The organism is Streptomyces sp. NPDC088261 (genome assembly GCF_044740805.1).
Taxonomy (GTDB): domain Bacteria; phylum Actinomycetota; class Actinomycetes; order Streptomycetales; family Streptomycetaceae; genus Streptomyces.
Genome location: NZ_JBIURL010000014.1, coordinates 1 through 113,770 on the forward strand (window position 1 = coordinate 1; position 113,770 = coordinate 113,770).

Genomic DNA, 113,770 nt, shown 5'->3' on the forward strand with positions numbered 1-113,770 from the left:
TCGTGTCCTGCACTGCATGTTTTACGTCGCGTGCGCGCCCTTGTTTTGTTTGACGGTAGCCATGCGACACAAAACACGCTTTACGTTCCGGACACAACCCCTGCCCGTCCCCCTTCCAGGCCCGCGTCACTACCCGGCCCGCTCCGGGGCGGGGCGGGAGGCAGTTGGAGCCCGCACCGGGGCATTTCAAGCCGGTCCGGCGATTGAGGACATCGGTAACCCGCACCCGGCACCAACGCGGAGGCCACAGTCCAACCCGCCCCGACGCACCTCCAGCCCGCCCGGACGCCCCCTCAAGCCCGTCCGGCGATTGAGGACATCATTGACCCGCACCCATCACCGGCACGGAGACCAGCCCGTCCCGACGCACCCCCGGCCCGCCAGGACGCCCCTCTCCAACCCGTCCGGACGCACCCCTAGCCCCGTCCGGCGCTTGAGGACATCCGTAACCCGCACCGGCGCATCGCGCAGGGGCACCATCCAGCCCGTCCGGCGTTTGAGGACATAAGTGAGCCGCGCTCGCGCGGCGGGCCGCGGGGACTCCGGGGCGGGCGGGGTCGTTCAGTTCACCCTCGGCGTGAGGGGGGTGGGGTCGGAGGAGGTGCGTGTGGCCGGACGTAAAGCGTGTTTTGTGGCGCATGGCTACCGTTAAGAAAGCGAGTTCGTGCACGCGCCGTAAAACATGCAGTCCGGACATACGTACCTCCGGAGGCCCCGCCCCCCGTCACCACGACAAACCCAGCCCGTCCGGCGATTGAGGACATCAGTAAGCCGCGCCCACCGCCGACAGGCAGACGCCCGTCCGGCGCTTGAGGACAAAGAAGGAAGCCGCGCCCACCACCAGGGCGCAGACGTCCCTCCGGTCAGGCGTCAGCCCTTGCTTACCGCTGACAGGATCTCCGGCAGGCGCCGGGACGTCTGGGGGGCCGCCACCCGCAGGCCCGCCTCCGCCACGAGGCACCCGTACGCCACGCCCAGGGGCAGCAGGAGCCACGCCGAGGCAGACGCGTTCAGCCAGAGCGTCACCGCCACCACCGGCGCGCACACCGCCCCCGCCACCACCACGACCCCCAGCATCGACAGCCACGCCAACCCCGCCTGGCCAGGCGCCACGTTCTTGTAGCCGCTGTCCTGCGGAATGGAGTACGCCAGCCGCGCAGACGTCACCGCCCCCGTCGCCAGCAACGCCCCCAACGCCGCGAAGGCGAGGCCGAGCGCCTCGGGCAGCGCCCCCCAGTCGCCCAGGACCGCCGCCGTCAGCACGACGACCAGGACCGAGTACGGCACCGAGACCAGGAGCAACGCCACCGCCCGCGCCCGCAGTTCGAGATACGCGTCGCGCGGCGACGAAATCGTCAGGGCCACCATCCAGAACGCGGAGGTGTCCTGCCCGAACTGGTTGCTCATCTGCACCCCGATCATCCCCACCGCGAACAGCGACAGATAGATCGACCCGCTCCCCTGCACCGCGTTGAGGATCGGCACGATCAGCCCCACCGCCAGCGACGTCACCCAGCCCGCCTTCGTCTTCGGGTCGCGCCACGCGTACCGCAGGCTGCGTACGATCACCGCCCCGGTGCGCCCCTCCAGCAGCCGGAGCGAGGACAGCCGGGACCGCGAACCCTTCCGCGCCGGCTCCGCCGCCGACAGCGTGGAGCCGTCCGGCGCCGTCATCAGCTTCACCAGCGACCGCTGCCAGGCGTAGAGGAGGGCGCCCAACGCGGCCAAGGACAGGAGCAGTTGGAGCGCCGCGCTCCCGTACGCGCCGTCACTCGCCGAGTCCACCGCCCCCAGCGCCGACGCCGGCGGCAGCCACCGTACGACGTCCGCCGCCGGCGTCAGCTCCGCGAGGCCGCCCGCGTCGCCGAGCCGCTGCGCGCCGAAGCTGACGAACTGCGCGCCCACCGCGATCACCAGCCCGCTCAGGACCGCGAGGTCGCGGCCCTTGCGCGAGGTCAGCAGCCGGATGTTCGCCGTCGCGACCGCCCGCGCCAGCGCCACGTACACGAGCAGCGTCAGGGGTACGGCGACCACCGCCGCGACCACCCCCGCCGCGCCCCGCGCCGACGCCACCACCGAGCCGACCAGCAGGCACAGCGCGAACAGCGGCCCGATGCCGACCAGCGACGCCACGAGCAGCGCGCCGATCAGCGGGCGCGGGCGCAGCGGCAGCATCACCAGCTTGGTCGGGTCGAGGGTCTCGTCGCCGCCGGGGAAGAACAGCGGCATCACCGCCCAGCCCACCGCCAGCACGGCGGCCAACAGCACGGTCACGGTGGCCGCGTGGGCGTTCCCGCGCAGCAGGACGAGGCCGAGGAGCTGGAGCGCCGCGAAGAGCAGGGTGATGACGAGCGAGGTGATGTACACGGCCTTGCGGCCGGACGACTGGCGCAGCCCGTTGCGCAGGAGGGAGAGCTTCAGCCGTACGAAGAGCGGGGTCAGCGCGGCCGTGTTCACCGGGCCCCGCCCAGCCAGTCCAGGGTCTCCCCGGTCCCGCGCCCGTGCGCGCCGACCAGTTCGAGGAAGGCGCTCTGGAGGGACGGCGCGTCGCCCCGTACCTCCGCGAGCGTCCCCTGGGCCCGGATGCGGCCGCCCGCCATCACGGCGACCCAGTCGCACAGCGACTCCACGAGCTCCATCACGTGGCTGGAGAAGACGACGGTCGCGCCCGACTCGGTGTAGCGCTCCAGCACGGTCCGTACCGTCTGCGCGGAGACGGGGTCGACGCCCTCGAACGGCTCGTCCAGGAACAGGACTTCGGGGTTGTGGAGGAGCGCGGCGGCGAGCCCGATCTTCTTCCGCATGCCCGTCGAGTAGTCCACGACGAGCTTGTGCTGCGCGCCGGCCAGGTCCAGTACGTCGAGGAGCTGGGTGGCCCGCTGGTCGACCTCGGCGCCGGGCAGCCCCCGCAGCCGCCCGGTGTAGCCGAGGAGTTCACGCCCGGAGAGCCGTTCGAAGAGCCGCAGGCCCTCGGGCAGTACGCCGATGCGGGCCTTGACCGCCACCGGGTCGCCCCACACGTCGTGCCCGGCGACCCGGACCCGTCCCTGGTCGGGCCGGAGCAGGCCGGTGACCATGGAGAGGGTGGTGGTCTTGCCGGCGCCGTTCGGCCCGACCAGTCCGATGAACCTGCCCGCGGGCAGGGAGAGATCGATGCCCGCGACGGCGATCTGCTCGCCGAAGCGCTTCCACAGGCCCTCGACCTGGACGGCGGGCGGTGCCGTCTCCGCGGCGGGCGGTGCCGCCCCCGCGACGGGCGGGGCTGTTCCTATGTCCGCCGGGGGGCCCGCTGTCGCGGACGTCCTGCCCGGTCCGTGCTGTTCTTCCGGCATGGAGCACTACCTCTCGGTCTCCCCGTGCCGGTTCCCGTACCGACCGGGACGACCACCCTACGTACGCCCGTCGGTTGTGTCTGCCCGGACGTGATCAGCGCTTGCGCGCCCGTTCCGCCGCCGCGTCCCGTCCGCACGCGTACGCCAGCGGGCTGATCAGCTCGTCGGCGTCCGGCAGCCAGCGGTTGGCCGGGGTGGGGCGGCGGGCCCACTGCACCGCGCCGCGGCCGCCGAGGCGGGTCGGCGGCGCCGCCACGTACCCGCCCTCGCCGTGCGTGACCAGGTCGATCGCGGCGGGCACCCAACCCAGCCCCGTCACGAGGCCGTCCACCTTGAGGGCCGCGCCCGGCAGGACGAAGAACAGCAGCCGCCGGTCCGGGGTCCAGGTCACGGGACCGAGCGTCAGGCGCATCCGCTCCATCCTGGCGAGCGCCAGGAATCCCGCCGACTCCGGTACGTCCAGGGCGTCGAAGGTACGTCCCGTCGGCAGCAGGACGGCGGCCCGGGGCCGCTCCGACCACAGCCTGCGCGCCGCCGGCGCACTGCCCGTGACCTTCTGCGCCCAGTCGGGTCCCGTCGCGTGCGCCCCCGGCGAGGCACAGGCCGGGTCGCCGCACGAGCAACGCTCCGTGCCCGCCTCCGGCTCCAGCCAGGTGCCGGGGAACACGTCCCAGTGCCGTTCTTCCGTGTACCGCACCGCGCAGTCCAGCGGCGGTTCGCCACGCTGAGGGGGGATCTGGGCCGCGCCCGTGACGCCGAGGGTGTCTTCCACGCAGAGCACAACTCCCGCCGTCACCTCCGGTTACGGGCGTACCGCGCGCCGACCCGCATGTGGGGCGCATGGATGCATGGACGGGGGCGCGCGGGCCCGCGGAGGCCGGTTGGCGGGTACGCACCGTCCGTGGTCGGGCACGATGGGACAGGTGCGGCCCACATCGGAGCAAGTACACCCGCATGGCCAAAACACGCCATGTTTCGCGTGGTTCCTCGAAATATCGCCGATTCAGCCCAAGCCACGCATTCTCTGCATTTCTGCCGGGCAGTGATCAGTGAGCTGATCACTGCGGCCACAGGGGGTATCCATTGGCAGCCAGGCCTCTCGTCGCGCGCCAGCCGAACGAACGGCTCCAAGCACTCATCCAGGAAGCCGGGTGCTCCAACGCCGGGCTCGCCCGGCGGGTCAACATGGTCGGGGCCGAGCGCGGCCTCGACCTGCGCTACGACAAGACATCGGTGGCGCGGTGGCTGCGCGGGCAGCAGCCGCGCGGCCGGGCGCCCGGCGTCATCGCCGAGGCGCTGGGCCGGAAGCTGAACCGCACGGTCACCATCGACGAGACGGGGATGGCCAACGGCAAGAACCTCGCGTCGGGCGTCGGCCTCCAGTTCGCCCCGACCGTCGTCGGCGCGGTCGAGCAGGTCTGCGAGTTGTGGCGCAGCGACGTCGGGCGCCGCGACTTCCTGTCCGGGTCGGCGGTCGCGTCGTCCGCACTGGTCGAGCCGAGCAGGGACTGGCTGATCACGGGCGCGGACCCGGCGGTCGCGCGGAACACCGGCGCGCGGGTGGGGGATTCGGACGTCGAGGCGGTCCGGGCCATGACCGTGGCCCTGATCGACCTGGACCACCGCTTCGGCAGCGGCCACGTCCGCCCGGTCCTGGTCCACTACCTGAACAGCGTGGTGTCGGGCCTGCTGTCGGGCTCGTACCGCGAATCGGTCGGCCGCCGGCTCTTCGCCGCCGTCTCCCGGCTGACGGAGCTGGCCGGGTACATGGCGGTCGACACGGGCCAGCCCGGCCTCGCCCAGCGCTACTACATCCAGGCGCTGCGGCTCGCGCAGGCGTCGGGGGACCGGGGGTACGGAGGGTACGTACTGGCCGCGTCCATGAGTCATCTGGCCGCGCAGCTCGGGAATCCGCGGGAGATCGCCCAGTTGGCGCGAGCCGCGCAGGAAGGGGCGCGCGGACAGGTCCCGCCGCGCGCGCAGGCCATGTTCTACGCGGCGGAGGCGCGGGGGCACGCGCTCATGGGCGACCTGCGCCAGTGCCAGGAGGTCGCGGGCCGGGCGCTCGCGGCGCTGGAGCAGGCGGAGGACGGTTCGGGTGACGACCCCGAGTGGATCGCGCACTTCGACCACGCCTATCTCGCCGACGAGTTGGCGCACTGCTACCGCGACCTGGGCCGGCCCGACGCCGCGGCCCGGCACGCCGGGGACTCGATCGACGGGCATCCCGAGTCCCGGGCGCGCCGGCGGGCGATCGGCATGGTCCTGCTCGCCACGGCGCAGGTCCAGCAGCGGGAGGTCGAGGAGGCGTGCCGGACGGGCACCCGCGCGATCGAGCTGATGGGGACGCTGCGTTCCAGCCGGGGCGCGGAGTATCTGGACGATCTCCAGCAGCGGCTGGAGCCGTACGGGAGCGAGCCGTCCGTCCGGGAGTTCACGGCCCGGCTGGAGATCCAGGCGGCGTGAGCGCGGGCGGGGGCACGGGGGAGTGGGGGAGCAGGGTGGGGGTAGAAGGGGGCGAAGGTCCGTTGGTGTGAGGGTGTGGTGCATATCAAGTCACCGGCAGAACGGGTGAATTCGGTCGCTACAGCCGTGTCCTGGCGGGCCGGAACGGGAGCGGATCCACGTGCGTGGCAGAGCCCGTGATTCACCCGGTAGCGTGAACCGACGATTTCCGTAGGTCCACACGTTCCACGACGTAGGAGTCCCGGTGACGCACAGCGGACAAGGGGACGAGCGGGAGTACCCGGCCGCTCGCCCCGCGCACGAAGGCGTCGTGCTGCCCGGCGACGGCAGCGAGCCCTGGATCCCGCCCAGCGTCGCGGGGGAGCAGGTCGCCCCGGCGGGCGGCCAGCCGTGGGGGCAGCCCTGGGGGCCGCAGGACGGCGGCGGACGGCCCGGGACGGAGCCGGGGTACGGCGAGGGCGGCTACGGCGCCCAGCAGCCGCCGGAGGCCCCGCAGCAGGCCGCCCAGCAGCCGTACCAGCAGTACGGACAGGACCAGGGGCAGCCGCAGGGGTACGGGCAGGGCCAGGGATACGGACCGCAGGACCCGGGAGCGGGTCCGGGGCAGGGATACGGCCGGCCGGGCCAGCCGTACGGGCAGGATCAGCAGCAGCCGTACGGCCAGGGCCAGGGCCACGGCCACCAGAGCCCGCAGGGCCACCAGCCCCCGCAGGACCAGCAGTACGGCCAGAGTTACGGGCAGGGCCAGTCCTACGACCACGCCCAGCAGTACGGACAGCCGCTCCCCGCCGAGGCGTCCGCCGCCGGAAACGCCGACGCCACCCAGTTCATCCCGCCCGTGCCCACCGCGGGCAGCGCGGACGCCACCCAGTTCATCGCACCGGTCCCGCAGGGCCCCGGCCCGCTGCCCCCGGATCGTTCGTCGGACGCGACGCAGTTCATCGCGCCCGTCCCGTCACACGGCTCGGATGCGGACGCCACGCAGTTCATCGCCCCCGTGCCCGCGCAGGACCCGTCGTACGCGGTCCGCCCCGGCGAGCCCGGCGACCGTCCGCCGCCCGCCGAGTTCGACAACCTCTTCCGTACGGACGACGGCTCGGGCGCCAACTCCACCCAGCAGATGCCCGCGGTCGACATGAGCCAGGGCCGTCCCCCGCAGGGCCAGGGCCGCCCGCCGCAGGGGCGCGCGCCCCAGCCGTACGGTCAGCAGCCCCCCTCGCCCCCCTACGAGCCCCCGCCGGGGCGCGACACGGGCGGCCGCAAGTCGCGCGTCCCGCTGATCGCCGCGGTGGTCGTCGGCTGCGCGGTGCTCGGGCTGGGCGCGGGCGCGCTGATGAGCGGCGGGGACGACAGCCCGCGGGACACCGGGAAGAACGTGGCGTCGGAGAGCACCGCCGCCTCCCAGCCCGCCACGCAGGACGCGGCCGACCCGGTGAAGGCGCAGGCCGAGGGGCTCGACAAGCTGCTGGGCGACAGCAACAACAGCCGCGAGACGGTGATCCGCGCGGTCAACGACATCAAGACGTGCAGCAACCTGGACCAGGCGGCGAGCGACCTGCACGACGCGGCCGAGCAGCGCAGGGACCTGGTGACCCGCCTCAAGTCCCTCCCGATCGACAAGCTGCCGGACCACCAGGAGCTGGCGTCCTCGCTGACCACCGCCTGGCAGGCGTCGGCCTCGGCGGACGACCACTACGCGCAGTGGGCCCGCGAGGCCGGGACGGGCAAGGGCTGCAAGCAGGGGAGGGCCCGCACCACCCGGGAAGCGGCCAAGGGCAACCGGGCGAGCGGCGAGGCCACGGCGGCCAAGAACAAGGCCTCGGGCCTGTGGAACGGCATCGCGAGCAAGTACGACCTCTCGCAGCGGGACTCGACCCAGCTGTAGCGAAGGGGCCCCGGGGGCCGCGGCCCCCGGGGCCCCTCGTCGGCCGCAGCCCCCCCCGGGCCTCGTCGCCCAACCCGGCCGGGGCCCCTTCTCTCCCGCGCGCTACGGCTACGACCCGAGCGTCTTGCCCACGTCCACGAAGCCCTTGCGCTCCGCGATCAGCCGGCCGTCCCGTACCACCTGGAACGTGACGTCCCGGTTCACGATCCGCGGGAAGCCCGGCGCGCCCAGCATGTCCTCGTACCGCCACCGCAGCGGCGGGGTGAGGCCGCCGGTGTCCACCTTGACGCCCCGGTCCAGCGCGTTCGTGATCTTTCCGGGGGTGATCACGTCCTCGTGGATGGACTCGACGACCGTCTTGAGCGCCGTGTACGCGATCCACGTGGTCTGCACCCCGGGGTCCGCCGGGTCTATCGCGTCGTCCTGGAAGGCGTGCTTCTCGATCACGTCCCGCATCGGCTTCCACGCCGGGTCCGTCGCCACCGGGTACCAGCCGGTGAGGAGCGCCCCCTCGAAGGGGCCGTTCTTGCCGCCCGTACTGTCGATGAGGGGCTGCCCGACGCTGCCGAGCACCGAGGAGACCCGGACGTTCCTGCCGTCGTCGGGCACCCGGCGGTACGAGTCGAAGAACGTCTCCGTCTTCTCGCCCAGCACCGCCGTCACGCACCCGCCGTCCCCCGCGCGCTCGCGCGCCTGCTCGGCCGGCTTCGTGTAGTCCGTCGCGTCCTCGGCCGCGCGTATGTCCGCCGCCGAGGACCTGCGCCCGTGCGCCAGACCGGAGTCGAGGAGGTCGGGCAGGTCGTCGCCGGTGATCGTGTCGGGCCGTACGAGCGCGGTGTGGTCGCAGTCGGGGGCGAGTTGCTGCCCGTTGCCCGCGAGGAGGGTCGCCTGGCCGCCGTTCACCGGGTACGAGAGGAAGCTGGTGAACTCCTCCTCGGACATGCCGTACCCGCCGATGAACGGGATCGACGCGGCCTCCAGCGGCGCCATGATCTCCTTGCCGAACTGGCTGTACGAGCCGACCACCGCGACCGCGTCCTCCTTCACCGCCCGGCGCGCGCAGTCGGCGGCGGCCGACGAGTCGTTGCGCTCGTTGCAGGTGAGGACGCGCAGCTCGTGCCCGTCGAGACCGCCCGAGGCGTTGACCCAGCGGGCGTACGCCTTCGCCATGGCCGGCATCCCCGGCATGTTGGTGGCGTTCGTGCCGACGGGGGCGAAGGTCATGACGGTGATGGGGGCGGGCGAACCGCCCGACGTGCCGGGGATCACACCGCAGCCGGTGATCAGCGAGGCTCCCGCCACCGCCGTACACAGCGCGCGGATCCTCGCGCTCCAGTTGTTCGCTCGCGTACGGACAGAGATGGGGCGTCGCCGACCTGTCATAGGTAGAGACCCTTCCGCCTCCTGGGTAACGACGGAGTGAGGGTGCCGCAACATCCGGTGGCGACGAGGTGAATTGCGGGGGTCGGGCTCTCCGTCTCCGGACGGAACGTACGATCAACGACCGTGCAGCAAGGTTCCGAGAACTCTTCCCGTCCTGCCCGTCGCTCCCCCACCATGGGCGGCATGCCGCTCAATGACATGCCGTGGTGGCGCTGGCGCACCAATGTGCGCTCGGCGCTGCACATGCTTTCCGATCCCGTCTTCCACCAGGAGTACTGGCTGCCGGGCCGGGAGGGTTTCGGTGACGTCACCGACGCCGTCTACCGGCTGGTCGAGGACACCTGGCTGGACAACTGGTCCGCCGAGAAATACGTCGGCACCATATTCCGCGACTCCGGAGAGGCCGCGCTGGTCGATCTCGCCGTGCTGCGGGTGCTGCGCATCATGCACCAGGTGGGGGCGGACGCGCCCGTGTCGGCCTATCTGGAGCACCACGGGTGGCCGGAGGCGGTACGGGCGGCCCGCGAGGCGCACGTACGGCTGGCGGCCGCGGACGGGGACGACCCGGACGTGCTGCCGCGCTCGCTGGACGTGCTGCGGATCATGACGCGCAGCGCGTAGGGCCGTCCGGTCGGCCCGGGGTCTTCCGCGTTCTGGTCCGCGTTCCGGTCCACGTTCTGGCGGGTACCGGCCCGTGTGCGGAGGATGTGGGATCCTCTGACGTCATGACCACCCCCTCGCGAACGCAGCAGTACGTCCTCACGCTGTCCTGCCCGGACAAGCAGGGGATCGTGCACGCCGTGTCGAGCTACCTGTTCATCACCGGCTGCAACATCGAGGACAGCCAGCAGTTCGGGGACCACGACACGGGTCTCTTCTTCATGCGGGTGCACTTCTCGGCGGAGACGCCGGTGACCACCCTGGAGAAGCTGCGGGCGAGCTTCGCGGCGGTGGGCGACGCGTTCCGGATGGACTGGGAGATCCACAACGCCGACCAGCGGATGCGGATCGTGCTGCTCGTCAGCAAGTTCGGGCACTGCCTGAACGACCTGCTCTTCCGGTCCAGGACCGGGGCGCTTCCCGTGGACATCGCCGCCGTGGTCTCCAACCACACCGACTTCGCCGAACTGGTCGCCTCGTACGACATCCCCTTCCACCACATCCCGGTGACCGCGGACACCAAGGCGCGGGCGGAGGCGGAGCTGCTGGAGCTGGTGCGTGCGGAGGAGGTGGAGCTGGTGGTGCTGGCGCGCTACATGCAGGTCATCTCGGACGACCTCTGCAAGCAGCTGAACGGCCGGATCATCAACATCCACCACTCCTTCCTGCCGAGCTTCAAGGGCGCGAAGCCGTACCACCAGGCGCACGCGCGCGGCGTGAAACTGATCGGCGCGACCGCGCACTACGTGACGGCGGAGCTGGACGAGGGGCCGATCATCGAGCAGGAGGTCGAGCGGGTGGGGCACGGGGTGACGCCGGAGCAGCTCGTGGCGATCGGCCGCGATGTGGAGTGTCAGGCGTTGGCGCGGGCGGTGAAGTGGCATGCGGAGCACCGAATCCTGCTGAACGGTCACCGAACGGTGGTCTTCGCCTGAGCGGCCGCCTGGTGGTGGGCGCGGCTTCCTTCTTTGTCCTCAAGCGCCGGACGGGCTCTGTTTGTGGCGTCTGCCCGGTGCGGGGGCGCGGCTTACTGATGTCCTCAATCGCCGGACGGGCTTGATTTTGCCCGCTGCGGGCCGGTGCCCCGGGTGCGGCTTGTCGCCGGGGGCCGGTCAGGGGTCGTGTCCTGCACTGCATGTTTTACGTCGCGTGCGCGCCCTTGTTTTGTTTGACGGTAGCCATGCGACACAAAACACGCTTTACGTTCCGGACACGACCCCTGCCCGTCCCCCTTCCAGGCCCGCGCCAAAACAACCCCGGCCCACCCCGGCTTTTAAGCCCGTCCGGCGATTGAGGACATCGGTAACCCGCACCCGTCAACGGGCACCAAGACCCAGCCCGCCCGGACGCACCCCAGCCCGTCCGGCGTTTGAGGACATCAGTGAGCCGCGCCCGCGCGGCGGGCCGCGGGGACTCCGGGGCGGGCGGGGTCGTTCAGTTCACCCTCGGCGTGAGGGGGGTGGGGTCGGAGGAGGTGCGTGTGGCCGGACGTAAAGCGTGTTTTGTGGCGCATGGCTACCGTTACGCAAGACAAGGGCTCGCACGCGCCGTAAAACATGCAGTCCGGACATACGTGCCTCCGGAGGCCCCGCCCCCCGTCACCACGACAAACCCAAGCCCGTCCGGCGATTGAGGACATCAGTAGGGCGCGCCCACCACCGGGCCGCAGAAGCCCGTCCGGCGATTGAGGACAAAGGGCGCCGACGCTACAGGCGACTCATCGCGGCCGCCGCAAGCAGCACGTCCCTGATCGCCTCGCGATCACCGTCCTGCCCCGCCGCCGCGTCCTCCGGCGAAACGTGCCCCGCCACGACCTGGCAGAACTCCACGCCGTCCAGCGCGATCTGCGCCACCGCCAACTCGGGCGAGCCGACCGCCGCCGGGGAGTCGAGCGGGATGTACCAGTCGCCCCCGCCCGGCCCCTCCACCTCCAGGTGCAGCGAACGGCCCGGAGCGCCCGGCATCACCAACCCCCGCGCGGGAGACGCGAGACCGCCCCGCCGGCGGGCGGCGAGGGCGGCGGGCAGCAGCCGGGCCGCCAGGTCGACCATCCGGTGCAGATGGGGGCCGGAGGGCGGGTCGTACGGATAGTGCACGGCCTCCGCGATGTCCCCGCCGTGCACCCAGCACTCGAAGGCGCGGTCGAGCAGCGCGTCCCGCAGCGGCAGCGCGAAGTCCCCGTAGGACACGGACAGTTCGGCGGCCCCGCGGCCGGCGAAGGACACCGTGCGGATCAGGGTGTGGCTCTGCTCGCGCCAGGGCCCGCGGACGGTACGCGCGGCCGGGAACGCGGAGTCCCGCCAGAAGCGCGCCGTCCGGTCCGCCGGCGCCACGGGCACGGGCGCGCCGAGCGATTCGCCGAGCGGCGCCGCGAGCGGGTCGTCCAGGCCGAGGGCGGCGGACACCAGGCCGTCCACGGCCATCAGATGGCCGATGACCCCGGCGACGGTCGTCTTCCGCGACGCGGCCCGCTCGTCCTGGAACCACTTGAGCGTCACCGGCGCACGCCACTCGTCGTCGCCGAAGTCCCGCAGCAGCGCGTCGAGCCGCGCGGTCTCGGCGTCGTACGAAGCCGCCCAGCCGGGCACGGGGATCCGGGCGGGGCGGCGGCCGAGGCAGTTCTCCAGCACCCGGGAGCGGAGCATCGGGTCGAGATCCAGGCTGCGGTCGTCCTGGAGCAGGCCGACGGCGTCTCTCAGCCGCAGCGCCTCGTCGGCGCAGGGGGCGCATTCGGTGAGGTGCGCCTCGACCAGGTCGGTCTCCTCGGCCGAGCACGCGGACAGCGCCCAGGCGCCGAGGAGCGACTTGAGCACCTGGTGCGACAGCCCCTTGTGCCGTTTGCCGCCCCGGTCGGGCGGGGACGCGTCGGCGGGCTCCGACACCTCCGGGTTCGCGGGCAGGGCGAGCAGGGCCGACGGATCAGGCAGATCAGGCAGATCAGGTAGATCTGGTAGATCAGGTGGATCGGGCAGATCTGGCAGGTCGGGAGGCGTGGGCTCGGCGGGCATGACGGGATCCGCAGGCGCGACGGGCGCGTCAGGCGCGACGGGCTCGGCCGGCGCGACAGGTCGCTCCGGCCCGGTCGGCCGGGTCATCGGGCCCGGCTCCAGGTCGTCGGGGGCCGCGCGCGGCCCGGGCAGCCAGGGCAGGCGCCGCCGGCGGCCGCCAGGCTCGTCGGGGCCGCCGTCCAGCGGGCCGGTCACAGGGAGCGTCCGTTCCCCGGAGGCGTGAAGCCCTCCAGCGCTTGGGTGTTGGCCGTGGAGAGCAGTTGCAGCCCCAGCCGCAGCCGGCGCCGTGCCTCGTCCTCCGTGACCCCGAGGTCCGCCGCGGTCTGGCGGTAGTCCCTGCGCTGGAAATAGGCCAGCTCCAGCGCGGCCCGCAAGGACGTGGGCATCGAGCTGACTATGTAGTCGGCCCGCGCGGCGGCGGCGGCCCGGCGCACCTTGAGCTCCAGCTCCGCCAGCCCCTCCGCCGTGTCCTCCCCGGCCGCTTCGTACGCGGCGGACTCGGTCTGCCGGAGCCGTTCCACGGCCTTCTGCCGGGCCAGCCTGGCGACCCACGACCGCAGGGAGCCCTGCCGGGGGTCGTACGCCTCCGGGTTCTCCCACACGTGCCCGAAGACCTCGCGGGTGACGCGGTCCGCGTCCGCGTTGTCGTCCAGCACGCGGTGGGCGAGGCTGTGGACCAGCGACGCGAACCTGTCGTACAGCTCACCGAGCGCGGCGGCCTCGCCCCGCGAGAGCCGCTGTTGCATCCTGCGGTCCCAGCGGGGCGGTGTCTCCTTCGCCATGCGACCCCCACCCCTGTCCTCGGCCTGCCGGCCGTGCCGCTGCCTCTGCCCCGCTTCCGCTTCCTGCCGCTTCTCTTCTTCCGCTTCCGTGTCACTGTCCCCCATGACGCGGCAGCCCGCTGCCTCTTCGAATGTAGTCGGCGGGACCGACAACGCACGCCCCTTTACGTCAAGTGCGCCTCTCTTCGGCCGGGTGGGGTCGGGATCACGCCACTCTTCGCGGATCGCGTTTGCCGGAAATGAGGCGGGGAAACGCCCCAGTCCATGGGGGAGCTGGAGGGAGAGCCCCGGAATCCCCCACAAACTGAAGAGAGGGGTTCGGGCACGTGACGCTCAAGGTGGACGAGACCGAGCGGGGACCGTGGACCGTGTTCCGCATCACAGGCGAGCTGGACCTCATCACCTCCCCCGAGATCCGCCAGCGGGTCCATGACGCCGTCGCGGCGGGCCGCCACGCACTGGTGCTCGACCTCTCGCAGGTGTTCTTCTGCGATTCCAGCGGGGTCGGCGTCCTGATCGCCGCCCGCCGGCTGATCCGCTCCTGCGGGGGCAGTCTGCACCTCGTCCTGCCGGCCCGGGGCGCGGAGGAGGGATCCCATGTCAACCGGGTCCTCGCGGCCCTCGGAGTCCGGCGTCTGTTCCAGATCTACCCCGATGTGGCGAGCGCGACGGATGACCGGGTCAGGCCGGTGTCCGCCTGACCCCCCACACGACGGCGGTCCGTCGTCGTACGCTCCCGCCATGGACAGCACAGAGTACGAGGGCAAGATCGCCCGCCGGTTCGCGGCCTTCGACCAGGACGGCAACGGTTTCATCGACCGCGAGGACTTCAGCGGCGCCGCGGCGCGCCTGCTCGCCGAGTTCGGCGTGACGGCACGTTCCGACAAGGGGCAGGCGCTCTACAGCGGGGCCGAGGCGTTCTGGCAGGGCATGGCCGGGATCGCGGACGTCGACGGCGACCAGCGGGTCAGCAAGCAGGAGTTCATCACCGGCGCGGTGAAGCGGCTGCGCGACAGCCCGCAGCGGTTCGCCGAGATCGCCCGGCCGTTCCTGCACGCGGTGATCGCCGTGGCCGACGAGGACGGTGACGGCGTCACCCCGGCGGCGGCCGAGCGCGCGCTGCGTGTCCTGGGCGTCGCCCCGGACGTCGCCGTGCTGGCGGCCGCCGCTCTCGACGCGGACGGCGACGGCCGGATCCAGGAGGACGAGATCCTCACCGGCTTCGCCGCGTACTACGTCACGCCCGAGCCCTGACAGTGCCGGGGCCGGCCACCACCCGGCCCCCACCTGTGCCCGAGGGCTCCGCCGCGGGTGCCTCCGGCGCGCCCGAAAGCCCTGGCCTGAGCACGCTTTTGCGTCACCCTGTGTGGTGGGCGCCCGTGCCGCGAGGTCGATACCGGGTTGTGTCCTTACGCCGGGCCGTCACGGCCCGGAGTCGCGCGGGTGCTCCGGTACGCTCGCTCGGGTGCGAGAGGTCCTGAGGCGCGAGGGTCACGGTGTTGCCGGCACGGCGGCGCCGGAAGCCCGGATGTGCGCCGCTCGCACGCCGTCTGGGCGCCGTGCGCGCCCGTGTTCGACTCCCCGTGACGTGCGTCGCACAGTATGCACCACGCGTACTCCTTCGCGCTGGAATATGCCCGAAGCGCTTGTTGCGGTGACTGTACGTCAACCATGCTGTGTCGCAAGGGAATCACGTTCTGTGACCTTGTTGAGGACCTTGTCGACGCGCGAGGCGATGTGTCCGCCGGTTCGGATGGTGTGAGCGGTGCAGGTGCTTCTGGTTCAGTTGGAGGTTGGGCCCGATCCCGCGGAGGTGGGGCGGGCCCGTCGGTGGGCCCGGTCGAGGCTCGTGGGTTCCGGGATGGAGGACGACGAGCCGGTCGCGGAGACGCTGATCCTGCTCATCTCCGAGCTGGTGACCAATGCCGTGGTGCACACGGGCTGTCCGGCCGTGCTGCGGATGCTCTTCGGCTCGGGCGCGGCGGAGGCGGGGACGGTACGGGTCGAGGTCGCGGACTCCAGCGCCTGCCCGCCGCGCCAGCGCCACGCGACCAGCGAGGCCACCAACGGCCGCGGTCTCGAACTGGTCGACGGACTCGCCGACCGGTGGGGATGGCAGCCGGAGGGCGCGGGCAAGCGCATCTGGTGCGAGGTGGACCGGTGTACGCCGCAGTCGGCGGCGGGACCGGGAGCGGGTACGGGGACGGCGGCGGACACGGGTACGGGTACGGCTTCGGCGACACCCGAACCGCCCCGCCCGGCCCGCGCCGCCGAGGCCGCTCCGCCCCCGGCGGCCACGTCCCGGCCCCCCAGGGCGCCGGCCCCTCTCTCCCCGCCTCCCCCGTCGAAGGTCCCGGCCTCTCCGGCGCCCGCGTCCGCCTACCGGGCGTCGCGGGCCGTGACCCGTACGGCATGAGACGTACGTACGGCAGGGGTACGGCATGAGGCGTCCGGCCTGAGACGTTCGGCCGGGAGCCCCCAGGTCAGCCGGTGGGTGCCGCTCCCGCCCGGAACGTACGGCGGTAGACCGTCGGCGCGACACCCAGCGCCGACTGGAGGTGCTGGCGCATCGACTGAGCCGTGCCGAAGCCGGCGTCCCGCGCCACCTGGTCGACGGAGAGATCCGTCGACTCCAGCAGGTGCCGGGCCAGTTCGACCCGCTGCCGCACCAGCCACTGCCCCGGGCTGATCCCCGTCTCCTCACGGAAGCGGCGCGTGAACGTCCGTACGGACATGGACTGCCGTTCCGCCATGTCCCGGAGCTGGATCGGTTCGTGGAGGCGTACCAGCGCCCAGGTCCTCGCCCCTGAGGTGGAGGCCAACTGCGGCTCGGGCAGGGGCCGTTCGATGTACTGGGCCTGCCCGCCGTCCCGGTGCGGAGGTACGACCGTCCGGCGCGCCACGTCGTTGGCGACCGCCGTGCCGTGGTCGCGCCGCACGATGTGCAGGCAGAGATCGATCCCCGCGGCGACCCCGGCCGAGGTCAGGACGTCCCCGTCGTCCACGAACAGGACGTCCGCGTCCACCCTGACCCGCGGGAAGAGCCGCTGGAAGTGGGCGGCGTTGGACCAGTGGGTGGTCGCCGGGCGGCCGTCGAGGAACCCGGCCGCCGCCAGCACGAAACCGCCCGTGCAGATGGAGACCAGCCGGGTGCCCGGCCGGAGGTGGGCGAAGGCGGCGGCCAGTTCGTCGGTGAGCCGGCCCTCGTCGTAGACGGGACCCAGCTCGTACGAGGCCGGGACGACCACGGTGTCGGCGGTGGCGAGCGCCTCGGGCCCGTTCTCGACGAGGATCGAGAAGTCCGCGTCCGTACGTACGGGTCCCGGGGGCCGGACCGAGCAGGTGACGACCTCGTACAGCGGCCTGCCCCGCGCGTCGGTGGGGCGGCCGAAGATCCGGTGGGGGATGCCGAGTTCGAAGGGGAGCAGCCCTTCGAGGGCGAGTACGACGACGCGGTGGGGCGGTCGGTCCTGCATGGCGTTCTCTCCTGTCGGGTCGCTGTTCCGTGGTCCGCGTGCTGGATACCCCCTGGTGGTCCAGACCAGTTCCTTGATATCTGTCCCTTCTGTGACCCACAAGCACACCACCGCGACCCACCAGCACACAAAGGCCCAGGCTCCCCCCGAACCGTTGCCGGCCCCGCCGCGCGGCGACTCCGGGGCCGGGCTCTGGAACCGTAACTTCCGGCTCTTCTTCCTCGCCCGTACCGTGGCCCGCTTCGGCGACGGCATGGTGCCCGTCGCCCTCGCGGCGGGGCTCCTCGACACCGGGCACGGCGCCTCGGCCGTCAGCTTCGCGCTCGGCTCGTGGATGGTGTGTTTCGCCGGGTTCGTGATCGTCGGCGGCGTGCTGGCCGACCGCTTCACGCCGCGCCGGATGATGGTCCTCGCCGACGTGGTGCGGCTGGTCAGCACGGTGGTCCTGGCGGGGGCGTTCGCCTCCGGGGCGCCGCCGCTCTGCCTGGTGTACGCGCTCAGCGCCCTCAACGGCCTCGGCGCCGCCGTCTTCCAGCCCGGGGTCGCCAGCATGCTGCCGCTGATGGCGCCCGACGTGCAGCGCGGCAACGCCGTGCTGCGGGTCGCGGAGTCGGTGACCGCGATGGCGGGTCCCGCGATCGCGGGCGCGCTGGCCGGGTTCGGCGGGCCCGGCATGATCTTCGGGGTCAACGCGGCGACCTTCGGGATCAGCGGGATCTGTTTCCTCTTCATCCGGATGGACTCCATGGCGCCGGTGAAGGGGGAGTCGATGCTCTCCGAACTGGTCGGCGGCTGGCGGGAGTTCCGGGCCCGCTCCTGGCTGTGGGGGGTCATCGCGGTGTGGTCGGTGTACGGAATCACCGTGCTCGGCCCGATCACCCCGCTGGAGGCGGTGGTGGTCACCGACCGGCACAGTTCGGCGATGTACGGGCTGATGATGACGTTCAACGGCGCGGGCGAGGTGGTGGGCGCGCTGATCGCGATGCGGCTGCGGCCGGGGCGGCCGCTCTTCGCGGGGACGTTCGCGCTGTTCGGGGTGGTCCCGAACGTGCTGGTGCTGGCGTACGACGTCCCCGTACCGGTCCTCGCCGGGGGCTTCTTCGTGGGCGGGGTCTCGCTGGCGTTCTGGCTGGTGATGTGGTCGACGACCGTACAGACGCAGATCCCGAACGAGGCGCTCAACCGGCTGCACGCGTACGACGTGGCGGGCTCGCTCATCATGCTGGCGGTGGGCCGGGCGCTGGCGGGTCCGGTGGCGGAGTCGATCGGGGTACGGGACGTGCTGGTCGCGGGGGCGGTGATCAACGTGGGGGTGTGCGGGGTGCTGCTGGCGGCGCGGCCGGTGCGGGGGCTGAGGCGTGTGAAGTGACGTTTCTCCAAGTGCGGTGTCTCGGGCGGTGCTTCAGCCGTCGAGCGCGTCCTCTCCTCCCCTCCCATGGCCCGATCCTAGCGAACGCTGTCCTTCGGGCCACTCGCCCGCGGTCCGGGCCTCCGGGATCCTCGGTGGCGTGACACAGACAACCGAACGTTCCGCGGACGACGTTCCCGCGCTCCCGGCGACGGCCACCGGCGCTCCCCGCGCCCCCGGCCGGATCCACCGGGCGTGGTTCGTCGCCGTCGTCACGTTCGTGACGATCGTCGGCGCCGCGGCCTTCGCCTCGCTGCCCGGACTGCTGATCGACCCGCTGCACCGGGAGTTCGACTGGTCGCGCGGCACGATCGGGTTCGCGGTCTCGGTCAACCTGGCGCTGTACGGGCTGACCGCGCCGTTCGCCGCCGCGCTGATGGACCGCTTCGGGATCCGCCGGGTGGTGGCCGTCGCCCTGACGATCATCTCGGTCGGCGCGCTGCTCACGGTCTGGATGACGGCGGCCTGGCAACTGGTGCTGTTCTGGGGCGTCCTGGTCGGCCTCGGCAGCGGTTCGATGGCACTGGCCTTCGCGGCGACCGTCACCAACCGCTGGTTCGTCGCCAAGCGCGGGCTGGTGACCGGCATCCTCACGGCGGCGGGCGCGTCCGGGCAGCTGGTGTTCCTGCCGTTCCTGTCCTGGCTGGTGGAGCACCACGGCTGGCGGCCGGCCTCGATCACGGTCTCGCTGGCCGCGATCGCGGTGGTCCCGTTCGTCTGGCTGCTGCTGCGGGACCACCCGGCGGACGTGGGGCTGGCGGCGTACGGCGCGGCCACCTACGTACCCAAGCCGGGGCCGGTGCCCGGGGCGGCGCGGCGGGCGGTCAACGTGCTGATCTCGGCGGCCCGCACCGGGCCGTTCTGGCTGCTGGCCGGGACGTTCGCGATCTGCGGCGCCTCGACCAACGGCCTGGTCAAGACCCACTTCGTACCGGCGGCGCACGACCACGGCATGCCGATCACGGCGGCGGCCTCGCTGCTCGCGGTGATCGGCGTCTTCGACGTGATCGGCACGATCGCCTCGGGCTGGTTCACCGACCGCTTCGAGGCGCGGCGGCTGCTGGCCGTCTACTACGCCCTGCGCGGGGTCTCGCTGCTCTTCCTGCCGATGCTGCTGGCGCCGAGCGTGCATCCGCCGATGCTGTTCTTCATCATCTTCTACGGCCTGGACTGGGTCGCCACCGTCCCGCCGACGATCGCCCTGTGCCGCGAGAACTACGGCGACGACAGCGCGATCGTCTTCGGCTGGGTCCTGGCCTCCCACCAGGTCGGCGCGGCGATCGTCGCGTTCGCGGGCGGCGTCGCGCGAGACGTCTTCGGCTCGTACGACGTGGTCTGGTACGCGTCGGGCGCCCTGTGCGCGGCGGCGGCGCTGATGGCCCTGGTGATCCGCCGCGTGCCCCCGGTCAAGCCGGTGGTGGTGGGTGTGTGAGGCGGCTCAGCCTGCCTGGTCGAGAGGCTCGAAGCCCACATTGAGCCTCAGCTGGAGTGCCGAGGCGAAACGCTCCAGGAGCGGCAGCGTGGGAATGGTGCCGCCCGCCTCGAAGCGCGCGACGGCGGGCTGCTGCAATCCGGCCGCCTGCGCCAGCTGCGCCTGAGTCATTCCGAGTGCTTCGCGCCGTTCACGCACAGCGACACCGAGTTCGTACTGGATACGTGCTTCCTCGTACGCCTCACGAGCCTTGGGGTGCGCGAGCGAGTCGTTCCTCAGCTCGCTCCACCTCTTACGGTCGGCCATCCCACTACTCCTCATCGGCACTGTGTTCCTGGACCATGCAGTCGCGCATGCTCCGGATCGCCCGCTCGACCTCGTCTGTCTCCCGCATCCGCTGTTTACGGAAGACAGTGAGCAGGATGATTCGACGTCCGCTCGCGATCCAGTAGGTGATACGCATCGACTCGCCGTCGAGATAGAAGCGGAGCTCCCTGAGCTTGCCGTCCAACTGCTTGGCGTACGGGGCACCGAGCAGCACTCCCTTTGCGGCGAGCAGGTCGATGTAAAAGCTCGTCCTACCACGATGCTGCTCACTCAGTCCGAGGTACCACTTCTCGACCTCCGGTTCGACTTCGATCTCGCCCCATGTCATAACAGCGACGTTATAAAAGGCTACCCCGCTGGGGTACGGAACGCAGGGCGGTCACCCGATCGTGGTGCCGACTCCCGACGACACCGCGCTGCCCCCCGCCGACATCCCACCCCCTACCGCGACAACGCCTTCGCGATGCGGCGGGCGTCGCGGGAGAGTTCGCGGAGCATTCCGCTGATCGGGTTCGTGAAGCCGGTGAAGTGGAGGGCGGGGGCGTTGGGGGCCGTGTGGGGGCCGTGGGCGCGGGGGCGGCCTCGGGCGTCCAGGAGGTCCAGGTCGCCGACCAGGCCCTCCAGGGCGCGGCGGTAGCCCGTCGCCGCGATCACCACGTCCGGGGCGATCCGGGTGCCGTCCGCGAGGACGACCTTGTCCTCCTCGAAGGACTCCACCGCCGCGACCGGCTCCACCCGGCCCTTGCGCACCGCGTCAACCAGGCCCACGTCCTGCACCGGGATCGCGCCCTCGCGCGCCCGCGACAACAGGCCCGTGTCCGGCCGGGGCAGGCCCTTCGACGTCAGGTCGGGGAGGGCGATCCGGGCCTGGAGCGCGGCGAGCCGGTCCACGAGCGGGGCCGGCAGGCGGCGGATCAGGATGCCGGACGACTGCGCCGGCCACCCCAGCGTCGAACGGCGCACGATGTGCGGGACGGTGCGCACCGCGAGCCGTACCCGCGCCGCCCCGCCCTCGACCAGGTCGACGGCGATCTCCGCGCCCGTGTTGCCGACGCCGACGACCAGCACGTCCTTGCCCGCGTACGGCCGCGCGTCCCGGTACTCGCCCGCGTGCAGCAACTCCCCTGCGTACGCCTCGCGTCCGGGCCAGTCGGGCAGCTTGGGCGTGTGGTTGTAGCCGGTCGCCACGACCACCCCGCGCCCGGTCAGCTGCCGCCCGCCCGTCGCGTGCAGCAACCAGCCGGCGCCGCCGGGGGCGCGCTCGATCCGGGTGACCTCGACCCCGGTGACGATCTCCAGCGCGTGGTGTTCCGCGTACGCCTCCAGGTAGCGGACCACGTCCTCCCGCGCCACCCAACGCCCCGCCGAACGCGGGATCCTGAGCCCCGGGAGCGCCGACTTCCGCCGGGTGGTGTGCAGGCGCAGCCGGCTGTAGTGGCGGCGCCAGGAGGCCGCGACGGCCTCGGACTTCTCCAGTACGACAGTGCGTACGCCCCGTTCGCGCAGGGCGGCGGCGACGGCGAGCCCGCCCGGGCCACCGCCTATGACGTACACGGGCAGGTCGGTGCTGGGGTCGGTGTCGGCGGCCATGTACCGAGCGTAATCGCGACACCAATTGTTTGGTCTCGGTCAAGACGGGGTTCGGTTGCGAATCGATCACGCGGGGTGGTGAGGGGGCGCGTGGGGAGCTGTTGAATGGGCGCGTGAACCACGACATATACAACTACCGCCGCCTCCCCCCGCCGGCCGACGTCCTCGGGCACGGCCTGCGCCTGCGCCCGTGGCGTACGGGCGACGAGGCCACGCTGGTGCGCGGCCAGACCGACTCCGAGTTCCTGCGGTGGAACACCCCGCTCGTCCCCGTCACCGACGAGGCCGGCGCGGCGGAGCACATCCGCCAACGCGCGGAGGGCCGGGAGAGCGGCGAGATGGCGCACTTCTGCGTGACGGACGCGGCGGACGGGCGGATCCTCGGTCATGTCGGCCTGGCCCTGATCGACCTGCGGATGCGCAGCGCGCGCGTGGGGTACTGGGTCCTGCCGGAGGCCCGCGGCAAGGGTGTCGCCAGCCGCGCGCTGGCGGTGTGCGGCCGGTGGGGGTTCGAGGAGGTCGGCCTGCACCGGATCGACCTGGGGCACGCGCTGGGCCACGACGCCTCGTGCCGGATCGCGGAGCGGTGCGGTTACCCGTACGAAGGGACCATCCGGGACGGGATGTTCGCCTCGGGCCGTACGGACGCCTTCCAGGACGTGCACCAGCACGCCAGGCTGGCGACGGACCCGGATCTGCCGGCGGATGTGCTGCCCGGGGGGTGAGACGGGCGCCGACGCGGACCGCGTCAGCTCATCAGGCCGCCAGGTCGTCCGGCCGTCAGGGCAGGACGGCGGTGTGTGCCGCCGGGGACGCGCGCAGGCTGGTGTCCTTGCTGGGCGGTGTGCCGAACAGGCGCCGGTATTCGCGGCTGAACTGGGAGGGGCTGTCGTAACCGACCCGGAGGCCGACACCGCTGATGTCGGACGGGCGGCCGGCCAGCAGGAGCCGGGCCTCCTGGAGGCGGATGCGCTTCTGGAACTGGATGGGGCTCATTCCCGTGACCGTCTGGAAGTTGCGGTGGAAGGCGGACACGCTCATGCCCGCGAGCCGCGCGAGGTCTTCGACGCGGAACGGATCGGCGTAGTTCTCCCGGATCCGCCGCACCGCGCGGTTGATGTGGGCCAGACCGCTGTCCGCGAGGCCCAGTTGGCGGATGGCGGCCCCCTGTTCGCCGCGCAGGAGGTGCCAGAGGATTTCGCGCTTGACCATCGGAGCGAGGATCTTGCGGTCGGCCGGCCGGTCCAGGAGCCGCAGCAGGCGCACGACGGCGTCCAGCAGCGGGGGAGGGGCCTCGGAGACGGCGATGCCGGGTGGCACGGCGGTGTCGGCGGGGGCCGGCAGGTCGTGGGGGTCGGCCTCCAGGAGGAGTTCGGCGATGGCCTCGGGGCGGAGGGTCATGCCGAAGCCGAGGGTGGGCCGCCCGGGGTCCCTCGTGTCCCCGCCGTCCCCGGTGTCTCCGGCGTCTACGACGTGCCCGGTGACGGGCAGATCGGCGGAGGCGACGAGGTACTGGCCGGGCCCGTACTCGTAAAGATGCTCGCCCAGCGCGAGACGCTTGCGGCCCTGCGCGATCACGGCGAGCACGGTCCCGGACATGCCGGGCGCGGGAGTGTCCGTACGGTCGAACCGGCAGGCCCGGACCCCGTCGATCGCCGTGGTCATGTCGGCGCGCGCCTGCCGGAGCAGGAGCGCGCGCATCTCGTCCAGCGGATCCATGGTGCCAGTGTCACGCGGAGGGCCCGTGCGCGCGCACTTCCAGCCTGTCCGGCGTTTGAGGACATCGGTGACCCGCGCCCGCGCACCGGGCGGAGGCCAGGTTCAGCCCGTCCGGCGCTTGAGGACGCGGTAAGCCGTGCCGCCGCACGGGACAGGGGCACCCTCCAGCCCGTCCGGCGCTTGAGGACATGGGGGAGTGGACCGTCCACCGGGCGGAGTTCAGAGGTTCTGGCCGCCGGAGACCTCGATGTCCTGGCCGGTGATCCAGCGGCCCTCCTCGGAGACCAGCATGGCGATCACCGTGCCGATGTCGTCGGGCTCGCCGACCCGCCCCAGGGCGAACGTCTTCGCCAGCTCCGGGATGATCTCGGGGTTCTTGGCGAAGGCGTCACCGCCGAAACGCGTGACGGTCGCGCCGGGGGCGACCGAGTTCACGCGGATGCCGCGCGCGCTGAACTCCTTGGCCATGTAGCGGCTGAGCACGACCAGGGCCCCCTTGAGGGACGCGTAGACGGAGTATCCCGGCGCGGTCACGTGAGGCAGGGCGGAATTGCTGGTGACGTTGACGACGGCGCCCCCGTCGCCCAGGAGCGGCAGCAGGGTCTGGGTGAGGAAGAAGGGACCCTTGAACAGACCGCGGGTGAGCCGGTCGAACTCCTCCTCCAGGGCGTCCTCGAACATCGCCGACCCGGCGAATCCGGCGTTGTTGACGAGCTGGTCGAAGGAATCCCGCGCGAAGGTCCCGCGCAGCACGTCGGCCACCTCCGCCCGGAAGGCGGGGAATCCGGCGGTGTCGCCGAGGTCCAGGCGCAGCGCCACGGCGGTGCCGCCCCGCTCCTCGATCCGCGCGACGGTGTCCATGGCCCCGTTTTTGTTGGAGCTGTACGTCAGGATGACGCCGGCGCCCCGTTGGGCGAGGTGAAGTGCCGCGCTCTGTCCGATGCCTGAGCTCGCGCCGGTGACGACGGCTACGTTCATGGGGTGCCTCCTGGGGCCGCGGAGCCGGGTGCGCTCCGTACGCAATGTGTTGCTCCCAGCCAACCGCCGCGCCCGGCCCGTCGAAAGACCGATCCTCCCGGACTCTTGCCCAATCCTCGCGGCCTGTCCGCGAGGACGCCGAACAGCCGGTTCGTGCGTCGGGACGCCGAGCACCAGGTACGTGCGGGTCGCGGGCGCCGGGAGGTGCCGCGCCTCAGGGGCCGAGCACCGCGCGGATGCGTTCCGCGGTGCCGCGCGGGCGGAAGAGGTATCCGTTGTGGACGCCGGGGAACGTCTCCAGGCGCGTTCCGAGTGCGCCGGCGAGCAGCGCCGCGCACGTGTGCGGCCAGACGTGGCCCGAGTTCGCGCCGGCGGCGGGCACGACGCGGGCGGGCGACCCCTTGAGCGCGGTCACGTCGAGTACGTGTGCCCGGATGGCCGGCAGGTCGTGCGTCAGCAGCACCTCCGCGTCGCGCGAGTGGGTGGGTCCGGGAGCGCGTACCGGGAGGTCCGGCTCGCGGTCGCCGGGGTCGATGTCGAGGTCGGCCGTGAACCTGCGCATCGCGGAGGCCGCGCCCTCCGCCCCGAAGGTCTCCTCGACGGCGAGCAGTTGGCCGAGGGCGAGGGCGCGCGTGGGTTCCGGCAGCAGTGGGGTGACGGGCGGTTCGTGCGCGACGACTGCCGCGACCTGCTCGGGGTGCCTGACGGTCAGCTCCAGGGAGATCAGGGCGCCGAGGCTGGTGCCGTAGACGAGCGCGGGTTCCGGGGTGAGGGCGGAGAGCAGGCGGGAGACGTCGTCGGCGTGGGTGGCGAGCGTCGTCGCGGGGGCGTCGGTGGTGCTCCCCGACAGGCCGCGCCGGTCGTAGGTCAGGACGGTGTACCGGTCGGCGAGGTGGCGCGCGAGCGGTTCAACCGCGTCGACACCGTGAGAGCCCCCGGCGACGAGCAGGAGCAGGGGGCCCTCGCCGCGGAGGGCGTAGCGTATGCGCGCGCCCGGTACGTCCCGTACGGATTCCCTCATGGTGCGACCACCGATCTTCTCGTCGGACAGGCGGGGGACCGCCGTGCGCCGATCGTGCCGCCGCCTCCCGCACCGCGGAAGCGGAGCGTCTGCCCTAGGACCGGCGGTCCCAGGACGGGCCGCCACGACACAGACATCCGACATCCGACATCCGGAGAAGGACATGGAACCGAATCGTCCCGACCTCGCCGATTTCCTGCGCGTGTCCCGGGAGCGGCTGACGCCGCGCGACGTCGGGCTCGCCGAAGGGCCGAGGCGGCGGACCCCGGGGCTCCGGCGCGAGGAGGTCGCGATCCTCGCGAGCATGTCCGCCGACTACTACATGCGGCTCGAACAGGCCCGCGGCCCCCGGCCCTCGACCGAGGTGCTCGCCGCGCTGGCGGGCGCGCTGCGGCTGACCGAGGACGAGCGGGACCACCTGTACCTGCTCGCGGGGCACCGCCCGCCGGAGGGCGCGCGGGCCGGGGAGTACCTGCGGCCGGGCCTGCGGTACCTCCTGGACCGGCTGGACGGTGTGCCCGTGCAGGTGGTGAGCGATCTGGGCGATCTGCTCGCGCAGAACGACCTGGCGCTCGCGCTGTTCGGGTGCGTGTGCGCGGTCGCCGAGGAGGACCGCAACATCGTGCTGAGGTGGTTCACCGATCCCGCTGTCCGCGGTCACTTCGAGGCCGCGGAACACGAGGAGCAGGCCCGGCAGTTGGTCGCCGACCTGCGGGCCGCGACGACCCGGCGCGGCAACGACGCGGCGTCCCGCGCGCTCGTGGCGCGGCTCCGGGCCGCGAGCCCGGAGTTCGCGGCGCTGTGGGACCGGCACGAGGTCGCCGTCCGCAGATCGCATCCGTACCGGCTCGTCCATCCCGACCTCGGCAGGATCGACCTGGACTGCGAGGTGCTGGCCACGCCCGCGGCGGACCAGCGCCTGCGGATCTTCACTCCGCCCCCGGGCGGCACCACGGTGCTGGACGACCTGCGCACGCTCGGCCCCCAGCACCGCCACGAGACCACACGCCGGCCGTGACCGCACCACACGCCGGCCGTGACCGCACCACGCCCCCGGCCTGCCCGCCCGGCGCGGGGGGCGGCCGACGGTCAGGGCCAGAGCAACTTCCTTGTCCAGGTGGTGCCTTCGCGCCGGTAGTGCAGGCGTACGTGCTGTCTGCGGGCGTCGCCCTGGAAGAACTCCGCCTCGTCCGGCACCAGTACGTACCCCGTCCAGGACCGTGCCTCGGGCGCCGGGTCGTGTCCCGCCCGTTCCCACGCGTCCTCGCTCGCCCGCGCCAACTCCGCGAGGGAGCCGAGGACTTCGCTCTGCCGGCCCACCAGCGCGGCGGCCAGCGCGCCCTTCGATCTGGCCCGCAGGTCCGCCCGGGTCTCCGCCGCGTCGGCCACCGCCACCGCGCCCCGGAGCCGTACCGCACGGCCCTGCGCCGCCCAGTAGAAGCCGAGCGCGGCCTCGGGCCGGGCGGCCAGCTGCCGCGCCTTGGCGCTGGTCGCGTGGGTGGCGAAGTGCCAGCCCCGTACGTCCGCGTCGTGCAGCATCAGGGTCCGTACGTCGGGCCGGCCCCGCTCGTCGGCGGTCGCGAGGGTCATCGTGTGGGGCTCGGGCTGGCCGGCCGCCACCGCCTCGGCGAACCACCGGTGGAAGAGCGGCAGCGGTGCGCCGGGCGCGGTGGCGGGGTCGAAGGCGGGCAGCTCCGTGTCCCAGACGCGCTGGGCGCGCAGCAGCGTACGGAAGGCGTCCTGCGCGTCCGCGCCCGCGCTCGCGTCCGTGCCTGCGTCCCCGCCTTCGTACCGGCCCTCGCCTCGTTCGTTGTCCATACGGCTCATTTAACCCGGGCCCCCACGGCACTACACTCGGAGTGGTCCGAGGAGAAGGGCCCACGCGACGAGGAAAGGCGCGAACGGCGCAATGCGACAGAACCTGGCCCGGCGTGCCGCTCTCGTCGACGCGGCCATCGAGGTGCTCGCCCGTGAAGGCGCCCGCGGTCTCACCTTCCGGGCCGTCGACGCCGAAGCGGCCGTGCCCGGCGGCACCGCGTCCAACTACTTCGCCGGCCGCGACGACCTCCTCACCCAGGCCGGCGGCCGTATCTACGAGCGGCTGCGCCCCGACGACGCGACGCTGGCCGCCATGTCCGAGGGGCCCGCGACCCGTGCGCGGCTGGTGGAGCTGGTGCGCGAGGTGGTGGAACGGGTCACCGCGTTCCGTACGGGCTATCTCGCCCTGCTCGAACTGCGGCTGGAGGCCACCCGCCGCCCGGCCCTGCGCGCGGTGCTCACCGAGCGGGTCCGCGAGGACGTCGAGGCGAACGTACGGCGGCATCGGGACGCCGGACTGCCCGGCGACGGCGACGCCGTCAGGATGATCTATCTGGCGACCAACTGGGTGGTGGTGGAACGGCTGACGCTGCCGGGCGTCTTCCCCGCGGAGGACGCGGGCGCACTGCTCGGCGCGCTGGTGGAACGGTTGCTTCCCGCCGATACGGCCTGAGGCCGTCACCCGGCGACACGGCCCGACGCCTGCTGACGCCTACGCCTGCTGACTCCTGCGGACTCCTGCCAGGGACGGGAGCGCCGGCGGGGATCAGAGGATCAGTCGTCTGATCCGCCGCCGGCGTGACAGGACGGAGGGACGGGGGGACGGGGGGAAACGGGAGAACGGGGGAGGTGAGGGCACGCCCGTGCCGTGCCCGCCGGCCGCTGCGCCGGCTCGTGCGGCGCGATTACTTCGTGGGCTTCCTGCCGGTGATGCCGAGGTGCACCAACAGCGCCAGGTTCGGCTTCAGTTCGGCCTGCTTCACACCCCAGCCCTGGAAGCTCTTCTGGTGCGAGGCGACCGAGGCGAGCAGGACGACCAGGGAACCGGCCAGCGCCGCCGGGCTGACGTCCTTGTCGACCCGGCCCTTGGACTGGAGTTCCTTCACGGAGTCCGTAAGGGAGTTGGTGACGGAGTTGAGGACCTTCATGCGGATCTTGTTGAACCGCTTGTCCCCCTCCGCGGCGCCCAGATCGACGACTCTGAGGATCGCGTCGTGCTTGCGCCAGAAGTCGAGGAAACCTTCCACCAGATCTTCCGAGGTCTGCCAGCCGGCCTTGCCGGCCCAGGAGCGGCCGGAGACCAGGCCGGTCAACCCGGTGCCCTCCTTGGCCATTTCCTCGGCGATTTCGAGGACGGCGCCCTCGACATCCGGGAAGTATTGGTAGAAGGTCGCAGGTGAAGTCCCCGCCTTCCGGGCGACGTCGATGACTTTGACGTCCCGGTACGGCGAGGAGCTGAGCATCTCGCTGAGGCAGTCGAGCAGCTTCTGCCGCGTCGCCTGGCCGCGTCGACCAGCCACGCGGCCGTCGACGGTGCGTACTTGTCCTGTCATGCCGTCAGCTTACCGACGGGTGATCTGAGCGCGATTTGGCCGACTGCAAATGGGGAACCACCCCTTCCGCGTACGGGTCCCCAGGGATCCGCCAGGGTCCGCGGGGATCTCACCAGGATCCGCAGGGACCCGCCCGGCAATAGTGTTATCAACAGCCTGTGGACAACTTCGGTGGACAACTTTGCCGTGCGACCCGTGCGCCCACAGGGATCATGTCGCACTAATGGCTCATATGTTCTATTTTCCTGGCCTGCGCCCCGCCCCATAGCGCCTTAACTTGGCTGTGACGGGCACCACACGCGGAAGGCGCACGGAAGGATCCTGGCTCATGGCCGCATTCGCGGAAGGCACGCCGTGCTGGGTGGATGTGTCGCTCCCGGACCTGGCGGCGGGCAAGCGCTTCTACGGAGAGCTGTTCGGCTGGACCTTCGGCGACGACGACAGCGGCAGCAGCGGCGGCGGAGCCGCCGAGAGCGCCCCCGCCCCCGGGCACTACACCGAAGCCTTCAGCGACGGAAAGCGCGTCGCCGGTCTCACCGCCAAACGCGACGGCCGGATGCCGACCGCCTGGGGCGTCTACTTCGCCACCCCCGACGCCGCCGCCCTCAGCCGTACGATCCGGGACGCCGGCGGCCAGATGGTGCGCGAGCCGATGTCGCTGGGCGACCTCGGCGTCGTGGCGCTGGCGGCGGATCCGGCCGGCGCCGTGTTCGGCCTCTGGCAGACCGGCGACAACACCGGCTTCGAGAAGAAGGGCCTGCCGGGATCCTTCTGCTGGACCGAGGTCTACACCCGCGACAAGGCGAGCGTGGACCCCTTCTACGAGACCGTCTTCGGCTTCCGGGGCACGGACGTCTCCGACGACGCGGTGGACTTCCGCATGTGGTCCCCGGCCGGTACGGAACCGGGCCCGGACACCGCGATCGGCGGCCGCAGCGTGATCACCGACGCCTTCCCGGTGGAGATGCCCGGCCACTTCCTCAGCTACTTCGCGGTGGCCGACTGCGACGCGACGGCCGCCACCGTCGTCCGCCTCGGCGGCCGGGTGACGGCGCCCCCGTTCGACATCGAGTACGGGCGGATGGCCGTGTTCAGCGACAACCAGGGCGCGTCCTTCGCCGTACTGGAGGAACCGGAAGCGAAGCCCGACCCGGCGGCCGCGACCCGAGAGGGCGAAGAGAACGAAGAGAACGCTGAGAACGCCGAGAACGCGGAGAGCGACGAGAGCCCGGAGAGCGCCGAGAACGCCGAGAGCCCGGAGAGGGACGAGAGCGCGGAGCGACCGGCGTAAAGCGCGGGGCACGTGCGGTGTCCGGATCGCGGTAGGACACTCCGATCCGCCCCCGGGTTCGCAACCGATGCCTCCGACAGGAAGAATCAGGGGGCACGGGGCCGTACCTTTGTGGCCCGTACGGGGAGGTGGCAGGCAAGTGGAGCAGCTGACGCAGCACGACCCGAGGCGTATCGGCCCTTTCGAGGTGCTGGGACGGCTCGGGGCCGGCGGCATGGGGCTGGTCTATCTCGCGCGTTCGGCATCGGGACGCCGGGTCGCGATCAAGACGGTCCGTACCGAACTTGCCGAGGACCAGCTGTTCCGGGTCCGCTTCACGCGTGAGGTGGAGGCCGCCCGTGCCGTCAGCGGGTTCTACACCGCCGCGGTCGTGGACGCCGATCCCCGGGCCGCCGTGCCCTGGCTGGCCACCGCCTACGTACCGGCGCCCTCGCTGGAAGAAATAGTGAATGAGTGCGGTCCGATGCCGGCCCAGGCGGTGCGCTGGCTGGCGGCGGGGATCGCCGAGGCGCTCCAGTCCATCCACGGCGCCAACCTGGTCCACCGCGACATGAAGCCCTCGAACGTCCTGGTGGTGGAGGACGGCCCGCGCGTCATCGACTTCGGGATCGCCTCCGGCGTCTCCAACACCCGGCTGACCATGACCAACGTCGCCGTCGGCACGCCCGCGTACATGTCGCCCGAGCAGGCCAGGGACTCGCGCAGCGTCACGGGCGCCAGCGACATCTTCTCGCTCGGCTCGACCCTCGTCTTCGCCGCGACCGGGCACGCGCCCTACCACGGCGGCAATCCGGTCGAGACGGTCTTCATGCTGCTGCGCGAGGGCCCGGACCTGGAGGGCCTGCCGGACGAGCTGAGACCCCTCATCGACTCCTGCATGCAGATGGACGCCACCCGCCGCCCCTCGCCGGCCGACCTCCAGGCCCAGCTGGCGCCGCACCTCTTCGCCTCGGGCAGTGACGACAGCGGTACGGCGTCCGCGTGGCTGCCGGATCTCGCCACGGCCATGATCGAGCGCCGCAGGGCGGGCGGGCGCGGCCCCGCTCCCGTACCGGTACGGCCTCCGGCGCCCGCGCTGCCGCCCCCGCCGCCCCGGCCCCCGCACCAGCCCGAGTGGGAGTCCGCCCGGCGGCAGGGCGACGACCCGCGCGGGGGCGGGCCCCGCCCCGCCCCGCCGGCGTCCTTCCCGGGCGGGCACTCCCCGCATGCCCCGCAGCCGCCGCACGCCCCGGCCGCCGGCAGTCCGGTACGGCTCGCGGGCTCCCCCGTGCCGATCGGGCCGGGCCCCCGGGTCGCGGACGCGCGCGGCGCGGTGGCCGCCGACGCGGGCCCCGCCACCGGCTGGATCCGGCCCCCCGCCGGTCTCACCGTCGCGGGCGCGGAGAGCGTCACCAGCCCCGTCGTCCCGCCGGTCCCGGCGCCCGCGCAGGCGCCCGACGGCGCGCCGGGGCGGTGGCGCCCCTGGCGGTTCCGGATGTCGAACGACGTCTGGGGCACCCCCGTGGTCGACGGCGATCTGCTGTACGTGACGTCGTTCGAGGTCCACGCGCTGGACGTGGGCAGCGGGCGCCGGCAGTTCAAGACGCGCGACGTGGCCTGGGCGATGGCCGTGGCCGGGGGCCGTATCCACGCCTCGGACGGGCCGACGCTGTACGCGCTCGACGGCCAGGACGGCAGCGAGCGCTGGCGCCTCCAGACCGACGCCTGGGTGTACTCCCTCAAGGTCGACCGGGGCACGGTCGTCACCGGCACGCGCGGCGGCGGGATCCAGGCGTGGGACGCGGCCGACGGGCGGAAGCTGTGGGAGAGGTCCGGGGCGCAGACGGACTTCGAGACCCCGGAGGCCGGTCCCGCGATCTTCGACGACACGGTGTACGTGTGGCAGGACGCCCGGCTGCGGGCGCTCGACGCGCGCTCCGGCGCGGAGCGCTGGTCGTACCCCGTCGGGGACGCCGCGTCCTGCGGGGGTGTGCCGGTACGGGTCAGGCCGGCGCCCGACGGGCGGCTGTACGTCTCCGCCGGGACGCGCGTGCTGGCGATCGACATCGTCAGCGGCCGGGTGTACTGGCACTTCGAGGCGCCCGCCGTCTTCCTCTCCCCGCCGGCCTTCGCGCCGGGGCCCGCGGTGACGGGCGGCGGGGTGTACCTCGCGGACTACCTCGGGACGGTGTACGCGCTCGACGCGGCGAACGGCAAGGACCGCTGGCGGATCGCCACGGAGTCCCGCCAGTCCATCGAGCCGGTGCTGGTGGCGGACGGCAACGTCCATGTCGGCAGCGGCAGCGCGCTCTACACGCTCGACGCGGTGACCGGTACGCCCAAGTGGCGGTTCGCGGCGGGCGGCGAGGTGATCGGCGCGCCGGTCGTCGCCGACGGCAGACTCCACTTCGGCTCGGCGGACCACGTGCTGTACACGCTGGACGCGAGCGGCGGCCAGCTGCGCTGGAAGCTGGCGACGGGCGGCGAGATCACCGGGTCGCCGGTGGCGCGGCGCGGTGTGGTGTACGCGTGCAGCAAGGACCGCTGCGTGTACGCGCTGGACGCGGTGAAGGGGACGGCGACGGGGCGCGGGGGTGGCGGGGCGCGGTAGACCCATCTTCCGCACCACACGGCATGGGGCGGTGACCGGGGCCCTGGGCCGCGAACCGGCCCACCGGTCCCGGCCCACCGGTCCCGGCCCACCGGTCCCGGCCCACCGGTCCCGGCCCACCGGTCCCGGCCCACCCGTCCGCGGCCTCCGGTCCGGGGGAGTCCCAGGCGGGGCACTGTCTCGTGGTCTTGTGGTCTCGTGCTGTACGGCGTCCGCGACCGCGTCGCACACCTCGTCCGGCAGCGCCGCCCGCGCGGCATCCGCGGCATCCGAGGCCGACCCGCCCGGCCCGGTGGAACGGTGGTGAGCGCGGACCGGCGCCCCGCCGGGATCGCGGCCGCCCGGGTCGGCCACGCCTGAGCACCGACCCGGTCCGTTCTCGTTCCGCCCTCGTTACGCCCTCATTCCGCGGGTCGGCGTGACTCCTTCAGTTCGCGGGAGATGTCCCAGGCGTCCGCGACGGGGCCGACGTGACCCAGCTTGTCGGGGTTGAGCACCAGGCGGATCGTCTGGATCCGCCCGTCGAGCACATCGAGCCCCAGCGTGTGGAGCACCTTTCCGTCTCGGTCGCGGAAGATCGCACCGGGCCGACCGTTGATCACGTGGGGCTCGCCGGTGACGTCGATGCGGGCCATCGCGGGGAAGACGGCGGCCAGCAGCCGGGCCACCTTCTCCGCGCCGACGACCGACCTGGCCAGCTGCGGGGCCTTGCCACCGGCGTCGCCGGCCAGGGAGACGTCGGCGGCGAGCAGCTGCTGGAGGCCGTCGACGTCGCCCTCGCGCAGCGCGTCGAAGAACCGGCCCGCCAGCTCCTCGCGCTCCCTGCGGTCGGCTTCGAAGCGTGGCCGGCCCGCCCGCATGTGCCGGCGGGCCCGCACCGCGAGCTGGCGGCACGCGACCTCCGACCGCCCGACCGCCGAGGCGACCTCGGGGAAGCCGAAGTCGAACACCTCGCGCAGCACGAAGACCGCGCGCTCCAGCGGACTGAGCCGCTCCAGCAGCAACAGGGCCGCCGTCGACACCGAGTCGGCCAGCTCGGCCGAGCGCGCCGGGTCCTCGTACGGATCGGCGAGCAGCGGCTCCGGGAACCACGGCCCGACGTACTCCTCCCGCCGGACCCGCGCCGAGCGCAGCACGTCGATCGAGATCCGGGTGACCACGGCCGACAGGAAGGACTTGGCCGACCGGGGCCGCGTCGGGCCGGCCTCGAAGCGCAGCCAGGTCTCCTGAACCGCGTCCTCGGCGTCACCGACGCTGCCCAGGATCCGATAGGCGATCGAGAACAACAGCGGTCGCAGTTCCGCGAACTCCTCGACCCTGCCCACCATCTGACCCCTTTCGGTCCGTCCGACGGTCATTCGGCCCGCCGGCCGACTTCGCGGTCGCTTCCGTGCCTCCATCTTTCAGTGCCACTTCCTTTCAGTGCCACTTCCTTTCAGTGCCACTTCCCGGGCTGGTAGTCACCTCCGGGCTGCCGGGTGATGATGTTCATCCGGTTCGCCAGGTTCATGAAGCTGACCAGCAGCACCAGGGCGGCGAGCTGCTGTTGGTCGTAGTGCTTGGAGGCGTTCGCCCATACCTCGTCGCCGACGCCGGGGGACGCGTCCGCGAGCCGGGTTCCCGCCTCGGCCAGCTCCAGCGCGGCCCGCTCGGCGTCGGTGAAGACCGTGGCATCCGGCCACGCCGCCACCAGACCCAGCCGCACCGGGTCCTCGCCGGCGGCGAGGGCTTCCTTGATGTGCATGTCGAGGCAGCCGGCACAGCCGTTGATCTGGCTCACCCGCACCGACACGAGTTCCTGCGTGGTGATCGGCAGCGCCGTGTCCCTGAGCGCCTTACCCGCCGACATCAGGTACTTCAAGGCTTTGCCGGTGGTCGGCTCGGCCATGAAGTCCAGTCGTGCGTCCATGGTGTGTTCCTCCGTGCTCGTGAGTGGTTACACACCCGAGACGAGGCAGCCCGCCGCCCAGTGACATGGCAGAATCGTGACCTGCGTCACCAGGGTGACCGGGAGCGATTACGGGGGAGTTGGAAAGAGAACGTGATACGCCGACGTGTGAAGTTCGCGGCCGTACTGGTCGCGGTGGTCCTGGCCCTGACGGGCTTCTCGTCGGGCCACGGCAAGAGCGGGAGCAAGGGATCGAGCGGGTCGAGCAGCGGTGGCGGCGGGGGAGGCTGCTCCAACTCGAAGAAGAGCAACGGTTCGTACGGCGGATCGCACGCGGACTCCGACGACTACGAGTCCGACACCGACTACGCGTCAGGTGACACCTACACCAGCGCCCCGACCGCCACGGCGACCTCGGGGAACGGCGTCGTGGCCGAAGTCGTCACGTGCGTCCGCAAGGCCAAAGGCAAGCGAAAGGCCGTCACGTACGCGACGGTACGGGTCGAGGCCCCGACCGGCCCCACCGCGACCTACGAGGTCGATGTGGACTTCCGCGGCTCTTCGGGCGCGGTGCTCGACAACGCGGACACCGAAGTGACCCTGGACAGCGGGGAGTCCACGACGCTACGGATCCGCATGGAGACCCCGAGCACCCTCAGGAACGTCACCACCTGCAAGGCGACGGCCCGCGTGGTGAGTTGAGCGCGGACGGACGAACGACCGAGGGGCCGGGCGATGAGCCCGGCCCCTCGGTCGTTCACGGTCCGTCCTCCCCTTAACCCCGCGCCCTGACCGCTGATGGGGCACACGGAGTCGTCTTGACACCCCCAATGGATAACCGTTATTCATTGACTGCTCGCGGAGGAGGGGAGGCCCGTGCAGGACGTGGTGCTGGCACTGCTGGTCAAGGAGCCGCTGCACGGCTATGACCTGCGCAGACGGTTGCTGGCGGCGCTCGGACCGTTGGGGGAGACCCTGAACGCGGGGCAGATCTACGTGACGCTCACCCGGCTTGAGAAAGCGGGCCTGGTCGTCATGGAGCGGGAGGATCTGTCCGTGCGGGGCCCGCGCCGCAAGGTGTACGCGCTGACGGCCGCCGGGCAGGAGCGGGCGTCCGCCTGGATGGCCGACGGTGTCGGCGCCAGAGCGGACATCACGGAGTTCCACCTCAAGCTGGTGGCCGCCGCCGAGTCGGATCTGGCCGACCCTCTGGTGCTCGTGGACGCGCGGCGGCGGGAGTTGATACGCCGCCTGGCCGAAGCCCAGCGCGCCGCCCTCGCTCACGACACGGACTCGGAGGCCGGACTGCTCCTGGAGGGCATCGCCCTGCGATGGCAGGCGGATCTGCGCTGGCTGGAGGCGTGCGAGCGGATCTGGTCCACCCGCGCCTCGTCTGGGAAAGGCAAGGGAAACGGATGACGAGAGACGGTCAGCGGATCAGAAGTCGGTCGGGGCGGAGGGGTACGGACGACGGCCCGGACCCTGCGTGGACCGGCCGCCCACCCGACGAGGCGGCGGGACCGGTGCTGCGCGCGGTCGGCCTGTCGCGCGTGTACGGGGAGGGCGAAAGCCTGGTGTGGGCCGTCGACGGGATCGACCTCGACGTCCCCGCCGGGCAGACCCTCGCCGTGACCGGCCCCAGCGGCTGCGGCAAGTCCACGTTCCTCCAACTCCTCGGCGGTCTCGACCGGCCCACCGACGGCGAGGTGTGGCTCGGCGGGCGGCGCGTCGACGACCTCGGCGAGCGGGATCTGGCCCGCCTGCGGCGCCGCACCATCGGGTTCGTCTTCCAGGCCTGCCACCTGATGGACGAGCTGACCGCGGCGGAGAACGTCGAGCTGCCCGCGCTGCTCGCCGGCGCCTCACCCCGCGCCGCCCGGCGGCGCGCCGCCGGACTCCTCGACCGCGTCGGACTCGCCGACCGGGCCCGGCATCTGCCCTCGGAGTTGTCCGGCGGCCAGCGGCAGCGGGTCGCCATCGCACGAGCCCTGGTCAACGATCCGCTGGTCGTCCTCGCCGACGAGCCCACCGGCAACCTCGACAGCGCCGCGACCCACGACGTCCTGCGGCTCTTCGACGAGTTGCGCGCCTTCGGCCAGACCCTGGTCATGGTGACGCACGACGAGCGCGTCGCCGCCTGCGCCGACCGCGTCGTCTCCCTGCGCGACGGCACGCTGGCCGACGACACCCACCTGGACCCCGGCGACGGCACCACCGGGCTCGGCACACTCTTGAGCTGGGAGAACTGACCGTGGGGAAACTGCTGCTGACGGGGCGCCTGATCCTGCGCGACCTGCGCCGCCGCCCCGGCGAAGCCCTCATGCTCCTGCTCGCGGTCACCGTCTCCACCGCCAGCCTGGCCCTCGGAGTCGCGACCAACAACGCCGTGACCACCGGGTACCTGAAAACCCGCGCGGCCACGCTCGGCCCGGACATCACCGCCATCACGACGGCCGGGGACCCGTCCCCCGTGGCCGAAGCCCTCGCGGACACGCCCGGCGTGGCCGCACAAGCCCGCCCGGTTTTCGCCTTCACCACCGCCGTCCGGGCACATGGCCGAACCGCTAGCTCCTCGGTCGAGGGACGCGACACCTCACCGTCGGCCGTGGACCGACCGCTGGTGACCTCCGGAACCTGGGTGCGTCCCGGCGGCGCGGTGCTCGAACGCGGCTTCGCCCAGGCACTCGGCGTCCACGTCGGCGACCGCGTCACCATCGGCGGGCGCGGCTACCCGGTCGTCGGCCCCGCGATCAGCGCGGCCACCCCGGTGTATCCATGGAGCAACTGGGCCCAAGGCCCCGGGCCCGGCGATTACGGCGGCAGGATCTGGCTCACCACCGCCGACACCCGTACAGCGGCCGGCGACACCCCCGGTGTCTACCAGATCCACCTGAGACTGACCGACCCCGCCGCGGCCCTCCGCTGGCGCGAAACCGAGTTCCCCCGCGAGGCCAGGGGCGCCGCCTGGGTCAACACCCCCACCTGGCAGACGGTCCTCCGGACGGACACGAACATGATCCGCGAGACCCAGCCCGCCCTGGTCGTCGGCGGCTGGCTGCTCGCCGTCGCCGCGACCGTCACCCTCGCCGCCCTCGCCACCACACGCGCCGCCCGCGACCACCGGCGCGCCGCGGTGCTCAAGGCCGTCGGCGCCGGCCCCGGCACCGTCACGGCCGTACTGCTGACGCAACACCTCCTGCTGACCGTGCTGGCCACCGCACTCGGACTGGCCGTCGGAGCGCTGGCCGCACCCCACCTGGTCGATCCCAGCGACGGGCTGCTCAGCACCGTCAGCCCTCCGGACGCCAACACCGTCACCGCGGCGGTCCTCCTCGCCGTCATGGTCGCCGCCATCGGCGCGATCGGTCCCGCCGTACGCGCCGCCCGCGGCAGCACCGTCCACGCGCTGGCCGACCCCGCGCACCGGCCCCCGCACCACCCGCGCCTGAACGTCGTGACGGCGTACCTGCCGACCCCCCTGCTGCTCGGAGTCCGACTGCTCGCCCGCCGGCCCGGCCGCGCCTTCCTGGCCTCCGCCGGTACAGCCGCCACCACCGTCATGGTCACCGCGATGCTCACCTGGCGCACCGAACTCGACGCGACCCCCGCCTATCGGCGGTACGGCCCCATCGAGGTACGGACCGACCGAACAGGTCAGGTGCTGCTCGCCGTCACGCTCGCTCTGGTGGCACTGTCCACGCTCAACACCATGCTCCTCGGCCGGAGCACCGCCATCCAGGCCCGTCGCGCCCTGACCATCACCCGTACCCTCGGCGCCACCCCGGGACAGGTCGTCACCGCGCACTGCGTGGCGCAACTCCTGACCGCCGTACCCGGAGTGGCGGCCGGAATCCCGGTCGGGATCGGCCTGTACTGGATCTTCGGCACACCGGTCACACCCCCGGGATCGTGGCTGCTCACCGCCGCACTCGTCACCTTGCTGGCGGTCGGGGCGCTGACCGCCCTGCCCGCCTGGACGCACACCCGCAGTCCCGCCGGACGCGCCCTCGACGCCGAACCCGCCTGAGGGACCTCGGCCGGGTGCGCCGATCAGCCCCTCTGCTGTGAGCCGGTACGCACGAAACGGCCGCGACGGCTCCCCCTCCGCGCCGCCGCGGCCGTTCGTTCCCCGTCGTGGTCGTTCAGCTCATGGCTTCCGGCTCAGGGCTTCCGGCTCAGGGCTTCGGCGGCGGGGAGGACGCGTGGTTGTCCATCGTGGTGATCTCTTCACCCGAGGCGTGGTTGTCGAGCGTGGTGATGTCGCCCGCGGCGACCGGCTTCGGCGTGGTGGCGGTCGTGCCGCCCACCTCCGCGCCCGACGCGTGGTTGTCGAGTGGCTTCAGACCGTCCACAGGCTTCTTGGCAGGCTTCGTAACGTCGCTCATCGTCGTCAACTCCCCTATCTGTCTTGACACATGATCAAGGACGCCCGACCGACAATTCCCCCGGGGACTGTCGGTCGGGCTCCCGCAGCCGTTCCGCAGAAGTGGCCCGGCTTCCCCCCATCGACCGTCTGCCCCCCGACGCGACGGGTCGATGGACGTAAGACTGCCGTGCGCCGATAAACGAACGATGAACGAGCCCAGTGATCTTGACCTCACGCCGCCGCGAGGGGCGAGAGGAGGCTCCGGGTCTCCTCCGCCTCGGCGGAGCCCAGCCGCTCGTAGATGTCGAGCGCCTCCCGCCAGCAGGCGCGGGCCCGGCCCGGCTGGCCGATGCTGTCGAGCGCCTTGCCCAGTACGGTCAGCACCGTCCCGCGCCGCCACTCGCCGCCGATGCCCCGCAGCGCGATGGCCTGTTCGGCGTGGGACGCGGCGAGCGTGGGGCGGCGGGCGACCAGGTGGACCTCGGCCAGCCGGAAGTGGGTGACGCCCTCCCACAGCGGCTGGCGGTTGTCGCGGAACAGCTCCAGCGCCTCGGTGAGCTGGTCGAGCGCCTCGGCCAGGCGGTTGGCCCGGGTCAGGGCGATGCCCAGGGCGTACCGGCCGTTCGCCAGGCGCAGGGTCAGGCCCATGTCGTCGTAGATGTCGATGCCCTGCTGGGCCAGTTCGATGGCGCTGGAGGTCCGGCCGAGCGACAGGTGGATGCGCGAGAGGTTGCACAGCGCGCTCGCCTCGCCGACGAGGTTGTTGTCGGCGCGGAAGTTCTCGATCGCCTGGAGCAGGAACCCCTCGCCCTCGGCGGGCCGCTCCTGGTAAATGGCGATGATGCCGCGGTCGTTGGGCGCCCAGCAACTCGGCAGCGGGTCCCGCGCCTTGTCGGCCAGCAGCATCGCGAGCCTGGCCTCCTCGTCGGCCTCGTTGAAGCGCCCGGCCACCAGGTGAACGTTGGTCAGCGCCGTCCGCGCGCGCCCCTCGGCCCGCGCGTCGTCGGCGGCCCTGGCCGCCTCCAGGACCGCGAGCGCCGACGACTCGTACTGCTTGGAGTTGGCGCCCGACTCGCCCAAGTCCTTGGCCGCCCACAGGAGATCGACGGCCCGGCGGAGCGCGCCGGGTCCGGTGGACTGACGTACGGAGGCGAGCAGGCAGTCCGCCTCCGCGTACAGCCAGTCCAGCGCGTCGTGCCGGTCGTCGAACGACAGGCCCTCGTACGCCGTCGGCTCCAGGTGGTCCACCAGCCGGTCACCGGGCCGCTCGATCGCGTAGACCTTCGCCGCTGTCGCCAGGTAGAAGTCCAGCAGCCGGGACAGCGCCGCCTCCCGCCCGGCCGGGGGGTGTTCGTCGCGCTCCGCGCACGCACGCGCGTAGAGCCGTACCAGGTCGTGGTAGCGGTAGCGGCCCGGCGCGGCGGACTCCACGAGGGACGTGTCGACCAGCGACTCCAGGACGTCCTCCGCGGCGTGCTCCGGCAGATCCAGTACGGCGGCGGCAGCGGCCAGCGAGATGTCCGGGCCGTCCACCAGGCCCAGCAGCCGGAACGCGCGCGCCTGCGCCGGCTCCAGCTGCCCGTAACCCAGTTCGAACGTGGCCTTGACCGCCAGGTCGCCCGCTTGGAGTTCGTCCAGCCGCCGCCGCTCGTCCGCGAGCTTCGCGGCCAGGACGGAGACCGTCCACGTCCGCCGGGCCGCCAGCCGTGACGCCGCGATCCGGATCGCCAGCGGAAGAAAGCCGCACGCGCCGACGACGTCCAGCGCCGCCTTGCGCTCCGAGGTCACCCGCTCCTCGCCCACTATGCGGATGAACAGCTGGAGCGCCTCCTCCGGAGACATCACGTCCAGGTCGACCAGGTGCGCGCCCGCCAGGTCGACCATCCTGACCCGGCTGGTGAGGAGCGCCGCGCAGCCCGTGGTCCCGGGCAGCAGCGGCCGGATCTGCGCGGCGTCGCGCGCGTTGTCCAGGAGGACGAGGATGCGGCGGCCGTCCAGCGCCGACCGGTAGAGCGCGGACCGCTCCTCCAGCGTGTCGGGGATCGCGGTGTCCGGTGTGCCCAACGCCCGGAGGAACGCGCCCAGTACGGTCTCCGGTTCGGCCGCCCGGGGCCCGGCGCCCATGAGGTCCACGTACAACTGCCCGTCGGGGAAGTGCGGCCGGGCCTCGTGCGCCAGGTGGACGGCGAGGGTCGTCTTGCCGACCCCGCCGATGCCGGCCAGCGCGGAGACCGCCATCACGGACCCGTCGGCGGCGGCGAGCCGTTCGCCCAGCTCCCGTACGAAGGAGGCGCGCCCGGTGAAGTCCGGCACGTTCGCGGGCAGTTGGGCGGGGCGCATGACGGTGTGGACGGGCGCGGGCTCCTCCACCGGGCGGGCCAGTTCCGCGTCCGCCCGGAGGATCCGCTGCTGGAGCCTGGCCAGTTCGGGGCGGGGGTCGACGCCCAGTTCGTCGGCGAGGAGCCGGCGGGTGTCGGCGTAGACGGCGAGCGCTTCGGCCTGCCGTCCGCTGCGGTAGAGGGCCAGCATCAGCAGCTCGCGCAGCCGTTCCCGCAGGGGGTGCGCGGCGGTGAGGGCGGTCAGCTCGGAGACGGCCTCGGCGTGGCAGCCCAGCTCCAGGTCCAGGTCCAGCCGGGTCTCGGTGAGCTGGAGCCGCCACTCCTCCAGCCGGATGCGCTGCGTCTCCGCGTACGGCCCGGGTACGGAGGCGAGGGCCTCGCCGTCCCACAGCCCGAGCGACTGGTTGAGGAGCGCCCGCGCCTGCGAACGGTCCCCGGCGGCCCGCGACTTCTCCGCGTCGGCCGCCAACTCCTGGGCGACACCGAGGTCGAGGGCGTCGGGTCTGGCGCGCAGCGCGTACCCGCCCGACTCGCTGACCAGGACCCCCGGGGGCAGCACCTTGCGGAGGCGGGAGGCGTACGTCCGTACGGCGGCGAGCGCCTGCGACGGAGGGTCGTCGCCCCACAGGGCGTCGATCAGCTCCCCGGCGGTGGCGGTACGGCCCTCGCGGAGCAGGAGGGCCGCCAGCAGGGCGCGTTGCTGCGGCGACCCGGTGGACAGGCCCTCGCTGCCGAGCCAGGCACGGACGGGCCCGAGCACGCTGAACCGGAGAGCACCGCCCACCTCGCCCGCCCCGCCCGCCTCGTCGGTCCCGTCGGACGTCACCTGGGCCCGCTGATCCGCTCCACGCGGCCCGCCGTCACGGTCCATGGCTCCCTGCCCCCGCTCCTGCCGCTGCCGTATCACCGCCGCCGGTGAGGCTTTCGCGGTATCGCCCCACCGGTATCGCTACTTCCGTTATCGCCCTCGACAGTCTGCCTTGTCGGAGGCGGGCGCGTCAGCAAGGAGGGGCGGTCTGCACAAGGCTTCGACAGGATCGTGTCCGGGCCGGGACAGGGTTCACCGCGGCCGGTGCGGGACGGACGAACCCGTCGTGCCCTCCGAACCGTTCGGATCCGGCCGGTAGTCGGGACACACCGGCTGCCCGCACCGGCACTTGGGCCAGCGCAGCCCGGAGCCGGGGACGAGGTCGGCGCCGTCGCCTTCCCCGTCGTTGTCCCCGGTGCCCGGCTCGGACTTCCGGACGATCAGCATGCCGTCCACCCCGAACGCCTCGGTCAGTTGCGACAGGAGCCGTCGCGCGTCACTGCTGCTCATCGGCCAACCGCCTCAGTCCGTGCGCCACGCGCAGCGTCAATTCCATGGTGGGCGGGGCGAATTCCCGCGGTACCCAGGCGGGTACGAGCCGGTGGAAGCCCCCGGCCTCCACGAGTGCGTCGAGCGCGTCGGGTCCGCCGCCGGGCGGCGCGGGCGGGTCCGGTTGCCGGAGGTCCTGCTCGTACATACGGGGTGTGCCCTTCCGTCAGTGAATGATTACCGTCTGTGAGACAAGCGTGGCCATTCGTGCGTACGCTCAACAGGGGGGTGGCATTGACAAAGGGTGCTTTCACAGAAAGGCCGTCCACGTGACGTACGCAGAAGAGTTGGACCCGTCGGAATCCGTCCTGGCGTTCTACGCCACGGAGTTACGGCGTCGGCGCGAGGCGGCGGGCATGTCGCAGCGCGCCCTGGCGAAGGAGGCGCTGATGGCGCCTTCGCTGCTGAACAAGATTGAAGCGGCGAGAAGGCTCCCGACGCAGCCGCTGTCGGTAGTGGCGGACAAGATGCTCGCCGCCGACGAATTCTTCACGCGGCTGTGTCCGGTGGTGATCAGGCACGCCTATCCGGCCTGGTTCCGGCCGTTCGTGGACCTTGAGGCGGCGGCGACGGTGATCCGAACGTTCCAAGCGCAGGTGGTGCCGGGCCTGTTGCAGACGGCAGACTATGCGCGAGCGGTGCTCTCAGCAGGACGGTTGAACCGCGACACCGTCGAAGAACTGGTCACGGCCCGGCTCGAACGGCAACACATCCTCACAAGGGACAAGCCCCCGGAGCTGTGGATCGTGCTGGACGAGAATGTGCTTCGTCGCCGCATGGGGCGCGTTGACACGATGCGTAGTCAACTCGATCACCTTCTGAGGGCTGCGGAGAAGCCCAACGTCGTGCTTCAAGTGGTCGCGTTCGACGCCGGAGCGCATGCGGGAGTCGGCGGGCCTTTCTCCGCTCTTACGCTGGACGAGGGGCCGGACGTTGTGTACGTCGACGGCTTCTTGCAGGGGCAAATCCTGGCCGAGCGGGAACATGTGAAGGGGGCTGCTCGTGTCTATGATTTGCTCATGGCTGATGCCCTTTCACCCAGCCGCTCGATCGACGTGATTGCCGACGCTTTGAAGGATTTGAGACCATGATCAACGCGAGCAGTCTGCCCGGTGTCGTGTGGCGCAAGTCCAGCTACAGCAGCAACAACGGCGGAGATTGCCTGGAGATTACCAGCGTCGTCCCCGGCGTCGTGCCTGTCCGTGACTCGAAGTCCCCCGAGGGCCCGGTGCTCATGCTGAGCACCCACGCCTGGACGGGTTTCGTGACGTTCGCCGCAGGCCTGCCGCGATGACCGCCACTGAGCCGCCCCCGCTGTGGCGCAAGTCCAGCTACAGCAGCGACAACGGCGGCAACTGCCTGGAGATCGCCACCAACCTCCCCGGCATCGTCCCCGTCCGTGACTCCAAGGACCCCGAGGGCCCCGCCCTCATGCTCACCCCCGCCGCCTGGAACGCCTTCGTGGCGTTCGCCGGGGCGACGGGGGCCGTGTAGAGGCTCACGAACCCAGGAACACCGGGTTCGTGAAGGCCGCCAGGGGTCCCGGCAGGCCCGGGACCGTGGCCGGGTGGCGGACCTCCGCGCGGACGTACGTGGCGTACGAGGCCGTCGTGCGCCACTCGACCGTGCCGGTCCCCGAGGCCGGGAGTGTCGTGGTGTGGAGCGTGCCCTGGTCGGTGACGAAGTGGGCGGTGCAGCCGGGGGCGCCGGTGACCTCCAGGCGTACCGTCACCGGGTCGTCGTCGGCCACGCGCAGCCGCTCGCCGATGCCCGCGTGGGCGCCCCGGCCGCCGGAGGCGGTGAACGCCAGGGAGACGCGGGCCGATTCGGCGACGTAGCTGTGGCCCGCGCGGATGCCGGCGAGGATCGCCTCGCGGGTCAGGTCCTCGGCGAGGACCACCGTCTGCGGGGTGCCGATGGCGTCGGGGTCGCGGTGGGCGTCGCTGTTGCCCATCGCCGGGGTCCAGGTCCGCACCGGATGGTCCGATCGGTCCGAACGGGCCGCCGAGACCAGGGTGTTGTCCCAGTCCGCGAGAGAGACCTCGTCCTCCACCGTGTACGGGCCGTTCCACACCTCCACCGCGTCCGCGTCGCCGAGGCCGAACTTCCAGTTGCAGCCGATGCAGGTCGCGTGCGGGTGCGCGGGCACGACCAGACCGTCCGCGCGCCGGATCTCGCGGGCGTAGTGCCCGAAGCGGTTGTCGCGGGCCCGGTAGCGCCAGTCCACGAACGTACCGGCGTCCATGCCGATCGCCAGGACGTGGCCGTTGCGCGTCGTGACCTCCTCGCCGGTGAGGATCAGCAGGTCGTCGCCCCACAGGCCGTCCCACGCGCGGTGCCCGGCGGACGTGTTGTGCTCGCTGGTGTTGATGAAGTCCAGGCCGGCCGTACGGGCGAGCGTGGCGATCTCGGCCGGGGTGCGGCGGCCGTCGGAGTGCACGGAGTGGAGGTGGCAGTCGCCCCGGTACCAGGCCCGGCCGCGCCCCTTCGCCCGGCGTGGCGGGTAGCTGGGGGCGGGGGTGGTGCCGGGCGCGCCGAGGGTGAGCGTGACGGTGACCTCGTACGCCAGACCCTGCGGGGAGACGGTGTACGGGGCCAGCGCGACGTTCCAGGTGCCGGCCCGTACCGGACCGGGGAGGTAGCCGGGGGTCGCGTCGTCGGCGCGGAGGAAGAACTCGGTGCGGGCGCCGCCCGACCAGCCCCGGAAGCCCCGGCCGCCGAGGGCGGTGCCGCGCTCGTCGAAGACGCCGATGTCGAGGGCGTTGCCCTGGGTGCCCGGGGGGACGGCCGGGCGTTCGTACGTGTACGAGACGCGGATCTCGCGGACGCCGCGCGGGACCTCGACGGGGAGATAGACGAAGTCGGGGGAGCCGGGCGGGAGGGTGCCCCGCACGGTTCTGGTCACCTGGGGGACATCGTCGTCGTTGCTGTCGGCGGAGGCGGGGCTCGCGAAACTCACGGTACTCAACGTAAGCGCGGCGGCGGCTCCCGTCATCAGGAGGGTCCGCCGGTCCGGCGTCTTGCCGGAGTCGGAGTCGGAGTCGGCGTCGGCGTTGGCATGGGCGTTGGTGTCTGTGTCGTCCGGCTGCATGGCGGCGATTCCCCCGGCGGTCGAGAAGGACACGAGCGGTCGCGCGGATCGTGCCTGTGAAGTCTCGGGTCCGGCCGTGAACCGGCGGGCAAGGGAGGGGGATCGGCGGATGGCGGGGAGGCGGCGGAGGGGCCGTACCCGTAAAGGACACGTATCCGCGAACGGCCGCGCCGCCCGACCCGGTGGTCGGTGGCGCGGCCGTGGTGCCGGCTGGTGAGGTGGTTACGGAGCCGTCAGATCCAGGGGCCCGTCCGCAGCGTCGTGTACCAGCGGTCGGCCATCTTGGCGTACCCGGTCGCCGTGGGATGCACCCCGTCCGCGAGGTCGGCGGCCGTGAGCGCGCTGTGCATGTCGATGAAGTGGACGCGGCGGCCCTTCTGCGCCCACTGGCTGACGATGCCGGGAATCGCCGCGTTGTACGCCTTCCCCCGCGCCTCCACCCCCGGGTTGGTGAAGGGGATGATGCTCGCGACGAAGACGTCCGCGTTCGGCGCGGCGGCCGTGAGGTGGTCGATCAGGGCGGACAGCCGGGCCGGCGCCCCGGCGAGGTCGTAGTTCTGGGTCATGTCGTTGGTGCCGATGTGGAGCAGGACCGTACGGGGATTGGCGCGCTTCGCCCAGTCCACGACCTGGGCGTCGATCTGGTCGATACGGAAGCCGGAGTGGCCCTCGTTGTCACGGTCGGGGAGCGTGGTGGGCCCGTGGTACTGCGTACCGACGAAGTCGACCAGGCGCTTGTCGGCCGCCGCGCGCTCCCACAGGCGGTTGCGGTAGGCGCCCGCGATGTTGGAGCCGGCGGTGATCGAGTCGCCGAGCGGCATGATCCGCAGACCGCCGTTGGACTCGGCGGAGGCGGACGCGGGGGTCATGAGGCCGGCGACGAAGGCCGCGGTGACCGCCGCGCCCAGCAGGGCGGACCTGCGGCGGCGGGCGGGGGCGCCGGTCGGCGAGAAGGCAGGGGAAAGAGAACGCATCAGAACTCCTCAGGTACAGCTCGTGGGGGGACGAGGGGAAATGAGCGGGCAGGGGTCCGTACCGCCCTGGGTGGGGGCGGGTCACTCGCGCGCGGGGGTGCCGTGGGGGTCGGCCGGGTCGTGTCCCCGCAGGTCGGATCTTGATTGTTTTCTACTGCGGGTCCGGGGGGCGCGCAAGCCTCGCGGCACGTCCGCCTCTTCCGTAACCGCTTCCGTAACCGCTTCCGTACCTCTTCCGTGCCTCTCCGTACCCGACCGGGTGGTCCGGACGGCGGCCCCGGGCCTTTCCCGGGGGCGTACGTATCCTCGAAGGATGACGACGCACGTGCCTGATCAGCCCAAGGCCGGACGACCGACCGCAGCGCAGGCCGACACCCTGGCCGGCGCGCCGGCCGCCGAAGCCCCCACCGCTCCCGGCGCCCCCGCCACCCCCTCGACCCCCACCGCCAACTCCATGCGGCGGGCGCTGAAACGGGCCCGGGACGGCGTCGCCCTGGACGTCGGCGAGGCCGCCGTCCTCCTCCAGGCGCGCGGCGACGACCTCGCCGACCTGCGCGCCTCGGCCGCCCGCGTCCGGGACGCCGGCCTGGCGGCGGTCGGGCGGCCCGGGATCATCACGTACTCCCGCAAGGTCTTCATCCCGCTGACCCGGCTGTGCCGTGACAAGTGCCACTACTGCACGTTCGTGACCGTGCCCGGCAAGCTCCGCCGCGCCGGGCACGGCATGTTCCTCTCGCCCGACGAGGTCCTGGCCATCGCCCGGCGCGGCGCCGAACTGGGCTGCAAGGAAGCGCTGTTCACGCTCGGCGACCGGCCCGAGGACCGGTGGCCGGAGGCGCGGGAGTGGCTGGAGGCCGAGGGGTACGACGACACCCTCGCGTACGTACGGGCCATGGCCATCCGCGTCCTGGAGGAGACGGGCCTGCTGCCCCACCTCAACCCGGGGGTCATGACGTGGACCGATCTCCAGCGGCTCAAGCCGGTCGCGCCGTCGATGGGCATGATGCTGGAGACGACCGCGACCCGGCTGTGGAGCGAGCCCGGCGGCCCGCACCACGGCTCGCCCGACAAGGAACCGGCCGTCCGGCTGCGGGTGCTGGAGGACGCGGGCCGCTCCAACGTCCCGTTCACCAGCGGGATCCTGATCGGCATCGGGGAGACGTACGAGGAGCGCGCCGAGGCGCTGTTCGCGCTGCGCAAGACCAGCCGGGCCTACCACGGGCTCCAGGAGTTCATCATCCAGAACTTCCGCGCCAAGCCGGACACGGCCATGCGCGGGATGCCGGACGCCGACCTGTACGAACTGGCCGCCGCGATCGCGGTGACCCGGCACATCATGGGGCCTTCGGCGCGGGTGCAGGCGCCGCCGAACCTGGTCGACCGCGAGTACGCGCTGATGATCGGCGCGGGCATCGACGACTGGGGCGGTGTCTCGCCGCTGACCCCCGACCACGTCAACCCCGAGCGGCCGTGGCCGATGGTGGACGAACTGGCCGAGCGGACCGCCGCCGCCGGGTTCGCGCTGCGGGAACGGCTCACCATCTACCCGGAGTTCCTTCAGCGGGGCGAGCCGTGGCTGGACCCCCGGCTGATGCCGCACGTCCGGGCGCTGTCCGACCCGGAGACGGGATTGGCGCGCGAGGACGTCACCCCGGTCGGCCTCCCCTGGCAGGAACCGGACGAGGGCTTCACCGCGTCGGGCCGTACGGACCTGCACCGCACGATCGACACGGAGGGCCGTACGTCGGACCGCCGTGACGACTTCGACCACGTGTACGGCGACTGGGAGGAACTGCGCGAGGCCGCCGCGCCCGGCATGGTGCCGTCCCGCATCGACGCGGACGTGAAGCAGGCCCTCAGCCAGGCGGCTTCGGACCCGACGAAGCTGACGGACGACGAGGCGCTGGCGCTGCTGCACGCGGACGGCCCGGCGCTGGACGCGCTGACCCGTATCGCCGACGCGCTGCGCCGGGACGTGGTCGGCGACGACGTCACGTACATCGTCACCCGCAACATCAACTTCACCAACGTCTGCTACACGGGCTGCCGTTTCTGCGCCTTCGCCCAGCGCCGTACGGACGCCGACGCGTACACCCTCTCCCTCGACCAGGTCGCCGACCGCGCCGAACAGGCGTGGGAGGTGGGCGCGGTGGAGGTCTGCATGCAGGGCGGCATCCACCCGGACCTCCCGGGGACGGCGTACTTCGACATCGCGCGCGCGGTGAAGAAGCGCGTCCCGGGCATGCACGTCCACGCGTTCTCCCCGATGGAGGTCGTCAACGGCGCCTCGCGGACGGGCCTTTCGATCCGCGAGTGGCTGACGGCCGCGAAGGAAGCGGGACTTGACTCGATCCCGGGCACGGCGGCGGAGATCCTGGACGACGAGGTGCGCTGGATCCTCACCAAGGGCAAGCTGCCGACGGCCACCTGGATCGAGGTGGTGAAGACGGCGCACGAGCTGGGCATCCGCTCCAGCTCCACGATGATGTACGGGCACGTCGACCAGCCGCGCCACTGGCTGGGCCACTTCCGCACGCTGTCCCGCATCCAGCAGGAGACGGGCGGCTTCACAGAATTCGTGACGCTCCCCTTCATCCACACCAACGCCCCCGTCTACCTGGCCGGCATCGCCCGCCCCGGCCCGACGGACCGCGACAACCGCGCGGTGATGGCGATGGCCCGCCTCCTCCTGCACCCGCACATCACCAACATCCAGACGAGCTGGGTGAAGCTGGGCACGGAGGGCGCGGCGGAGATGCTCCGCTCCGGCGCGAACGACCTGGGCGGCACGCTGATGGAGGAGACCATCTCCCGCATGGCGGGCTCCAGTTACGGCTCGTACCGCTCGGTCAAGGACCTGACAGCCATCGCCGAAGCGGCGGGCCGCCCGTCCCGCCCGAGGACAACGCTGTACGGCGAGGTCCCGGAGGAACGTGTGGCAGCGGCAAGCGCCTCGGACGGCCACCTGCCCCAACTACTCCCGCTGCTACCGAACGAGCCGGTGGCCAACGAGGTCTAAAACCCGGCGGCTTGTGTCAGCGACCGTTGTCACCGCCCCCTCCGCCCGCCGAGCCCCGGCGGCCGGGGCGGAGATAGGGGCGGGGGACGCCCACCTGCCCGGGGACGGGGGGAGGAAACCGCGGCCCCGACCCGCCCCCGCGCCGATGACCGCTGGCAGAGCCCCCGTTGGCGCGGGCTGCGCCTGGAAGAGGCGGACCACTCCCTCCGCGCCCGCCCGGCGACGGCCCTCGCCGCCGCCCTGCGCTGCGCCCAGGCGCTCGCGGAGGCGGGGGAGGACACGGACGAGGCGGTGGTACGGGAGGTGGGGCGGCGGCTCGGCGCGGCGCTGGGCGAAGACGGCGCGGGCGTACGGACAGGCATAGGGACGGGCGTAGGGACCGGTGTCCGGACAGGGACAGCGACGGGCGTGGGTACGGGCGTAGGGACGGGTGTACGGAACACCCTCGGCCTCCTCCTCGACGCCGGGCGCCCTCGACCCGGCGCCCCGCGCGGTGGCCCACCGCGTACGCGGCCGCGTCCTGAGCGCCGAGGGCCGGGCTACGAGCCGGCGCTCGCCGACCTCGACCGGTCGCTGGCCCTCGCCCCGGCCGGTACGAGGCGTACCTCGGCCGACCGCTCGCCCACCGCGGGCGCGGCGACTCCCCGGCCGCCCTCGCCGGCTTCCGCCGCGCCGACGAACTGGCCCCGGACACCGCCGGGATCCTCACGGCCTGGGGCGAGACGCTGCGCGCGGCGGGACGGTACGAGGAGGCGGTGGCCCTGCTGGACCGGGCGATCGGGGCCGCGCCCGGGGACGCGTACGCGACGGCGGTCCGCGGCAGCGCCCTGCACCGGCTGGGCCGCCACACCGAGGCCCTCGCGGACCTGGACCGCGCGATCGCCCTGCGCCGCGACAACGCGTGGGCGATCGCCCGCCGGGCGGAGGTACGTGCGGAATCGGCCGCGGGCACCCCCTGGATCACGCCGGTTCCGCCCGCGCCGCCACCCCCCGTCCCCGTTCGATTACAGTGCTGCGCACCGAGCCGCCGAGAGGTGCGGCGCGAGGCGCGGTGAAGGGAGAGGGGCGCGTGAGCACACCGTCCGGAGCCGCCGTCTGGGGGCGCGCGGAGCAGCAGGACTTTCGCAGCCGGGTACGGGGCTGCCTGCTCGGTGGCGCCATCGGGGACGCGCTCGGGGCGGGCGTCGCCGGACTCACGCTCGACGAGATCCGGGGCGTGCACGGCTCGGACGCCGTCGTCGACTACGTACGCGCGTACGGCCGTCGCGGCGCGATCACCGCCGCCACCCAGCTGACCCTCTTCACCGTGGACGGACTGATCCGCGCCCAGGTCCGCAGGGACACCGGCGCCTGGCACCCGCCGACCGACGTGCACCGCGCGCACCTGCGCTGGGCGGCCACGCAGCGCGACTGGGGGCCCGACCTCCGCCGCAAGGACAACGGCTGGCTCGCGCAGGAGGAGTGGCTGTACGTACGCCGCGACCCGACCATCTCCTGCCTGACCGGGTTCGGCGACACCCTCATGGGCACGCTCGACAAGCCCAAGAACCCCACCGCGCGGGACGCGGGCGCGCTCGTACGGTCCGCGCCGTTCGGCCTGCTCGTGGGGTGGGAACCGCAGTTGGTGTGCCAGCTCGCCGTGGAGTGCGCGGCGCAGACGCACGGCCACCCCACCGCGTACCTCTCCGCCGGCGCCTTCGCCGTGATCGTGCACGGCCTGGCCCGGGGGGAGGCGCTGGAGGCGTCCGTGGCGCGGGCCCTGCTGCTGCTCGGCCCGCGCCCGGGGCACGAACCGGTGTCCCAGGCCCTCCGGTCGGCGCTCGGCGCCGTACGACAGGGCGTTCCGGGACCGGACCGTATCGCCGGACTCGGCGAAGGCCGCGCCGCCGAGGACGCGTTGGCCGTCGCCGTGTACTGCGCGCTCGTCGGTGAGGACATCCGCCACGGGCTGCGCCTCGCCGTCAACCACGACGGCCCGTCCGGCGCCACCGGCACGCTGTGCGGGGCGCTGCTCGGGACCCTGCACGGGGAGACGGCGCTGCCGCCGGCCTGGCTGGCGGAGCTGGAGGGCCGGCCGACCCTCCTCGAACTCGCCGACGACTTCGCGATGGAGATGACGCAGGGGCCGGCCCTGCACAGCCCGACGGTCGCGGTGTCCGGCTGGCTGGCGCGCTACCCGCGGGGCTGAACGGCGGTACGGAGAACGGCGGTTCGGAGGGCGGCCGTACGGAGGACACCGGTACGGGGCGATACGGAGCGCCCGGCGGGCCCGGACCGAACCGAGCCCGCCCGGCGCTCACGTACCCCGAAAAACCGGTCAGCCGTCCGACGACGCCTTCCCGCCCGCCACCTTCGCGTCCCGCGGCCCCGCCTGCCCCGGCAGGTTCAGCGACGCGGCCGTCAGGCCCGAACCGTCCCCGTCGCCCTGGCCGTTGATCCGCGCCAGCAGCACATCGCGCTCCGGGGTGTCCTCGGGCTTGAGGAAGCCGATCACGATGTACAGCACCAGCGAGACGGCCAGCGGGACCGACACCTGGTACTGGAGCGGCACCCCGCCGTCGACGTTCCAGTTGATCGGGTAGTTCACCAGCCAGAAGGCCAGCAGCCCGAACGCCCAGCTGACGAGCGCCGCCGTCGGACCCGACCTGCGGAAGGTCTTGAGCATGCCCAGCATGAACGGGATCGCGATCGGACCCATCAGGCCGGCCACCCACTTGATAACGACGGTGATGATGTCCTTGAACGTCGGCGAGTTGACCTGGGTGGCGATCGCCATGGACAGCGCCAGGAACGAGATGGTCGACAGCCGCGCCGCCGCCAGCCCCGCCCGCTCCGACCAGCCGCGCGCCGCCTTGGAGAGGGCGGGCGCGATGTCGCGGGTGAAGACCGCCGAGATGGCGTTCGCGTCGGAGGAGCACATCGCCATGGTGTGCGAGAAGAACCCGACGATGACCAGGCCCAGCAGCCCGTGCGGCAGCAGCTGCTCGACCATGAGGGCGTACGAGTCCGAGGCGTCCGGCTTCTGCGCCTTCACGAGCAGCGGGGCGCACCACATCGGGAAGAACAGGACCAGCGGCCAGACCAGCCAGAGGAGGGACGACAGCCGCGCCGAGCGGGTGGCCTCACGGGCGTTGGCGGTCGCCATGTAGCGCTGCGCCTGGTTCCACATGCCGCCGTTGTACTCGAAGGTCTTGATGAAGAGGAACGCCAGCAGGAACGTCACGGTGTACGGGCCCGCCACCGGGTCCGCGTGTCCGTCGGGGAGCTTGTCCCACACCGTCCACAGCGAACTGAACCCGCCCAGCTTGCCCATGACGGCGACGAGCATCGCGATCCCGGCGAAGAGCTGGATGATGAACTGGCCCAGCTCGGTGAGCGCGTCGGCCCACAGCCCGCCGACCGTGCAGTAGATGCCCGTGATGACACCGGTGATGAGGATGCCCTGGTTGAGGGAGAGCCCGGTGAAGACGGAGAGCAGGGTGGCGATGGCGGCCCACTTGGCGCCCACGTCCACGATCTTCAGCAGCAGACCCGACCAGGCGAGCGCCTGCTGCGTCTTCACGTCGTAACGGTTCTTGAGGTATTCGAGCGGCGACGCGACGTGCAGCCGTGAGCGCAGCCGGTTGAGGCGTGGCGCGAAGAGCTTCGCGCCGATCCCGATGCCGATGGCGATGGGCAGGGACCAGGTCACGAAGGACGTGACGCCGTAGACGTACGCGATGCCCGCGTAGCCGGTGAACATCACCGCGCTGTAGCCGGACATGTGGTGCGAGATGCCGGACAGCCACCACGGCATCTTGCCGCCGGCGGTGAAGAAGTCGCTGACGTTGTCCACGCGCTTGTGCGACCAGATGCCGATCGCGACCATCACGCCGAAGTACGCGATGAGCACGATCCAGTCGAGGCTGTTCATGTGCCCCCTCCAGGGGTCCGCCTTGTGAACGTCGATGCTCTTCGTCAGAACGTCCGGATCAGCGGTGGCCCCGTGCGGGAGTGGGGACTTGGGGGATTGAACCGCCTGGCGCGGCGGCGGGTCAAGGCCCCCTGAGGTCATAAATGTGAACAGGGATCAGAAAGCCGAACGATTTTACTCGTTCTTGACTCCACGGGGCGTTGTCGTGAACGTGACGACGACCACACGATGAGCGAGCACTTCGTCAGAGTCCGAAGCAAAAAAAGACGACCGCCGGGATGCGGGTCCCGTGCGGTCGGGTGAGGGAGTGGAGAGCTGGGGAGTACGTGAGGGACGGGGGCATGGCCGAGCCCCCTCGGCCAGGACGGCGGACCGGTCGAGAGGGCTCTCACTTTTGGGGCGCCGACGCGGCGGCTGTCAGCCGTTGTTGAACGCGCCCCTGCTCATTTCCTGGACGAAGGCATTCCACGATGCGGGGACGAACGAGATCGAGGGCCCCTCGGGTGCCTTTGAATCCCGTACGGCGATGGACTGGACCTCGGGTGATTTGACCTCGACGCAAGCGCCGTTACCGCCGGAATACGAGGACTTCGTCCACGTGTCCGTAGCGCCCTGAAGAATTGCCATGTTCGCTCCGGTTCAGCAAGTGGTGGAACATCACGCCAACTTCCTGCTGGCATGATCGACGCTACTCGTCCGCCTCGACGGGCGGGACGGGCGTTCACTCATCCGGATGGCATATCGGAGGGGAGCCTTCCACGGTGGGGCGGTTGAGGTGTAGCGTGCCCTCACCCCGGCGGGGAAATGGACGTACAAGACATTTGGGAAGCGCGCCGAAGCGAGTCCGGAAGCGATCCCGGAGGCGATCCCGGAGACGGAACCGGGGGGGCGGCCGGCGCGCGACCGCCGCCCCCCGGCCGCCTCAGCGGGCGTATTCCTTGGCGATGTCCGCGATGAACTGCCTCGTCTGGTCGACGTTCAGGGCCTGCGCGCGCAAATGCTCGTACATCACGCTGTAGCGCTGTACGTCATTCGCCTTCTCCAGATAGAGATCGCTCGTCACGCCCTCGATATAGACCACGCTGGAGTCGGACGCGTCCGGGAATTCGAGAATGGCGTAGTGCCCCGAGATACCGGGATGCGCGCCCATCTCGAACGGCAGCACCTGCACGGTCACGTGCGGGAGCTGGGACTGCTCCACGAGGTATTCGAGCTGCTCCCGCATCAGTTGGCGGTCCCCGACGACCCGGCGCAGCGCCGCCTCGTCCACGACGGCCCACAGGCGCAACGGTTCCTCAGTGGTGGTGACGCGTTCCTGGCGGCGGATCCGTACCCCGACCCGCTTCTCGACGTCCGCGGCGGCGGACTCGGGCAGCGCGCCGTTGATGAGCGCCTCGGCGTACCGGCGGGTCTGGAGCAGCCCCGGCACCACCTGGGGCTCGTACACGCGCAGTGAGGCGGCGTCGGTCTCCAGGCCGATGTACACGCTGTACGGGATGTCGCCGAAGGCGTGCCACCAGCCCTGCTGGCGGGAGTCCTTGGCCATCTGCATCAGGGAGTCGACGATGCGGGTGTCCTCGACCTCGTACACGCCGCACAGGTCGCGGACGTCGCGCTGGCTGATGGAGCGGCGGCCGTTCTCCAGACGGCTGATCTTCGACTGGGAGACCAACAGGCGTTCCGCCACTTCCTCGGCCGTCATGCCCTTGAGCTCACGGAGCCGTCGAAGCTCCTGTCCCAAGCGGCGTCGCCTGACGGTGGGGTTGACGTTGGGCGCCACGGGAAACTGCACCTCCGGCTGCATAGCTGATAGCTGTACGTATCTACTGCTCAGCAGACTGCCACCAAAGGTCCCAACTGCGCGGGAAAACGGCCACAGAGACGAATACGCCTGTTTCGCGCGCGGGCGGCGCCGGGGGCCGCGGGCGCAGGCCGGGGGGCCGGGAGGCCGTGAACGCAACACGCGGGGCAGCCCTGGAATCAGGCCTGCCCCGCGTGTCCTGTGCGGCTCCCGAACCGGGTCTGGGGACGTCGGTGCGGCGGATTGCGTGGTGGTGCGGTGGTGCGGTGGTGCGGTTACGGACCGTACGGCTTCCGTGCGATTTCCGACGACTCCCGTACGTACGACGGTCAGTGCGCCGCGACGCGAGCCATGCCACTCGAGTGATGCGGCTGCGTCGGCACGCCCCCCGGCCGTCCGGCGGGGGCGCCCTGCGCGCTCCGTTCCGGCTGGCCACGGTGCGGTTGACCGCCCGCGCCGTTCTGGACGTCCATGACGGCGTGCGCCACGAGACCGCCCATGGGGTCGTGTCTGATCAGGTCCCGGAGGCGGGAGCGCGACGAGCGCCCCTCGTTCCCGGGGTACAGGTGCTTGCCGAGTCCGACCGCGTGGGCCAGTGCGGCGAGCGCCGCGGTCCGCGGGTCCGGCGGTACGCCGGTGCGGATCGCACTGTCCAGCCGGGCCCTGATCTCCCGGCTGATCGCCGTCTCTGTCGCCTGGTAGCGAGTCGTCGGCAGCACTCCACACATCTGGGTCGAAACGGCATGCACCATGCCGCACCGCTCCAGGTGCGAGAGGTAAGTCTGGCGCAGCCCCAGGCGGGGCCCGCCAATCCAATGGACAGCCCGAACCGGGCTGCCGCGTCTGCGCAGCAGTTCCAGTGCGGAGTCCAGAGTCGGATCTCCGGTCGGCCGTGGCATCACCACGGCGATACGATCCCCATCGGGGGCTATCCGTCCTGCCAGAGCCAGCTCTACTAGCTGTGCCCCGGCCAGGCCGAGGTCGAGCGACTGCGGCTGCGCTGTGGTACCCGTGGCCGGGTCCAGAGCGAGAAGCAGAAGCTCCTCCGGAATTGTTCTGCGGCTCTTGCCCATCCATGCCTCCCCGCGTGGATGAATGACAGGGTGACCCCTCTCACAATGGTCTGTCGAGAGTGCCTGGGTGCTTTGTACGGGAACCGTTATGTATGTCGTTCTCGTCTGGCACCGGGACAGCGGTTCCGGACAGGAAACTCGTAGTTGGTTCGGACAGTCGGACAGTACGGCGCGTCGCGCGAGGTGCCGTACGAGACATGAAGGAGACGCGGTGGCGGGCGAGTCCCCCGGCAAGTCGGAGCAGCAGAAGTCGTCGGGGGAGACGACTCCGGTCGAGCGGGACCCACGCCTGGCGGTCTTCCGCGAGGCCGCGGCCGAGTCCCCCGAGGACGGCGCGACGAAGGTGCTCGGGACGGTGACGGGCCGGCCGGACCGCGCCGGCGACGGGGGCGCCGAAGAGACCGCCCCGAAGCCGCAAGCCCCCGGGCGGACCCGGGGGACCTCTCAGGCCGGGGGGACCCCCCAGGCCGGGGAGACGCCCCAGGCCGGGGGGACCCCCCAGGCGGGGGAGACCCTCCAGTCCCGGGAGACCCCGAACACCGGGGAGGTCCCGCAGACCCGGGAGGTCCCGAACACCCGGGAGGTCCCGCAGACCCGAGGGGTACGAATCCCGAAGACCGGCACGCGCCCACCCCGGGCCCCCGAGCCCGAGGCGCCGAAGGAGGCCCGGACTCCCCAGCCCAAGACCCCCGACGCACAGCCCCCGAAGGGCAGTTCCCCGAAGGGCAAGGCTCCCGAGGAGGGGGCGCCCGAGGACCAGCCCTCGCAGGGGCGGGCCCCGGGGGGCCAGGTCCCCCAGGGCGAGGCTCCCGAGTCCCGTGAGGCGGCCGCGCGTTCGGGGGCTGTTGAGTCCCCGAAGACTCCGGCGCCTTCGGAAGCCTCTAGGGCTTCCGGGGCCCCCACGCCCACGGACGCCTTGAAGGCGCCGGACATTTCGGCCTCCTCGGAGGCCGCCGAGGATTCCGGGACCTTGGCCTCGTCGGAGGCTGTCGACTCCGGGGCGGCCAACCCGGCCCCGGCGCTGGCCGCCCAGGCCCCGGCACACGTGCCGACCCCGGCGGACACGCCGGCCGCCACCCCGGCCCCCGCGGGCAAGCCGGCCCCCGCGGCCACCCCGGCCCCCTCGGCTACGCGTCCCCCCGCGGGCACCCCGGCCTCAGCGGCCAACTCGGTCCCGGCGCACGCGCCAGGCGTGGCCGCGTCGGTTTCGGATGCCGAGGAGTCGGTGGCGCGGCGCTCGTTCGAGCCCGGGGGCGCTCCTGCGGCTGTCTCCGGGCTTCAGGAGGGCGGCGTGGGTGATTCCACGGAGTCGGGCACTCCGAAGGCCGAGACGGGCAGCCAGAGGGCTTCTGGGGGCCCGTCCGGCGGGGGCGACGAGTCCGTTCCGGTCGTTGCCGCGGCGACTGACGGCGATTCCGATTCCGTACGCGACGCCAAGGTGTCGGACCCGGCGGAGGCCGCCGCGTCCGGGATCCGGGACGATTCGGGCCCTTCGGGCGCCGCGTCGCCGGATTCCGCTTCGGGGGAGTCCGAGGCATCCGACGGGCGCGATGCGTCCGGCCGCCCGAACGGGCCGGTGAAGTCCGAGACCTCTACGGGCACGTCGTGGGGCCGGTCCCGTACCGACGACGAACCCCACTCCGCGCCGGAAGCGGGACCCGGGCCGAAGGCCGACTCGACGGCCGACTCGAAGGTCGGCCCGAAGGCTGGCCCGGCGGCTGGCCCGGCGGCTGCTTCCGAGCCGCAGCCCGGAGCCACCTCCACCTCCACCTCCACCTCCGCCACCGACGCCGACTCCGCGACCGAGCCCACGCCGGGCTCTGCCACCGAGCCCAAGCCTGGCTCCGTGACCAAGCCAACGTCGGGCTCCGCCACCCAGCCCGCCCCGGACTCCGCCACCCCCGGCCAACCCGCCCCCGCCGACGACCCCCCCGTCGACCGCCAGACCGCCGTCTTCAAGGCCTTCGAGCGGCCGCAGCCCGTCGATCAGCCCACCACCACGCTCAAGAGGCCCACGCCCCCGCCCGCCAGGAGCAACCCGGGCAACCCGGGCAACCCGGGCACCAGTGCCAGCACCTTCGTACCGCTGCGCAGGGACGAGAAGTCCGAGGTACGGGCCACACCTCCGCCCTCCGCCTCCGCCTCCGCCACCGGGACGAAGCCGACGCCCCCCGGCTCCACCGGAACGAGCACCCCGGGCACCCCGACCACCACACCCCCCGGCTACGCCGGCCCCGCGCTCTCCGGCGCGGAACGCACCCGGCAGCAGCCCATGCCGCCCATGCCCCCGCTCGACCTCCTCGCCGAGCTGACCAACACCCCGCCCCCGCCTCAGACCCCCGTCCGTACGGCGGTCCGGCGGGTCAAGATCTGGACCCCGCTGGTCCTCCTCGTACTGATCATCTTTGCGATCGTGCAGGCTCTCCGCCCCCTCCCCGACCCCGCCCTCTCCCTCACCGCCCCCGCCACCTTCACCTTCGACGGCGCCAAGCTCGACCTGCCCTGGCCGTCCGAGGGCCAGGGCGCCGTCGAGGTCGAAGGGGTCGGCAGCCTCGGGAAGTACGGCCCCGGCAAGCCCGCCCCCATCGCCAGCGTCGCGAAGACCATGACGGCCTACGTGATACTCAAGGACCACCCCATCACCGGCAAGCAGGTCGGCCCGAAGATCACGGTCGACAAGCAGGCGGGCGAGGAGTCGAACCGTCCCGACGAGTCGACCGCGCCCCTCCAGGAGGGCCAGCAGTACACGCAGAAGGAGATGCTCCAGCTCCTGATGATCCCGTCGGGCAACAACGCGGCCCGGCTCCTGGCCCGCTGGGACGCCGGCTCCGAGAAGGCCTTCGTCACGAAGATGAACGCGGCCGCCGACGACCTCGGGATGACGAACTCCACGTACACGGACCCGAGCGGTCTCATGAAGACCACCGTGTCCACCCCGGCCGACCAGCTCAAACTGGCCGAGGCGGTGGTACGGAACGACGTCTTCCGCGAGATCGTGAACACCCCGGACATCGAGATCCCCGGCATCGGCAAGCGGATCTTCAACAACAACAAGATCCTCGCCGAGCCCGGCGTGAGCGGCATCAAGACCGGCTCCTCCACCCCCGCCGGCGGCAACCTGCTCTGGACCGCGCAGACCATCATCGACGGCCAGAACCGCCGGATCATCGGCATAGTGATGGGCGCGCAGCAGGCCACCACCCTGGACGACAAGCTCAACCTCGCCATCCAGAACAGCCTCAAGCTGATCCAGGCGTCCCAGGACGGCGTCACGTCCGCCGCCGTCGTCAAGAAGGGCGAGGTCGTCGGGGTGGTGGACGACGGGCTGGGTGGTACGACTCCGGTCGTCGCCACGAAGGACCTCAAGCCGGTCGGCTGGGCCGGGCTCAAGGTCACGCTCAAGCTCGGTGACAAGGGCACGAAGGTCCCGCACACCGCGAAGGCGGGCACGGTGGTCGGCGAGCTGACCATCGGCACCGGCGACGGCAAGGTCTCCACCCCGGTCGCCCTCCAGAAGGACCTGGCGGAGCCCGGCTTCGGCGCCAAGCTGACGCGCGTCGGCTGATCCTCACCCCGGGGACGCGTCGGTGATCCCCGCCCCGGGGAGAGGGGTCTCACATGCCCCTCTCCCCGGCCCGCCCGCCGTGCTAGCGTCCGAAACGGACATCTGCTGAACGGGGCAGGGCAACTGTGGGACGCGGGGACGGCGTCCTTAGGACATGAGGCCCCCGGGCGCACGCGGAAACGCGGCGGCCGGAGGGGCGTGTCGGGGAGACGTGGAGAGCCGCAGTGACCACCACTGAGCCGGCCCGTACGGACGGCAGCACCACGCCCGAGGGGGCGCCGAGACCGCTGCCCGCACCGCCGGCCGACGGGACGGGGACCCTCACCACCGGTCTCCACCGCCTCCGCAGCCTCGCCGGCCTCCACCGCCTCCCCGGCCTCCCCGGTCTCCGTGACCTCCCCGACCGCGTGCGAAGGCACCCCGTCCTCTTCACCGGCGCCCTCGCCGCGGCCGTCCATCTCCTCTGGTTCTTCTTCTTCGCAAACAGTGGCGGAGACATCGCCGCCCAGGACGCGTGGGCCGAGTTCGTCGGCCGCCACCCCGACTCCGCGTACAACCTCGCCTGGTACGGCGGCATGCACCCGGTCTCGTACAGCGTCGTCTCGCCGTACCTGATGTCGGTCCTCGGCGTCCGTACGACGATGATGATCGCCGGGACCGTCTCCGCCGCCCTGCTCGCCCTGATCCTGGTGCGCGTCCGCGCGGTCCGTAACCCGATCGCGTGCGCGATGGCCGGGGTCTTCGCGTTCCTCTGCAACGCCCTCTCGGGCCGCGTGACCTTCGGCCTCGGGGTGATGTTCGCGCTGGGCGCGGTCGCCGCCGTGTTCTGCTGGCCGTACCGCTGGCGCGGCAAACGCTGGCTCAAGGCGGTGGCCGCCGCCCCGCTCGCCGGGCTGGCGACCGCGGCGAGTCCCGTCGCCGGACTGTTCCTCGGAGTCGTCGCGGCGGCGCTGTTCGTGAACAAGCGGCGCCCGGGTGCGTACGCGCTCGGCCTCGCCCCGGCCGTCGTGGTGGCCGTGTCCGCCTGGCTGTTCCCCTTCTCCGGAACACAGCCGATGTCGGTCGGGACAGCCTCGCTGCCGTTCGTCTTCGCGGTGTTCGTCTTCGTGCTGGTGCCGCGCGACTGGCGTACGGTACGGGCCGCCGCGGCCGTCTACGGCGTCGGCGTGCTGCTGACCTGGGTGGTCGACTCCCAGATCGGTTCGAACGTGTCCCGCCTCGCGATGATCGTCGCGGGGGTGGTGCTGCTGGCCGCACTCCCGTACACCCACCCGGGCTCACGCCGGTGGTACGCGCTGGTGGTGGCGTTCGCCGGCCTGAACTTCTGGATCGGTTTCAAGGGCGTCGACGACATCGTCCGTACCGCTCCCACCGCCTCCTGGACCCGCGAGCTGGCACCGCTGGTCAACCAGTTGCAGCGGGCCGGCGCCGAGCGGGGCCGGGTCGAGGTGGTCCCGGCCAGGAGCCACCGCGAGGCGTCGGCGCTCGCCCCGTACGTCAATCTCGCCCGGGGCTGGAACCGGCAGGCGGACATGGAGCGCAACCCGATCTTCTACGACGACACCCTGTCCGCCGACAACTACCGCGGCTGGCTGGACCGCTGGGCCGTGCACTTCGTGGTGCTGCCGAAGGGCAAGCCCGACACGGGGGCGAAGATGGAGGCGGAGCTGGTCCAGAAGGGCCAGCCCTACCTCAAGCCGCTGTGGGGCGACGCCAACTGGCAGCTGTTCGCCGTCGAGGACCCCATGCCGCTGGCCGACCCGCCGGCGACGGTGGACCGGGCCGGCGCGGGCGAGCTGACGATCCACGTGAAGACGGCGGGCCGGGTGCTGATCCGTATCCCGTACTCGCCCTGGCTGGGCCTGGTCGACGCGGAGGGCAAGAGCGTGCTCCCGCCGCAGGAGACGGAGGCGTCGAAGGCGGACGACGACGGCCCCAAGGTCTACACGAACCCCAACGGGTGCCTGATGAAGACCGAGGAGGACGCGGAGGGCGACGAGTGGACGGAACTGCTCGCGCCCCGGCCGGGGGTGTACCGCCTGGCGGCGCCGTACCAGCTGCCGCGGGGGACGGGCTGCCCGGAGGAGCTGCGCTGAGGGGGAGCGAGGGGCCCCGCCGAGGGGGACCGAAAGACGGCTCCCCTCGCCTACCCCCCCCCGCGCGGTCACCTCACCGTCACCTGATGGGGAAGGCCACGTCGCACACCTCGTCCGACGGTCCGGCGCCGTCCCAGTCGGCCTCGAAGTACAGCTCCCGGCAGGGCCCGGCGATGGTCAGCCCCTGCTCGGCGATCCACTCCTCGACGGCCTCGAAGGCGGACAGGATCTGCGGGTGCGCGACCTGGGCCTTGGTGACCCGTACGTACGCGAGCCGCTGCGCGGGCTCGATGCGCAGTGCGGTCGTACGGTGGTTCTCGGCCGCGTACGCCTCCGCCGCCCGTACGTCCCCCACCGGCACACAGGTCTCCGCGGGCCCGTCGCTGTCGAGGCTGACCTCGGCGTGGTAGGCGACGAAGGGGGTGCCCGCGATGCCCCCGCACCGCTCGGCGGCGCCGGTGAGCCGGTCGAGGGCGGCGGGGATCCAGCGCGGCAGCTCGGTGGCGAGCAGGTGCCTGCGCTCGGTCAGTACGGCCTGCTCGCCCACGTCCACGGTCTTGATCTCGTACATCGGACTTCTCCTCCTACCGGACAATCGGTCACGGAGATGGGCGGCCACCGCGCTCTGCGTGGCGTGGCGTTCCTCGCGCTCGGCCCAGTAGCCGGCGAGGACGTCCGCGGCCCGCGGCCCGGGCAGCGCCACCACCTCGGCGATCCGGGCGAGGGGCATGTCGAGCTGCCGGAGCAGCGCCACCAGCCGGGCCCGCTCGACCTGGTCCGGGCGGTACCAGCGATAGCCGGTGACCGCGTCGACCCGGTCGGGCGCGAGCAGACCGAGACGGTCGTACAGGCGCAGCGCCTTGGGCGAGAGCCGCGACCTGGCGGCGAACTCGCCGATGGTGAGGAGTTCCCCGAGGTCGGCCATGGCCCCATCTTCCGTCACCGGGCCGCTGTCGGCCCGGTGACGGGAGGGTGAACCCTGCCGTTGGGGCAAGGTCAATCCCCGGCTTCCGGTTTCCGGTGGGGGCGTGATCGCGCATAGTGGGGCGGCATGAGGCCCGAGCACCCCGAGTACCCGCCGCGCAGGGCACCGCGCGCGGTGTGGACGATCCTGGCGCTGGGGGCCGTGGCGGCAACGGCAATCACCCTCACCCTCACCCTCACAGCGAGCGACACCCCGGACACGACAACGGACGACCCCCCTCCCACCACGGCGCCGACGGACGTCAGACAACCCGAACTCCCCGCCCTAAGGGGGGCGGTGGCCCCCACCCCGAAGCCGATCCAGGGCTACTCGGTGTGGGCGGGGCCGGGTTGCGGGACGGGGGAGTACGAGGAGGCGGGCCGCTTCGAGAACGGCGACGCGGCCTGGTACACGGTGAAGTCCGGCGGCCACGAGGGCGATTCGTGCGACGGCAGCTTCTCGGCGATGCCCATGTCGGGCAGCGCGAACGACGACCGGGGCTCGACGGCGACCTGGTCGTGGGAACTGGGCAGGGGCTACGAGAAGTGCGCCCTGTCGGTCTACATACCGGCCACCGACAACCCCCGCGACACGGCGGGCGACCCCTCGGTCTACGAGATCCTGTCCGACAGGAACGACCCCACGTCGGGCTACGCGGCCTTCGGCATCCGCCAGCCAACCCACCGGGGCACCTTGCTCAAGGTAGGCACCTACCGCGTAAAGGCCCCCCGCTTCACGGTCCGCCTAAGAGACAGAGGCCAAGACTGGGGCACCCCGTCCCGCTACGGAGCCCACCACGCAGCAGCCCAAATGAACCTGACCTGCACCTGACCCACGCCCCCGACCGGCCCGTCCGGTGTCTCGTAACGGGCGAACGGGACAGCCGTCTCCGGCTGTCCCGTTCCCCCGTTCCCCCGTTCCCCCGTTCCCCCGTTCCCCCGTTCCCCCGTTCCCCCGTTCCCCCGTTCCCCCGTTCCCCCGTTCCCCCGTTCCGGGGTGGCTTCCCCGGCCGAAGAGGCCGGTAGCCGGGTCCCGTACGCGGACAACAGCCGCCCCCCCCGGCTGCGCACGGCTGCCGGCCTCTCACCGCCCGGCGGCCGACCTCAGCCCCGAGCCGGCCAGGCACGCCGCCGCCACCGAGGCCCCGAGGAGCGCCGAGTCCGCCGTACCGCGCTTGGCGAGCCCCGTACGTATCTCGTCCACCAGCGTGTGGAAAAGGAGCGCCCGCCGGGAATCGACGAGTACGGCCGCGGTCTCCGCGTCGACGCCCCAACTCCACAGCGCACTCTCGCAGTTGCCACCGATGGCGAGCCGCGCGCCCTCCGCCACCCAGCTTCCGGCATCCTCGGCCAGCCGCTCCATCAGCTCGACGAGCGAGTCGCGCGACCGGCTCTGGAGCCGGTCGAGGACGGTGATGGACCGCAGGTACTCCCGGGGCTGGGTCGACAACAGATCGGGCGACCGGTCGACCCACTCCCAGTCGAAGACCGGCGCGGAACCGTCGAACACCGCCGAGCGCTCCGTCGCGGTCAGCAGGCTGCCGAGGAAGAGCGTGGCGACCTGCTGCTCCCGCTCATCGATCCGGTCGAGGAGCAACGTGGCCCGGATCCGCGCCGGCGGGTGGGTGGTGCCGCTGCGGACGAACAGCGCCTGCTCGGTCACATGGACCGCGAGCATCGCGACCAGCGGGCCCAGAACGGAGGAGAACTGTACGGCCGGTTCCGCCTCGGTGCCCGCGAACTCGCGCTCCGACGCCCGTACGGTCGCCTGGTGGGCCAGCAGGTCCGCGTTGAGTTCCAGACGCTGGTCGCCGGAGCACGCCGGAACGTGTTCACCGGGTGAGAAGGCGCTCATCGGGGTCCGGTGCCCCAGCACGTGGTGCGCGATCTCATGGCCGATGACGAAGCGGGCCGCCTGGAGCGTGACGAGGCTGCCGATCTCCATGACCAGCGGCTCCGCCCGGTGCCCCAGCTTCGCGGACTTCCCGTACACCCGCTGGTTCACGTTGTAGTAGCGCAACAGCGCGGTGAGTACGGCGGGATCGCCGCCCATCGCCCCCGCACGGGCCGCGCGGAGGGCCTCGAACAGTCCCCTGACCGGGCCGCGCGCACCGATCCGCGCCAGTCCGATCCCGGAGAACTGACCGTACAGACCGGCCAGCGTGAGAATCGAGTCCGAGACCTCCACCAGCCCCGATCCGTCGGCGAACGGTGTCATCTGGGCCGACACGTCGTCCTGCGGGAAGGAGCAGACGAACACGGTGTCCAGTCGCTCCTGAGGAAAGCCCAGGTCCCGCAGTGCCGTCTTCATCTCCTCGGTCACTTGCCGCACCAACGCGGTCGCGGGGTCGTACGGTGAAGCACCCTCGCTCTTCTGCCACTCCGCCATGCTCGCGTCCAGTTGGCGGAGCGACTCGTGGTCGCCGAGCCTGGCCAGTTCCTCACGTATGTGCGCGAGCTGGTCGGTCCGGTTGACCAGCAACCGGCGGAGCTTGCGTTCCGCCATCGACTCCCCGCCGCTCATGACGGCGCCGGGGCGTTCGCACAGAAGGATCCGAGACCGATACGGGCCACCAGCACGGCGAGCACGCCGGCGGTGGCGGGTTCCTCACCGAGGTGCTGGAGCACTTCGTACACCGCTGCCGCGTCGAGCACCCGGTCCGAGCCGGTGGTGCCGAGCAGGCCCTGGACCCGCTCCTGATGGCAGATCTTGCGTTGCAGATCACGGTGCTTGTGCTCGAACCACTGCTTGCCGAAACGGCGGTTGGCGCCCCGGTCCGCCGGGGAGATGCCGAGTCCTTCGTCGAGGAGGCCGGCGCCGAGCAGCTCGAACAGCTCGTCGTCGGTCTTGTCCAGGTAGAGATCGAGGGTCATGGAAGTGCGTCCCCTGTGTTCCGAACGGAAGGCCCGCCGCCCGCCGCGGCGGCCTCCCACCACCGTGCCACCGGGCCCGGCGCGCGCCCATCCCTCGGAGGATGAGCGGTACGGGGCCGGGACTCACCCACCGGGTGAGTGACGGAGGCCGGGAGCCTGGCCGCCCGACACGCCCTACACGGCCTAACGCGCGAGGTGCCGGCGGACGTCCTCGGCGACCTGCTCCCGGGTGGTCATCCCGTACTTCCGGTAGATGTTCTTGAGATGCGCCTTCACGGTGTTCGGGCTACGGCCGATCTCGGTGGCCAACTCCTGGTTCCCCAGCCCGTTCACCAGCAGCACCGCCACCCGCTGCTCCACCTCGGTCAGCGAGAGAAAGCGCTGCTCGGGCCCCTGGTCGGCCCACAGCGCCATCTCCATCAGCTCGGTCTGGGTCTGCTCGCAGAGCCGGACGATCTCATCAGGACCCAGAAGCCCGTCCTCTCCCGCTCCCGCTCCCCCTCCCGCCTCCTCCACCATGCGCCGGGCAATGCCGTGGATCTCGGACAGCCGGGCGGCCATGTACTCGATGACATGATCCGACGTGAGGGTCCGTGACACCCCACCGCCCGGCAGCAGCAGGAGAAAGGCCTCGGCGTCCTCCTTCTCGCGGGTCAGGACCCGCGCCAGTAACCCGGTGAGCCACTCGAACGAACGAACGGCGTTGTCGTCGAAGGCCCCCGCGGTGTAGCTGTGCATGGACACCATCCCGAACAGCACGTCGCGAGAGCCCGGTTCGGTCCGGAACATCGGCACGGTGACCGCGTCGGCCGACCGCCTGCGGGTGTCCCCGAACGACATGCCCGCGTTCAGCACCGCGCCGTTGTCGTAGGCGAAGCGATAGGTCTGCCGGTGCTTGACCAGCCAGGCCGTCTGCCCGCTCGGTCCGTAGGTGTGGGAGGTGGGGTCGTCGAAGACGGCCCCCTCATACCCGTACGGAAAGCGCACGCGGTTGGCGCCGTGCAGCAGCGCCACATAGAACGAGTCGAACGGCGCCAGCTTCGCCGCAGTAGCGCGAACGTAGTCGTACAAATCATACCGATCCCGAGCAAGCCCCCCACGCATCTTGTGATACGCCTCATGCAGAATCCCCATGCTCCTGCCATCGACCCGCACCGGAACGTCCCCCATACCCACCCCTCCCCAACCACAAAACCGCCACCCCCATGCTGCCCCCACAGAAGGAAACGCCAAAGGCCCCGAACCGAGATCGGTCCGGAGCCTTTCCGATGGTGCCCCCGGCAGGATTCGAACCTGCGACACCCGCTTTAGGAGAGCGGTGCTCTATCCCCTGAGCTACGAAGGCGGGGCTTGTGTGGAGCCTTGTGCGGAACTGTAGAGCAGTCTGTGCTCAGGCTTCTTGGCAAGCCGTGAGTGTCTGAGGAATGTCACTACGGTGTGTGCGTGCGCGGTCGCCCGCGTGCGGCACATCGCATCGCCTGCCTCAGATGCTCGACCCACAGACTACCGGATCGTGGCTGGGGCGGGCCCTGCGGTTGGGCTTCGGAGCTGTAGGAGGGGCGGCGCCCACGTCGGATTTCGTCGTCGAGGCGGGTTTGGTGAGGCTTCGGGAAACGGGGTGGGAACGTATGTCTGTTCTGGGTAGTCTGCCTCGATCTGATCAGGCCAGAGAGGTTTCCACCGTGAGTGTCACCACGTCGTCGCTGCCCGAGCGGATCGAGCTTTCGGGGGAGGGGGTTGTTCTCCGTGACTGGGCGGAGGGGGATTTGGTCGCCATGCCGGCGTTGTTCGACCATCCCGACATCGCCTATTGGACGCCGATCGTCTCGCCCTTTGACGACGCGGCCGCACGCGCGCGGCTGGAGCGGGATCGGCAGATGCGGAGGGACGGTACGACCATCCTCCTCGCCATCACCCTCGACGGCGGTGCGCCGCTGGGCGAGGTGATGCTCCGGCGGGCTTCAGGGGGTGCGGCGGAGCTTGGGTACGCGGTCGGTCCCGCGCATCGTGGACAAGGGCTGGCGGCTCGGGCGGTGCGTGTGATGGCCGCGTACGCCTTCGAGCAGTTGGGCGTTGAGCAGGTCGTTCTGGAAGTGGAGGCCGAGAACGCCGCCAGCGTGTCCGTCGCCACCAGAACCGGCTTCGAACTGCTCGACGTCCCGCCGATCACGGGCGAGGAGAAGGGGCGGCCCTTCGTCCTCCAGACGTGGGGTTTGAAGCGTCCCTGATCTCGGGGGTGGGGGTGAATGGGTGGATGGGGGTGGGTGGGTGAGGAGGGGTGGGTGAGGAGGAGTGGGTTCAGGCGCTCGATATGCCCCTCTCCTTGATGGGTGGAGTCCTGTTGTTGACCTTGTGGGCGGGGCCGCATAGCGTCCCGTCGTGTGGGGGATCTTGGGTGGGCCGGAGCTGCGTTGACCGCGCCTGGGGCGCCCTTTGAGGTGGTACGGGGGGACGACGGCGCGCTCGTATATGCGAGCGGGCCTCGGAGCTTGGTCGAGTTCGTGGAGACCACGTGGGCCTTCGGGGACCGGCCGTTTCTCTTGATCGGTGAGCGGAGCTTCAGTTACGGGGAGTTCTTCGCCGCCTCCTCCGCCCTGGCCGTACGGCTTGTGGGTGGGGAATTCGGGCTGCGTACCGGGGATCGCGTGTGCATTGCCATGAGCGATCGGGTCGAGTGGCAGGTTGCCTTCTGGGGCGTGCAGTTGGCCGGGCTGGTGGCTGTTCCCGTTGACCCCTCCTGGGAGGAAGAGGCCTTCACGGCCGTGCTCGGCGACTGCACCCCTCGGGTGGTGTTCGTCGATCGTGCGAGGTTGTCGCGCGTTGGGGGGTGGGCCGGTGCCGGTGCCGCCGCGGCGCCGGTAGTTCTCTTGGAAGGGGTGCTGGAGGGCGTCGATCCCGCTCTCGCTCCTCCCGGGCTCGACGTGCGTCCCGAGGACTGCTCCACCATCTTCTATACGGGTGACGGGAGTTCGGGCCGCCCGCCCCTCGGTGCCGTCGCCACCCACCTCGCGCAGGCCGGGGCCGTGATGAACGCGCGCTTCTTCGCCGCCGTCTCCGACCTCGGGCGGGGAAGGGGGCGGATTCCCGGGTTCGGGGCCGTGCCCGTCGCGGACCTCACGTACCCCTTCTTCCACCCCGCCTCCTTCGCCGACGTCTATCGCGCCATGGCCCTCGGCGGCGCCCTCCGAGTGGAGGAGGGGGAGCGGGAGAGGGTTGCGGGAACTGGTGGGTTTCTCGCCGAGACCTCCGGGCCCGTGCTTCTCGACGGGCGGCCCACCCCCGCCACCGAAGTCCGCGTCACCGGGCCCCGCGGCGAAGTCCTCCCCGACGGCGAAGCCGGGGACCTGTGGCTGCGCGGGCAGTCGCTCGCGCGCGGCTACTGGGGCGATCCGGAGGCCGGCCGCGCCGCCTTCCCGGACGGTGGCGGCGGGTGGTTCCTGACCGGTGTCCGGGCCACGGTCCGGGAAGGCCGCGTCAGCCGGTACGAGGGAGAGTGACCGGTACGAGGGAGAGTGACCGGTACGGGGGGAGAGCGAGGGGCCCGGCCGCCTACGAGCGCGTCACCCTCACCCTGAACCCGCCCCGTTCCTCCCCCACCACCGCGATCCGGATCCCGTTCGCCCGGTCCACGAACGACTCGCCCGGGCGGTACGGCGCGTCCGACAGCTCCGCGTGCACGTTCGGCCGCCGCGTACAGCCCCCGCTCGTCTTCGCGCTGTCCGCGACCGTCACCGGCCCGCGTCCCGTGTCCACCCCCGAGTCCACCCGGTAGATCAGCACCCCCGGCCGGCACACCGCCTCGTCGTTGCCGGCCCGGGTGCGTACCTCCACCGCGTACCCCGCGTCCTCGGATATCGGTACGAACGTCAGCTTCGGGCCCCCCGCCGCCGCCAGCGGGCCCAGCAGGTGCTCACTGCTGCCCTCCGCGGACGCGCAGCTGATCTGTGAGTCGTCCAGCCAGCCGAGCTTCCACTTGTGCCAGCCGAGCAGGTCGTTGTTGGCTCCCCAGTCCTCCGACATGATGTCCCAGTGCCCGACCGTGCCCCCGCCCTGCGGCGTGTACAGGTCGGGCAGGCCGAAGACATGGCCGTTCTCGTGGGGCAGCACCCGGTAGCCCGTCTCCGCGTACGACCCCGAGCCGTCGTCCTGGCGGCTGTAGACGAAGGACGTGTTGGCCAGCGGCACGCCGTCCGCGTGGGGCGCGTCCCCGTTCCCCGAGAAGGTGACGGACAGGACCGTGTCCAGCGCCGAGGGGCCCGCGTTGGGCGTGACCAGTACGTTGATCAGGTCGTACGCGCTGAAGTCGACCTTCGGGTCCGCGACCCGCACGAGGTCCTCGACGAGCTTCCGGTAGCCGGGCTCGTACGGCGACCCGCGCACTATCCCGTACGCCGTGAAGTCCTGCGGCATCCGCAGCCAGCTGGTCACGGGGGCCTCGGGACGGTAGTCGAGCCGCCCGTACGAGCTGGTCCTGAACCACTCGGACGTCTGCGGGAAGAACTCCCCGAGCCGCTCGAGCGCGTCCCCCGGGCCCGGCGCGTCGGGAAAGTCGATCATCAGGTTCAGGGCGCGGACCGTGCCGGTGGAGGGGGAGTAGCCGGGCGGGGTGGGCACGCCCTCGGACATTTGTACGGTGGAACCGGACGCGATACGGCACGGGCCGAGGGGCGAGTCCAGACCGGTGACCGCCGGACCGGCGCTGGCCCGGGACGGGGCCTGGAGGGACGCGCTCGCCGTGGTGAGCGCGGCGAGGGTGAGTGCGGCGAGACCCGCGAGCGCGCTGAGCCGGCCGGGCCTGCGGTGACGGCCGCGGTACGGGCCCGAGCGCCCGTCGCCTCCGCCGTTCCCTCTGCCCCCGCCTCCGCCCCTGCGTATCCGACGCGTCTGCTGCATGCGGTCGCCTCCGGGTCCGAGGCGGCGGGCCGGTCGTGACCGCTGCCTGTTCGATACCGCTGCCTGCTCGCTCACCTGCCTGTTCGATCACCCTCCGTCGGTCGGCGTGTCGGCGCTCGCTGGGTGCGCCGATCGTGGGTTTTTTCCTGGTTTGTGTGTGCTTCGCGCATGATCGTTCTTCATGTGACCCAGGTCACGCGAGGAAGGTGAAATAAGCGGGGACCCTCTCCCCGTTTGCACGTGTGTTCCAGGGAAACGGGGAAGCGATCCCCGCTTACCGAGGAGCCGCGGCCCCCGCTCGGCGGGGGCTCGGATCGACCGGCGAACGATCGAAGATCGAGCGAAGGCCGACCCGGGAACGACCGAGGAACGACCGAGGGAGGGCCGGACGTGACCACCACCGCCGCGGAACCGCGCGTGCGCCGCATGCCCCGGCCGCGCGCCGACGCGCTGCGCAACCGGGAGCGGATCGTGCACGCGGCCCGTGAGATGTTCGTGGAGTTCGGCCCCGAGGCCGCGTTCGACGAGATCGCCCGCCGCGCCGGCATCGGGAACGCCACGCTGTACCGGCATTTCCCCGACCGGCACTCCCTCGTCAACGACGTCGTGCTCTCCGTGATGGCCCGTACCGCCGAACAGGCGGAGCGGGCCGCGACCGAGGAGGACGACCCGTTCGCCGCGCTGCGCCGCTTCGTGCACGCCGCCGCCGACGAACGGATCGGGGCCCTGTGCCCCATGCTCTCCGGTACGTTCGACCGGGACCGCCCCGAACTGGACGCCCAGCGCGAGCGCCTCGAAGGCGCCGTGGAAGGGCTGATGGAGAGGGCCAGAAGGACGGGACAGCTGCGCGCCGACGTCGCCGTGGGCGATCTGATGGTCGCGTTGTCCCAGCTCACCCGCCCGTTGCCCGGTACCGGCTGCGTAGACATGGACCGGTTCACCCACCGGCATCTCCAGCTGTTCCTGGACGGACTGGCCGCCCCGGCCCGGTCCGTACTGCCGGGCAAGGCCGCCACCCTGGAGGATCTGCGCCGCGCCGCTCCGTGACGCGCCCTGAACCAAGACCCACGGATCAAAACCCTCGGATCAAGACCCACGGATCAAAACCCACGGAACGAGAACGCCGACCGTACGTGAGGACCGCGCGCCGCGGACCTTCCGGCCCGGACCGGCCCAGACCTCACCAGGCCAACCTCACCAGGACGAACGTGCCGGACGAACGTCTCGGACGGACGTGCCGGACGACGTGCCGGACTTCGTCCGTCCATCACTCCGTCACTCAGTGACCCCAGTGACTCCATGACCTCGTAAGGCATGCACCGTCGCATGTACTTACGTACGTTTTCGCCTTTCTGCACCCTTAGGTGGATCCCTCCATGTCAAAAACAGCCGAAACACGGCTCCCCGACCAGGACGCCTCGGCTCCTGACCCGACCCGTTGGAAAGCGTTGGCGTTCATCGCCCTCGCCCAGCTGATGGTCGTGCTCGACGCGACGATCGTGAACATCGCCCTGCCCTCCGCCCAGAAGGACCTCGGGATATCGGACGGCAACCGGCAGTGGGTCATCACGGCCTACGCGCTCGCCTTCGGTGGGCTCCTCCTCTTCGGCGGCCGTATCTCGGACCTGTGGGGACGCAAGCGCAGCTTCGTCGTCGGTCTCTCCGGCTTCGCCCTGGCGTCCGCGCTCGGCGGCGCGGCCACCAGTGAGTTCATGCTGCTCGGCGCGCGCGCCCTCCAGGGTGCCTTCGGCGCCCTGCTCGCCCCGGCGGCCCTGTCGCTCCTCGCGGTGACCTTCACCGACCCGAAGGAGCGCGCCAAAGCCTTCGGCATCTACGGGGCGATCGCCGGTGGCGGTGGCGCCGTGGGTCTGATCCTCGGCGGCTTCCTCACCGAGTACCTCGACTGGCGCTGGACGTTCTTCGTCAACGTCCCCTTCGCGGTGGTCGCCGCCCTCGGCGCCTACTTCGTGATCCGGGAGCCCTCGGGCACCCGTAACCGTTCCGCCCTGGACGTCCCCGGAGTGGTCCTCTCCACGCTGGGTCTGGTCTCGCTGGTGTACGGCTTCACCCGCGCCGAGTCCGAGGGCTGGTCCGACCCGACGACCATCGGCCTCTTCGTCGCCTCCGCCGTGCTCCTCGCGGCGTTCGCGGTGGTCGAGTCCAAGGTCAAGAACCCGCTGCTGCCGCTGCGCGTGGTGACCAACCGCAACCGCGGTGGTGTCTACCTCTCGCTGGGCCTCGCGATCATCGCGATGTTCGGGCTCTTCCTCTTCCTGACCTTCTACCTCCAGATCGTGAAGGGCTACTCGCCGGTCAAGACCGGCTTCGCCTTCCTCCCGATGATCGCGGGCATGATCACCGGCTCGACCCAGATCGGCGCCCGGCTGATGACCCGGGTGCCGGCCCGGCTGCTGATGGGCCCGGGCTTCCTGCTCGCGGCGATCGCCATGCTGCTGCTGACGCAGCTGGAGATCGGCTCCTCGTACGCCGGTCTGATCCTCCCGGCCGAGATCATGCTGGGTCTCGGTATGGGTACGGCGTTCATGCCGGCCATGTCCCTCGCCACCTTCGGCGTCGAGCCGCGTGACTCGGGCGTCGCCTCCGCGATGGTGAACACGTCGCAGCAGGTGGGCGGCGCGGTCGGTACGGCCCTGCTGAACACGATCGCGGCCTCCGCGACCACCTCGTACCTCACCTCGCACGCCGTCGGCTCGGGCGGCCAGAAGCTGCTCCAGGCCCAGGCGCTGGTGCACGGTTACGCGAGTGCCATCTGGTGGGCCGTCGGGATCCTGGTCGCCGCCTCGGCGATCGCGGTCACGTTCATCACCGCCGGGCGTCCGAACATGGACCCGACGAAGGTCGGCGGCAGCGAAGGGGCCGAGGGCGAGGTCCAGGTCCCGGTCGCGATGCACTGACGGTGCCGTGACGCGCTGACGGTGCGCGCGACGCACCGACCGTGCCCGCGACGCACTGACGGTGCGTGAGCGGAAGGCGAGGGAAGTAGGGAAGTAACGACGACGGATCTGCCCTGGTGCCGCAGCGGTTCAGCGGCGCCAGGGCAGATCCGCGCCCGTACCCTCCGGCTGCAACCCCTTCGCGATCACCCACATGATCTCGCCGAGCTGGGTGACCTGCTCCGGGGTCAGCCGGTCGAAGATCGCCTGGCGTACGGCGGTGACGTGTTCCGGCGCGGACCGCGCGAGCACCTCGTTGCCCTCGTCCGTCAGGTACGCGTTCTGGCCGCGCTTGTCGGAGGGGCAGTCCTCGCGCCGGACCCAGCCGTACTTCTCCAGCCGCGCGATCGCGTGCGAGAGACGGGACCGGGTGATCTTGGCGGCCCTGGCCAGCTCCGTCATCCGCATGCGGCGGCGGGGGGCGCGGGCGAGGTAGACCATCAGCGCGTAGTAGATGTGCGGCATGCCCGCGTCGCGCTGGAGCTGCCGGTCGAGGTGGTCCTCCAGGAGGGTGCTGCCCTGGACGTAGGCCTGCCAGGTGTCCTGCTCGGCGGCGGTGAGCCAGCGCGGTTGCGTGCCGCTGCCTATACCGCTCGTACGGCCGCCCGCGTCGCCCGTACCACCCGTGCTGTCCGTATTACCCGTACTACCGCCCGTACCGGCCGCGCTGCCGGAGGATGCCGTGGTCATGAGGCCACTCTACCTATTCTTGAAAGTTAAACTAGATGCGGCTAGGCTTGCTGCGGCAAGCACTTGAAGTCTCAAGAGGTCTCAAGAAAGAGTCCGGACCGCCCGAACGGATCACCCCTGGAGTCGCCATGAACGCCGTCTCGGAGCGCATGCCTGCCCTCTACCTCTCCCATGGCGCGCCCCCTCTCGCGGACGACGCGGACTGGACCCGGGAACTGGCCGCGTGGTCCGCGACACTGCCCCGCCCCAAGGCGGTCCTGATGGTCTCCGCCCACTGGGAAGAGGCCCCGCTCGCGCTCGGTGCGACCGAGACCGTACCTCTTGTGTACGACTTCTGGGGATTCCCCGAACGCTATTACGCGGTGGAGTACGCGGCGCCTGGGGCGCCGGAACTGGCCGACTCCGTAAGGAAGTTGCTGCGCGGTGCCGGTACGCCCGTGCAGGACGTGCCGGACCGCGGCCTCGACCACGGGGCCTACGTGCCCCTGGTGGAGATGTTTCCCGAGGCCGACGTCCCCGTACTCCAGGTCTCCATGCCCACCCTCGACCCGCGGAAGCTGCTGGAGATCGGGCGCAAGCTCGCGCCGCTGCGGGACGAAGGGGTGCTGATCGTCGGCAGCGGCTTCTTCACCCACAACCTGGCGGCGCTGCGACACGCCGGCGGCGGGGTGCCGGGCTGGTCGGCGGAGTTCGACGACTGGGGGACGCGGGCGCTGCTCGCGCAGGACATCGACGCACTGATCGACTTCGAGAACAAGGCTCCGGCGGGGCGGCTGGCCCATCCCCGTACGGAACACTTCGCGCCGCTCTTCGTCACCCTTGGCGCCTCGGAGGCGGTCGGGGAGCTGGGCAGCGGGCGGAGCGTCATCGACGGCTTCTGGATGGGGCTGGCGAAGAGGTCGCTGCAATTCGGCTGAGGCGGACGGCGCTCGACGCGCGGGGGAGCCGTACGAGGGGCGGAAGCGGGCGGTACTGCGCCGCCCAGTACCCGTGGCGATCGGGTCCTGAGGCGTGCAGCCGCTCCAGTGCCTCGTCGAGCGTGCCGGAGGAATCGCCGGGGCTGTTCTTGTTGTTGTCCTTGATGCTGCCGCCACTGAAGCCGGTGGAGTCCGTACCCGAACGCTGGGCGCGGCCCGACCGGTGCCGTAACCGAATGAGGACCTACGGTGACGGCCCCCGGGCCCAAGCCGCCGGGCCCCGCGCGGCTACGCCTCAGGGCCCAGCCCCGCGGCTAGACCTCAGGACCCAGCCGCTTCTCGTACCGCGCCACGTCCCAGTACCGGCCGAACTTCCGGCCGACCTCCGCGTACGTCCCCACGTGCCGGAAGCCGAAGCGGGTGTGCAGCCGGGCCGAGGCGTCGTTGGGCAGGGCGATGCCCGCGTACGCGCGATGCACGTCCTCACCCGCCAGCGCGTCGAAAAGCGCCTGGTAGAGCAGGGTGCCGAGGCCCCGGCCCCCGTGGTCGGGCGCGCAGTAGACGCTGACCTCCACGGACGTGGAGTAGGCGGGCTTGGGGCGGAACGGGCTGCTCGTCGCGTACCCCAGAATGCGGGCAGAGGGGACATCCTGAGCAACCAAAAGGCGGTGCGGGCCGTCTACAGGGTGGGAGCGCAGCCACGGCAACCGCTCCTCCGGAGTGAAGGCAACGGTGTCGAAAGTGATGGCCGTCTCATGGATGAAGTGGTTGTAAATGTCCGTGAGTGCGCCGAGATCGGCCTCCGTCCCGGCCCTGACCTGCACGTCCTTCGGCGGCTGCGGCATGCGCCCTCCCTCGTCGGCCGGACAGGGTACTGCATGATCACAAAAATCCAGGTACGCAGGGGAATTCTGTCCTGATTCCAGTCGTTGTTTCCAACGGATGCAGGGCACCCGAAAGGGTGTCGCGACCTACTCAGTCCAGTTAAGGGAGCTCGCATGGCAACCCGTGCCGTCGCCCGTCGTTCCACCACTGGTGGTTCGAAAGCGGCAAGCAGTGTTCGCGCCGTGGGCGGGGAGATCGCCGACCGCGACCTGGTCGGCATGTACCTCGACGAGATAGCGCGCACGCCCCTGCTCGACGCCGCCAAGGAAGTCGAGCTGTCCCAGACCATCGAGGCAGGTGTGTTCGCCCGGCAGATCCTCGACGGAGAGGTGAGGAGCGAGGCCGGCGGAGCCTCGCACGAAGAGCTCGAGGCGCTGGTCGCCGCGGGCGAGCGTGCGAAGGACGTCTTCATCCGCTCGAACCTCCGTCTGGTGGTGGCGGTCGCGCGCCGGTATCCGCGCAGCGGCCTGCCCCTGCTCGACCTGATCCAGGAGGGCAACGCCGGCCTGGTGCGTGCCGTGGAGAAGTTCGACTACGCCAAGGGCTTCAAGTTCTCGACGTACGCCACTTGGTGGATACGCCAGGCCATCACCCGGTCCATAGCGGACCAGTCCCGTACGATCCGGCTGCCCGTCCACCTGGTGGAGGAGCTGGGCAGGATCCGGCGCGTGCAGCGCGAGTTCAACCGTGAGAACGGCCGCGATCCCGAGCCCGCAGAGGTCGCCAAGGAGCTGGACTCGACCCCGGAGCGGGTCAACGACGTGCTGGACTGGGCCCGTGACCCGGTCAGCCTGAACATGTCGGTGGACGACGACGGGGACACGCAGTTCGGTGACCTGCTGGAGGACACCTCCGCGGTCTCGCCCGAGCAGTCCGTCATGACGCTTCTGCGCAGTGAGGAGCTGGACGATCTGATCGGCAAGCTCGACGAGCGCACGGCCTCGATCATCAAGATGCGGTACGGCATCGTCGACGGCCGGGAGCGCACGCTGACCGAGGTCGGCAAGGAACACGGCCTCACGCGCGAGCGGATCCGGCAGATCGAAAAGCACGCGCTCATGGAGCTGAAGAAAATGGCTCGTGACACCGGCTTCGACGCGGCGGCGTGACGTCGCCGCCCATCGGCCGTAGTGTCAGTCCTACGCACACTGCTTCCGGGTGTCGCGTACGGGCCGACACGTCGGCCCCCTCAGACGAGCCCCGGCACCAACCCCCCCCAGGTGCCGGGGCTCACCTCTGTCTCCTGGCTCATTTCTGTCCTCCTGCTTTCCCGTGCCCGGTCGTCTGCTCCGGCGCCGTGGCCGGCGCCGCCGCGCGGGTGAGCCGGGCCCCCAGGTCGTTCAGATAGTCCGTCAGCTGTACGGGTCCGTGGACGGTGAACTCGCAGTCCACCAGGGCGAGTCGCAGCGCCAGCCACTCCAGCGAGTCGTGCGACGTGGTGCGCAGCCGGCAGGAGCCGGGGCCGGTCGGCTCCGGCGCGCCGAGGTACGCGGGCAGCCGCGCCGCCACGAACCCGGCGGGTGCGGCGAAGCTCACATCCACCTCCAGCCGCGGCTGCATCCGGGCCATGGATCGGACCATGTACTGCGCCGCGTCCCCCGTGGGGAGTTCGCGCGGCGTGAAGCGCGCCCCGGTGGCCATGGGGTCGCTGACCCGGTCGACGCGGAACGTACGCCAGTCCTCCCGCCCCAGGTCGTACGCCACCAGGTACCACCGGCGTCCCGTCGACACCAGGCGGTACGGCTCGACCTGACGCCTCGTCTCCGTACCGTCCCCCGACCGGTAGCCGAAGCGCAGCCGCTCCGTACCGGTGACGGCCGAGGCGATCACCGTGAGCGTCCGCGCGTCGATGGTCGCGCCGTCGCCCCGGGTCAGCGGCATCGTCGCGGCCTGGAGGGTGGACACCCGGCGCCGCAACCGCGATGGCAGCACCTGTTCCAGCTTCGCGAGCGCCCGTACGGACGCCTCCTCGACGCCCTCGATCGCGTGCCCGGCACCGGCGCGCAGGCCCACCGCGATGGCGACGGCCTCCTCGTCGTCGAGGAGCAGCGGCGGCATCGCCGTGCCGGCCACCAGGCGGTAGCCGCCGATGGCGCCCTTGGACGCCTCGACCGGATAGCCCAGGTCACGCAGCCGGTCGATGTCGCGGCGGATGGTGCGCGGGCTGACGTCGAGCCGTTGGGCCAGCTCGCTGCCGGGCCACTCGCGTGGCGTCTGGAGGAGGGAGAGCAGGTTGAGGAGCCGTGCCGGGGTGTCCGTCATGGCTTCATGATGGCGTCCATCTAGGACGCAAGCTGGCCTACATGCCCCCTAGCTTCTCTCCCATGAACACCTCGGCCGCCGTACCGGATACGGCTTCTCTTCCTGTCACCGACCCGGGAGCTGCCACTGAGCCGGAAGCTGTCACCGACCCGGGAGCTGTCACCGGTCCCGGAGCCGTCCCCGTTCCCGGGGACACCGACCACCCGGGCGCGGGGGGCGGCGGGCTCACCGGCCCCGCGGGTGACCGGCGCCGCTGGCTGGCGCTGGCGGTCGTCATGACCGCCGCCTTCATGGACCTGGTCGACGTCACCATCGTCAACATCGCCGTCCCGAGCATCGAACGGGACCTGTCGACCTCCTTCGGGGCGATCCAGTGGATCACCGCCGGGTACGCGCTGGCCTTCGCGGCCGGGCTGATCACGGGCGGCCGGCTCGGTGACATCTACGGCCGGAAGCGGCTCTTCCTCGTGGGCATCACCGGCTTCACCGTCGCGTCCGCGCTCTGCGGGTTCGCGGTGAACCCGGACATGCTCGTCGCCTCCCGCCTCCTCCAGGGCGCGATGGCGGCGATGATGGTGCCTCAGGTGCTGGCGATCATCCACGCCACCTTCCCGGCGCACGAACGCGGCAAGGTCTTCGGGATGTTCGGCGCGGTCATCGGGCTGGGCGCGGTCTCGGGACCGCTGCTGGGGGCGCTGCTCACGCAGTGGAACCTGTTCGGCCTCGAATGGCGCCCGATCTTCCTCATCAACCTGCCGGTGGGCATAGCCGGGGTGCTGCTGGGCCGCAGGTTCATCACCGAGTCCAAGGCAACCAGGGCGCTGCGCCTCGACCTCGTGGGCGTCGTGCTGGTGACCGCCGGCCTGCTGATGCTGATCTACCCCCTCACGCGGGGGCGCGAGTTGGGGTGGCCGCTCTGGGGCCACCTGTGCATGGCGGGCAGCCTGGTCGTCTTCGGCGCGTTCGCGGCGTACGAGAAGTACAAGACGCGCAAGGACGGGTCGCCGCTCGTCGAACTGTCCCTCTTCAAGGTCAAGAGCTTCGTCGCGGGCATCGCCGTGCAGCTGACCTTCGGTGTCGCCTCGGGCATCTTCTTCCTGGTCTGGACGCTGTACATGCAGATCGGCCTCGGCTGGACCCCGCTGCGCGCCGGCCTGACGGGTCTGCCGTTCTCCGTCGCGGTGTCCGTGGCCGCCGGTCTCTCGGTCCAGGTCCTGGTGTCGCGCTTCGGCCGCAAGGTGCTCCAGGCGGGGGCGCTGACGATGATCCTGGGCGTGGTGCTCTACATCGGCGAGGCGGCGCGCTACGGCACGCAGATCCACTCCTGGCAGATGATCCTGCCGCTCACGGTCATGGGGGTCGGGATGGGCCTGATCATGGCGCCGCTGACGGACGCGGTGCTGTCCGAGGTGCCGCGCGAACACTCCGGCTCGGCGTCCGGACTCATCAACACCACCCAGCAGATGGGCAACGCGCTGGGGCTCGGGCTGGTCTCGGTGGTCTTCTTCGGCGTGGTGGACGACCGGGTGGGCGCGGGGGCGACCCCGGCCGCGACGGCCACCGCGTTCACGGACGGCTTCCAGAACGCGCTCTGGTGGGTGGTGGGCGTCCTGACGCTGATCTTCGCGGTGATGTTCGCCCTGCCCTCGAAGGCGCGGAGCGCGAAGAGCTAGGGGGTCTGCGCTCCCGCTGGGAGGAGGTGCCCGTCGAAGCCCGCGTCCACGAGGGACGCGTACGCGGCGAGCACCTCCTCCGGCACGTCCTGCTCGACGGCGAACCCGCGCTTCGGATACTCGATCACCCGCTGAAGATCACCGACGAGCATGTCCACGACCAGCTTCTCGTCCCCCATGGTCGTCACGTACTCCTCGAACCCCAAAGGCACCGAGGCACACGTCACCTCGACCTCGGGCCAAAGCTTCCGGGCGGTCGCGTAGGCCCGGCGCTCCATGTACGGCTTGCAGACGAGCAGTACGCTGCGGGGCACGATCCCGGCGGCGGCCAGCACGTCGCGCGAGAACACGATGTTCTCCCCGGTGTTCGCCGCCCTCGGCTCCACGAGGATCGCCTCGTCCGGGACGCCGAGCGCGAGCGCGTGCTCGCGGAAGTGGGTGGCCTCTCCGCGGGGGAACCAGTCAAGGGTGCCCGGGCTGTTGCCGCCGGTGAACAACAGGGTGGCGAAGAGCCCGGCACGGTAGAGCGCGGCGCAGTGCGCGGCGACGCCGAGGTCATGACTCCCCAGCCCCAGCGCCACGTCGACGACGCGGGGGGCGTGGTGCATGCGGTGGTAGTCCCACAGGGTCGAGATGTCAGTGGACCGTCCCACAAGCGCCTCCTGAACACCGGCCTGGGCGGCCGCGCCTGTTTGTCCTCAATCGCCGGACGGGCTTGATTTTGCCCGCTGCGGCCCGGTGGGCGGGGTGCGGGTCGGTTGCCGGGGGCCGGTCAGGGGCCGTGTCCTGCACTGCATGTTTTACGTCGCGTGCGGCCGGTCGTGTTGGTTGACGTTCGCCATGCGACACAAAACACGCTTTACGTTCCGGACACGACCCCTGCCCGTCCCCCTTCCAGGCCCGCGTCAAGACACAACCAGCCCATCCGGACGCCCCCCATCCCGTCCGGCGATTGAGGACATCCTTGACCAGCACCGTCGCACCGCGCAGAGGCAAACCCAGCCCGTCCGGCGTTTGAGGACGCAGTGACCCGCGCCCGCGCCGGGCGGAGGCCAAAGTCAGCCCGTCCGGCGCTTGAGGACAATAGACACGGCCCCGCGCCGGGCCCGCCGCAGAGGCGACGCACCCCCCGCCAGACCTACCGCACCCGCGCCCTCGCCTCCATCACATCCCGCGCCGTCCGCTCCGCCCCGTACACCTCACACATGTGCCGCCCGTCCGGCGTCGCCGTGTGCTCGACCTCCCACAGGCTCATCTCACTGCCGTCAACGAGTAAGAACGCGTGCTCGTACAGCATGAACCCCGCGTCCTTGCCCTCCACCTGGCACTGCCGCCCGAACACCTGCGTGATGTGGTGGGCGAACGCCGTCCGCAGCAGCCGAGCCGTCTCCTCGCCCGGCCGGTCCGCGTTCTCCGCCCGCCGCAGGACCCGGCGGGCGTGGTCCGGGGAGTTGTCCGGGACGTACATGCGGGGCGCGGGCGTCGGCGGCGTGGCCAGCAGGCGGTCCAGGAGCGCGAGGTCGAAGTCGTCGAGAGGCGGCGGCCCCGGGGACATGAGCGCATCCGGCGACCCGAGCCGAGGCGCCTCGGGGCTGCCGGGCCGGCACAGCCGCGACGCGGCCAGCTGCGCCTCGTCCTCGTCGGCGTACAGCTCGTGGAGCTGCGCACCACCGCGCCCGGTGTTGTGCACCAGCTCCCAGAGCGTCATGGTGCTGCCGTCGGTGAGCAGGTAGGAGTGTCGGTACGTCTCGCGGTGCAGTCCGGCACTGTGGTGGGCGGAACACAGCGAACTGGCGTGCGCCAACGCCGAATCGAGCCGCTCGACCAGTGCGTCGGGAAGGTCGAAGGAGTTGAGTGCCCGACCCAGGAGTCGCTCGAGGTGCGTCTCGGTTGTCTCATGCGGATCGTTCAAGTTGGGTCTCCAGGCCGTCGCCACATGTCACTTGGTGATTGCATAACGTAGCCCCTGGGGGTGACATTGCGTCCCAAGTTTATGAAAACTATGGGCGCGTTCGCGTGGTTCATGCGCGCCCCCTCAACTCCGTTGGCCCGCAGGCCGGTCGAGCCCGTACAACTCCCGGTACGAGGGAAACATTCCGCCCGGCCCCTCGACGCTCTCCGCGGCGAGCACGGCCCGCACGATCGCCCTGGTCACGACGTCGGCCCCGGCGGCGAGCACCTCGTTGAGGGCGAGCGGCCCGTCGTCGGCGAGGGGGCGCTCGCCCGTCGAGAGGGCGAAGACCGTGTCGCCGTCGTTGAGCAGGTGTACGGGACGGACGGCGCGCGCGATGCCGTCGTGCGCCGTCCCCGCGAGCTTGTGCGCCTCCGCTCGGGTCAGCCCGGCGTCGGTGGCGACGACGGCCAGCGTGGTGTTGAGGGGTGGCGGCCCGCTCCGCTCCCGCAACTCGGCCAGGCGCCGCAGGGCCGCCGCGTGGACCTCGGCCGGCGGATACACGACCGGCCCGTCGAAGTACCGCCCGTACAGCACCCCGGTCAGCGGATCGACCACCGAGCCCGCCGCGTTGGCCACCACCAGCGCGGCGACGGTGATCCCGGAGCCCAGGACCGTACTCGCCGAACCGACCCCGCCCTTGAGGGGGCCGACGAGGGCGCCCGTGCCCGCGCCCACCCCGCCCTCCGCGACCGGCGCTCCGCTCCCGGTGGCGGCCGCGGCCTCCACCGCGGCGCGCCCGGTCGCCGCGTCCGGGCGGATCGGCCAGCCGCCCCCGCGCCCCAGGTCGAATATCCCGGCGGTCGGCACGACCGGCACCACCTGCGCGGGATCGGGCCCGACCCGCACCCCGCGCCCCCGCTCCTCCAGCCACGCCATCACCCCCGCCGCGGAGTCGAGCCCGAACGCGCTGCCGCCCGACAGCACGACGGCGTCGATACGCCGGACGATGTTGCGCGGATCCAGGGCGTCGGTCTCCCGGGTGGCCGGCCCGCCGCCCCGTACGTCCACCGCCGCCACCACCCCGCCCTCCGGGGCGAGGACCACGGTGGTGCCGGTGAGGGCCAGCGCCCCCGGCACCCGGGCATGGCCGACCCGCAGTCCGGCCACATCGGTCAGCGCGTCGTTGGCTGCCATGAGCATCGTTCCCTTCCTCAGAATCGGGCCACGCGCGCGGACCGCGCGGCGAGCGTCACTCCCACAGCGACCGCCGTCGCCGCCACCACCCCCGCGGAGAGGACCGCCCACACCCCCGCGAACGTACAACCGATGATCACCACCGCCGCGCCGGGAAGCACGAGCTGTTGCGCCGTACCCGTCTTGAAGTGCCGCGCGTGCAGCGCCCACACCGTGATCACGAACAGCGCGGCCGGGATGGTCACGGCGGCCGACGCCGCCGCCGTCGAGATGTGGGCCTTCGCCACCGCGTGTTCCACCGCGACCTCCAGTCCCGCCCCGATGGCCGCCGCTGACCCGAAGATCACGAAGTGACCGTATCCCCACGGGAGGGCTTCCCTGTTGCTGGTCAGCCGTTGGTGCGCGGGGACCGCGAAGTAGATCCACCAGGCGGCGAAGACCAGCAGGATGCCCCCGCCCGCGATGGGCAGCAGCTTCCCGACGGCCTGGTGCTCGTCGAGCGCCGACTGGACGGCGACGGTCGCCGCCGACATCGTCTCGCCGAGGACGATCAGGGTGAACAGCCCGTATCGCTCGACGATGTGATGCGGGTGCCAGGGCGTCTCGTGCGCCCGCTCCGCGATCACCGGCACCAGCAGCTCGGCCACCCCGACCACGAGGAACAGCCAGCGCCGCATGCTCTCCGGCGCGGTCAGCAGCGCCACCCACGCCCCCTGGCAGATCACCAGCCCGACCGCGTAGCGCAACGCGGCCGTCCTGGCCGGCCCCGCGGGCTCGGAGGCCGCCGCCCGCAGCCACTGCCCGGTCAGCGCCACCCGCATCACCAGATATCCGATGACGGCGACGACCCAGTCGTTGTCCGCGAAGGCCCGGGGCACGCCCGCCGCGTAGATCAGCACCCCGCAGATCTGCACCAGCGTCGCGATCCGGTACGGGACGTCGTCGCAGTCGTAGGCCGAGGCGAACCACGTGAAGTTCATCCAGGCCCACCACACCCCCCAGAAGACGAAGAGGTAGCCGATGATCCCCATGCCCGGGTGGCCCTCGGCGAGCGCGTGCACCAGTTGTCGTCCGGCCTGCGCGACCGCCACCACGAAGCACAGGTCGAAGAAGAGCTCCAGCGGGGTGGCGGTGCGATGCGGCTCGTCCCGGCCGCGCGCGGTCATCCTGCGCAGGGGGCCCGCGGCGTTGGTCGACGTCATGCGCCCAGCACAGCAGAGGCGGCCCCGGTGGCCGGGCCGGACGCGCGCACGGGTCCGCCCGGCCGCCGATCCGGCCGGGAGGGCGGTGACCGTACTCTGGAGCTATGAGCACCGCTCCCACCCCCGAGCCGGCCGCAGACCCGTCCCGGCCTTCCCGTCCGAAGGCGCCCCGCCCCAGCCCGGGGCTGGTTTTCGACGACCCGCTGGACCAGCAGTCCTCGGACGACACGGACGGTGGCTGGGGTGAACGGCCCACCGGGGGCGGCGACAGCGCCGCCGACCTGGCCCGTTTCCTGGACGAGAAGCCGCCCCACCACATCTGATCCGGGCGACCGCCGGGCACGCTCCGGCGCCGGGCCGCTAGGGCGTCCTGGGAGCAGGGGTGCTGGGCGCGCTGTCCCCCGGGCCGCGCTGGGCGACGAGAGCGTCCCTGATCTCCTTCAGCACCTCCAGCTCGCTCACCTCCATGACTTCCTTCACCTCTTCCTTGGCGGCCTGGTGCTTGGCCCGCCGGGCGAGGAACCTGGACATCGGCAGCACCATCAGGAAATAGACGACGGCCGCCGTGATCACGAAGGTCAGGACCGCGCTGACGACCGTTCCCCACATGATCGGGATGCCTTCGACGACGTTGCCCGCCTCGTCCGTCGAACACGGCGACTTGAGGCACGAGTGGTACCTGTTCAGATCCTTCGTGCCGAACGCGCCCACCAGTGGGTTGATGACGCCCTTCACGACCGAGTTCACCACGTTCGTGAACGCCGCGCCGATGACCACCGCCACCGCGAGGTCGATCACGTTCCCGCGCATCAGGAAGGCTTTGAAGCCCGCCAGCACGCTCTCCTTGTCGTTGCTCACGAGTGAGCCCTTCTTCATGTCTGCGGTACGGACGACCAACTGCTCCGCAACCTACGACAGCGCGTGCCCGTGCTGTCCAATCCGCACACGCGATCAGGCGACCCGCCAGCTCGCCAGTACGACTCAGCACAGGGTCACCGCCAAGGGGGAGACCGCGCCCGCCCCCGCCAGCTCGGCGGCGGTGGCGCGCGGCACGGACAGGACGACCAGCGCTCCGGCCTCCGCCGGCGTCTGCCGGTCCGTGTCCCCCTCACCGCCGGCGGGCTCGGGGATCTCCGTCACCCGGGCGCCCGCCGCCACCACACGCGCCCCGGCGCTCTCTTCCGCCCCGTCGAGCCCGGCCGCGGGCGTGGCGATCACATCGACCCGGTCGCCGCGGCGCAGGAGCCGGACCGTCGCCGCGTCGGCGATCCGCACGGGCGCGGACGCCATCTCGACGGGGGCGGGACCGGCGGCGGAGGCCTGAGGCGATGAGGTTCCGCGGGGTGGGGCGCCGTCGGGGGCACCGGCCGCGTTGTCGCCGCGGGACCCGGCGTCCCCCGTCACCCCCGCTGAGCCGCCCGCGGCACTGGCGGCCAGGGCCGCCGCCGTCATGGCCAGGCCGGCGGCCATCACACGCCGCCGCCTGCGCAGCGCGCGGTTCAGCCGGTGGCGGGGGCCGCCCACCCGCAGCGGCTCGAAAGCCGGCACGCCGCGGAGATCCGGTGCCGACGAGCCGGTGGGCGCGGGCAGCGGGATCGGGGGCGGCGAGGGCGGGCGGGAGCGGGGAGAACAGGAGTGGGGAGCGGAGTGATCGTGCGCGGACGAACGGGACATGGCAACCACCGCCGGTCGTGAGGAGTTTCTGCGGTCGCTCCTCACGATCCACGGTTCGCGACGATCCTGCCGCGGCCTGTGGACGGGCCGCCGATTGTGGATAACTCGGCCACGCGCGCGGGTGGTTCGGCGGCCAGGCCGATTGGCGCGGTTTTGCTCAGGGCAGTTTCAGACCGGTGTCGATTCCGTCGAGCGCATGCGCACACAGACAGTTCCGGGTCTCGCTCGCCTGCAGTCCGCCCACTGCGTCGAACAGGACGGTGCGCAGCCGGTCCACGTTGGAAGCGAACACCCTCAGCACCTCTTCGTGGGAGACGCCCTCACCCGTCTCGGCTCCCGCGTCCAGGTCCGTCACGAGCGTCATGGAGGTGTAGCAGAGACCGAGTTCACGAGCCAGGATCGCCTCGGGGTGTCCGGTCATCCCGACCACCGACCAGCCCATCGCCGCATGCCACCGGGATTCCGCCCGGGTGGAGAAACGAGGCCCTTCGATGACCACCAGCGTTCCGCCGTCCACCGGCTCCCACGCGTGCCGGCGTGCCGCCGCGAGCGCGGACTGACGGCCCTCCGGGCAGTAGGGATCGGCGAGCGAGATGTGGACGACCTTGGACGCGCTGCCGTCGGGCAGCGGCACCCCGTCGTAGTACGTCTGCGTCCGCGCCTTCGTACGGTCCACCAGCTGATCGGGTACGAGCAGCGTGCCCGGCCCGTACTCCGGCACCAGCCCGCCCACCGCGCACGGGCCGAGGACCTGCTTCACACCGACAGACCGCAGCGCCCAGAGATTGGCGCGGTAGTTGATGCGGTGGGGCGGCAGGTTGTGGGCGCGTCCGTGCCGGGGGAGGAACGCGACCCGCCGGCCGGCGATCTCGCCGAGGAAGAGGGAATCGCTGGGCGCTCCGTAGGGAGTGTCCACCTCGACCTCGGTCACGTCCTCCAGGAAGGAGTAGAAACCCGACCCACCGATCACGCCGATCTCTGCGTTCGCCATACCGATCACAGTAGCCGCAGAGGCATACGCCAAGGACCCCGGCCGTCGGTGACGGCGGGGCCCCGGAGAGGAGGGATCAGGCGGCCGAGGAGCCGCTGGAGCTGCCCGACGAGCCGGAACCGGAGCCCGATCCGCTCGACGAGTTGCTGGAGCCCGACGAGCCCGACGAGGAGCCGGAGGCTGAGGACGACGACGAGGCCGCAGTCGAGGACTTGGCGTCCGACGACGACTTCGTGGCGGCGGAACCCGAGGCGGAAGAGCCCGCCGACGCCGGTGCGCTGCTGGACGACGAGCCGCGGCTGTCGTTCCGGTAGAACCCGGAGCCCTTGAAGACGATGCCGACCGCGGAGAACACCTTCTTGAGGCGTCCCTCGCAGGTGGGGCACACGGTGAGGGCGTCATCGGTGAACTTCTGCACCGCTTCGAGGCCCTCGCCACACTGGGTGCACTGGTACTGGTAGGTCGGCACTTGTTCCTCCTGGCACTCTCACTCAATGAGTGCTAACGACGCTCCATAGTGACGTATTCCGAGAGTTCAGTCCACTGTCACCGGCACGCGGTGACTCATCCCACGCGCCGCGACCCGTCCGGGACCCTTCGGCGAGAGCCGTGAGCGCAGTGCCACCAGCGTCGCCAGAGCCAGGGCCGTACCGGCGAGCGGCACCAGGAATCCGGCGCTCGCGCCGTGCGCGTCGGCGAGCTGTCCGGCGACGGTGACCGCCGCCGCCTGGCCGAGCGCCACGGCTCCGGTGAGCCAGGTGAAGGCCTCGGTGCGCGCTTCGGCGGGGACCAGCGACTCGACCAGCGTGTAGCCCGTGATCAGCGCGGGGGCGATGCACAGCCCCACCAGCAGACCCAGTCCGGCGAGAAGAGGAGCGGAATGCACAGTCCACAGCGCGGAGGCGCCCAGAGTCAGCGCCGCGTACGCCACCAGCAGCCTGCGGCGCGGGCCCACCTTCCAGGCCACGGCGCCGCACACGAGCCCGGCCAGCATGTTGCCGGCCGCGAAGATGCCGTACAGCACGCCATTGCTCCCGGGCTTCCCGATCTCCTCGGCGAACGCCGTCAGGGAGACCTGCATCCCGCCGAAGACCGACCCGATGCCGAGGAAGGCCACGGCGAGGACCGGTATGCCCGGTACGGAGAGGGCCGAGGTGCGCGGCCGGGACGGGGACCCCGCACCGTCCGCGCGGCGCTGTCCCGCGGTTCTGGGCTGGGTGCCCCGCTGGGCCGCGAAGAGCAGGCCGCCGACGAGCGTCAGCGCCCCTTCCGCGACCAGCCCGGCCGCCGGGTGGACGCCGGTGGCCAGCGCCGTCGCGAGCACCGGACCGATGACGAAGGTGAACTCGTCGGTTACGGATTCGAAGGCGGCCGCTGTGGGCAGCAGCGAAGACCCCTTCCCCTTCCCGAGGACGGCGGCCCAGCGCGACCGCACCATGGGGCCGATCTGCGGGACGGAGGCGCCGGTCGGGACGGCCGCCGCGAACAGCGCCCACAGCGGGGCGCCGGCCAGTGCCAGGGCGATCAGCGCCGTGACGGACGCGGCGTGGACGAGCACGCCCGGTACGAGGACCGCGCGCTGGCCGAACCGGTCGGCGAGCTTGCCCCCTTGGGGTGCGAAGAGCGCCATCGAGACGCCCGTGACGGCGGCGACGGCGCCCGCCGTCCCGTACGAACCGGAGGTGTGCTCGACGAGCAGGACGATGCCGATCGTCAGCATCGCGAACGGCTGCCGGGCGGCGAAGCCGGGCAGCAGGAAGGTCCAGGCACCGGGGGTGCGCAGCAGCCGCCCGTATCCGGGGCGGGGTGTGGCGGCGGTGTCGGTGTCCGAGGTCCGCCCGGCGGTGTCGACCGTGTGGGACACGGTCCGTGCCTTTCTGCCGCCTGGTAGCGGGCCCCCGCGTGGGCGGGGGCGGCCGAGAGCTGTCCTCTTGCGCGGATCTGCGGTAGATACCGGGGCCCACGGTGGGGGACTCCACGGCCGCCATACGGTCGCGCCAGCTCTGCGTCAGGCAGAGGTGGTCGATCAAGTGCGCCTTCATCGTACAGGTAGGAGCTATGCGGTGGCTGGGAAACCCCCGGTGGCCCCGGGGCGTGCCTGGGATTGGTAAGGGCTGTCCCAGGCACACCCCAGGCGGCCCGGCCAGGCACACGCTCCGGGGGAGACGCCCAGGCACACGCTCCGGGGGAGACGTTCGCGGACTCGGCCTAGACGCCGGCGTTCGTCCCCAGCCATCCGGCGAGCTTTCCGCCCTGTCCGACCGCCCGCAACCGCCGTTCCGCCGCGTCCCGCACCGGGTCCGTCGCGACGACCAGCAGTTCGTCGCCCCGGCGCAGCACGGTCGACGGCAGGGGCACGAAGCTCGTCCCGTCCCGTACGACCAGGGTCACCGCGGACCCGGCGGGCAGCCGCAGCTCCGCGACCTCCACGCCGTGCATCCTCGACCGGGCGGGGATCGCCACGGAGAGCAGATGCCCCCGCAGCCGCTCCAGCGGCGCCGATTCGATCCCCAGGTCGGCGGCGTCGGAAGAACCGCCCAGCCGCAGTGCCTTGGCCAGCCAGGGCAGGGTCGGCCCCTGTACCAGCGTGTACACGACGACAAGGACGAAGACGATGTTGAAGATCCGCTTGCTGCCCTCGATCTCGGACACCATCGGGATGGTCGCCAGGATGATGGGCACGGCGCCGCGCAGCCCGGCCCAGGACATCAACGCCCCTTCCTGCCAGGGGACACGGAAGGGCGCGAGGCTCACGAGGACCGACAGCGGCCGGGCCACGGCGGTCAGCACCAGGCCGACGATGACGGCGGACCAGAAGTCGTGGCCCAGTTCGTGTGGCGTCACCAGGAGTCCCAGCAGGACGAACATGCCGATCTGCGCGATCCAGCCGAGCCCTTCGGCGAAACCGCGGTTGGCGGGGGCGTGGGGCAGCCGGGAGTTCCCGAGGACGACGGAGGCGAGATAGACGGCGAGGAAGCCACTGCCGTGGGCCGTGGCACCGATCGCGTACGCGGAGACGGCGATGGCCATCACCGCGATCGGATAGAGACCGGAGGCAGGAAGAGCCACATGCCGCAGACACAGGGCACCGACCCAGCCGACCGCGAGACCGATGAAGGCGCCGATGGCCAGTTCCATCGCGATCTCGCCGACCAGGACGTACCAGTGCTCCACCGGACCGGACGCGGAGAGCGCCACCACGATGATCACCACGGGGGCGTCGTTGAAGCCGGATTCGGCCTCCAGCGCCCCGGTCACCCGGGTCGGCAGGGGCACCTTGCGCAGCACGGAGAAGACGGCGGCCGCGTCCGTCGAGGACACGACGGCGGCGATGATCAGCGCCGCCCGCCACTCCAGGCCGACCAGATAGTGCGCGGCGGTGGCGGTCACCGCGATGCTCACCGCGACGCCGGCCGTCGACAGGACCACCGCCATGGGCAGCGCGGGCGCGACCTCTTTCCACTTCGTGCCCAGACCGCCCTCGGCCAGGATGACGACCAGGGCGGCATAGCCGATGACCTGGGTCAGTTCGGCGTTGTCGAACTTGACGTTGAAGATCCCGTCCTGGCCTATGGCGATCCCGATGCCCAGATACAGCAGCAGGCTGGGGAGGCCGCTGCGGGACGAGATCCGTACGGCCGCGACCGCGATCAACAGCACGAGGGAGCAGATGAGCAGGAGTTCATTGAGCTGGTGGACAGTCAGCGGCCGATCCTTCCCCTCGTGCTCGCCGGATCGTTCCTCCGGCAGCGGGTACTTCGTTACCTTACCTAATCTTTAACGTTTTCTTGACGCGCTCGATCGTCAGTACGAGCGCCACCCCGTACGCCGCCTCACGCGCCCCTCATCCTTGTGTGATCGTCTGATCAGTCGCACTACATGACACCGAGTCCTGAACGTTGAAGCGCTGCGCCTATGGTTGCTCCAGCATTCCCAGGACCACCCTGCCCCTCGAAGGACAGCGATGCCCGCCAATACAGCCCCCCCTTCCGCCAAAAAGAAGGGGCGACGCGCCCGTCTGATCCTGATCGTGCTGGTGCTGGCGCTCGTCGCGGGTGTCGGTTTCGGCGCGTACTGGGGTGTGAGCACGGTCCGCGCCTCCTTCCCCCAGACCACGGGGTCCGTCCAGCTCAAGGGCCTGTCCGGCTCCGTGGACGTGAGACGCGACAGCTACGGCGTCCCGCAGATCTACGCGGACACCGACGCCGACCTGTTCCGCGCCCAGGGCTACGTCCAGGCGCAGGACCGCTTCTGGGAGATGGACGTCCGGCGTCACCTGACGTCGGGCCGCCTCTCCGAGATGTTCGGCAAGGGGCAGGTGAAGACCGACGCCTTCCTCCGCACGCTCGGCTGGCGCCGGGTGGCGCAGCAGGAGTACGACACCCAGCTGTCGGCGGAGACGAAGAAGAACCTCCAGTCGTACACGGAGGGCGTCAACGCCTACCTCAAGGGCCGTGACGGCAAGGACATCTCCGTCGAGTACGCGGCGCTGGGCTTCACGAACGACTACAAGCCCGAGAAGTGGTCGCCGGTCGACTCGGTGGCCTGGCTCAAGGCGATGTCCTGGGACCTGCGCGGCAACATGCAGGACGAGATCGACCGTTCACTGATGACGAGCCGGCTGAGCGCGAAGCAGATCGCCGACCTGTACCCGGAGTACCCGTACGACCGGAACGCGCCGATCGTGGACGAGGGCGGGATCGACCCCGTCACCGGGAAGTACGACCCCAAGGCCCCGGCGACGGACCAGCTGGGAGACACCGGTGACGGTACGGGCGTTGGAACGGGTACGGGCACAGGCACAGGCACAGGCACCGGGGACGGCACCGGCACGGGCCTCGGAGACGGCACAGGCACCGGCACGGGAACAGGCACAGGCACAGGCACGGGAACAGGCACAGGCACGGGAACAGGCACCGGTACCGGCACCGGCATCAGCACCAACAGCGGCGGCAACCCCGCCGACCCCGGCAGCGCCGCCGGCGCCACCCAGGCGCTGGCCTCCCAGCTCGGCTCCCTCTCCAGCACCCTCGACGAGATCCCGGCCCTGCTCGGCCCCAGCGGCAGCGGCATCGGCTCCAACTCCTGGGTCGTCTCGGGCTCCCTCACGACGACGCGCAAGCCGCTCCTTGCCAACGACCCGCACCTCGCGCCCCAGATGCCGTCGCTCTGGTACCAGATGGGCCTGCACTGCCGCAGCGTCTCGCCGAAGTGCCAGTACGACGTCGCCGGCTACACCTTCTCCGGCATGCCGGGCGTCGTGATCGGCCACAACCAGAACATCGCCTGGGGCTTCACCAACCTCGGCGCCGACGTCACCGACCTCTACCTGGAGAAGGTGAACGGCGACTCGTACCTCTACGGGGACGGGGAGAAGCGCTTTGTCACGCGCGAGGAGACCATCAAGGTCGCCGGCGGCCCCAGCAGGAAGATCACCATCCGCGAGACCAACAACGGCCCCGTGGTGTCGGACCGCGACACCGAGCTGGAGAAGGTCGGCGACAAGGCCCCCGTGGGCAATCTCGCCCCCGACCGGGGCACCGGCTACGCGGTGGCCCTCAAATGGACCGCGCTGCAACCGGGCAAGTCCATGGACGCCGTCTTCGAGCTGGACAAGGCGGCGGACTGGGGCCAGTTCCGCAAGGCCGCCTCGCGCTTCGAGGTCCCCTCGCAGAACCTGATCTACGCCGACACCAAGGGCAACATCGGCTACCAGGCACCGGGCACGATCCCGATCCGCCCCAAGGGCTTCGACGGCAGGACACCGGCCCCCGGCTGGGACCCGAAGGCGAACTGGGAGAAGGACCCGATCCCGTTCGACCAGCTGCCGTACGAGTTCAACCCCAAGCGCGGGTACATCGTCACCGCCAACCAGGCCGTGATAGACGCGAAGAAGTACCCGTACACGCTGACCGAGGACTGGGGCTACGGCGCCAGGAGCCAGCGGATCAACGACCTCATCGAGTCGAAGACCAAGGACGGCGGCAAGATCTCGACCGATGACATGCGGACCATGCAGATGGACAACAGCAGCCCGGCCTGGACGCTGCTGAAGAGCTACCTGCTCAAGATCGACGTCTCGGACCCCTCCGTCCGCGAGGCGCAGAAGCTCCTCGAAGGCTGGGACGGCACCCAGGAGCCGGACTCCGCCGCGGCCGCCTACTTCAACGCGGTCTGGCGCAACGTCCTCAAGCTCGCCTTCGGCAACAAGCTGCCCAAGGAGCTGCGCGCCAAGGGCGATTGCCTCACCGTCGCGCCCGCCGACAACACCGGCCCGGTGGACGACCTCGACACCCGCGCGGTACGGGAGTGCGGCCAGCGCGACCCGGACTCGGCGCAGCCCGACGGCGGCGACCGCTGGCTGGAGGTCGTGCGCAACATCATCAAGGACGACAACAACGCGTGGTGGAGCGCCGCGGGCGGCCGCAGGGACGGCGCGACGAAGACCCGCGACGAGCTGCTCGCCCGCGCCATGACGGACGCCCGCTGGGAGCTGACCGCCGCGCTCGGCAAGGACGTCTCCTCCTGGAACTGGGGCCGGCTGCACCAGCTGAACCTCAACAACCAGACCCTCGGCACCGAGGGCCCCGGCGTCCTGAAGTTCATACTGAACCGCGGCCCGTGGAACCTGGGTGGCGGCGAGGCGGCGGTCGACGCGACGGGGTGGAACGCGGCAGGCGGTTACGACGTCATCTGGGTCCCGTCGATGCGGATGGTCGTCAACGTCGGCGACTGGGACAAGTCCCGCTGGATCAACCTGACGGGCGCTTCGGGACACGCGTACAACGCGCACTACAGCGACCAGACCGACAAGTGGGCCAAGGGCGAACTGCTCGACTGGGCGTACACGCCCAACGCCGTCGAACGCACCACGACGGACACCCTGACGCTGAATCCGTAACGCCGGTATCGGCATCCGCGACGCCGGTGTCGGCGGTGTCACCGGCCGGTCGGAAGGCCGCCCCCTCCACGAGGGGGCGGCCACGACCCGCGCTCTCTCCCCTCCCGCACCCTCAAGGACGGCCGCCGGTGAAGTGCCTGACACCCCCGGGCGTCACCACCGCGTGGACGGGACGGTCGTGCGGCTCCGCCGGGACCCGCTCGATCACCTCGTCGTCGTACAGCAGGACGGCCAGCGCCGGCGTGGCGCCGGCCCGCTCCAGCCGGGCGAGGACCCGGTCGTACGACCCCCCGCCCCGCCCCAGCCGCATCCCGCGGCTGTCCACCGCGAGTCCCGGCAGCAGCACGACCTCCGCCGCCAGCACGGCGTCCGGGCCGAGCGGCGCCCCGTCCGGCTCCCACAGGCCCCGCCCCGCCCGTACGAGCCGCTCCGCCCCCTCGTACCGCGCCCAGTCGAGGTCGTTGTCCGCGCGCAGCACCGGCAGCAGGACGTCGACACCCCGCGCGCGCAGCGCGTCGAGCAACACGCGGGTGCCGGGTTCACGCCCGACGGAGACGTACGCGGCGACCGTACGGGCCCCGGCCAGCGCGGCCAGATCTCCGGCCCGCCGCGCGAGAACCGAAGCGGTCTTTCGCGCGTCTTCACTGGACAGCAGGGCTCTCGCGGCAAGGAGTTCACTCCGTACGGAAGCCTTTCCGGACATCTCATGCGCCACCGGACATCACAAACCTCTCGATTGTGGATGTACACCCATAGGTGCGGCGAAAGTTAACCGGAGCATCATCTTCCGCGCATAGCCCACCGGATAGGGTTATCCGTATGACTCAGTCGCCCTCCCGGATCACCAAGGCTGTCATCCCCGCCGCAGGCCTCGGCACCCGGTTCCTCCCCGCCACCAAGGCCACTCCCAAGGAGATGCTGCCGGTGGTCGACAAGCCCGCGATCCAGTACGTGGTCGAGGAGGCGGCGGCCGCCGGCCTGTCCGACGTGCTCATGATCACCGGCCGCAACAAGCGCGCTCTCGAGGACCACTTCGACCGCAACTACGAGCTGGAGGGCGCGCTCACCCGCAAGGGCGACGCCGAACGGCTCGCGAAGGTCCAGGAGTCCAGCGAACTGGCCACCATGCACTACGTGCGCCAGGGCGACCCCAAGGGCCTCGGTCACGCCATCCTGTGCGCCGCGCCGCACGTGGGCGACCAGCCCTTCGCGGTCCTGCTGGGCGACGACCTGATCGACCCGCGCGACCCCCTGCTGTCGCGCATGATGGAGATCCAGGAGCGCGAGGGCGGCAGCGTCATCGCCCTCATGGAGGTCGACCCCCAGCAGATCCACCTGTACGGCTGCGCCGCCGTGGAGCCCACGCGCGACAGCGACGTGGTCGAGGTCCACGACCTGGTCGAGAAGCCCGACGCCGCCGACGCGCCGAGCAACTACGCGATCATCGGGCGCTACGTGCTCGATCCCGCGATCTTCGAGATACTGCGCAAGACCGAGCCGGGCCGCGGTGGTGAGATCCAGATCACCGACGCCCTCCAGCAGCTCTCGGTGGACGAGAAGGTCGGCGGACCGGTCCACGGTGTGATTTTCAAGGGCCGCCGGTATGACACAGGCGACCGGGGCGACTTCCTGCGTGCCATTGTCAGACTCGCGTGCGAACGTGAAGACCTGGGCCCGGACTTCCGCGCCTGGCTCCGCAGTTATGTCAGCGAGGAGATGTAGCGCCTTGAGCAGTACGGCAGAATCGGCTCCGGTGGCCCGCCACGAGCAGCTGTGGTCCGTGGACGAGCACCTCGCGGACATCCTCGCCGCGATCCACCCGCTCGAACCCATCGAGCTGCAACTGCCCGACGCCCAGGGCTGCGTCCTGGTCGAGGACGTCACGGTGCCGGTGGCCCTGCCGCCGTTCGACAACAGCTCCATGGACGGGTACGCGGTCCGTACGGCCGATGTGGCGGGCGCCACGGACGAGTTCCCCGCCGTGCTCACCGTCATCGGCGACGTCGCGGCGGGCAGCGGCGATCTGCCCGAGGTCGGCCCGGGGGAGACCGCCCGGATCATGACGGGCGCCCCGCTCCCGCCGGGCGCCGAGGCGGTCGTACCGGTCGAGTGGACCGACGGGGGTACGGGCGAGGGCCCCGCGACCTCCATGCGCCCGGCGGGCGACGCGCCGGGCGGCGGGAGCGGCGAGGTGCGGGTCTACCGCTCGATCGAGGCCCGCGGCCACGTCCGCGCCCAGGGCAGCGACGTACGGGCCGGCGATCTCGCGCTCAAGGCCGGCACGGTGCTCGGCCCCTCGCAGATCGGCCTGCTGGCGGCCATCGGCCGCGGTTCCGTCCGGGTACGGCCGCGCCCGCGCGTGGTCGTCCTGTCCACCGGCAGCGAGCTGGTCCAGCCCGGCGAGCAGTTGGGTACGGGCCAGATCTACGACTCGAACAGCTTCGCGCTCACCGCCGCGGCCCGGGACGCGGGCGCCATCGCGTACCGCGTCGGGGCCGTCACGGACGACGCCGAGACACTCCGCGCCACCATCGAGGACCAGCTGATCCGCGCGGACCTGCTCGTCACCACGGGCGGCGTCAGCGTCGGGGCGTACGACGTCGTCAAGGAAGCGCTGTCCTCCGTGGGAGACGAGGACGAACCGGGCAGCGGCATCGACTTCCGCAAGCTGGCGATGCAGCCGGGCAAGCCCCAGGGCTTCGGTTCGATCGGCGCGGAGCACGTCCCGCTGCTCGCGCTGCCCGGCAATCCGGTGTCGTGCTACGTCTCCTTCGAGTTGTTCGTACGGCCCGCGATCCGCGCCCTGATGGGCCTGGAGGACGTCCACCGTCCGGTGGTCCGCGCAACGCTGGTCGGCGACGGGCCGCTGTCCTCGCCGAGCGGCAGACGGCAGTTCCTGCGGGCGAAGTACGACGCGGAGGCGGGCACGATCGCGCCGGTCGGCGGCGCCGGGTCCCACCTCGTGGCGGCCCTCGCCCACGCCGACGCGCTGGCCGTCGTCCCGGAGGACACCGTGTCGGTCGAACCCGGCACGGAACTCGACGTGGTCCTGATCGGCTGACCGCCCCATGGTGGCGGTAGCGTGTCAGCCCACACAGGCCCTCTCGGGCCCGGACCGGGAGCGCTCACAGCAATGACCGCGTTGAACCGGGGGGAGACCTCCGGACCGTCTCAGCAAGATCCTCCGCCCGTCCCTCCCCCGGGGGGACAGGCGGGGGGACTGACCCACATCGACGCCTCGGGCGCCGCCCGCATGGTCGACGTCTCCGCGAAGGACGTCACGGCGCGCACCGCCCGCGCGAGCGGACGCGTCCTCGTCTCGCCGCGCGTCGTCGAGCTGCTCAGGGGCGGGGGAGTGCCCAAGGGGGACGCGCTCGCCACGGCCCGTATCGCGGGCATCATGGGCGCCAAGCGGACGCCGGACCTGATCCCGCTCTGCCATCCGCTCGCCGTCTCGGGCGTCACGCTGGACCTGGCGGTCGCCGACGACGCCGTCGAGATCCTGGCGACGGTGCGGACGACGGACCGTACGGGCGTGGAGATGGAGGCCCTGACCGCGGTCTCCGTGGCCGCGCTCACGGTGGTCGACATGGTGAAGGCGGTCGACAAGGGCGCGGTGATCACGGACGTACGGGTCGAGGAGAAGACCGGCGGCAAGTCGGGCACGTGGACGCGCGGGACCGGGGCCGGGGACGGGAGCACGACATGACAGACGATCCCGCCCTCCCGGCCACCCCCTACCGGGCCCTCGTCGTCACGGCCTCGAACCGCGCCGCCGCCGGTGTCTACGCCGACACGGGCGGCCCGATCCTGGTCGAGGGCCTCACCGCGCTCGGCTTCTCCGTCGACGGCCCGGAGGTCGTCCCCGACGGCGACCCGGTCGAGCGGGCGCTGCGCGACGGCGTGGCCGCCGCGTACGACGTCATCCTGACCACGGGCGGTACGGGCATCTCCCCCACGGACCGGACCCCGGACGTCACCCGGCGCCTCCTGGACCACGAGATCCCCGGCATCCCCGAGGCGATCCGCGCCCAGGGCGCCACGAAGGTCCCCACCGCCGCGCTTTCGCGCGGCCTCGCGGGCGTCGCCGGCCGGACGCTGATCGTGAACCTGCCGGGCTCCGCCGGTGGCGTACGGGACGGTCTCGCCGTCCTCGGCAAGCTGCTCACCCATGCCGTGGACCAGCTCCGCGGCGGCGATCACCCCCGTACCTCCGGATGAACCCCTCCTGGCCCGTGCTGCTGGTGGACGGAGACGTGACACTCCGTCCGATAAGGATGCGCGACCAGCGCGCCTGGCGAGAGGTCAACCGGCGCAACCGCGACTGGCTGCGCCCCTGGGAAGCGACGATTCCGCCGCCGGCCCCCGGGGCGCCGCTCGCCCAGCGCCCCACGTACCGGCAGATGGTCCGTCACCTGCGCGCCGAGGCGAACGCGGGCCGGATGCTGCCGTTCGTCATCGAGTACCAGGGGCGGCTGGTGGGGCAGTTGACCGTCGCGGGGATCACGTGGGGCTCCATGTGCTCCGGGCACGTCGGCTACTGGGTGGACCGTGAGGTCGCCGGGCGCGGCGTCATGCCCACGGCGGTGGCGATGGCGGTCGACCACTGCTTCCGCTCGGTGGGGCTGCACCGGGTCGAGATCTGCATTCGCCCCGAGAACGGGCCCAGCCGCCGCGTCGTCGAAAAGCTGGGATTCCGCGAGGAGGGGCTGCGCCCGCGCTATCTCCACATCGACGGAGCGTGGCGGGACCATCTCATTTACGTACTCACGGCGGAGGAGGCCCCGGAGGGGCTGGTCCAGCGCTGGCACCAGGCGCGGAGGCCGGGAACGTCACGGAAATAAAATAAGTGTTCGAATTCGGTCGGATGTGACCATCACCCGATCCGAACAATCACAAAAAAAGTCCGTGATATCAGCCAGATCGTGCGACACACCGGCCCAATTGGCGGATGCCCTCGCGCGAACCCCTCTACGGTGTGAACCGTGAGCAGCAGCGGCCTCATCTACGCAGTCATCGTCGGGGCCTGGGCCGCCTACTTGGTGCCGATGTGGCTCCGCAGGCAGGACGAGCTCAACGAGGCGCGCCCGACGGAACGGTTCAGCACCGCGATCCGGTTGCTGTCCGGCCGGGGCGCCATGGAGCGTCGTTACGCCAAGGAGCTACAGGTACGCGCCGCCGAGGAGGCGGGTTCCGACGTCGAACCGGACGATCGGGCGGAGTCGATGAGCTCCGTCGACGTCCGGGCCTTTTCCGCGCCCCCGGACCGGACCGAGGCGCGCCTGGAGATCCCCGCGGAGCTTCGCGGGGAGGCCAAGGCGCAGCCCCGCCCGCCGGCGCAGCGCCCCGCGCCACCCCGGCAGGCGGCGGCCCAGACGGCGGGACCGGCCCAGGTGCACGCCCCGGTCCCGGAGCCGGCGCGCCCGGAACGTACGTTCCGGCCGTCCCGTCCCTCCCGTACGGCCCGTCCGGTACGGGTCCCGCGTGCGGTACGTCCGCGGGCGGGACGGCAGTCGGGGGCGGCGGCGGAACGCGCCCGGCGCGCGCAGCGCTCGCAGGTCCTCGCGCGCCGTCGCCGTACCACCGTCCTCCTCTTCCTCGCCTTCACGCTCGGCGCGATCGTGGCGGCGGTGGGCGGCCTGGGACTCCTCTGGGCACCGGCCGTCCCGGCGGTCCTGCTCAGCGTCTACATCGTGCATCTGCGCGGCCAGGAACGACGGCGCTTCGCCTTCACCATGGACCGGCGCAGGGCCGAGGCGGCGGCGCAGCGCCTGCGGGAGAACCGCCCGCGCCGCCACCAGCCACCGCCCGCCGGCAGTGCCGGTGCCGGAGCCGGCGCGCCGGACGAGGAGGAGCCGGAATCCCCGCCGGACGCCGCTCCCCCCGCGACGGTCTCGCCGCAGGAGGCGGGCCGCCGCGCGCTGGTCGAGCAGACCGACCACGCGGAGTGGGTGGACCAGCAGCGCGAACGCGGCCCGGCCCGGGGCGACAGCTGGGAGCCGGTCCCGGTCCCGCTCCCGACGTACGTCACGGCCCCGGTCGCCCCCCGCGCGAGCGGCGGCGTCGAGGTCGGCGACCCGGAAACCTGGAGCGCGGCCCGCTCCTCCACGGCGGAACCCACCCCGGAGGCACCCCCGCAGCCCCCGGCCCAGCGCACCCCACCACCCCGCCGCACCCGCGACCGGGGCAGGACCCCCCTCTTCGACCAGTACGAGGAGGGCGACCGCCCCCGAGCTGCCAACGAGTGACGACCACCCCGTGACCAGCCGCCGAACCCAACGGATTTCCGGGCACGGCGACGGGGGTGCTAAGGTTTCACTCGTTGCAAGGGCCTGTAGCGCAGTCTGGTAGCGCACCTCGTTCGCATCGAGGGGGTCAGGGGTTCGAATCCCCTCAGGTCCACTGCACCGACAGTTCTTGAGTAGCTCTCAAGGATCGTCTCAAGATCCCGTTCAGCCGAAAGGCTGGGCGGGATCTCGGCGTTTGTGGGGTGTGTTCGAGGTGGTGCCCGAACGTGGGTGGGGCCTCGGGCGGCTGTCTGGCGGAGGGGCGGCCGCCTGGGTTTCGGGGTGGGTCGGGTGCGTGAGGGGCGGTAGGCGTCCTGCCGGCTGGGGTGGAGGAGTGCCGGTCCTGGCGGAACTCGTCGAGCTTGCCGACGAAGGTCCTGCGGCCCGGTCATGTCGCGGCAATGTCTCTCCACGCAGCCTTGACGCACCCCTCCTCCCAACACCACCACTCCTTCGCCTCACCGTGCTCCAACAGCTCGCGGATTCGAGGGAGGTCCGCATCGGTCGGGACATCCAGAGCGACCATCTGGTAGTGCTCGATCCCCTCGCCGGTCGTGCCGAGGTGGTGGAAGATCTTCAGTACGCTCTCACAAGCAGAGGCCGAGCCGCCGTCCTTCAGTACGATCAGCCGAATCGTGCAGTTTCCCGAGGCGCGGACCGTCTCCTCGGCCCAGCGGACGCCCTCGCCATCGAGCCCCACCTTGATGATGTCCCCGCTCGCGACTCCGCGTACGAACCAGGGCGTGTTGTCCAACCGCACCGTGCCGTCGCCAAGGTCCACAGCCCACAGGCTCTCGACACTCGCCGGCGGCCACCCGTCCTCGTCCATGTCCATCCGGAAGTGGACCTTCACGTGGTCGTCACTGATGTTCGTCACGCGTCATCACCCCCGCCGTATCCATGGGCCCGGCCGCGGGTGTGCGGACGGAAGATGTCATCGGATCTGGACGGTGGCGCAGGTGAACGCCGTGTCCTGGAGCAGCTCGGGAGTGATGGCAATGCCGGTGAGATGCTCCGCCAGAGCGAAGGCGGCTGGTGAGGAAAGGTCCCTCTCGGTTTCCGGTGCGTCCTCGTCGACGTGGAAGCCGATGCGAGTCATGGCGCCGAGGAATTCGTCGGGTGCGGTGCCCCAGCGATCTTCGGGGAACATGGGGTCGAAGCAGAGCCGCTGGGCCTGGTCCTCGGCCCAGAGGAACGTACCGACGGCGTTGATGTTGACGAAATGCGAGATCCAGCTCATGCCGGCGGAGGCCGGAAGCGCTCGCTCTTCGGTGACCCCGAGGTAGCCGTTGGGCTCGATCAGCAGCGTCCAGGCTCCGACAGTCGTCACGGCGACCAGCTGGCGGTCGCCACCCTCGAGCTCGTACCGGGCGAAAGCGGCTTCGACGACTGCGGCTATGCCCTGCAAGGGTGCCTTCGATCGTCCTTCGAGCCGCGAAATCAGCTCAGAGGGCGACAGGCCCCGCACCAGAGTGAAGCAGTATGCCTCGGCGATGTCTGGAAAGTCGTCTTCGAACCACGCGTAGTCCGCCCCGGTCTTCGTCATGCCGCCCATCCTTGCCCCTGCCACTGACAGGGGAAGGACGCCGTGGCCATCAACGGAAATCGGCCGCCACCTTCACCAGTTCGGGAATCGATCTCGCCCCGGGACGCCGCGGCTGCTGTCAGTGCCCTCTGTCACGATGGCCCTCTGTCACGATGCCCCGGTCGACATCATGATCAGGAGAGACCATGGGCACCTGGGACATCGGCCCCTTCGACAAAGACACCTCGGCGGACTTCGGCGACGACCTTGACGAGGCAGCCGCAGGCGAACGTGAGGGTGTCGTCCGCAGCACTCTCACACCGGAGGAGCCCCTTCCCGACCTCACTGGCCTGAGTTCCGCGATCGAGTGGTCGGAACCTCTCAGTGATGCCCCCGGGCCGCAGCACTGGCATCCGCCCCAAGCGCCCTGGAGCCCCATCGCGTCTTGAGGACCTGCTCCCGCCAGGCCGGATGGTCACATCCGATGAAGGTGATGGAGATGCACAGCCCTTGTGGCTCAGCGACGGGTCGGCCACGGTCGAACTGTGGGCACGGACGCACACCGGACGCACACGTTCCGGCTTGTGGCCGCTGCTGCTCGACGCGCTGGATTCGAACGACGGTGAGTTCCGCCCATGGGGAATCCAGGGAGGTCTTCCCCGAGGAGATGACCTCCCCGGGGGACCATGACCCTGCCGACCTTCTCGCCGCACCGCCGGTGAGCGAGAGGGATGCTCTCCTGGTCGCAGCTGAGCACTTCGCCCTCTGCCCGGACAACGTCTGACAGGGCAGAAGACCGTCCACACTGGCCGCGTACGCCGTCGTGAACAGCCCACCGCACAGGCCGTTCGCGGGTTGCCTCGTAGGCGGTTGCGCGAGTCCCGTCCGATCATCTCGATCGGACGGGACTTCGTCGGTTCCGGCTTGTTGGTCGGTTCGGGTGCCGATGGCCGCTCGGCGTGGCGAGGGCCACTGCCGGAACCGGCGATTTTCCAGCCGTGGGCGCCTCCTCCGTCCTGCGGGCGGCCCGGGCGTTGTTACTTCACGTCTTTGGCCAGGACTGTGACCGCTACCTTGCCCACCACCGTCGTCAGGACGTAGTTGGCCGTGCTGCTGAAGGCGACGCCTACGCCGGCGGGGATGGCCTTGGCCATGGCTTTTTGGGTGAAGGTGATGGACACCCGCTTGAACAGCTGCTTGATCGTGATCAGGGCGGGTCCTCGCAGGTACTGGTAGACCAGCTTCTCCGCGATCTTCAGGACCGCCGCCCTGCCGCCCTTCGCCGCCATCTGTTCTGCCGAACCCGCCAGCGCCAGCACGAAGGCGAGGTGCTTCTTGTCCTCGGTGCTCAGCTCGGTCTCGTACACCTCGACCAGGCACATGCACATGTCGACCTGGAGCTTGAGGACCACGGCGGCGTCCGTGACACCGCCGCCCAGGACCGCGACCGCCGTTCCGACCCCCGGGATCACGCTCGGGGCCGCGGTGACCGCCCCCGCGGCCGCCGACAGTTTGGAGTAGCGGCTGATGATCTTGGCGGCGATCCTGCGCCTGTCCTCCAGGCTCTCCGGCTGTCGTTTGAACTTGCTCTCGAAAGTCGCTCGGTAGCCGCCCACGAGGTGGGTGGCCGCCTCCGGCGTGATGGCGATCGTCTCGACGGCCTTCTGGAGGCGGGACGGTTCGAGCTCGTCCGTCGCGTGGTCCATGGTTTCCCCCCGGATCTGTCGCGCGACGCGGATTCCGGACGCGCCGGCACAAGCAAGGATCCTGCCCGACCGACCGCCTACCTGTCACAAGCGGGTGCGGTGACCAAGTGGTGTGGGGCGTGCGGAGCCCGTGAGGGGAAACCGTTGGCCGGCCTCGGTACCGCACGCGGTGATCGACCCGGTGGGGTGGGGTGGGGGGAGTCGGGGGCTGGGGGAGGGCTGGGACGCCTTCGGGACCGGTCCTCCCCCCCCGGTCGTTCAACAGGGGGGGAGGAACCGGTCCCGAAGGGTTCTGTCGTGGGGTGCGGTGAAGTCAGGACTGGGTGACGAAGTACGGAGTCACCGTCAGCCAGCCGTTGGCCCGGGCGCCGTTGAGGCGGCCTGTGGAGGTGTTGGCCAGGGTGTACCAGGAGTCCACGTAGTCCGGGTCGTTGGTCCACCAGGAGGCGGGGATCGCGTCGAGGATCGCGTTCACCAGGGGGATGTACGTGCCCAGGTCGGTGATGGTGAGGAGGGCGTCCGCCAGGGCCTTGGCCAGGGCCTGGTAGTTGGTGTCGCCGTCGTCCTCCATCATCACGACGTCGGCCAGGTTGTACTTGTAGGACGACCAGTTGACGAGAATCTGGTTCGGGTAGTACGTCGTGCCGTCGTTGTCCAGGTACGGCATGTCGACCGTGTCGACGCGCACCTTGCCGTCGAAACCGAAGCCGCTGACGATCGAGAAGACCTCGGCGTCACCCGAGACCCAGGGCTCCTCGTCGTTCGACAGCTGGACCGAGTCGATCCTGGTCGTCCAGAAGCCCGCCGCCGCCGACCGCGTGGGGGAGGAGGAGGTGGGGGAGGAGGCGGAGGCGGAGGTGGAGAGCTGCTTGGCGGGGGTCGCCAGGCCCCTGGCCGTCAGTTCCTTGTTCAGGGTCTTCAGGCCCGCCGCCATCGCCCGCGACACGTCGATGTCCACCACGTAGACCGGGCGGTCCGGGGTCCGCCGGGCGTCCAGGGTGTGGGCGCGGCCCCGGCTGTCGTACGCCGTGATCGTCTCCGCGCTGTCGTCCGTGGTGGCCGCCGCGACCAGCGGGGCCGTACCCGACGCCAGTTCGGCGCGCATGGAGGGAGCGGCCAGGCGCAGGCGCAGCAGGGAGCCGGTGTCGGCGGCCAGGCCCTTGGCCTCGGCGATGCGCCGGTCGGCGGTCGCGATCGCCGGTTCCAGGGCGCTGCCGGCCCGGGTCGCGGTCCGGCCGGTCAGTGCGCGCAGGTCGATCTGGTCCGAGGCGAGCGCGGCGGTACGTACCTGGGTGCGCCAGCTCCCCTCGCTGAGCGACTCGGCGAACGCGCGGGCCGTGCTGTCCTCGATGTGGCCAACCTTCGACGTGGAGGAGGACGACGAGGACGTGGAGGCGGCCGGCGTGGCGCCCGCCGTCGGCGACGCCACCCCTTGCAGGGTGGCGACGGTGGCGGCGCAGAGTGCGAGAGCGAGGGCACTGCGGCGCGTGCGGGACGTGCGCGACATGCGGAACGGGCTCAAGCGATCCTCCTGGAGGCGGGCCGCGTGCGCCTCTCGACGCGGCGGCGGTGTGGGGGCGTTCAGGGCTGCGCCGGATCTGTGGAGCTCTGGAACTCTCGATCTATGCGGGTAGACCTCACTCCGGAAAAAGCATGTCCGTAGCATGTCAAATCTGCAAGGGCGCCTCGGTGAACAACCGTGAACAACGGCGAACAACGTCAGAGCGCCAGGTGCATGACGTGCAGCCCCACATACCCCTCGACCGGATGCCGGAACGCCCCCGGCACCGTCCCCACCACCTCGAAGCCGAGCGAGCGGTACAGCTTCACCGCGCACTCGTTCGTCTCCACCACCGCGTTGAACTGGATCCCTCGGAACCCCGCCGCCCGCGCCCACTCCACCGTGTACACGCACAGCGCCCGGCCCACGCCCCGCCCCGAACGCGCCGGATCGACCATGTAGCTCGCGCTCGCGACGTGCGAACCGTTGCCCATCTGGTTCGTGTTCATCTTCGCCGTACCGAGGACGGCCCCGGAGCCGTCGACGGCGACGACCGTACGGTTCGGGGCGGACAGCACCCACATGTCCCGCCCGGCTTCCTCCGTCAGGTCGGTCGGGTACGTGAAGGTCTCGCCCGCGGCGACGATCTCCTGGAAGAAGGGCCAGATGGCGGGCCAGTCCGCCGCGGTGGCTTCTCGGATCAGCATCCGCACACCATGGCACGCACGGTGCGCGGGCGCCGAGCGGTTTTTTGTACGGGGAAAACTGGGCCCCCTCACAGGCGGCGCGCGCCCCTCACCCCCTCCCGACCACGTACGGCATCGACCGCACCCGGTTGTCGAAGTTCGACGGGACCAGGACCGGTGCCGCCGTCGCGCGCAGCTCCGGCGCCCGCGTCAGCAGCTCGCGGAACAGCGCCTTCATCTCCTGCTTGGCGAGGTACGTGCCCAGGCAGTAGTGCGGCCCCCCGCCCCCGTACCCGACATGGGGGTTCGGGCTCCGCGTGATGTCGAAGGCGTCCGGGTCGGCGAAGACGGTCTCGTCGCGGTTGGCCGACGCGTAGAAGAGGACCACCTTGTCGCCCTTGCGGAAGGCGTGGCCGTTCATCCGGTGGTCCCGGGTGAGCGTGCGCCGGAACTGGATGATCGGCGTCGAGTGCCGCACGATCTCCTCCGTCGCGCCGTCCGCGTACCGATCGAAGTCCCCCATCAGCAGCGCCCGTTGCTCCGGATGGCGGGTGAGCAGGTCCAGGCCGTGGGCGATCGCGTTCCTGGTCGTCTCGACGCCCGCGACCATCAGGAGCGAGAAGAAGGCGCCCAGTTGACGGTCCGTCAGCGCCTGTCCGTCGACGTCGGCGCTGACCAGCATCGACACCAGGTCGTCCGTGGGCCTCCTGCGGCGCTCCCGGCCCAGGTCCGCCACCATGCCCTGCATCGAGGCGAGCGCCCGCAGGCCCTTGCCCGGCATCCGGAACCGGTCGCGGGCGGCCCGCGCCACCCCGGTGTCGCCCGACGCGCGGTTCACCTGGCCCAGGATCGCCGGCCGTTCCTTCTCCGGGATGCCCATCAGGTTGCAGATGACCTCGAACGGCATCCGCGACGCGACCGCCGTGACGAAGTCCCCCGGCCGGTCCGAACGAGCCGCGCGGGCACCCCCGTCCGCGAGCACGTCGTCCACGATCCGCGCCGCCACCGCCCGGATGTCCTCCTCCGTCCGCCCGAGGATGCGCGGGGTGAAGGACCGGGAGACGATACGGCGCAGCTGCGCGTGCCGCGGCCCGTCCAGGTTGACGAGGGAGTCGCCGAACAGCGCGCGCACCCAGCGGGCCGGCTCGGGTGTCGTGGCGCCCGGCGCGCTGGCGAACACCTCGGGGTTACGGCTCGCCTCGACGACGTCCGCGTGGGTGACGAGCGCGTGGAATCCCCGCTCCGGCCGCCCCCGGCCCTTTTCCCGCTCCACGAAGTACTGGGGCGCGTCCCATTGGCGCAGAAGGGCGAACGCGTGCAGCCGTTCGGCGTGCGGGAGTTGCCAGAACGACGGATCCCCGAGATCCGGTCGGGGTCCTTTTGGCTTTTCTCCCCCTGCCGCGGCCTGTTCCGCCAGCGTGGTCATGGGAATTCCTCTCGGGTCGGGGCGTGGTCAAGGAGCTTGCCACGAAGAGGAGGCTCCGGCGCGGGACCAACTCTCGTACAGGAGAACGACATAGGCGTGCGCTCGCCCACTCGGGTGACACGGACTCACGGACATTCCCCGCGGGCCGCTACTGTGCGGGAGCATGACCACTCCCCACACCGCCGCGAACAGCCTCCGTTACACCCCTCTCCTGGGCACCCTTTCGGTGATTCCCTGGACCAGCGATCCCGCCGACGAAGAACGCAACGCGCCTTATCTGCTCGCCTATTCACTGGGTGACGGCCGCGAGGGCCCGGAGGCCGGCGAGGAGACCATGCGGACCGTCCTCGGCGAGGTCGGGCTGAAGCCCGGCGGCGACCTGATGGACCTCTCCCACGCCCCCGGCCTCGGGATCAAGCTGCTGGTGGAGGCCGGCCGGGCCGTCCTGACCATGCCGTACCTCAACGCGCAGTGCCCCGTCCCGCCGGAGTGGGAGCAGGACGCCCGCGAGATCGGGCACGTCTACTTCATGGTCGCGACCCGGCCGTGGACGACGGGGACGCCCGGAAAGCCCGTCACCGAGGAGAGTCTGCGCGCCTTCATCGGCGACGACGAGGTGCTGTCCAGCGCCGCGCACTGCCTGCTTCCGGTACGGAGCCTGCGCGGCTGAGGCGGCGCGGCCGGAACGGCGCCGGGTGGCGGGAGTGGAAAGCACCGCCCCATTCACGGAGCGCGGAAAGCATCGCCTCACGCAGGGAGCCTGAGAAGCATGGCATCAGCACTGGTCGGCAATGCGACAGCCGGCGAAGGAAACAGGAAACACGCGAAGGACGAGACGGCGGCGGCGGACGGAACCGGCCTTTCCCCGGGCGGTGTTCGGGCGTTCGCGGTGATGCTGGTGATCACCGGTGCGATGGGGCTGCTGGCGGCGTGGGTGATCACGCTGGACAAGTTCAAGCTGCTGGAGGACCCGAACTTCACCCCGGGATGCAGTCTGAATCCGGTGGTGTCGTGCGGGAACATCATGAAGAGCGCGCAGGCCTCGGCGTTCGGGTTCCCGAATCCGATGCTGGGGCTGGCGACCTATCCCGTGGTGATGGGGATCGGTCTGGCGCTGCTGGCCGGGGCGCGCTACCGCCGCTGGTTCTGGCTGGGCCTCAACGCGGGCACGCTCTTCGGGGTCGGATTCTGCACCTGGCTCCAGTACCAGTCCCTCTACCGGATCAACTCGCTGTGCCTGTGGTGCTGCCTGGCGTGGGTCGGCACGATCGTCATGTTCTGGTACGTGACCTCCCGCAACCTCCGCCACGGGATCATCCCCGCGCCCGCCGGGCTGCGCGGACTGCTCGGTGAGTTCACCTGGGTGCTGCCCGTGCTGCACATCGGGATCATCGGGATGCTGATCCTCACCCGTTGGTGGGACTTCTGGATCAGCTGACCGACCGTTGATCGGGTCGGTGGGGCGGGATCCGTCCTGGCCGGCCGGGCCGGTACGAGCAGTTCGGCCCCCGGCCCCGGCGGACGGGGCGGGGGCCGGTACGGCGAACTCCGCGGCGGCGCACCGCGTTCCGGAAGGTCCGGTGCTACTTGCCGAGCGCCTTGCCGAGCGGGATGCCGCCGAGCAGCTTGTTGCCCTTCGACTTGCTCAGGCTCGCGGCGGTGTCCTTCACCGCGTTGATGAGCGAGCCCTTGTTCTTGGAGTCGAGCGCGTTGGTGTTGAGCGGCGAACCGCTGCGCAGCCCGTCACTCGCCAGGGTGTCGACGGCGCCGTTCAGGCTCATCGAGGAGGAGCCTTCCGCGGCGAAGGCGGGGCTGGCGGCACCCAGCGCCATCATGGAACCTGCGACGACCGCGGCGACCTTCATGGGCTTCATTCTTGAATCCTTCTTTCTGCGATGTCAGTGGCGAGGCGGCGGGACAAGCGGCAGGACGGCGGCGAGACAACTCGCCTTTCGCGCGGGCCTCTTGGAGGTTTCCCTCGCGCGGCCTCGTCATGGGTAACGATTCCTGGGCGCCCCGGAAACTCCGTGCGGAAGGAATTCTGGGCAGGCCACCCGAATGAAGGGGACTCGGCTTATTCTCGTATCAAATCCCCCGCGCCCGGATCCCTCGACGAGGGACCCGGGCGCGGGGGCGTGCGGCGGCCCGTTCTCACGGGCGGAGTGCGCTCAGGAGGACTGCCCCGGAGTCGCCGGGAGCTGGGGCGTCGTGGGGACGCCGGGGGTGGTGGGGAGCTTCGGCAGGTCCGGCAGCTTGGGGAGGTCGGGCAGCTTGGGGAGGTCCGGCAGCTTGGTCAGGTCACCGCTCAGCAGGTTCGAGAGCAGGGTGATGATCGAGGCGAGCAGCGCCTGGAGCTGGGTGAGCACGTCGGTCGGAGCCGCGGCGGCGGTGGCCTTGACCAGGCTGTCCGTCGACTTCCGTACCGCCGCGAGCGCGTCGCTCCTCGCGTCGGCCGGGAGCGTGTGGAAGCCGTCGTCCGCGTCGCGGCCGGGAGCGGCGGGCCTCGGAGCGGCCGGGGTCACAGAAGCGCCGGGGGTGCCAGGAGCGGCGAGAGCCGCCGGGACCGCCTTGCCCAACAGCCCCAGCGCGTCCTTGATCGCCGCGATGTGCTGGTCCGCGTCGTCGCGAAGGGCGTCGGCGTCGTGGCGGGCGGAGAGGGCCGTGCGGAGCGAGGCCGCTTCGTCCGCGGCGTGGGAGGCGGCAACGGCCGGGCCCGCGGTACCGATGATCAGCGCGGCGCAGACGGTGGCGGTGGCGGCGCGACGTGGCAGCAGGGGACGCATGCGGGTGTCCTTTCGGGGCGGAGCGTCGGGAACGTTGGTCTCACCGTGAGTTCCGCGACCGCGCCCCGCAACCGATCGGGCATCTGACGCACTGTCGGCCAACTGGTGGTCGTACCTCCCCTGACCTGGTACGACCTGTCACCGCCCGGCGCCACGGCCCCCGCCGCCCGGCCGCCGAAAGGGTGGCGGGGCGGTACCCGTACAGCGGAAGAGCCGCCCTGCCCCCGAGGGGCGGGCGGCTCTTCCCGGCGTCGGCGCCGACGGTGACCGGAGGTCAGGCGTTGACGCAGGTGTTGCCGAAGGTCGGGTTGAGCAGACCGATCACGTTGACCGTGTTGCCGCAGAGGTTCACGGGGACGTGGACCGGGATCTGGAGCACGTTGCCGGAGAGCACACCGGGGGAACCGACAGCCGCGCCCTGCGCGCCGGCGTCGGCAAAGGCAACGCCGGACGCACCGGCGACGGCGGCGGCAGCCGCGGTGGACAGAACAACAGCCTTGGCGATACGCGACATGGGGGGAGCTCCTCGGAGATAAAGGGAACGGCAGGCGGGCGCGGTTGCCCGACTCATCCATCAACGCCGCAGCGGGCCATCGGTTGCGCGCCCGAATGAGTGACGCGCGTCCGCCGACCGGGCACGCGCGGACGCGAAAGGGGTCCGTACCCGATAGCGGAGACGGCCGCCGGGGCACGTGATCGGCGGGAATCGACGGTTGTCGGCGGTGATCCGTGGTGATCCGTGATGGTCCGTGGATTCCGGCGCCGTTCGAACCGGAGCGTTTTCCGTAAACGAGAGTCCGGTTGTACGTTCAGCATTTTTCCGGGAGTTCCAGCGCGTCTGGCGTGATTTTCAGCCCGGTCTCTGTAAAGGTTCCCGGGTGTTTGTGTATGGAATTCAGCGACACGCCCGGACCGTATCGGCATTGCGTTCGATTCGCTGTCGGGCGTGACTCCGCCCCTCCCGGTGCGTTTCTCGTAGAGGCAGCAGCACGGAGCTCGGCTCCGTGGGTCCACGAGTGGAAAGAGTTGCGCGTGCAGCCACAGCGGCACCGGCCGGGGACCGGCTTCACGGCGCTCCATCTCGTCCAGCCCGTCGACGGCGGGGTCGCGACGGTGGTCCTGGACCTGGCCGGGGCTCAGGCCGCCGCCGGGACGCGGGTGGTGGTCGCCTGTCCCGCGCAGGGGCCGCTCGCCGCGGAGGCCGCCCGCAGGGGTGCGGAGGTACGGGAGTGGCGGGCGACCCGCGAGCCCGGACCCGGTCTGTACGAGGAGACTCGGCAGGTGGCCCGGCTCGTCGAGGACGTACGTCCCGACCTGGTCCACGCCCACAGCGCGAAGGCCGGCCTCGCCGGACGCCTCGCGGTCCGGGGCCGTGTCCCCACCGTCTTCCAGCCGCACGCCTGGTCGTTCGAGGCGGCCGGCGGGGTGACGGGCCTGCTGGCCCGGCGCTGGGAGCGGTGGGCGACCCGCTGGACCGACCGGGTCGTCTGCGTCAGCGAGGCGGAGCGGCGTACGGGTGAGCACGCCGGTGTACGGGCCTCCTGGGCCGTCGTCCACAACGGCGTCGACCTCGACCGCTTCCGGCCGCCCGCCGACCACGACCCCGCCGCCCTCCGCGCGGCGCTCCCGCTCCTCGCCGGGCTGCCCGCCACCGCCCCGCTCGTCGTGTGCGTCGGCCGGCTGTGCCGCCAGAAGGGGCAGGACGTCCTGCTGCGCGCCTGGCCGCTGATCACCCGCCAGGTCCCGGGGGCGCGGCTGGTGCTCGTCGGCGAAGGACCCGCGTCCGCGGCGCTGCGGGACGCGGCCCCGCCCTCCGTCCTGTTCGCCGGAGCCGTACCGGACACCACGCCCTGGTACCGGGCGGCCGATCTGGTCGTCCTCCCGTCCCGCTGGGAGGGCATGGCGGTCGCCCCGCTGGAGGCGATGGCGTGCGGACGCCCCGTCGTCCTCAGCGACGTGGACGGCGCGCGCGAGAGCCTGCCTCCGGGGCGGGAGGCCCTCTGCCTCACTCCACCCGAGGACCCGCCCGCGCTGGCGGAGGCCGTGAGCGCCCTGCTCCGCGACGGGCCGCTGCGCGAAGCCGTCGGCAGTCAGGGCCGCCGGCACGTACTCAGCAGTTACGACGTGCGGCAGACCGCGCGGGCCATCGCGGACGTGTACCGCGACGTGGCCGCCGTGCCGCGCCCCGAACGCAGGGAGCCGATCCCCCAGTGACCACGGAAAGCACCAGCGTTCCCCCGCCGTCGGGGCGCGCGCGCCCGGCCGGCCCGTCCACAGGACGCCCGTCCACGGTGCGTCAGCCCTCCGGCCGTCAGGCCCCCGGCCTGCAAGCCCCCGGCCCGCACCCGGCCGGCGCGCATGCCCCAGGCCCGCACCCCGCCGCCCCCCACGCCCCCGGCCCGCATCCCCCCGGGCGCCGGCCCCGGGCGCGGATCTCTGTGGCCGTCCCGCGCCGGGACACGCCCGACCGCGTGGCCGTGCCGGTCCGGCGTCCGGCGGGCGACCCGCTGCGCTTCCGGCTGCCGCTCGTCGCGGGCGACTCGCTCGCCGCCGTGCTCTCCACCGCCTTCCTCGGCGAGGAACAGCGCGACGCCGTCCTGCTCCCGCTGGTCCTCTGCGTGACGGTGCTGAACGCGCTCGCCGGCCTCTACCGCCCCGGCCTCGTCCTGTCCGGCCTCGACCAACTGCCCACGCTCGCCGCCCGGATCGCGGTGTCCTGGTGCGCGGTCGCCGCCGTCCTCGCCGCGCTTCTCCCCGGCCGTACCCTCGGCCTCCCGGCCCTCCTCGCGGGCGCCGCCCTGCAACTCGCCACCGCGTGCGCCTGCCGTTCCTTCGTCCACGGACGCCGCCGCGCCCTGGCCCGCGACCGGCCACGCTCCACCCTCGTCGTCGGTACGGTCCCGGCGGCGCGGCGCGTGGCCGCCCTCCTCGCCCAGCACCCCGAGTACGGCCTGCGGCCCGTCGGGATCGCCGCGCCCGCGCACGAGGAGGGCGGCGACGGGGGCACCCTCCCCGTCCTCACCTCCACCGAGGAGATCCACCGCGCCGTCATCCAGAACGGCGTGGTCGAGGCGGTGTTCGTCGACTCCGGTACGGACCACGGCGCCGGCCTCGTGATCGGCTCCGGCCTCGCCTCCCCCGGCGCGCCGGGCACGGACCGCTCCGAGGGCGGGGACCGCCCCGCGCTCGTGGGCCTGTTCCACGCGTACGGCTGCGCCACCTGGTTCGTCGGTACGGGCCCCACGGAGCCGGCCCTCGCGAGAGGCCCGGCCGGCGGTACCGCCGGGTCCGGCCACATGGCCCAGCACCTCTGGGGGTTCGCCGGGCGCCGCCTGGAGCCCCCGGCCGCGCGCCGGCGCGGCGCGCTCGCCAAGCGCCTGCTGGACGTGGTCATGACGGCCCCCGTCCTGCTCGCCGTCTCCCCGCTCCTGCTGGCCTGCGCGCTCGCCGTCCGGCTCTGCGACGGACCGGGCGTGCTGTTCCGCCAGGAGCGCGTCGGACAGGACGGCCGCCCCTTCACCCTGCTCAAGTTCCGTACCCTGCGCGCCGATCCGCACGAGGCGGCCACCCGTTGGAGCGTCGCGGGCGACCACCGGATGAGCGCGGTGGGGAACTTCCTGCGCCGTACGTCGATGGACGAGCTGCCGCAGCTGTGGAACGTCCTGCGCGGGGACATGAGCCTGGTCGG

The 113,770-nt window shown here is 71.6% G+C and carries 101 protein-coding genes, 2 tRNA genes and 2 pseudogenes (1 of these 105 cut by a window edge); 48 read left to right on the forward strand and 57 right to left on the reverse strand.

Annotated features, from left to right (window positions below; genetic code table 11):
* Window positions 1-870: 870 nt before the first annotated feature.
* The 3 genes from ACIODU_RS24525 to ACIODU_RS24535 all read right to left on the reverse strand — a co-directional run bounded on the left by ACIODU_RS24525 (window position 871) and on the right by ACIODU_RS24535 (window position 4,113).
* Window positions 871-2,457: a transporter gene (locus ACIODU_RS24525; protein WP_356433171.1), complete on the reverse strand. Its 1,587-nt coding sequence runs from the start codon at window positions 2,455-2,457 to the stop codon at window positions 871-873.
* On the reverse strand, window positions 2,454-3,332 hold the full coding sequence (locus ACIODU_RS24530) for an ABC transporter ATP-binding protein (protein WP_401769905.1): 879 nt from the start codon (window positions 3,330-3,332) through the stop codon (window positions 2,454-2,456). Before ACIODU_RS24530 ends, ACIODU_RS24525 begins: the two co-directional genes overlap by 4 nt.
* Window positions 3,333-3,426: 94 nt before the next feature.
* A complete protein-coding gene (locus tag ACIODU_RS24535; RefSeq protein ID WP_401769906.1) occupies window positions 3,427-4,113 on the reverse strand; it encodes a bifunctional DNA primase/polymerase in 687 nt (228 codons plus the stop codon).
* A gap of 302 nt (window positions 4,114-4,415) precedes the next feature.
* On the opposite strand from ACIODU_RS24535, the gene ACIODU_RS24540 reads away from it, so the two are divergent.
* Together ACIODU_RS24540 and ACIODU_RS24545 are read left to right on the forward strand one after the other, a co-directional pair.
* Entirely contained in the window at window positions 4,416-5,798 is a 1,383-nt protein-coding gene (locus tag ACIODU_RS24540; RefSeq protein ID WP_327236101.1) for a transcriptional regulator, read from the forward strand.
* Between the two features lie 244 nt (window positions 5,799-6,042).
* The gene (locus tag ACIODU_RS24545) at window positions 6,043-7,683 is read left to right on the forward strand and encodes a hypothetical protein (RefSeq protein ID WP_401769907.1); all 1,641 of its coding nucleotides are present in this window, start codon (window positions 6,043-6,045) and stop codon (window positions 7,681-7,683) included.
* A gap of 108 nt (window positions 7,684-7,791) precedes the next feature.
* Here ACIODU_RS24545 and ACIODU_RS24550 read toward each other — a convergent pair whose 3' ends face one another.
* Entirely contained in the window at window positions 7,792-9,066 is a 1,275-nt protein-coding gene (locus ACIODU_RS24550; protein ID WP_356433179.1) for an ABC transporter substrate-binding protein, read from the reverse strand.
* Window positions 9,067-9,240: 174 nt separating this feature from the next.
* Between ACIODU_RS24550 and ACIODU_RS24555 the strand changes: the two genes are divergently transcribed.
* Window positions 9,241-9,687, forward strand: coding sequence for a hypothetical protein (locus ACIODU_RS24555; RefSeq protein WP_356433180.1), 447 nt, complete (start codon window positions 9,241-9,243; stop codon window positions 9,685-9,687).
* Between the two features lie 104 nt (window positions 9,688-9,791).
* On the forward strand, window positions 9,792-10,661 hold the full coding sequence (gene purU, locus ACIODU_RS24560; protein ID WP_356433182.1) for a formyltetrahydrofolate deformylase: 870 nt from the start codon (window positions 9,792-9,794) through the stop codon (window positions 10,659-10,661).
* A gap of 771 nt (window positions 10,662-11,432) precedes the next feature.
* On the opposite strand, the gene ACIODU_RS24565 is transcribed toward purU, so the two are convergent.
* The gene (locus tag ACIODU_RS24565) at window positions 11,433-12,929 is read right to left on the reverse strand and encodes a zf-HC2 domain-containing protein (protein WP_401769908.1); all 1,497 of its coding nucleotides are present in this window, start codon (window positions 12,927-12,929) and stop codon (window positions 11,433-11,435) included.
* The gene (locus ACIODU_RS24570) at window positions 12,926-13,516 is read right to left on the reverse strand and encodes a sigma-70 family RNA polymerase sigma factor (protein ID WP_356426644.1); all 591 of its coding nucleotides are present in this window, start codon (window positions 13,514-13,516) and stop codon (window positions 12,926-12,928) included. Before ACIODU_RS24570 ends, ACIODU_RS24565 begins: the two co-directional genes overlap by 4 nt.
* Window positions 13,517-13,842: 326 nt before the next feature.
* Between ACIODU_RS24570 and ACIODU_RS24575 the strand changes: the two genes are divergently transcribed.
* The 3 genes and pseudogenes from ACIODU_RS24575 to ACIODU_RS24585 form a co-directional block, all read left to right on the forward strand.
* Entirely contained in the window at window positions 13,843-14,217 is a 375-nt protein-coding gene (locus ACIODU_RS24575; RefSeq protein WP_356426647.1) for an STAS domain-containing protein, read from the forward strand.
* A 40-nt stretch (window positions 14,218-14,257) separates the two neighbouring features.
* Window positions 14,258-14,770, forward strand: coding sequence for an EF-hand domain-containing protein (locus ACIODU_RS24580; RefSeq protein WP_356426650.1), 513 nt, complete (start codon window positions 14,258-14,260; stop codon window positions 14,768-14,770).
* 511 nt (window positions 14,771-15,281) lie between these two features.
* A pseudogene (locus ACIODU_RS24585) lies at window positions 15,282-15,698 on the forward strand (ATP-binding protein); the annotation flags it as partial.
* 301 nt (window positions 15,699-15,999) lie between these two features.
* On the opposite strand, the gene ACIODU_RS24590 reads toward ACIODU_RS24585, so the two are convergent.
* The gene (locus tag ACIODU_RS24590) at window positions 16,000-16,992 is read right to left on the reverse strand and encodes a GlxA family transcriptional regulator (protein WP_401769909.1); all 993 of its coding nucleotides are present in this window, start codon (window positions 16,990-16,992) and stop codon (window positions 16,000-16,002) included.
* Between the two features lie 91 nt (window positions 16,993-17,083).
* On the opposite strand from ACIODU_RS24590, the gene ACIODU_RS24595 reads away from it, so the two are divergent.
* The gene (locus ACIODU_RS24595; protein ID WP_401769910.1) at window positions 17,084-18,361 is read left to right on the forward strand and encodes an MFS transporter; all 1,278 of its coding nucleotides are present in this window, start codon (window positions 17,084-17,086) and stop codon (window positions 18,359-18,361) included.
* 139 nt (window positions 18,362-18,500) lie between these two features.
* A complete protein-coding gene (locus ACIODU_RS24600) occupies window positions 18,501-19,832 on the forward strand; it encodes an MFS transporter (RefSeq protein WP_401769911.1) in 1,332 nt (443 codons plus the stop codon).
* 6 nt (window positions 19,833-19,838) lie between these two features.
* Here ACIODU_RS24600 and ACIODU_RS24605 read toward each other — a convergent pair whose 3' ends face one another.
* From ACIODU_RS24605 to ACIODU_RS24615, 3 genes are all read right to left on the reverse strand, one after another.
* Window positions 19,839-20,138: a helix-turn-helix transcriptional regulator gene (locus ACIODU_RS24605; protein ID WP_356426661.1), complete on the reverse strand. Its 300-nt coding sequence runs from the start codon at window positions 20,136-20,138 to the stop codon at window positions 19,839-19,841.
* A gap of 4 nt (window positions 20,139-20,142) precedes the next feature.
* Window positions 20,143-20,487: a type II toxin-antitoxin system RelE/ParE family toxin gene (locus tag ACIODU_RS24610; RefSeq protein WP_401769912.1), complete on the reverse strand. Its 345-nt coding sequence runs from the start codon at window positions 20,485-20,487 to the stop codon at window positions 20,143-20,145.
* Window positions 20,488-20,600: 113 nt separating this feature from the next.
* Complete coding sequence (locus ACIODU_RS24615) at window positions 20,601-21,749, reverse strand: NAD(P)/FAD-dependent oxidoreductase (RefSeq protein WP_356426667.1); 1,149 nt, start codon at window positions 21,747-21,749, stop codon at window positions 20,601-20,603.
* 113 nt (window positions 21,750-21,862) lie between these two features.
* Between ACIODU_RS24615 and ACIODU_RS24620 the strand changes: the two genes are divergently transcribed.
* Entirely contained in the window at window positions 21,863-22,474 is a 612-nt protein-coding gene (locus ACIODU_RS24620; protein ID WP_401769913.1) for a GNAT family N-acetyltransferase, read from the forward strand.
* Between the two features lie 55 nt (window positions 22,475-22,529).
* Here ACIODU_RS24620 and ACIODU_RS24625 read toward each other — a convergent pair whose 3' ends face one another.
* From ACIODU_RS24625 to ACIODU_RS24635, 3 genes are all read right to left on the reverse strand, one after another.
* Window positions 22,530-23,468, reverse strand: a complete 939-nt coding sequence (locus tag ACIODU_RS24625; RefSeq protein WP_401769914.1) for an AraC family transcriptional regulator N-terminal domain-containing protein — start codon at window positions 23,466-23,468, stop codon at window positions 22,530-22,532.
* 219 nt (window positions 23,469-23,687) lie between these two features.
* On the reverse strand, window positions 23,688-24,446 hold the full coding sequence (locus tag ACIODU_RS24630; protein ID WP_401769915.1) for an SDR family NAD(P)-dependent oxidoreductase: 759 nt from the start codon (window positions 24,444-24,446) through the stop codon (window positions 23,688-23,690).
* 214 nt (window positions 24,447-24,660) lie between these two features.
* The gene (locus ACIODU_RS24635) at window positions 24,661-25,467 is read right to left on the reverse strand and encodes an alpha/beta hydrolase (protein ID WP_401769916.1); all 807 of its coding nucleotides are present in this window, start codon (window positions 25,465-25,467) and stop codon (window positions 24,661-24,663) included.
* Between the two features lie 163 nt (window positions 25,468-25,630).
* Here ACIODU_RS24635 and ACIODU_RS24640 point away from each other — a divergent pair, with 163 nt between their 5' ends.
* Window positions 25,631-26,485 carry a helix-turn-helix transcriptional regulator gene (locus ACIODU_RS24640; protein WP_401769917.1) on the forward strand — a complete coding sequence of 285 codons (855 nt, stop codon included), beginning with the start codon at window positions 25,631-25,633 and terminating at the stop codon, window positions 26,483-26,485.
* A 71-nt stretch (window positions 26,486-26,556) separates the two neighbouring features.
* On the opposite strand, the gene ACIODU_RS24645 is transcribed toward ACIODU_RS24640, so the two are convergent.
* On the reverse strand, window positions 26,557-27,285 hold the full coding sequence (locus ACIODU_RS24645; protein WP_401769918.1) for a pyridoxal 5'-phosphate synthase: 729 nt from the start codon (window positions 27,283-27,285) through the stop codon (window positions 26,557-26,559).
* 91 nt (window positions 27,286-27,376) lie between these two features.
* On the opposite strand from ACIODU_RS24645, the gene ACIODU_RS24650 reads away from it, so the two are divergent.
* Window positions 27,377-27,958: a TetR/AcrR family transcriptional regulator gene (locus ACIODU_RS24650; RefSeq protein ID WP_401769919.1), complete on the forward strand. Its 582-nt coding sequence runs from the start codon at window positions 27,377-27,379 to the stop codon at window positions 27,956-27,958.
* 232 nt (window positions 27,959-28,190) lie between these two features.
* On the opposite strand, the gene ACIODU_RS24655 is transcribed toward ACIODU_RS24650, so the two are convergent.
* Window positions 28,191-28,838 carry a TetR family transcriptional regulator gene (locus ACIODU_RS24655; RefSeq protein ID WP_161311362.1) on the reverse strand — a complete coding sequence of 216 codons (648 nt, stop codon included), beginning with the start codon at window positions 28,836-28,838 and terminating at the stop codon, window positions 28,191-28,193.
* 328 nt (window positions 28,839-29,166) lie between these two features.
* Here ACIODU_RS24655 and ACIODU_RS24660 point away from each other — a divergent pair, with 328 nt between their 5' ends.
* Both ACIODU_RS24660 and ACIODU_RS24665 read left to right on the forward strand, forming a co-directional pair.
* Window positions 29,167-30,129 carry a VOC family protein gene (locus tag ACIODU_RS24660; protein WP_401769920.1) on the forward strand — a complete coding sequence of 321 codons (963 nt, stop codon included), beginning with the start codon at window positions 29,167-29,169 and terminating at the stop codon, window positions 30,127-30,129.
* Between the two features lie 139 nt (window positions 30,130-30,268).
* Window positions 30,269-32,719: a PQQ-binding-like beta-propeller repeat protein gene (locus ACIODU_RS24665; RefSeq protein WP_401769921.1), complete on the forward strand. Its 2,451-nt coding sequence runs from the start codon at window positions 30,269-30,271 to the stop codon at window positions 32,717-32,719.
* 401 nt (window positions 32,720-33,120) lie between these two features.
* Here ACIODU_RS24665 and ACIODU_RS24670 read toward each other — a convergent pair whose 3' ends face one another.
* Window positions 33,121-34,044, reverse strand: a complete 924-nt coding sequence (locus tag ACIODU_RS24670; protein WP_401770035.1) for an RNA polymerase sigma-70 factor — start codon at window positions 34,042-34,044, stop codon at window positions 33,121-33,123.
* 110 nt (window positions 34,045-34,154) lie between these two features.
* Entirely contained in the window at window positions 34,155-34,628 is a 474-nt protein-coding gene (locus ACIODU_RS24675; RefSeq protein WP_356426693.1) for a carboxymuconolactone decarboxylase family protein, read from the reverse strand.
* A gap of 132 nt (window positions 34,629-34,760) precedes the next feature.
* On the opposite strand from ACIODU_RS24675, the gene ACIODU_RS24680 reads away from it, so the two are divergent.
* The 4 genes from ACIODU_RS24680 to ACIODU_RS24695 all read left to right on the forward strand — a co-directional run bounded on the left by ACIODU_RS24680 (window position 34,761) and on the right by ACIODU_RS24695 (window position 38,634).
* Entirely contained in the window at window positions 34,761-35,309 is a 549-nt protein-coding gene (locus tag ACIODU_RS24680; protein ID WP_401769922.1) for a hypothetical protein, read from the forward strand.
* Window positions 35,310-35,483: 174 nt separating this feature from the next.
* Entirely contained in the window at window positions 35,484-36,026 is a 543-nt protein-coding gene (locus tag ACIODU_RS24685) for a PadR family transcriptional regulator (RefSeq protein ID WP_401769923.1), read from the forward strand.
* Window positions 36,023-36,856 carry an ABC transporter ATP-binding protein gene (locus ACIODU_RS24690; RefSeq protein ID WP_401769924.1) on the forward strand — a complete coding sequence of 278 codons (834 nt, stop codon included), beginning with the start codon at window positions 36,023-36,025 and terminating at the stop codon, window positions 36,854-36,856. The genes ACIODU_RS24685 and ACIODU_RS24690 overlap by 4 nt, the downstream gene beginning before the upstream one ends.
* Window positions 36,857-36,858: 2 nt before the next feature.
* Entirely contained in the window at window positions 36,859-38,634 is a 1,776-nt protein-coding gene (locus ACIODU_RS24695; RefSeq protein WP_401769925.1) for an FtsX-like permease family protein, read from the forward strand.
* Window positions 38,635-38,782: 148 nt separating this feature from the next.
* Here the strand turns inward: ACIODU_RS24695 and ACIODU_RS24700 are convergent, their stop codons facing one another.
* The 4 genes from ACIODU_RS24700 to ACIODU_RS24715 all read right to left on the reverse strand — a co-directional run bounded on the left by ACIODU_RS24700 (window position 38,783) and on the right by ACIODU_RS24715 (window position 42,817).
* Entirely contained in the window at window positions 38,783-38,992 is a 210-nt protein-coding gene (locus ACIODU_RS24700) for a sigma-like protein (RefSeq protein WP_401769926.1), read from the reverse strand.
* Between the two features lie 212 nt (window positions 38,993-39,204).
* Complete coding sequence (locus ACIODU_RS24705) at window positions 39,205-42,183, reverse strand: BTAD domain-containing putative transcriptional regulator (RefSeq protein ID WP_401769927.1); 2,979 nt, start codon at window positions 42,181-42,183, stop codon at window positions 39,205-39,207.
* Between the two features lie 189 nt (window positions 42,184-42,372).
* Entirely contained in the window at window positions 42,373-42,630 is a 258-nt protein-coding gene (locus ACIODU_RS24710) for a hypothetical protein (protein ID WP_401769928.1), read from the reverse strand.
* Window positions 42,617-42,817 carry a hypothetical protein gene (locus ACIODU_RS24715; RefSeq protein ID WP_356426714.1) on the reverse strand — a complete coding sequence of 67 codons (201 nt, stop codon included), beginning with the start codon at window positions 42,815-42,817 and terminating at the stop codon, window positions 42,617-42,619. The genes ACIODU_RS24710 and ACIODU_RS24715 overlap by 14 nt, the downstream gene beginning before the upstream one ends.
* A gap of 121 nt (window positions 42,818-42,938) precedes the next feature.
* On the opposite strand from ACIODU_RS24715, the gene ACIODU_RS24720 reads away from it, so the two are divergent.
* Genes ACIODU_RS24720 through ACIODU_RS24730 form a run of 3 tightly spaced genes read left to right on the forward strand, consistent with a single transcriptional unit; the run spans window position 42,939 to window position 44,163 of the window.
* Window positions 42,939-43,760: a Scr1 family TA system antitoxin-like transcriptional regulator gene (locus tag ACIODU_RS24720; protein WP_401769929.1), complete on the forward strand. Its 822-nt coding sequence runs from the start codon at window positions 42,939-42,941 to the stop codon at window positions 43,758-43,760.
* A complete protein-coding gene (locus ACIODU_RS24725; protein WP_401769930.1) occupies window positions 43,757-43,963 on the forward strand; it encodes a DUF397 domain-containing protein in 207 nt (68 codons plus the stop codon). The genes ACIODU_RS24720 and ACIODU_RS24725 overlap by 4 nt, the downstream gene beginning before the upstream one ends.
* The gene (locus tag ACIODU_RS24730; protein WP_401769931.1) at window positions 43,960-44,163 is read left to right on the forward strand and encodes a DUF397 domain-containing protein; all 204 of its coding nucleotides are present in this window, start codon (window positions 43,960-43,962) and stop codon (window positions 44,161-44,163) included. Before ACIODU_RS24725 ends, ACIODU_RS24730 begins: the two co-directional genes overlap by 4 nt.
* Window positions 44,164-44,167: 4 nt before the next feature.
* Here ACIODU_RS24730 and ACIODU_RS24735 read toward each other — a convergent pair whose 3' ends face one another.
* Together ACIODU_RS24735 and ACIODU_RS24740 are read right to left on the reverse strand one after the other, a co-directional pair.
* The gene (locus ACIODU_RS24735; RefSeq protein ID WP_401770036.1) at window positions 44,168-45,664 is read right to left on the reverse strand and encodes a CehA/McbA family metallohydrolase; all 1,497 of its coding nucleotides are present in this window, start codon (window positions 45,662-45,664) and stop codon (window positions 44,168-44,170) included.
* Window positions 45,665-45,993: 329 nt separating this feature from the next.
* Complete coding sequence (locus tag ACIODU_RS24740) at window positions 45,994-46,734, reverse strand: SGNH/GDSL hydrolase family protein (RefSeq protein ID WP_401769932.1); 741 nt, start codon at window positions 46,732-46,734, stop codon at window positions 45,994-45,996.
* A gap of 313 nt (window positions 46,735-47,047) precedes the next feature.
* Between ACIODU_RS24740 and ACIODU_RS24745 the strand changes: the two genes are divergently transcribed.
* The 3 genes and pseudogenes from ACIODU_RS24745 to ACIODU_RS24755 all read left to right on the forward strand — a co-directional run bounded on the left by ACIODU_RS24745 (window position 47,048) and on the right by ACIODU_RS24755 (window position 51,941).
* The gene (locus ACIODU_RS24745) at window positions 47,048-49,753 is read left to right on the forward strand and encodes a bifunctional FO biosynthesis protein CofGH (protein ID WP_401769933.1); all 2,706 of its coding nucleotides are present in this window, start codon (window positions 47,048-47,050) and stop codon (window positions 49,751-49,753) included.
* A 644-nt stretch (window positions 49,754-50,397) separates the two neighbouring features.
* A pseudogene (locus ACIODU_RS24750) lies at window positions 50,398-50,808 on the forward strand (tetratricopeptide repeat protein); the annotation flags it as partial.
* Between the two features lie 14 nt (window positions 50,809-50,822).
* On the forward strand, window positions 50,823-51,941 hold the full coding sequence (locus tag ACIODU_RS24755) for an ADP-ribosylglycohydrolase family protein (protein ID WP_401769934.1): 1,119 nt from the start codon (window positions 50,823-50,825) through the stop codon (window positions 51,939-51,941).
* 129 nt (window positions 51,942-52,070) lie between these two features.
* Here the strand turns inward: ACIODU_RS24755 and ACIODU_RS24760 are convergent, their stop codons facing one another.
* From ACIODU_RS24760 to ACIODU_RS24780, 5 genes are all read right to left on the reverse strand, one after another.
* Window positions 52,071-53,666, reverse strand: coding sequence for a sodium:solute symporter family protein (locus tag ACIODU_RS24760; protein WP_356426727.1), 1,596 nt, complete (start codon window positions 53,664-53,666; stop codon window positions 52,071-52,073).
* A gap of 417 nt (window positions 53,667-54,083) precedes the next feature.
* On the reverse strand, window positions 54,084-54,293 hold the full coding sequence (locus ACIODU_RS24765; RefSeq protein WP_356426728.1) for a DUF397 domain-containing protein: 210 nt from the start codon (window positions 54,291-54,293) through the stop codon (window positions 54,084-54,086).
* 295 nt (window positions 54,294-54,588) lie between these two features.
* Window positions 54,589-55,446: a helix-turn-helix transcriptional regulator gene (locus tag ACIODU_RS24770; protein WP_356426939.1), complete on the reverse strand. Its 858-nt coding sequence runs from the start codon at window positions 55,444-55,446 to the stop codon at window positions 54,589-54,591.
* Between the two features lie 350 nt (window positions 55,447-55,796).
* Window positions 55,797-56,540, reverse strand: coding sequence for a GPP34 family phosphoprotein (locus ACIODU_RS24775; RefSeq protein ID WP_356426730.1), 744 nt, complete (start codon window positions 56,538-56,540; stop codon window positions 55,797-55,799).
* 1,278 nt (window positions 56,541-57,818) lie between these two features.
* Window positions 57,819-58,367 (reverse strand): hypothetical protein, encoded by a 549-nt coding sequence (locus ACIODU_RS24780; protein ID WP_401769935.1) that lies wholly within the window; start codon window positions 58,365-58,367, stop codon window positions 57,819-57,821.
* 19 nt (window positions 58,368-58,386) lie between these two features.
* Between ACIODU_RS24780 and ACIODU_RS24785 the strand changes: the two genes are divergently transcribed.
* Entirely contained in the window at window positions 58,387-60,105 is a 1,719-nt protein-coding gene (locus tag ACIODU_RS24785; protein WP_401769936.1) for a serine hydrolase, read from the forward strand.
* 224 nt (window positions 60,106-60,329) lie between these two features.
* Entirely contained in the window at window positions 60,330-62,201 is a 1,872-nt protein-coding gene (locus tag ACIODU_RS24790) for an MFS transporter (RefSeq protein WP_401769937.1), read from the forward strand.
* A gap of 79 nt (window positions 62,202-62,280) precedes the next feature.
* Here the strand turns inward: ACIODU_RS24790 and ACIODU_RS24795 are convergent, their stop codons facing one another.
* Window positions 62,281-63,126 carry a MerR family transcriptional regulator gene (locus ACIODU_RS24795; protein WP_401769938.1) on the reverse strand — a complete coding sequence of 282 codons (846 nt, stop codon included), beginning with the start codon at window positions 63,124-63,126 and terminating at the stop codon, window positions 62,281-62,283.
* A 126-nt stretch (window positions 63,127-63,252) separates the two neighbouring features.
* Here ACIODU_RS24795 and ACIODU_RS24800 point away from each other — a divergent pair, with 126 nt between their 5' ends.
* The gene (locus ACIODU_RS24800) at window positions 63,253-63,996 is read left to right on the forward strand and encodes an adhesin (RefSeq protein ID WP_401769939.1); all 744 of its coding nucleotides are present in this window, start codon (window positions 63,253-63,255) and stop codon (window positions 63,994-63,996) included.
* 252 nt (window positions 63,997-64,248) lie between these two features.
* On the opposite strand, the gene ACIODU_RS24805 is transcribed toward ACIODU_RS24800, so the two are convergent.
* From ACIODU_RS24805 to ACIODU_RS24820, 4 genes are all read right to left on the reverse strand, one after another.
* Window positions 64,249-65,688 carry a hypothetical protein gene (locus ACIODU_RS24805; RefSeq protein WP_401769940.1) on the reverse strand — a complete coding sequence of 480 codons (1,440 nt, stop codon included), beginning with the start codon at window positions 65,686-65,688 and terminating at the stop codon, window positions 64,249-64,251.
* Window positions 65,685-66,038, reverse strand: coding sequence for a hypothetical protein (locus ACIODU_RS24810; RefSeq protein WP_356426747.1), 354 nt, complete (start codon window positions 66,036-66,038; stop codon window positions 65,685-65,687). The genes ACIODU_RS24805 and ACIODU_RS24810 overlap by 4 nt, the downstream gene beginning before the upstream one ends.
* A gap of 183 nt (window positions 66,039-66,221) precedes the next feature.
* Complete coding sequence (locus ACIODU_RS24815) at window positions 66,222-67,109, reverse strand: response regulator transcription factor (protein WP_401769941.1); 888 nt, start codon at window positions 67,107-67,109, stop codon at window positions 66,222-66,224.
* 198 nt (window positions 67,110-67,307) lie between these two features.
* Window positions 67,308-67,383: transfer RNA gene (locus ACIODU_RS24820), tRNA-Arg, on the reverse strand.
* Between the two features lie 337 nt (window positions 67,384-67,720).
* Here ACIODU_RS24820 and ACIODU_RS24825 point away from each other — a divergent pair.
* Window positions 67,721-68,266, forward strand: a complete 546-nt coding sequence (locus ACIODU_RS24825) for a GNAT family N-acetyltransferase (RefSeq protein ID WP_401769942.1) — start codon at window positions 67,721-67,723, stop codon at window positions 68,264-68,266.
* Between the two features lie 273 nt (window positions 68,267-68,539).
* Window positions 68,540-69,535 carry an AMP-binding protein gene (locus ACIODU_RS24830; protein WP_401769943.1) on the forward strand — a complete coding sequence of 332 codons (996 nt, stop codon included), beginning with the start codon at window positions 68,540-68,542 and terminating at the stop codon, window positions 69,533-69,535.
* Window positions 69,536-69,587: 52 nt separating this feature from the next.
* Here the strand turns inward: ACIODU_RS24830 and ACIODU_RS24835 are convergent, their stop codons facing one another.
* Complete coding sequence (locus ACIODU_RS24835) at window positions 69,588-70,931, reverse strand: M6 family metalloprotease domain-containing protein (protein WP_401769944.1); 1,344 nt, start codon at window positions 70,929-70,931, stop codon at window positions 69,588-69,590.
* A 426-nt stretch (window positions 70,932-71,357) separates the two neighbouring features.
* On the opposite strand from ACIODU_RS24835, the gene ACIODU_RS24840 reads away from it, so the two are divergent.
* The gene (locus ACIODU_RS24840) at window positions 71,358-71,978 is read left to right on the forward strand and encodes a TetR/AcrR family transcriptional regulator (protein ID WP_356426944.1); all 621 of its coding nucleotides are present in this window, start codon (window positions 71,358-71,360) and stop codon (window positions 71,976-71,978) included.
* Between the two features lie 329 nt (window positions 71,979-72,307).
* Entirely contained in the window at window positions 72,308-73,846 is a 1,539-nt protein-coding gene (locus tag ACIODU_RS24845) for an MFS transporter (RefSeq protein ID WP_356426762.1), read from the forward strand.
* Between the two features lie 129 nt (window positions 73,847-73,975).
* On the opposite strand, the gene ACIODU_RS24850 is transcribed toward ACIODU_RS24845, so the two are convergent.
* A complete protein-coding gene (locus tag ACIODU_RS24850) occupies window positions 73,976-74,575 on the reverse strand; it encodes a MarR family winged helix-turn-helix transcriptional regulator (protein ID WP_401769945.1) in 600 nt (199 codons plus the stop codon).
* 128 nt (window positions 74,576-74,703) lie between these two features.
* Between ACIODU_RS24850 and ACIODU_RS24855 the strand changes: the two genes are divergently transcribed.
* Window positions 74,704-75,492: a dioxygenase gene (locus ACIODU_RS24855; protein WP_401769946.1), complete on the forward strand. Its 789-nt coding sequence runs from the start codon at window positions 74,704-74,706 to the stop codon at window positions 75,490-75,492.
* 314 nt (window positions 75,493-75,806) lie between these two features.
* Here the strand turns inward: ACIODU_RS24855 and ACIODU_RS24860 are convergent, their stop codons facing one another.
* Window positions 75,807-76,337 (reverse strand): GNAT family N-acetyltransferase, encoded by a 531-nt coding sequence (locus ACIODU_RS24860; RefSeq protein ID WP_401769947.1) that lies wholly within the window; start codon window positions 76,335-76,337, stop codon window positions 75,807-75,809.
* Between the two features lie 153 nt (window positions 76,338-76,490).
* Between ACIODU_RS24860 and ACIODU_RS24865 the strand changes: the two genes are divergently transcribed.
* Window positions 76,491-77,486: a sigma-70 family RNA polymerase sigma factor gene (locus tag ACIODU_RS24865; RefSeq protein WP_356426773.1), complete on the forward strand. Its 996-nt coding sequence runs from the start codon at window positions 76,491-76,493 to the stop codon at window positions 77,484-77,486.
* A gap of 139 nt (window positions 77,487-77,625) precedes the next feature.
* Here ACIODU_RS24865 and ACIODU_RS24870 read toward each other — a convergent pair whose 3' ends face one another.
* Window positions 77,626-78,639, reverse strand: coding sequence for a helix-turn-helix transcriptional regulator (locus ACIODU_RS24870; protein WP_401769948.1), 1,014 nt, complete (start codon window positions 78,637-78,639; stop codon window positions 77,626-77,628).
* Window positions 78,640-78,701: 62 nt separating this feature from the next.
* Here ACIODU_RS24870 and ACIODU_RS24875 point away from each other — a divergent pair, with 62 nt between their 5' ends.
* Complete coding sequence (locus tag ACIODU_RS24875) at window positions 78,702-80,312, forward strand: MFS transporter (RefSeq protein ID WP_401769949.1); 1,611 nt, start codon at window positions 78,702-78,704, stop codon at window positions 80,310-80,312.
* Here ACIODU_RS24875 and ACIODU_RS24880 read toward each other — a convergent pair.
* The 4 genes from ACIODU_RS24880 to ACIODU_RS24895 form a co-directional block, all read right to left on the reverse strand.
* The gene (locus tag ACIODU_RS24880; protein WP_401770037.1) at window positions 80,309-80,920 is read right to left on the reverse strand and encodes a YdcF family protein; all 612 of its coding nucleotides are present in this window, start codon (window positions 80,918-80,920) and stop codon (window positions 80,309-80,311) included. The genes ACIODU_RS24875 and ACIODU_RS24880 overlap by 4 nt on opposite strands.
* A gap of 530 nt (window positions 80,921-81,450) precedes the next feature.
* A complete protein-coding gene (locus tag ACIODU_RS24885) occupies window positions 81,451-82,224 on the reverse strand; it encodes a DUF6227 family protein (RefSeq protein WP_401769950.1) in 774 nt (257 codons plus the stop codon).
* Window positions 82,225-82,347: 123 nt separating this feature from the next.
* Window positions 82,348-83,400: a P1 family peptidase gene (locus ACIODU_RS24890; RefSeq protein WP_401769951.1), complete on the reverse strand. Its 1,053-nt coding sequence runs from the start codon at window positions 83,398-83,400 to the stop codon at window positions 82,348-82,350.
* Between the two features lie 17 nt (window positions 83,401-83,417).
* Entirely contained in the window at window positions 83,418-84,602 is a 1,185-nt protein-coding gene (locus ACIODU_RS24895) for a low temperature requirement protein A (protein ID WP_401769952.1), read from the reverse strand.
* Window positions 84,603-84,706: 104 nt separating this feature from the next.
* On the opposite strand from ACIODU_RS24895, the gene ACIODU_RS24900 reads away from it, so the two are divergent.
* The gene (locus tag ACIODU_RS24900; protein ID WP_401769953.1) at window positions 84,707-84,925 is read left to right on the forward strand and encodes a hypothetical protein; all 219 of its coding nucleotides are present in this window, start codon (window positions 84,707-84,709) and stop codon (window positions 84,923-84,925) included.
* A 37-nt stretch (window positions 84,926-84,962) separates the two neighbouring features.
* On the opposite strand, the gene mscL is transcribed toward ACIODU_RS24900, so the two are convergent.
* From mscL to ACIODU_RS24930, 6 genes are all read right to left on the reverse strand, one after another.
* A complete protein-coding gene (mscL, locus tag ACIODU_RS24905) occupies window positions 84,963-85,478 on the reverse strand; it encodes a large conductance mechanosensitive channel protein MscL (RefSeq protein WP_356426793.1) in 516 nt (171 codons plus the stop codon).
* A 105-nt stretch (window positions 85,479-85,583) separates the two neighbouring features.
* Window positions 85,584-86,150, reverse strand: coding sequence for an RcpC/CpaB family pilus assembly protein (locus tag ACIODU_RS24910; protein ID WP_401769954.1), 567 nt, complete (start codon window positions 86,148-86,150; stop codon window positions 85,584-85,586).
* A gap of 283 nt (window positions 86,151-86,433) precedes the next feature.
* Window positions 86,434-87,267 carry an S-methyl-5'-thioadenosine phosphorylase gene (locus ACIODU_RS24915; RefSeq protein WP_356426798.1) on the reverse strand — a complete coding sequence of 278 codons (834 nt, stop codon included), beginning with the start codon at window positions 87,265-87,267 and terminating at the stop codon, window positions 86,434-86,436.
* A gap of 76 nt (window positions 87,268-87,343) precedes the next feature.
* A complete protein-coding gene (locus ACIODU_RS24920; RefSeq protein ID WP_401769955.1) occupies window positions 87,344-87,736 on the reverse strand; it encodes an FmdB family zinc ribbon protein in 393 nt (130 codons plus the stop codon).
* A 66-nt stretch (window positions 87,737-87,802) separates the two neighbouring features.
* Window positions 87,803-89,131, reverse strand: coding sequence for an MFS transporter (locus tag ACIODU_RS24925; RefSeq protein WP_401769956.1), 1,329 nt, complete (start codon window positions 89,129-89,131; stop codon window positions 87,803-87,805).
* 344 nt (window positions 89,132-89,475) lie between these two features.
* A complete protein-coding gene (locus ACIODU_RS24930) occupies window positions 89,476-91,017 on the reverse strand; it encodes a potassium/proton antiporter (protein WP_401770038.1) in 1,542 nt (513 codons plus the stop codon).
* Window positions 91,018-91,231: 214 nt separating this feature from the next.
* On the opposite strand from ACIODU_RS24930, the gene ACIODU_RS24935 reads away from it, so the two are divergent.
* The gene (locus tag ACIODU_RS24935; protein WP_401769957.1) at window positions 91,232-94,168 is read left to right on the forward strand and encodes a penicillin acylase family protein; all 2,937 of its coding nucleotides are present in this window, start codon (window positions 91,232-91,234) and stop codon (window positions 94,166-94,168) included.
* Between the two features lie 112 nt (window positions 94,169-94,280).
* Here ACIODU_RS24935 and ACIODU_RS24940 read toward each other — a convergent pair whose 3' ends face one another.
* Complete coding sequence (locus ACIODU_RS24940; protein ID WP_401769958.1) at window positions 94,281-94,871, reverse strand: 5-formyltetrahydrofolate cyclo-ligase; 591 nt, start codon at window positions 94,869-94,871, stop codon at window positions 94,281-94,283.
* A 116-nt stretch (window positions 94,872-94,987) separates the two neighbouring features.
* Between ACIODU_RS24940 and galU the strand changes: the two genes are divergently transcribed.
* The 7 genes from galU (at window position 94,988) to ACIODU_RS24975 (ending at window position 100,570) form a co-directional block, all read left to right on the forward strand.
* A complete protein-coding gene (gene galU, locus ACIODU_RS24945; protein WP_356426811.1) occupies window positions 94,988-95,890 on the forward strand; it encodes a UTP--glucose-1-phosphate uridylyltransferase GalU in 903 nt (300 codons plus the stop codon).
* A 4-nt stretch (window positions 95,891-95,894) separates the two neighbouring features.
* On the forward strand, window positions 95,895-97,229 hold the full coding sequence (gene glp / locus ACIODU_RS24950; protein ID WP_401769959.1) for a gephyrin-like molybdotransferase Glp: 1,335 nt from the start codon (window positions 95,895-95,897) through the stop codon (window positions 97,227-97,229).
* Between the two features lie 72 nt (window positions 97,230-97,301).
* A complete protein-coding gene (gene moaC / locus ACIODU_RS24955; RefSeq protein ID WP_401769960.1) occupies window positions 97,302-97,877 on the forward strand; it encodes a cyclic pyranopterin monophosphate synthase MoaC in 576 nt (191 codons plus the stop codon).
* A complete protein-coding gene (locus tag ACIODU_RS24960) occupies window positions 97,874-98,389 on the forward strand; it encodes a molybdenum cofactor biosynthesis protein B (protein ID WP_401769961.1) in 516 nt (171 codons plus the stop codon). The genes moaC and ACIODU_RS24960 overlap by 4 nt, the downstream gene beginning before the upstream one ends.
* Window positions 98,386-99,012, forward strand: a complete 627-nt coding sequence (locus ACIODU_RS24965; RefSeq protein WP_356426821.1) for a GNAT family protein — start codon at window positions 98,386-98,388, stop codon at window positions 99,010-99,012. Before ACIODU_RS24960 ends, ACIODU_RS24965 begins: the two co-directional genes overlap by 4 nt.
* Before the next feature lie 141 nt (window positions 99,013-99,153).
* The gene (gene glpR, locus ACIODU_RS24970; protein ID WP_401769962.1) at window positions 99,154-100,416 is read left to right on the forward strand and encodes a gephyrin-like molybdotransferase receptor GlpR; all 1,263 of its coding nucleotides are present in this window, start codon (window positions 99,154-99,156) and stop codon (window positions 100,414-100,416) included.
* Window positions 100,417-100,496: 80 nt separating this feature from the next.
* Window positions 100,497-100,570, forward strand: a tRNA-Ala gene (locus tag ACIODU_RS24975).
* Window positions 100,571-100,843: 273 nt separating this feature from the next.
* On the opposite strand, the gene ACIODU_RS24980 is transcribed toward ACIODU_RS24975, so the two are convergent.
* A complete protein-coding gene (locus tag ACIODU_RS24980; RefSeq protein ID WP_401769963.1) occupies window positions 100,844-101,332 on the reverse strand; it encodes a DUF4265 domain-containing protein in 489 nt (162 codons plus the stop codon).
* Between the two features lie 57 nt (window positions 101,333-101,389).
* The gene (locus tag ACIODU_RS24985; protein WP_401769964.1) at window positions 101,390-102,001 is read right to left on the reverse strand and encodes a DUF6461 domain-containing protein; all 612 of its coding nucleotides are present in this window, start codon (window positions 101,999-102,001) and stop codon (window positions 101,390-101,392) included.
* Window positions 102,002-102,186: 185 nt separating this feature from the next.
* Here ACIODU_RS24985 and ACIODU_RS24990 point away from each other — a divergent pair, with 185 nt between their 5' ends.
* Complete coding sequence (locus ACIODU_RS24990; protein WP_401769965.1) at window positions 102,187-102,429, forward strand: DUF4259 domain-containing protein; 243 nt, start codon at window positions 102,187-102,189, stop codon at window positions 102,427-102,429.
* Between the two features lie 588 nt (window positions 102,430-103,017).
* Here the strand turns inward: ACIODU_RS24990 and ACIODU_RS24995 are convergent.
* The 4 genes from ACIODU_RS24995 to ACIODU_RS25010 all read right to left on the reverse strand — a co-directional run bounded on the left by ACIODU_RS24995 (window position 103,018) and on the right by ACIODU_RS25010 (window position 107,299).
* On the reverse strand, window positions 103,018-103,686 hold the full coding sequence (locus ACIODU_RS24995) for an EcsC family protein (protein WP_401769966.1): 669 nt from the start codon (window positions 103,684-103,686) through the stop codon (window positions 103,018-103,020).
* Window positions 103,687-103,999: 313 nt separating this feature from the next.
* The gene (locus ACIODU_RS25000) at window positions 104,000-105,208 is read right to left on the reverse strand and encodes a DUF3103 family protein (protein ID WP_401769967.1); all 1,209 of its coding nucleotides are present in this window, start codon (window positions 105,206-105,208) and stop codon (window positions 104,000-104,002) included.
* Window positions 105,209-105,405: 197 nt separating this feature from the next.
* Entirely contained in the window at window positions 105,406-105,894 is a 489-nt protein-coding gene (locus ACIODU_RS25005; RefSeq protein ID WP_401769968.1) for a GNAT family N-acetyltransferase, read from the reverse strand.
* 88 nt (window positions 105,895-105,982) lie between these two features.
* Window positions 105,983-107,299, reverse strand: a complete 1,317-nt coding sequence (locus ACIODU_RS25010; RefSeq protein WP_401769969.1) for a cytochrome P450 — start codon at window positions 107,297-107,299, stop codon at window positions 105,983-105,985.
* Window positions 107,300-107,462: 163 nt separating this feature from the next.
* Between ACIODU_RS25010 and ACIODU_RS25015 the strand changes: the two genes are divergently transcribed.
* Together ACIODU_RS25015 and ACIODU_RS25020 are read left to right on the forward strand one after the other, a co-directional pair.
* Window positions 107,463-107,969 (forward strand): DUF5949 family protein, encoded by a 507-nt coding sequence (locus tag ACIODU_RS25015; protein WP_401769970.1) that lies wholly within the window; start codon window positions 107,463-107,465, stop codon window positions 107,967-107,969.
* Between the two features lie 99 nt (window positions 107,970-108,068).
* Window positions 108,069-108,737: a vitamin K epoxide reductase family protein gene (locus tag ACIODU_RS25020; RefSeq protein WP_401769971.1), complete on the forward strand. Its 669-nt coding sequence runs from the start codon at window positions 108,069-108,071 to the stop codon at window positions 108,735-108,737.
* A gap of 145 nt (window positions 108,738-108,882) precedes the next feature.
* Here ACIODU_RS25020 and ACIODU_RS25025 read toward each other — a convergent pair whose 3' ends face one another.
* From ACIODU_RS25025 to ACIODU_RS25035, 3 genes are all read right to left on the reverse strand, one after another.
* A complete protein-coding gene (locus ACIODU_RS25025) occupies window positions 108,883-109,173 on the reverse strand; it encodes a hypothetical protein (protein WP_356426850.1) in 291 nt (96 codons plus the stop codon).
* Between the two features lie 294 nt (window positions 109,174-109,467).
* Window positions 109,468-110,082, reverse strand: coding sequence for a hypothetical protein (locus tag ACIODU_RS25030; protein ID WP_401769972.1), 615 nt, complete (start codon window positions 110,080-110,082; stop codon window positions 109,468-109,470).
* Between the two features lie 274 nt (window positions 110,083-110,356).
* Window positions 110,357-110,596, reverse strand: coding sequence for a chaplin (locus ACIODU_RS25035; protein ID WP_356426856.1), 240 nt, complete (start codon window positions 110,594-110,596; stop codon window positions 110,357-110,359).
* Window positions 110,597-111,114: 518 nt separating this feature from the next.
* On the opposite strand from ACIODU_RS25035, the gene ACIODU_RS25040 reads away from it, so the two are divergent.
* Entirely contained in the window at window positions 111,115-112,296 is a 1,182-nt protein-coding gene (locus ACIODU_RS25040) for a glycosyltransferase family 4 protein (RefSeq protein ID WP_401769973.1), read from the forward strand.
* 257 nt (window positions 112,297-112,553) lie between these two features.
* Window positions 112,554-113,770 carry the 5' portion of a sugar transferase gene (locus ACIODU_RS25045; RefSeq protein ID WP_401769974.1) on the forward strand. It continues 244 nt past the right edge of the window, so the window shows 1,217 of its 1,461 coding nt (coding positions 1-1,217); the start codon lies at window positions 112,554-112,556; its stop codon lies beyond the right edge, outside the window.

Coding starts and splice junctions, on each gene's coding strand:
- ACIODU_RS24630 (WP_401769915.1), bottom strand. CDS start 24,446: ATGAACGTAGCCGTCGTCACCGGCGCGAGCTCAGGCATCGGACAGAGC.
- galU (WP_356426811.1), top strand. CDS start 94,988: ATGACTCAGTCGCCCTCCCGGATCACCAAGGCTGTCATCCCCGCCGCA.
- ACIODU_RS24730 (WP_401769931.1), top strand. CDS start 43,960: ATGACCGCCACTGAGCCGCCCCCGCTGTGGCGCAAGTCCAGCTACAGC.
- ACIODU_RS24835 (WP_401769944.1), bottom strand. CDS start 70,931: ATGCAGCAGACGCGTCGGATACGCAGGGGCGGAGGCGGGGGCAGAGGG.
- ACIODU_RS24760 (WP_356426727.1), bottom strand. CDS start 53,666: ATGAACAGCCTCGACTGGATCGTGCTCATCGCGTACTTCGGCGTGATG.
- ACIODU_RS24550 (WP_356433179.1), bottom strand. CDS start 9,066: ATGACAGGTCGGCGACGCCCCATCTCTGTCCGTACGCGAGCGAACAAC.
- ACIODU_RS24660 (WP_401769920.1), top strand. CDS start 29,167: ATGGCCGCATTCGCGGAAGGCACGCCGTGCTGGGTGGATGTGTCGCTC.
- ACIODU_RS24880 (WP_401770037.1), bottom strand. CDS start 80,920: ATGCACCACGCCCCCCGCGTCGTCGACGTGGCGCTGGGGCTGGGGAGT.
- ACIODU_RS24995 (WP_401769966.1), bottom strand. CDS start 103,686: ATGGACCACGCGACGGACGAGCTCGAACCGTCCCGCCTCCAGAAGGCC.
- ACIODU_RS24635 (WP_401769916.1), bottom strand. CDS start 25,467: ATGAGGGAATCCGTACGGGACGTACCGGGCGCGCGCATACGCTACGCC.
- ACIODU_RS24805 (WP_401769940.1), bottom strand. CDS start 65,688: ATGAGCGGCGGGGAGTCGATGGCGGAACGCAAGCTCCGCCGGTTGCTG.
- ACIODU_RS24865 (WP_356426773.1), top strand. CDS start 76,491: ATGGCAACCCGTGCCGTCGCCCGTCGTTCCACCACTGGTGGTTCGAAA.
- ACIODU_RS25030 (WP_401769972.1), bottom strand. CDS start 110,082: ATGCGTCCCCTGCTGCCACGTCGCGCCGCCACCGCCACCGTCTGCGCC.
- ACIODU_RS24765 (WP_356426728.1), bottom strand. CDS start 54,293: ATGGCAATTCTTCAGGGCGCTACGGACACGTGGACGAAGTCCTCGTAT.
- ACIODU_RS24690 (WP_401769924.1), top strand. CDS start 36,023: ATGACGAGAGACGGTCAGCGGATCAGAAGTCGGTCGGGGCGGAGGGGT.
- ACIODU_RS24735 (WP_401770036.1), bottom strand. CDS start 45,664: ATGACGGGAGCCGCCGCCGCGCTTACGTTGAGTACCGTGAGTTTCGCG.
- ACIODU_RS25010 (WP_401769969.1), bottom strand. CDS start 107,299: ATGACCACGCTGGCGGAACAGGCCGCGGCAGGGGGAGAAAAGCCAAAA.
- ACIODU_RS24845 (WP_356426762.1), top strand. CDS start 72,308: ATGTCAAAAACAGCCGAAACACGGCTCCCCGACCAGGACGCCTCGGCT.
- ACIODU_RS24710 (WP_401769928.1), bottom strand. CDS start 42,630: ATGAGCAGCAGTGACGCGCGACGGCTCCTGTCGCAACTGACCGAGGCG.
- ACIODU_RS24965 (WP_356426821.1), top strand. CDS start 98,386: ATGAACCCCTCCTGGCCCGTGCTGCTGGTGGACGGAGACGTGACACTC.
- ACIODU_RS24610 (WP_401769912.1), bottom strand. CDS start 20,487: ATGACATGGGGCGAGATCGAAGTCGAACCGGAGGTCGAGAAGTGGTAC.
- ACIODU_RS24895 (WP_401769952.1), bottom strand. CDS start 84,602: ATGACGTCGACCAACGCCGCGGGCCCCCTGCGCAGGATGACCGCGCGC.
- ACIODU_RS24725 (WP_401769930.1), top strand. CDS start 43,757: ATGATCAACGCGAGCAGTCTGCCCGGTGTCGTGTGGCGCAAGTCCAGC.
- ACIODU_RS24900 (WP_401769953.1), top strand. CDS start 84,707: ATGAGCACCGCTCCCACCCCCGAGCCGGCCGCAGACCCGTCCCGGCCT.
- ACIODU_RS24570 (WP_356426644.1), bottom strand. CDS start 13,516: ATGGCGAAGGAGACACCGCCCCGCTGGGACCGCAGGATGCAACAGCGG.
- ACIODU_RS24985 (WP_401769964.1), bottom strand. CDS start 102,001: ATGACGAAGACCGGGGCGGACTACGCGTGGTTCGAAGACGACTTTCCA.
- mscL (WP_356426793.1), bottom strand. CDS start 85,478: ATGAAGAAGGGCTCACTCGTGAGCAACGACAAGGAGAGCGTGCTGGCG.
- ACIODU_RS24890 (WP_401769951.1), bottom strand. CDS start 83,400: ATGGCAGCCAACGACGCGCTGACCGATGTGGCCGGACTGCGGGTCGGC.
- ACIODU_RS24675 (WP_356426693.1), bottom strand. CDS start 34,628: ATGGACGCACGACTGGACTTCATGGCCGAGCCGACCACCGGCAAAGCC.
- ACIODU_RS24580 (WP_356426650.1), top strand. CDS start 14,258: ATGGACAGCACAGAGTACGAGGGCAAGATCGCCCGCCGGTTCGCGGCC.
- ACIODU_RS24590 (WP_401769909.1), bottom strand. CDS start 16,992: ATGCAGGACCGACCGCCCCACCGCGTCGTCGTACTCGCCCTCGAAGGG.
- ACIODU_RS24650 (WP_401769919.1), top strand. CDS start 27,377: ATGCGACAGAACCTGGCCCGGCGTGCCGCTCTCGTCGACGCGGCCATC.
- ACIODU_RS24625 (WP_401769914.1), bottom strand. CDS start 23,468: ATGGATCCGCTGGACGAGATGCGCGCGCTCCTGCTCCGGCAGGCGCGC.
- ACIODU_RS25015 (WP_401769970.1), top strand. CDS start 107,463: ATGACCACTCCCCACACCGCCGCGAACAGCCTCCGTTACACCCCTCTC.
- ACIODU_RS24990 (WP_401769965.1), top strand. CDS start 102,187: ATGGGCACCTGGGACATCGGCCCCTTCGACAAAGACACCTCGGCGGAC.
- ACIODU_RS24875 (WP_401769949.1), top strand. CDS start 78,702: ATGAACACCTCGGCCGCCGTACCGGATACGGCTTCTCTTCCTGTCACC.
- ACIODU_RS24775 (WP_356426730.1), bottom strand. CDS start 56,540: ATGGGCAAGAGCCGCAGAACAATTCCGGAGGAGCTTCTGCTTCTCGCT.
- ACIODU_RS24800 (WP_401769939.1), top strand. CDS start 63,253: ATGAGGCCCGAGCACCCCGAGTACCCGCCGCGCAGGGCACCGCGCGCG.
- ACIODU_RS24940 (WP_401769958.1), bottom strand. CDS start 94,871: ATGTCCGGAAAGGCTTCCGTACGGAGTGAACTCCTTGCCGCGAGAGCC.
- ACIODU_RS24705 (WP_401769927.1), bottom strand. CDS start 42,183: ATGGACCGTGACGGCGGGCCGCGTGGAGCGGATCAGCGGGCCCAGGTG.
- ACIODU_RS24700 (WP_401769926.1), bottom strand. CDS start 38,992: ATGAGCGACGTTACGAAGCCTGCCAAGAAGCCTGTGGACGGTCTGAAG.
- ACIODU_RS24745 (WP_401769933.1), top strand. CDS start 47,048: ATGACGACGCACGTGCCTGATCAGCCCAAGGCCGGACGACCGACCGCA.
- ACIODU_RS24645 (WP_401769918.1), bottom strand. CDS start 27,285: ATGGACAACGAACGAGGCGAGGGCCGGTACGAAGGCGGGGACGCAGGC.
- ACIODU_RS24915 (WP_356426798.1), bottom strand. CDS start 87,267: ATGGCGAACGCAGAGATCGGCGTGATCGGTGGGTCGGGTTTCTACTCC.
- ACIODU_RS24840 (WP_356426944.1), top strand. CDS start 71,358: ATGCCCCGGCCGCGCGCCGACGCGCTGCGCAACCGGGAGCGGATCGTG.
- moaC (WP_401769960.1), top strand. CDS start 97,302: ATGACCGCGTTGAACCGGGGGGAGACCTCCGGACCGTCTCAGCAAGAT.
- ACIODU_RS24640 (WP_401769917.1), top strand. CDS start 25,631: ATGGAACCGAATCGTCCCGACCTCGCCGATTTCCTGCGCGTGTCCCGG.
- ACIODU_RS24715 (WP_356426714.1), bottom strand. CDS start 42,817: ATGTACGAGCAGGACCTCCGGCAACCGGACCCGCCCGCGCCGCCCGGC.
- ACIODU_RS24740 (WP_401769932.1), bottom strand. CDS start 46,734: ATGCGTTCTCTTTCCCCTGCCTTCTCGCCGACCGGCGCCCCCGCCCGC.
- ACIODU_RS25025 (WP_356426850.1), bottom strand. CDS start 109,173: ATGAAGCCCATGAAGGTCGCCGCGGTCGTCGCAGGTTCCATGATGGCG.
- ACIODU_RS24870 (WP_401769948.1), bottom strand. CDS start 78,639: ATGACGGACACCCCGGCACGGCTCCTCAACCTGCTCTCCCTCCTCCAG.
- ACIODU_RS24860 (WP_401769947.1), bottom strand. CDS start 76,337: ATGCCGCAGCCGCCGAAGGACGTGCAGGTCAGGGCCGGGACGGAGGCC.
- ACIODU_RS24615 (WP_356426667.1), bottom strand. CDS start 21,749: ATGGCCGCCGACACCGACCCCAGCACCGACCTGCCCGTGTACGTCATA.
- ACIODU_RS24555 (WP_356433180.1), top strand. CDS start 9,241: ATGGGCGGCATGCCGCTCAATGACATGCCGTGGTGGCGCTGGCGCACC.
- ACIODU_RS25020 (WP_401769971.1), top strand. CDS start 108,069: ATGGCATCAGCACTGGTCGGCAATGCGACAGCCGGCGAAGGAAACAGG.
- ACIODU_RS24855 (WP_401769946.1), top strand. CDS start 74,704: ATGAACGCCGTCTCGGAGCGCATGCCTGCCCTCTACCTCTCCCATGGC.
- ACIODU_RS24935 (WP_401769957.1), top strand. CDS start 91,232: ATGCCCGCCAATACAGCCCCCCCTTCCGCCAAAAAGAAGGGGCGACGC.
- ACIODU_RS24795 (WP_401769938.1), bottom strand. CDS start 63,126: ATGGCCGACCTCGGGGAACTCCTCACCATCGGCGAGTTCGCCGCCAGG.
- ACIODU_RS24850 (WP_401769945.1), bottom strand. CDS start 74,575: ATGACCACGGCATCCTCCGGCAGCGCGGCCGGTACGGGCGGTAGTACG.
- ACIODU_RS24655 (WP_161311362.1), bottom strand. CDS start 28,838: ATGACAGGACAAGTACGCACCGTCGACGGCCGCGTGGCTGGTCGACGC.
- ACIODU_RS24960 (WP_401769961.1), top strand. CDS start 97,874: ATGACAGACGATCCCGCCCTCCCGGCCACCCCCTACCGGGCCCTCGTC.
- ACIODU_RS24605 (WP_356426661.1), bottom strand. CDS start 20,138: ATGGCCGACCGTAAGAGGTGGAGCGAGCTGAGGAACGACTCGCTCGCG.
- ACIODU_RS24530 (WP_401769905.1), bottom strand. CDS start 3,332: ATGCCGGAAGAACAGCACGGACCGGGCAGGACGTCCGCGACAGCGGGC.
- ACIODU_RS24810 (WP_356426747.1), bottom strand. CDS start 66,038: ATGACCCTCGATCTCTACCTGGACAAGACCGACGACGAGCTGTTCGAG.
- ACIODU_RS25035 (WP_356426856.1), bottom strand. CDS start 110,596: ATGTCGCGTATCGCCAAGGCTGTTGTTCTGTCCACCGCGGCTGCCGCC.
- ACIODU_RS25005 (WP_401769968.1), bottom strand. CDS start 105,894: ATGCTGATCCGAGAAGCCACCGCGGCGGACTGGCCCGCCATCTGGCCC.
- purU (WP_356433182.1), top strand. CDS start 9,792: ATGACCACCCCCTCGCGAACGCAGCAGTACGTCCTCACGCTGTCCTGC.